Source organism: Gordonia sp. SGD-V-85, assembly GCF_001456905.1.
Lineage (GTDB): Bacteria > Actinomycetota > Actinomycetes > Mycobacteriales > Mycobacteriaceae > Gordonia > Gordonia hongkongensis.
Genome location: NZ_LNQO01000002.1, coordinates 286,691 through 400,081, shown reverse-complemented (window position 1 = coordinate 400,081; position 113,391 = coordinate 286,691). Strand labels below are relative to the sequence as shown.

The following is a 113,391-nucleotide window of genomic DNA, read 5'->3' as shown; positions in this document are numbered from 1 at the left end:
CGATCACCGACGCCATCGTGGCCGGCGGGATCGACGGACGGCCCCGGCCGCTGGGAAACAGGTCCGCGAACATCTCCGCAGGGAACAACTGCTCGCGATGAGCAGCCAAAAACGCGAACACACTGCCCTCGGCCAGCAAATGCCCGACGACCGAGTTCACATCCAGAAACTCACCCTGACGATCCGGCTCACCCTGCATACTCACCAGGATCCCAGCCCACCAGGCAAACCCGCTCACCCCACACCGAAACGACGCCGACTATTTCAGCAGTCTCCTAGGCGCCGGGAACTCTGATCCCTAATCCAAAAGAACCTCGAAACCCGTGATCCCTGAGGTGCGAGGAGCGCGAGCGACGAGCCACGAAGGGCCTGGCGAGGCAGCTCACCCGGCCCTTCGTGGCTCGCTTCGCTCGCACCTCAGGGAGCAGAGGGAGTGGGCTGGCGAATCAGAACAGAGCCTCCCGATCACGCCGCCGAGGTCACCCGGTAGACGTCGTAGACGCCTTCGACGTTGCGCACCACGTTGAGCACGTGCCCGAGGTGCTTCGGGTCGCCCATCTCGAACGTGAACTTGCTGATGGCCACCCGGTCCCGGCTCGTCGTCACCGACGCGGACAGGATGTTGACGCGTTCGTCGGCGAGCACCTTGGTCACGTCCGACAGCAGCCGGTGCCGGTCGAGCGCCTCCACCTGGATCGCCACCAGGAACACCGATTCCGGCGACGGGGCCCAGGACACGTCGAGAATTCGTTCCTCTTGCTGCCGAAGCGATTCGGCGTTGGTGCAGTCGGTGCGGTGCACGCTGATCCCGCCGCCGCGGGTGACGAAACCGAGGATGTCGTCGCCGGGCACCGGGGTGCAGCACTTGGCGAGTTTGATCACGACGTTGTCGATGCCGTCGACCATGACGCCCGCGTCGCCGCCCTGACGTGCCCGGGTCGGCATCGTCGACGGCGTCGACCGCTCGGCGATCGCCTCTTCGGCGTCCTCGATGCCACCCAGTGAGGCGACCAGCCGGTTGACGACATGCCGTGCGGAGACGTGGTTCTCACCGACCGCGGTGTAGAGCGCGGTGACGTCGGTGTAGCGCAACTCGCGGGCGATCGTCGACATCGATTCCGCGCTGAGGAGCCGCTGGAGCGGGAGCCCGCCGCGGCGGACCTCCTTGGCGATCGCGTCCTTGCCGGCCTCGAGGGCCTCCTCGCGTCGCTCCTTGGCGAACCACTGCCGGATCTTGGCCTTGGCGCGCGGCGAGACCACGAATGTCTGCCAGTCCTTCGACGGACCGGCGGTCGGCGCCTTGGAGGTGAACACCTCCACCACCTCGCCGTTCTCGAGCGTGCGCTCGAGCGCGACCAGCCGGCCGTTGACGCGCGCGCCGATACAGCGGTGCCCGACCTCGGTGTGGACCGCGTAGGCGAAGTCGACCGGGGTCGACCCGGCAGGCAGGGTGATGACATCGCCCTTCGGGGTGAACACGAAAATCTCGCGCACGGCGAGGTCGTAGCGCAGCGACTCCAGGAACTCGCCCGGGTCCGCGGCCTCCCGCTGCCAGTCGAGCAGCTGGCGCATCCAGGCCATGTCGTCGATCTCGGCGGTGTCGGACTTCTTGCCCGACTTGCGGTAGCCGTTCTCCTTGTAGCGCCAGTGCGCGGCGATCCCGAACTCGGCCGTGCGGTGCATCTCGTGCGTGCGGATCTGCACCTCGAGCGGTTTGCCCTCGGGTCCGATCACAGTGGTGTGCAACGACATGTAGACGCCGAACCGCGGCTGGGCGATGTAGTCCTTGAAGCGCCCCGCCATGGGTTGCCACAGCGAGTGCACGACACCGACGGCGGCGTAGCAGTCACGGTCCTCCTCGCAGAGGATGCGCATCCCGACGAGGTCGTGGATGTCGTCGAAGTCGCGGCCCTTGACGATCATCTTCTGATAGATCGACCAGTAGTGCTTGGGCCGCCCTTCGACGGTTGCGTTGATACGCGCACCGGCCAGCGCATTGTTGATGTCGGCTCGCACCCGGGCCAGGTAGGTGTCGCGGGACGGCGCGCGGTCGGCGACGAGCCGGACGATCTCCTCGTAGCGTTTGGGGTGCAGGATCGCGAACGACAGGTCCTCGAGTTCCCATTTGACCGTCGCCATGCCGAGTCGATGAGCAAGTGGCGCAATGACTTCCAGGGTCTCGCGGGCCTTGCGCGCCTGCTTCTCCGGCGGCAGGAAGCGCATCGTGCGCATGTTGTGCAACCGGTCGGCGACCTTGATGACGAGAACGCGCGGATCGCGCGCCATCGCGATGATCATCTTGCGGATGGTCTCGGCCTCCGCGGCGCTGCCGAGGGCGACCTTGTCGAGCTTGGTCACGCCGTCGACGAGGTGCGCGACCTCGGGTCCGAAGTCCTTCTCCAGCGCCTGCAGGGAGTAGCCGGTGTCCTCGACCGTGTCGTGCAGCAGCGCCGCGATGAGGGTCGTGGTGTCCATGCCCAGATCGGCGAGAATCGTGGCGACCGCCAGCGGATGGGTGATGTAGGGATCGCCGGACTTGCGCTTCTGGCCGCTGTGCCGTTCGTCGGCGACGTCGTAGGCGCGCTGCAGCAACGCCACGTCGGCCTTGGGGTAGATCTCGCGGTGCAGCGTGACCAGCGGTTCGAGGACCGGCCGGACCTGGCTGCGGGTTGCGGTCATACGGCGCGCGAGGCGGGCGCGCACCCGGCGTGAGGCCGACGCACCCGGCTGGATGGAGCCGACCGCGGCCGGTGCGTTCGGCCGGTCGGCGGTCTCGGCCGACGTCGCTCCGGCGTCCGGGTTACCCGCGGGGGTCACGCCACGCTGCGCCGTGTCGGATTCATCGGGCATCAGCGGTCCTCCTCACGGTTGTCTGTCGGCATACGGTGACCCGTCCGGCCTGCCGGGCGGGCTCAGCCGATTCTAGTCGCGGCCCGCCCATGACCGGGTCGACGCCGTCAGTCCAGTGCGACCGCATGCACGGGAACGTCCGGTCCGAGGCCACGGGCGATCGTGTCCCGGCCGCCGAGACCCGCGAGTTCCATGATCACCGCGACCCCGACGACGTGCGCACCCGCACGATGGAGCAGTTCGGCCGCGGCGACCGCCGTCCCGCCGGTGGCGAGCACGTCGTCGACGAGCAGGACACGCCGCCCGCTGAGGTCGAGGCCGTCGGCCGGGATCTCAAGCGTTGCCTGCCCGTATTCGAGGCTGTAGTCGATGGCGAGGACCGGCGGCGGCAGCTTGCCGCCCTTGCGGACCGCCAGCACCCCGACCTCGAGCTCACGCGCGACCGCGCCGCCCAGCAGGAACCCGCGCGCGTCGATACCGGCCACGAGGTCGATCGACGAACAACCATGCGTGAGCGCGGTGACGATCGTCGACAGCCCTTCCGGGTCCGCGAGGACCGGTGTCAGATCCTTGAAAGCGATTCCGGGAGCCGGGAAGTCGTCGACGAGGCGAGCGTGTTCGGCGATCGCCGCCTGCGCTCGCGAGACCGCCTCCGCCGTACGGTCGGGCACGACACCACCCATCGCTTCACTCCCCTGCTCAGCCACGGATCGTCCACCGATCCATGTTCCATCCGGTGCCGTCGCGGCCGAGACCGGCCACCACGTTGCCCACCCGATCCTTCCACTGCCGTACCCGCGGCGCCGCGAAGAGGGGCACCGACGGCATCGTCGCCCAGGTCGCGTTCTCGATGGACCGGGCCAGACGGAGTCGGTCGGGCGCCGAGACGGTCGTCGCGAGCTGATCCACTCCCCGACTCACCATCGGCTCCCGGATGCCGGACAGGTTCAGGGGGTCTCCGCCGCGCAACGCGTAGGCGTCCCGGCTCGGGTCGGCAGCACCGGCCGCGGCGAATGACGCGCCCCCGGCGACGATGAGTGCGTCGACATCGCGGCCCAGCGCGTCGGGCCGCAGGTCGGGTGAGGACGCGTCCTCGACGACGATCCCCGCTGCGCGGCACGACGCCGCGATCGCCGCGGTCATCTGCTGCCAGCGCGGAGTCGGCGCGACGTAGCCGATGCGTACCGTCCGCGGTCGCAGCGCGACCTCCGAACCGGCCGCCTCGCCGCCGGCCGGATCCTGTACCGCGCCCTGCACGGTGGCCGCCCGGACGAGTCCGCGCGCTCGTTCGATGTCCGGCCGCTGATAGGCCTGGCCGAATTCGGTGTTCATCTGTGCGGCCAGATTGTCTGCCGGGGAGAGCACCCGGAGATTCCAGACCTGCGCGCCGGCGCCGAAATCGCGCGCGAGGTCGGCTCGCGGGACGCAGGAGGCGAACGCCCGGCGCATCCGGACATCGCCGAACAAGCCGCGGCCCGCCAGGACGAGTTCCTCGACGCCCAGCGCGCGCGCCGGCGAGGACGTCCCGGCGGCCCCCGCCGAACCGGCGATGTCACCGTCGACGAGGCCGGCCGTCACGTCGACGACGTCGAATCGCCCGTCGGGGAGCCGGCGGGTCGCGTCGGTCCCGCGCCCCCAGACGACGACGCGCGAGGTCTCCGGCTTGTCGCCCCACCACTCGTCGTTGGGCACCAGGACGAGTCCGCCCGAGCGCGAGTACCGGTCGATGCGATACGGACCCGACGCCGGATAGTGCGCGTGATCGACCGGTCCGAACGTCAGGTCGAAGCCGGTGTTCCATGCGTCCGCGATGCGTCCGACGGCGGCCCGGTCCATCGCCCGGATCGGGTCGATGACGTCGGAGAGGCCGGCCACGCGGGCCACCACATGCGCCGGCATCATCGCCCCGGCGCCGAAGAGCGAGAGCCAGTTCCGGTACTCCCGTCCGGGCGCGAAGGTGACGGTCGCGCTCTTGTCGCCGGCCGCGCAGTTCACCGAGTCGATGTCGCGATAGCCGGCGGTGGTCGCCGGGGTGAAGCCGGGCAGCCGTCCGCTCATCGCCGCCCAGGCGAGCACGAGATCGTCGCAGTCGAGGGCCACCCCGTCGGAGAAGGTCGCCTCGGGGTTGAAGTCATACCGCAGGGTCGGCACGCGGCCGGGCACCTGGGTGACCGTGCCGACGTCGCGATCCGGGATGACCTGGCCGGCCGGGCCCAGCAGACTGAAGCCGGGCAGCAGCCGGGTGGTCGCCATGAGGACGCCATCGGCGTTGCCGCTCACCGTGTTCGCGTTGTAGGTCGTGATCCGCGCGTCGACCACGTAGTCGATCGTCGGCGGCCCGTCGTCGCCGCAGGCCGTCACCAGCCCGGCGACCGTGACGAGCCCGACGAGGAGGCTCAGGACCCTGACGAACTCCCGGCGTCCAACGCTCACGTCGCAGAGACTAGCGGTTGCGGCGGCGTTTGCCGGTCGGGACCGCGCGGTCCGCGTCGTCGGTGTCGACTGCTGCCCCGGCGGATGCCCCTCGGCGCGTCCGGACCGGCCGCGGCTCGTCGGACGGGAGCCCGGCGCGACGTCGGAGGACCTTCTCGGTGTGCCGGCCGATGTCGGGGCGACGTTCCTTCAGTGTCGCCAGGAGCGGCGCGGCAAGGAAGACCGACGAGAACGTACCGACGAGGACACCGACGAGCTGGATCAGCCCGAGATCCTTGAGCGTTCCGACGCCGAGCAGCCAGACCGCGATGACCATCAGCGCGATGATCGGCAGCACCGAGATGACGGTGGTGTTGATCGATCGCATGAGGGTCTGGTTCACACCCAGGTTGGCCTGTTCGGCGTAGGTGCGCCGGGTGGTCTGGAGCACCGAGCGGGTGTTCTCGGAGATCTTGTCGAACACGACCACCGTGTCGTAGATCGAGAAGCCGAGGATGGTGAGCAGGCCGATGACGGTCGCCGGGGTGACCTCCCACCCGACGAGCGAGTAGATACCGGCGGTCACGATCAGGTCGAAGAACAGCGACCCCATCGCCGCGATGGACATCTCCCGGTCGAATCGCACCGCGATGTAGACGAAGACGATGACCAGGAACACGGCCAGCGCGATCAGCATGCGCTCGGTGATCTCGCTGCCCCACGTCGAGCTCACATCCGAGATGCTCACCTCGGCGGGCGCGAGTTCGGGACCGAATTCGTCGGCGAGCGCGCGCGTCACCGACTCCGCCTGGGCGAGATCGAGTGTCTCGGTGCGCACCTGGACCGTCTGGCTGCCACCGGCTCCCGCGGTCTGTACCGATTCGGGCGCCTCGCCGAGGGTCGCGGTGACAACTTCTTCGACGGACTCCGCGGTGATCTCCGAGGAGACGACCGGCACCGACATCTGGGTGCCGCCCTCGAAGTCGATACCGAGGGTGAACCCGCGGATTCCGATCGAGGCCAGGCAGATCAGCAGGATCGCCGCGGTGACGCCGTACCACATGCGGCGGCGCCCGACGATCTCGAAGGCACCGGTACCGGTGTAGAGCCGGGACAGGAACGAGCGGTTGCGATCGGCGACGAAGTCGGCGTCCGCGCCGGGCTGCGCCTTGTCGGCGTCGAGGACGGCCGAGTCGCCGGTTGCCTTGTTGTCCGGCCCGGTCATCGCACGGTCCCCTTCTCCCGAGTGGCGTCAGTGGTGTGGTCGGCGTCCGTCGACGATGCAGACGTGCCGGCGGTGGCCGCACCCGCTTGCCGGTGCGCGGCGACGCGACGCTGGCGGGCGACCTCGCTGATCGCCCCGAGTCCGTTGACGCTCGGCTTCGACAGGAATGTCGAACGGCTCGCGTAGACGACCAGCGGGTGGGTGACCAGGAACACGACCATGACGTCGAGGATCGTGGTGAGACCCAGTGTGAACGCGAAGCCGCGGACCTCGCCGATCGCCAGGATGTAGATGACCGCGGCGGCGATGAAGCTCACCGCATTGCCGGACCAGATGGTGCGGCGCGCGCTCGCCCAACCGCGGGGCACCGCGGACCGGAAGCTGCGCCCCTCGCGCATCTCGTCCTTGATTCGTTCGAAGTAGACGACGAACGAGTCGGCGGTCATACCGATACCGATGATCAGACCCGCGATGCCGGCGAGGTCGAGGGTGAACCCGATCCAGCGACCGAGCAGCACGATGATGCCGTACACCATGGCCCCGGCGAGGACGAGCGACAGCACCGTCAGGATGCCGAGCATGCGGTAGTAGGCCAGGGCGTAGATGAACACCGCGACCAGGCCCACCAGTCCGGCGATCAGGCCGGCCTGCAGCGACGCGAGACCCAGTGTCGCCGAGATCGTCTCGGCGTCGGAGGCGGTGAACGACAACGGCAGCGAGCCGTACTTCAGCACGTTGGCGAGTTCGTTCGACGACGACTCGGTGAACGGACTGGCGCTACCGCCGCTGATCCGGGTCTGACCGCCCGGGATGGGCTCGTTGATCGCCGGCGCCGAGACGACGCGCGAGTCGAGCGTGAAGGCGGTCTGGGTCCGGTTGGGGGCCTGCTCGGCGGTGTACCTGGGCCAGAAGCTGGCGGCCTCACCCTCGAATTCGAGGGTCACCACCCATTCGCCGGTCTGCGGATCGGTACCGGCGTTCGCGTTCTTGATGTCGCGACCGTCGATGATCTCCGGGCCGAGGAGGTAGACCTCCGAGCCGTCCGTCGAGCAGGCCACGAGGTACTGGTCGGGGCGGTCGTTGCCCAGCAGCGGGTCGTTGGCCGTCGGCGAGCAGTCCATCTTCGCCATCTGCTGCTGGAGAGCCTCGAGCTGCTGCGGGGTCGCGTTCCCCGGCGCCTGACGGAGCTTGCGCTGCTCGTCGATGGCGGCTGCCGCGGCCTCGGTGGGCAGGGCGTCGGCCTGATCGTCGGCACTCTCGGGCTTCGGCGGTTGCGGAGTCGCCATGGCCGGCTGCCCGACGACCGGTCGGACGTACAGGCGCGCCGTCTGGCCGAGTGACTTGGCCTGCGCGCCGTCCTGGCCGGGGACCGTGATGATCAGGTTGTCACCGCTGACGACGACCTCGGAACCGGAGACGCCGAGCCCGTTCACGCGCTGCTCGATGATCTGCTTGGCCTGATCGAGCTGCTCTCGGGTCGCCGCCTGACCGTCCTCGGTCCGCGCGGTCAGCGTGACGCGCGTACCGCCCTGGAGGTCGATACCGAGCTTCGGTTCGATGGTCTGGGGTCCGGTGAAGAATATCAGTCCGTAGACGACCGCGAGCAGGCCGATGAAGGCCACGAGCGGACGCCACGGCGGGATCTCTCGAGCCGGTCGCGACCGCTTCCCTGCAGTCCGGCCCTTCCCCGAAGTCCGAGAGGGAGTTGTCACAGCTGTTCAGGTCTCCTTGAGAGCGTCAACCGGCCGACGAGCAGCCCGACCGGCATGACCCATCGTCCACTCCTGGCCGGGACACGCCGGAAGCGCGTCGGAGGCGGTGCAGACGGACGGGCGCGCCGCGTCGTGGTCCGACGCGGCGCGGATGCGGCTTACTTGTCGTTGTCGCGCGCGTTGTCGGTGGCGGGCTTGTCCAGGCTGACCGAGTCGGCGTCGCCGTAGTCGTCGGACTCGATCTCCGGGGCGACGTGGCCGGCGTAGGTGGCCGCGGCCTCATCCGTCGGGACGACGCGCATGACGGCCAGCCGGTTCCAGCGGGTGACCACGCCGGTGGCGATCTCGACATCGACGACGTCGGGCGAGCTCGCGTCGATCACGGTGCCGAAGAGACCGGAGGTCAGCTGGACGCGGGTACCGGTGGACACCGAGTTCTGCATCTCCTGCATCTCGGCCACACGCTTCTTCTGCTTCCGCATCGACAGGAACATGAAGCCGGCCAGCAGGGCGAGCAGAAGCGGGAAGAGCAGAGCGTCCATGAGTGCGAGTCAGTCCTTTGGGTATCAGTGGGTACGGCGTGAGCGAGCGGCCTGTCCGGACGAATCCGGGCAGCATCAGCTCAGCTGTGCTCCACACAGTGTGCCACGTCTTGCGCGGAGCTCATCCCCGCAGGTGGTGCCGGTGTCCTCGACGGTCGTCGAAGATCCGGCTAGAGGTCGTCGAACAGCGTGTCGGCCGCCACGTCACGGGGACGCACCCCGAAGGTGGCGTTCATCGCACCGGCGGGCGGGGTGAGTCCGAGGTGATGCCAGGCGGCGGCGGTGGCCACCCGCCCGCGCGGCGTCCGCGCGATCATGCCCGCGCGCACAAGGAACGGCTCGCAGACCTCCTCCACGGTCGCCGGTTCCTCGCCGACGGCCACGGCCAGCGTGGACACCCCGACCGGCCCCCCGCCGAAGGCGCGGATCAGGGCGTCGAGGACCGCCCGGTCCAGACGGTCGAAGCCGAGTTCGTCGACGTCGTAGACCGCGAGCGCCGCGCGGGCGACGTCCACGGTGATCGACCCGTCTCCCCTCACCTCGGCGTAGTCGCGGACCCGGCGGAGCAGCCGGTTCGCGATGCGGGGCGTGCCCCGCGACCGGCGCGCGATCTCGCCCGAGGCGTCGCCGCGGAGTTCCATGCCCAGGATCCCGGCCGAGCGGTGCAGCACCCGGACGAGTTCGTCGGGCTCGTAGAACTCCATGTGCGCGGTGAACCCGAACCGGTCGCGCAGCGGGCCCGTCAGCGACCCCGACCGTGTTGTCGCCCCGACCAGCGTGAAGGGTGCGACGTCGAGCGGGATCGAGGTCGCTCCCGGGCCCTTGCCGACCACGACGTCGACGCGGAAGTCCTCCATCGCGAGGTACAGCATCTCCTCGGCCGGGCGCGCGATGCGATGGATCTCGTCGATGAACAGCACGTCGCCCTCGACGAGGTTCGACAGCATGGCCGCGAGGTCGCCGGCCCGCTCGAGTGCCGGACCGGAGGTCACCCGGATGGCGGCGCCCATCTCCGAGGCGATGATCATGGCCAGCGACGTCTTGCCGAGCCCGGGCGGTCCCGACAGCAGGATGTGGTCGGGGGTGCCACCGCGGCCCTTGGCCCCGTGCAGGACCAGTTCGAGCTGTTCGCAGACCCGCGGCTGGCCGATGAAATCAGCGAGTGACCGGGGACGGAGACCGGCGTCGAGGTCGCCGTCGGAGCGCACCGGCATCGCGCTCACGTCCCGATCGTCGACGTCGTCCGGATCGCCGCCCATCTACGACGCCTTGCCGAGCAGTGACAGCGAGTGACGCAGCGCGGTGGACGCATCGGCGTCGGGATTCTCGGCGAGTACCGTCGTGACCGCCTTCTCCGCGGGGCCCGCGGTGAACCCGAGCCCGACGAGCGCCTCGGCGACCTGCTCGCGAATACCGCCGACGACGGTCACACCGGTCGACGCCTCTCCCGTGGGCCGGTCCACCTTGTCCCGCAGTTCGACGCACAGCCGTTCGGCCACGCGTTTGCCGATGCCGGGTACCGAGGTCAGTGACTTGGTGTCGGATTCGGCGAGCGCGCGTCGCAACGCATCCGGCTCGAGGACTGCGAGGGTCGCCATCGCGAGTCTCGGGCCGACGCCGGTGACCGTCTGCAGCAGCGCGAACAGCGCACGGGCGTCGGGTTCGGTGAAGCCGTAGAGCGTCATCGAGTCCTCGCGGACGATCATCGAGGTCAGCAGCGTCGCCTCGTCACCGCGGCGCAGCCGGGACAGCGTCGCGGGCGTCGCCAGCACGCGGTATCCCACTCCCCCGCAGTCGATCACGGCGTGGTCGAGCGCGATCTCGAGCACCGGTCCGCGGACTGACGCGATCATGCGCGACTCCCCTCTCGTGCCTGGGCCACCCGCGCGCGGTGCCGGGCCGCGGCGGCGTCGGCCTGCTTCTGTGCGGCTGCCATCCGCTCCATCATGGGTCCGCGCCAGCAGTGACAGATCGCGAGCGCGAGCGCATCCGCGGCGTCGGCGGGACGCGGCTTGGTCTGCATGCCGAGAATCCGGGTGACCATCGCGGTGACCTGAGACTTGTCGGCCCGTCCGCTGCCGGTCACCGCCGCCTTCACCTCCGACGGGGTGTGAAAGCGCACCGGTACGTCGCGCTGGGACGCCGCGAGCGCGATGACGCCGCCGGCCTGCGCGGTCCCCATGGCCGTGGACACCTGGTTCTGCGCGAAGACCCGCTCGATGGCCACCACGTCGGGCTGGTGAACATCGAGCCAGTGACACGCGGAGGTGTAGATCGCGAGCAACCGCTCGGCGAGTTCCATGTCACTGGGGGTGCGCACGACGTCCACGTCGAGGGCGGTCACCGTCCGCCCCCGACCCGACTCGACCAGCGCGATACCGCACCGGGTCAGACCCGGATCGACGCCCATGACGCGCACTCGTACCCTCCCAGGCATGGTGATCTGCGAACAGTTGTTCGAGATCTTATCGGGGAGGACGGACAAGTCCGGTGATCAACACACCGGAGAGGCGGCGGCTGTCAGTCGTTCTCGAGTTCGGCGAGGACCTCGTCGCTGATGTCGACGTTGCTGTAGACGTTCTGGACGTCGTCGGAGTCCTCGAGGGCGTCGATCAGCTTGAACACCTTGCGTGCGCCGTCGGCGTCCACCGCGACCTCGACCGACGCGCGGAAGCTGGCCTCGGCGGAGTCGTAGTCGATCCCGGCCTCCTGCAGCGCGCTGCGGACGGCGATGAGATCGCTTGGCTCGCTGACGATCTCGAAGGACTCGCCGAGATCGGTGACCTCTTCGGCGCCCGCGTCGAGCACGGCCATCAGGACGTCGTCCTCGGTCTGTCCGTTCTTCTCCAGCGTCACCACGCCCTTGCGGGTGAACAGGTAGGAGACCGAACCCGGGTCGGCCATGTTGCCGCCGTTGCGCGTCATCGCGGTCCGGACCTCGCCGGCCGCACGGTTGCGGTTGTCGGTGAGGCATTCGATGAGCACGGCGACGCCGTTGGGCCCGTAGCCCTCGTACATGATGGTCTGCCAGTCCGCGCCGCCGGCCTCTTCACCACCGCCGCGCTTGCGTGCGCGTTCGATGTTGTCGTTGGGGACCGAGGACTTCTTCGCCTTCTGGATCGCGTCGAACAGTGTGGGGTTACCCGCCGGGTCACCGCCGCCGGTCCGCGCCGCCACCTCGATGTTCTTGATGAGCTTGGCGAACATCTTGCCGCGCTTGGCGTCGATGGCCGCCTTCTTGTGCTTGGTGGTGGCCCATTTGGAGTGGCCGCTCATGTCCGTCGATTCCTTTCCCGGCGCCGGCACGTGCGGCGGGCCGTGGCCCGCATCCGGCGCACTTCTACCTGTATCCGGTCGCCCTGTTGGTGGTGCGCCCTGTTGGGTTGTTCCCGGCGTGCCGGGCTCGTGGTCTACCGCTGGTTCGGCACGATCTTACCGACGCACCATCTCCACGAAGTATTCATGTACGCGCCGGTCGCCGGTCACCTCCGGGTGGAACGACGTCGCGAGCACGTTCCCCTGACGCACCGCGACGATCCGCCCGGCCGCCGGGCCGCCGGGAACACGCGCCAGGACCTCGACCTCCGGGGCGACGGACTCGACCCACGGCGCCCGGATGAACACCGCGCGCATCGGCGCGGCGCCCTCGGCGTCGGTGATCCCGGTGAACTCCAGGTCGGTCTCGAAACTCTCCACCTGACGCCCGAATGCGTTGCGCCGCACCGTGACATCGAGGGCGTCCAGATGCCGTGCGTCGGGCCGGGTGTCGAGGATCGTGGAGGCGAGCATGATCATGCCCGCGCACGACCCGTACGCCGGGAGGCCGTCGGACAGCTTGTCCACCAGCGGGTCGAACAGGTCGAAGATGCCGAGCAGTTTGCTCATCGTCGTCGATTCACCGCCGGGGATGACGATTCCGTCGACCTCGTCGAGTTCGGCCGGGCGTCGCACCGCCACGGCGTCGGCGCCGGCCGCCTCGAGCGCGAAGACGTGCTCGCGCACATCGCCCTGCAGTGCCAGAACCCCGATCCGCGGCCGGTTCCCTTCGCTCACCGATCGGTCCGGGCGTGCTGGTCGTCGGGCATCACGCGGCCGGTGCGCGCCAGCCCCTCCTGGGTGACCGCCGCGACCAGGCGGCCCTGTCGATCGAAGATCCGTCCCTGGGTCAGGGCGCGACCACCGCCCGCCGACGGCGACGTCTGGTCGTAGAGGAGCCAGTCGTCCGCGCGGAACGGCCGCATGAACCACATCGCATGGTCGAGCGAGGCGACCTGCGGATTGGATTCGGGGTGGGGCACACGCGAGGACCCGAGCAGGGTCATGTCGCTCATGTAGGCCAGCGTGCCGACGTGGAAGACGGTGTCGTCGGGCAGCCGATGGCGGTAGCGGAACCAGACTCGTTGTTGCGCAGCGAAATACGACGATGTGACCATCTTCTCCGGGGGCACGATGCGCAGATCGAAGTTGCGCCACTCCTTGAACACCGCGCGCTCTTCCTCGGCCAGCTCGTCGAGGCGGTCGGTGAGCTCGTCCGGTTGCGGGGCCGGCGGCATCCGGTCCTGGTGCTCGTAGCCCTGGTCGGTGCGCACGTGGAACGACGCCGACATGGTGAAGATGGCCTCGCCGTTCTGGATGCCGGTCACCCGCCGGGTGACGAACGACCGTCCGTCGCGTATGCGGTCGACGAGGAACACCGCCGGACGATCCGGGTCACCGGGACGCAGGAAGTAACCGTGGAGGGAATGGACGTCGAACTCGTCGGACACCGTGCGGGTCGCCGACATCAGGGCCTGACCGGCGACCTGGCCGCCGAAGGTGCGCTGCAGGTGACTCGGGAACGCACCGCCGCGGTAGATGTCGGTCTCGATCTGTTCGACCTGGAGTATGTCCTCGATGGCTGCCACGCAGACCAGTATCGCGCACGGCGCCGGTGGGCACTCCCCTGCCCGCCGAAGCGCGGCCGGCGATCAGAGTTCGTCGAGGGTCATGATCCCGTCCTGGATGGCCCGGGCGACCAGCGATGCCTTCGTCGGGGCGGGACGGCCGATCTCGGCGTACTTGGCCCGGATCCGGGTGAGGTGGGTGTTGACCGTACCGAGCGAAATGTAGAGCTCCTGGGCCACAGCGGGTTTGGAGTCGACGAGCATCCAGGTGCGCAGGACCTCGACCTCGCGCGAGGTGAGATTCGGCTTGGCCCGGTCGGCCGTGGCCTCCGCGACCTCGGGGACCTCGGTGAGCGCGGGAACGGCGACCGCACGGTGCAGGTGGGGGTGTCCCGGACGATGGCCCAGGCCGAGCGGCTGACCCGCGCGCGGCGTCTGGATCTGGTGGCCGGGCAACGGCATCCGGCGAGCCGCCAGACGCGCCAGGGCTTCCTTCCGGCGGGCGATGGCCTCCGCGTCACGACGAGCGCTGACCGAGCGCAGGTGCTGGGGGGCCTGATGGGCGATCGCAGTCATGTGTGCTTCCTCTTCACTCATTCAACCGGTGGTCTTCCGGGTTCTCCCGGCGATGAGATGAAGATTATGGGCTGCGGCCCGGGTGGTCGATGGGGAGAACTCCCCTACCCGTGGGGAGAACTACCCACGGTGAAACCGCAGGTCAGCGACGTGCAGACGCGGCGGCTGACTCAGTCGGCCGCGTTTCGGGCCGCCTCGGCGTCGATGAGGGGGAGATCTTCTCGCGTGACGATGCGTGACGACACCGCGTACTCCACCAGTTTGGTCCGGCGGTTGCTCGCGAGTTTTCCGCCCCCACCGCGCATTCCGCTCACCCCGAGTTGATCGAGTTTGTCGCAGACGTTGTCGAGTTTGCGATTGAACTTGGTCAGCGGCCAGCCCAGCCGGCGCGCCGCCTGCGCCGACGACGGGATGGCACTCGAGCCGGTCCCCTCACGCCGCAGGATCTCCTCGGCCAGCACGATGATGAGCAGTTTCTGGCTCTCGGTAAGCGTCGGCACGCCCTGCGTCGTGTGCCCGCCGCTGTATTCCGGCCGCGTCACCGACTTCACCTGCGGTGCGCGGGCGAACAGACTCAGCTCGTAGGTCGTCGGGCCGGCGGTGAACACGATGGTCGTCTCACCGAAGACGAGCGGCATCCGCGCACCGGGGCCCAGGGTCGCCGAGAACCCGACGTCGCCCGCCGAGACGCTCGCCGACAGGTGCGTGCCGAGATTGGTGAGCCACCAGAGCCCGTTCTCGTTGTGTATCACCAGGAATCGGCGATGAAGATAGGGGTTGTCGTCGATGGACAGATCCGCTTCGCGGCCGATGAAGAACCGTCGGTCGGCGTCGAGCGCGATGCGCTCGCCGCAGTATTCGACGTAGGTCGCCCCGGCGTCCAGCGCGGCGTCGCCGGACTCTGCCGGGGATGTCTCGGCCCGGTCCTGACCCGTGGTCATCAGTCCTCCGATCAGCTCGGGTCGGGGGCCGGAGCAGCTCCGGCGGCCTCTCCCTGCGCCGAGTCGTCGAGCGCGGGCATCGTGAGGGTCGGCACCGACTCGTGGACACTCACGACGATGACGGTGACGTTGTCGTGCGCGCCGAGCGCCAGGGCGGCGTCGACGAGCCGTTCGGCCGCCTGCCGGGAGTCCTCCGCATTGCGCAGGATGTCACCGATCTCCTCGTCGGGCAGCTCCCCGGTCAGACCGTCGGTACACAGCAGCAGCACATCCCCCGGGAATGCCGGCGTACTCGAGTAATCGGCGACCGGGTCGACCATGCCCGCGCCGAGCGCACGCGTGATCACGTTGCGGCGCGGGTCGGTTCGGGCCTGCTCGGGCGTGAGGAATCCGGCGTCGATGAATTCCTGGACCTGCGAGTGATCGGTGGTGAGCTGGTTGAGCGACCCGTTCTGGAAGCGATAGGTCCGCGAGTCGCCGATGTTGAGCACCAGCCAGTGCGGGCTCTGCTCGTGGGTGACGAGCACGATGCCGGTGGCGGTGGTACCCGCGCGTCGCTCGGTCTCGGTGTCGATCTCGCCGATGCGCCGCTGGGCGGCGAGCAACAGATCGTCGAGTTGCAGTTGGGTCGCCTTGAGTTCACCCGCGCTGGTGGCCTCCGACAAGGTGAGCAGTGCGGCCTCGCTGGCCAGTTCGCCGCTGTCGTGCCCGCCCATGCCGTCGGCGAGCAGGTACATCCCCGGCAGCGCGAGTGCCGCGTCCTCGTTCGTCTCCCGGACTCGCCCCACATTGCACGCGGCGGACCACTCGAGCCGCAATTCACCCACGATGTGTGTGCCCGAGACCGAAGCGTCTCGAACGATGGTCGCCGCATCCATGATCAGCAGATACTACCGCCGCGAAGCCCCTGACCCGCCACGCATGTCGACTGTTCGGTCTCCGGCGTGTTGAGACGGGGCGCCGCGGCGGCCGGCGGTCGGTCTGACCACCTACGATTCGGACGAAGCGGTCACCAGCCGCGCTCGGCGAGGCGGTGCGGCTGCGGGATGTCGTCGACGTTGATGCCGACCATCGCCTCACCAAGGCCGCGCGAGACCTTCGCCAGCACGTCGGGATCGTCGTGGAACGTGGTCGCCTGCACGATCGCCGCGGCCCGCTGTGCCGGGTTGCCCGACTTGAAGATCCCCGATCCGACGAACACACCCTCGGCGCCGAGCTGCATCATCATCGCGGCGTCGGCCGGGGTGGCGATCCCGCCCGCGGTGAACAGCGTGACCGGCAGCTTGCCGGCCTCGGCCACCTCGACCACCAGCTCGTAGGGAGCTTGCAATTCCTTTGCGGCCACGTACAGTTCGTCCTTCGGCAACGAGGTCAGACGCCGGATCTCGTCGCGGATCTTGCGCATGTGGGTCGTCGCGTTCGACACGTCGCCGGTGCCGGCCTCGCCCTTCGAGCGGATCATGGCCGCGCCCTCGGTGATCCGGCGCAAGGCCTCACCGAGATTGGTCGCACCGCACACGAACGGCACGGTGAAGGCCCACTTGTCGATGTGGTTGCTGTAGTCGGCCGGGGTCAGGACCTCGGATTCGTCGACGTAGTCCACCCCGAGGCTCTGCAGGATCTGCGCCTCGACGAAATGGCCGATGCGGGCCTTGGCCATCACCGGGATCGAGACGGCGGCGATGATGCCGTCGATCATGTCGGGATCGCTCATCCGCGACACCCCACCCTGGGCACGGATGTCGGCGGGCACCCGCTCCAGAGCCATGACGGCCACCGCGCCGGCATCCTCGGCGATCTTCGCCTGCTCGGGGGTCACGACGTCCATGATCACGCCGCCCTTGAGCATCTCCGCCATGCCGCGCTTGACCCGGGCCGTGCCCTGGCCGACCTCGGGAACGGTCGCGCCGTTGTGACTCACTGAAGATCTCCTCGTGTCGCAGTCCCGACCTGCCGCGTTCGCGGCGGCGGTATGCCCACCAGTCTAGGTGAGGGGCCGAGGGCCCCCGACGAGGGATCAGTCCGCCTGGCCTGGGGTGACGCGCTCGATGATCTCGAAGTACTCCGGGGGTGCCGCGTGGCCGCCGAGCCGCAGCCATCGAACGGGCCGTCGTTGCGCGAGGGCCCTGGTGTCACGCACGGCGTCGTTGTAGAACCGACGCGCCATCATCACCCGCGTCTCGGCGTCGGCGAGTTCGACGACGAGGGCCGCGGACCGACGATTCGGGTCGGTGCGCGCCAGTGCGGCCGACAGCGCGTTCTCGGCGTCCTCACGTGCCGACGGCGCGGCCCGCTCGGCGCGATCGGCCAGCGTGGCGAGCTCTCGCGCCTGGGCGGCGACGCCGTCGTCGACGGACGTGCGGGAGTTCGCGGCGCCGTCGCCGGCGATCATCTCCGCTGACACCGCACGCACGACCACCGCGCGCCGGTCGAGGTTCGATTCGAGCGCCTGGCGGGCGAGATCGACGCGGACGTTGAGCCGGTCGAGGCGGTTGGCCGTGTGGTAGGCCCATCCCGCCACGAGCAGCACGGCCACCACGCCGAGGACGATCCAGGTGGCCATCAGTCCGACACCACGACCGGACCGGCTCCCACGGTGACGGTGTCGTAGACCCGGAGGATCTGGTCGGCCACCCGCGACCAGTCGTACTTGTCGGCCCGAATACGTCCGGCGGCGACGAGGTCGCCGCGCGCCTCCGGGTCGGCGAGGAGTTCGACGAGGCCGGCGGCGAGTTGATCGGGGGAACCCGTCTCGACGAGTCGCCCGGCCCGGCCGTCGTCGAGCACCCGCCGGAAGGCGTTCAGGGAGCTGGCGATCACCGCCGCCCCGGCCGCCATCGCCTCGACCAGGACGATGCCGAAGCTCTCGCCGCCGAGGTTGGGCGCGCAGTAGACGTCGGCGGAGGCCAGCGCCCGCGCCTTGGTCGCGTCGTCGACCTGCCCCAGGAACACCAGGTGTTCGGCGAGTGGACCCGCCCGCCGCCGCAGCGCCGCCTGGTTGCCGCCGCCGACGACCAGGACCCGCACGTACGGGAACCTCTCCACGACCGCGGGCAGCGCACGCATGAGCACATCGATGCCCTTGCGCGGTTCGTCGAAACGGCCGAGGAACAGAATCGTTCCACCCGGGTGCGGATACCCCTCGAGAGGCTCGGCGTCGGCGAAGGACGCGACGTTGATGCCGTTCGGGATCTCGACGGCATCGGAGCCGAGTGACTCCATCTGCCAGCGACGCGCGAGCTCGGAGACGGCGATCTTGCCCGCGATCCGTTCGTGATACGGCCGTAGGATTCCCTGGAACACGCTCAGCCACAACGATTTCGAGGTGGCGGTGTGGAAGGTGGTGACGATGGGCCCGGAGGCCACCATCAACGACAGCATCGAGATGCTCGGCGAATTCGGTTCGTGGACGTGCAGGACGTCGAATCCGTTCTCGGCGACCCAGCGACGCAAGCGCAGGTAGCCCTTGGGACTGAAATTCACCCGGGAGACCGAGCCGTTGTACGGGATCGCCAGCGCGGGCCCCGCCCGGACGACGTAGTCCGGCAGTTCGGTGTCGCGGCCGGCCGGGGCGAGCACGCTGACCTCGTGGCCCCGGTCGAGGAAGACGTCGGCGAGTTCGGTGACGTGGGCCTGTACACCCCCGGGCACGTCGAACGAGTAAGGGCAGATCATTCCGATTCGCATAGCACTCCCCTGGTCGTCGTCATGTCGGCGTCCCGTCCTGCTCCACGCGACCGCGCTGACGGTCGGTCCAGTCGCTCTCCCAGAGCGGCTGCAGCATGTGCCAGTCCGCCGGATGCGCGGCGATATTGACCGCGAAGGCGTCGGCGAGGGCCTGGGTGGCCGTTTCGATCCCACCGGAGACGTCGATCTGCTCCCCGCAACACATCCGGGAGTACGGCGCCTCCTCGAACCAGTGATGGACGGGCATCAGCGCGGCACCGGTCTCCATCGCCAGCCGTGCGGACCCCGCCGGCATGCGGGTTCGCTCGCCGAAGAAGGTCACCGGCACCCCGTGCCGGGCGATGTCGCGTTCGCCGAGCAGGCACACGATGCCGCCGGCGCGGAGCCGGTCGGCCAGCTGCCCGAACGGGGGTTGCTCGCCACCGCTCAGCGGGAAGATCTCGAAGCCGAGCGATTCCCGGTAGGCGACGAACCGGTTGAACAGTGACTCCGGCTTCAGGCGTTCCGCGACCGTCGCGAACCTGCCGTAATGGTGGACCAGCCAGACACCGGCCATGTCCCAGTTGCCGGTGTGCGGCAGCGCCAGGATGACTCCCTTGCCCCTCGCCAGCGCGGCGTCCAGTCGGGCCCGGTCCTCGTCGGGGAGCGTGACGGTGGACGTGACGGTCGCACGATCCTGCGTCGGCAGGCGGAACGCCTCGCACCAGTACCGGGCGTAGGAGCGCATGGCGTCGGCGACGAGGTCGTCGGGCACCTGCGCGGGTTCCACGCCCAGGACACGGGCCAGGTTGTGGCGCAACTGGTCCGGGCCACCGCCACGACGACCCGCGTAGCTGCCGGCACGGTCGAACAGACCCCGCGCGGCGCGTTCCGGAGCCCAGCGAACGGCGGCCCAGCCGGCCCGGTACCCGAGATCGGCGGCCATCGCGCCGAGATCGGTCATCGCTGTCCCGCGGGCGGGGTCTGACCGTCCGAGCCGGACGAGGGTTCGGCATCGCCGTTCTCGGTGTCTGAGGGCCCGGTGTCTGCGGGTTCCGAGGCGATGGGGATGAGGTCCCGCGCACCCGGCGACTGCGCGATCGACCACATCCGCTGCCCGACGGTGATGACACTGGCGACCGCGAGGAACCACATCGCGACGTGGATGGCCCACCACAGGCCGAGACCCGTGAGACCGGCGCCGACGAGCACGATGATCAGCCGGTCGGGCCGCTCGATGAGACCGCCGTCGCCGTACAGGCCGCTCGCCTCCGCGCGGGCCTTGGCATACGAGATGACCTGGGAGGTCACCAGACAGATGAGGGTCGCGACGAGGAGCAGGTCGTGGGGTTCGGTGACCGCGCACCACCAGGCGAGGCCGGCGAAGATGGCGCCGTCGGCGACGCGGTCACAGGTCGCGTCGAGAACGGCGCCGAATCGCGTGCCGCCGCCCCGGGCACGGGCCATCGCGCCGTCGAGCATGTCGAACATCACGAACAGCCAGATGACCAGCGTGCCCCAGAACAGCTCCCCCATCGGGAACAGCGTGAGGGCGGCTGCGACGCCGGCCAGCGTGCCGATCACCGTCACCGAGTCCGGCGTCAGCCCGGTCCGCAGGAGCGCCCGACCCATCGGGAGGGTCACCTTCGAGACCGATGCCCGACCCAGAATGCTCAGCATCGCCGAGTTCCTCCCCCATCTCGCGCCGCGTCGTGGCTCAGCGCTTCCCGATCGCTCTCGTCTGACATCGCCTCACCTGATCGCACCGGCACCCGATCGCTCACAGCGGGGTCAGTCGTCCAGCCGTTGCCAGGCGGTGGCCAGCAGTCCGCGAGTGTCCCGGAGCAACTGCGGCATGACCTTCGTCTCGCCGACGATGGTGATGAAGTTCGCGTCGCCCATCCATCGCGGCACGATGTGCTGGTGGAGGTGCTCGGACAACGAACCGCCGGCCGCGTAGCCGAGATTCAGACCCACGTTGAACGCGTTGGGGTTCGACACCGCCTTGATCGTGCGGATCATCCGCTGCGTGAACGCCATCAGTTCCGCGGACTCCGCGGCGGTCAGATCCTCGAGGTCGGCGACCTGCCGGTACGGCACCACCATGGTGTGCCCCGGGTTGTAGGGGTACAGGTTCAGCACCGCGTAGACGGTGTCACCACGCGCCACGATGAGACCGTCCTCATCGCTCATGGTCGGGATGTCGAGGAACGGGTGCCCCGTCTTCTCGGCCGGTTGCGGGTCGGCGATGTAGGTCATCCGGTGGGGACTCCACAGCCGTTGCAGGCGATCCGCCACACCGACACCCTCGTCTCGGATCTCGCCGGGCGCCTCACCGAACGCGGCGTCACTCATCGAGCGCCCCCGCCACCACGACCGTCTCCACCTCGCCGAGCGCGGCCTCGACCAACTCCTTGGTGGGCGACTCGTTGCGCCTGCTCCGGACCCACTCGACGATCACCGACACCGCATCGGCGACCGGTACGCCGTTGACCTGTGTGCCGTCGCGGAACCGGAAGCTCACCGCCCCGGCCTCGACGTCGCGTTCGCCGGCCAGCAACATGAACGGCACCTTGCCGGTGGTGTGGTTGCGGATCTTCTTCTGCATCCGGTCGTCGGAGGCGTCGACCTCGGCGCGGACACCGGCGGCGAGAAGGTCGGCCACCACATCAAATAGGTGTCCCTCGAACGCCTCCGCGACCGGGATGCCGACCACCTGGACCGGTGCGAGCCACGCCGGGAACGCGCCCGCGTAGTGCTCGGTGAGCACGCCGAAGAACCGCTCGATGGAGCCGAACTTCGCCGAGTGGATCATCACCGGCTGCTGCTTGGTGCCATCGGCGGCGGTGTATTCGAGGTCGAATCCGGCCGGCTGGTTGAAGTCGTACTGGATGGTCGACATCTGCCAGGTACGCCCGATCGCGTCCTTCGCCTGAACCGAGACCTTCGGTCCGTAGTAGGCGGCACCACCCGGGTCGGGCACGAGGTCGAGACCTGATTCGACGCACACCTCTTCGAGGATGGCGGTCGCGGCGGCCCACTGCTCCGCGGAACCGATGAACTTCGGCGAGTCGTCACGGGTGGACAGCTCGAGGTAGAACTCGTCGAGGCCGAAGTCGCGCAGCAGCCCGAGGATGAAATCGAGCAGATGCTTGATCTCGTCCTTGGCCTGTTCCGGCGTCACATAGCTGTGCGAATCGTCCTGGGCGAACCCGCGGACGCGGGTCAGACCGTGCACGACGCCCGACTTCTCGTAGCGGTAGACGTGACCGAACTCGAAGAGCCGCAGCGGCAGTTCACGGTACGACCGTCCGCGCGACCGGAAGATCAGATTGTGCATCGGGCAGTTCATTGCCTTGAGGTAGTAGTCCTGCCCCTGGCGGGTGATCTCCCCTGCCTCGTTGCGTTCCTCGTCGACGTGGATCGGCGGGAACATGCCGTCGGCGTAGTACGGCAGATGGCCAGACAGGTGGAACAGATGTTCCTTCGAGATGTGCGGGGTGCCGACGTACTGGAAGCCGTTCTCGATGTGCTTCGCGCGGACGTAGTCCTCCATCTCGCGCTTGATGATGCCGCCCTTCGGGTGGAAGACCGGGAGTCCCGAGCCGAGCTCGTCGGGGAAGCTGAACAGGTCGAGTTCGGCGCCGAGCTTTCGGTGATCGCGCTTCTCGGCCTCGGCGAGCATCTCCAGGTGTGCGTCCAGCGCCTCCGACGATTCCCACGCGGTGCCGTACACGCGCTGCAGACCGGCGTTGGCCTGATCGCCGCGCCAGTACGCCGCCGAGCTGCGGGTCAGCTTGAAGGCCGCGATGTACTTGGTGGTCGGGACGTGCGGTCCGCGGCACAGGTCGCACCAGATGCGTTCTCCGGTGCGCGGATTGAGGTTGTCGTAGACCGACAGTTCCCCGCCGCCGACCTCCATCACCTCGGCGTCGTCGGCCGCGCCCTTGTCGTCGATGAGTTCGAGTTTGAACGGCTCGCCGGCCAGTTCGGCGCGGGCCTCGTCCTTCGACTCGTACACCCGCCGCGAGAACCGCTGACCCGACTTGATGATCTGCTTCATCTTCTTCTCGAGGGCGGTGATGTCCTCGGGGGTGAAGGGTTCGGCGACGTCGAAGTCGTAGTAGAAGCCGTCCTTGATCGGCGGGCCGATGCCGAGCTTGGCCTCGGGGAACAGCTCCTGGACCGCCTGCGCGAGAACGTGTGCGGTGGAGTGCCGGATCACGCTGCGGCCGGCCTCGGTGTTCGCGGCGACCGGTTCGACATCGGTATCGGCGTCAGGTGCCCACGACAGGTCGCGGAGGTCCCCGCCCGCGTCACGGACGACGACGATGGCCTCCGGGCCCTTGTTGGGCAGCTCGGCCTCGCGCAGTGCGGTGCCCGCGGTCGTCCCAGCCGGCACACGGATCGTGGCGGGGCTGGTCACCTGGACGTCGTCGGGCACGGGGGCGCTCCTCGGGTTGGGGCGGACACGCGAAGACGCGTCCGGGTCGGACGTTTGCGACTCTGATGGTATCCGCGACGGGTCGTCGTGGAGTGCACCCCTACCTTGCGGCGTCGGAGATCAGCCGAAGATGGGACTCGCCAGCCAGCCGTAGTCGAGGCCGACCCACCCGGCGACGGTGTTGAGCGCGCCGAGAACCCACAGGGTGGCGATGACGATGGCACAGGTTGCGAGCCAGAAGACGGCCTGTACCGACCAGTGTTGCCGACCGATCCAGTCCATCCAGGCGTCGTATTTCGCCCGCGCGAACTTCAGCAACCGGTGCGCCCAGTCGAACTCGGACGCCAGGATGCCCAGTCCGAGGAACACGATGAGCCAGCCCGGGCCCGGGTACGGGATCGCGACGATTCCGCACAGCAGGACGATCGTGCCGATGGTCCCGACCGCGATGCGGTACATGCCGTGCCACTTCGGGTTGCTGCGCACGACGTAGCGACGATGGCGTGCGCGGATGCGCAGGCGATGCCGGAGAGACCCGCGGTCCGCGTCGGCCGACGTCCGCGCGCCGCTCGGTGTGGACGTCTCGTTCACTCCGGACTCGCTCGCCCCCTGTGTCGGCATCGTCTCCCACCTCGTTCATTCGGCCCGCTGCGCACTTCGGCCCGGTGTTCGTCTCGGCCTGGAAAGTGACGTCCAGGCTACGCGATGCAGGTGTGGGCCTCCGGCGTCGGCAGGGTGGTCGAGCGGCGCCGTCGCCTCCGCCGCGCGCCGTCGATCAGAGTCGCGGACACGGTGACCGCGAGAAGCAGCGGATAGCAGCCCGAATACAGCACGACGAGCAGATCGCCCACGACGGAGTCGTCACCGTTTCGCGGCATCATGAAAAGCCCCAACGCGATGGCGTGGTCGGAGGTGAGGTACGGCCCGCTGTCCCACCAGTGCCGCCACCAGGTGAACGTCAGCGTCGCCACGCCGGCCGGCGCGAGCCAGTACCACCACGTGCGAGCCGTACTCCCCCGCCGCATCGCCAGATCCAGCGCGACGACGAACAGCGGCACGCACCAGACCCAGTGATGTCCCCACGCGAAGGGTGAGACCGCACACATCGTCATCCCGACGATCGTGGCCGCGAGGAGGTCGCGACCGTCGCGGTGGGCAACCACCGCGGCGAGCAGTCCGAGCGCGGCGACGACCAGCGCGAGCGGGAGCCACAGCCACGTCGGCGCGACGAAGACGGGCCCGCCGGGTGCAGGCTCGGCGAACCGCCCGATGTCGAAGTGGGACAACATCTGCGACACGAATCCGCGCACCGACTGGTTGGCCGGCGAGTCGGCCCGGCCGATGCGTTCGGTGTCCGTGAGGTGGCGGGTCCAGTAGGCCCACGAGTCGGCGGGGACGGCGAGGAATCCGATCATCACGGTCGCCGCGAACGTCGCCAGCGCCGTGGCTGCCGCGCGCCACTGGCGGGTCACCAACAGGTAGACGACGGCGAACAGCGGTGTCAGTTTGATCCCGGCGGCGATGCCGATGGCGACTCCGCGCCACCGCGATGTCGTCGAGAGGAACACCAGGTCGACGAGGATCAGGGTCATCACCAGGAAGTTGACCTGTCCGAGCCAGGTGGTGGTGCGGATCGGTTCGAGGGCGGTCGACGAGATCGCTAGTAGGGCGGCAAACGTGATCAGGCGACCACCGGGCCGGTAGTGCAGGCTCCGTAGGCACATCCCGATCACGCCGGTGAGCGCGGCGAAACCGATTGTCCACCAGACGATGTTGGCGACGGCCTCGGTGAGCAGAGCCAGCGGGACGAACACGACCGCAGCGAACGGCGGATAGGTGAAGTGCAGACGCCACAGGACGGGTGCGTCGTACAGCGGACCCGCGTCGAGCACGGTGGCCGCGCCCGCGCGATAGACGCGGGCATCAGTGGCGTTCTCGAAGAGCCCGTAGAACGGGTTGGTGATCGGGAACGCCGCGATGTGCCAGGCGATCACCCCGACCGCGACGACGGCCGCCACGACGATCGCCGCCATCGGGATCCGTGCGGGCACAGAACGAGACGACTCCGGCGATTCGACGGCAGTCTTCGCGGCCACGCGGCGAGCGTACGCCCTGTCTGTGAGCTGCATCACGCGCAACGCCGTGGGGCGTGGTCGGTTGTTCGGTGGACAGCTGGATCGCGACGGTCCGTGCCGGACTACCGTTGTCCTCGGTGGGTGACGAGATCACCTTGGGGACGACACCATGTCATCACTACGAGCAACCCTCGGAGTCGTACTGGTCATCGCGGCATCGTCGACGCTGACCGTCACATGCGTCGGGGAAGGCATCGAGCCGGTCGCGATGACGCGCGACACCTCGTCGAGCACCGCCGACGGTCCGGTTCCACCGATCCACATCGCACTCGAGACCACGTCCGAGGACGTGCGCCCGCGGCTCGACCCCTGGCCACTCCCCGACGACACTGCGCTCCGACCCGACCAGCGGCGAGTCGTCGACATACTCGTCGACCTCTCGACCGGGACCGACGGTGAGGAGCTCGCGCAGCGGTCGACCTGCCGCGTTCTCGACGGCATCCAGTCACCGCCGGCCGACGCGCCGGCCTGGCAGGCGCGCATCGTCGCCACGGTGACGATGCGACACGGTTACGCGCTCCTCGCCGCGCCGTTGCAGCGGTCCGCGGACGCCGCGGTCGTCGTGCTGGCCCGGGCTCTCGACGACGTCGATGCGGTTGCGGGACAGCCATACCGGCCCGTGTTCGTTCAGGGATGCAGTCCATACTGACGCAGGTCGGTGATGCCGAACGGACGAAACGCTGGTGCGGCGATTACCACTGCCACCGCAAACCGGCGCTGCTCGACTGGCGGCAGGTGGCGATGCCGTCGGTCTGGTAGACCATCGCGCGAGCACCGAGCTTCGGGCAGGGTGTGCCGATTCGGACCTTGGGCGCACTGGTTACTGCGTAGCTGCGCCAGAACCCATCGCCCTCCGGCGAGCAGTACAGCGTGCCGTCGGCAGAGTCCATGCCGTACTCGTGCTGATAACAGGGTCCGCCTTCGCGCTGAACCGAAGACGGTGCCGCCGACGCCCCGCCGGCACCCGCTAGCAGTCCTCCGCTCAAAGCCATCGTGACGAGGATTCCGGTGATGAGTCGCTTCAGCGAATGGCTCGCGGTCGCACGACGTCGAGAGGCTGTGAGCAGCGAGACCGGCAGCGAGACACAGCAGTCCGAGCCCGGTGGGTCGAAGTAGGTTACGCCCCAACACAACCCCTCCACGGTCGCCGTTGTGCGTCGACCTAGAGCCGGTAGCCCTTTGTTCAACCCCTTCGTAGTCTAAGTCTTAGACCCTAAAGCGACACGGAGGCAACGGATATGGGCAACGGACAGACAGTCGGATACGTGCGAGTGAGCACGCTCGACCAGAACACAGCACGACAGCTCGACGGGCTGCAGCTCGACAGAACGTTCACCGACCACGCGTCGGGCAAGGACACGAAGCGGCCTCAGCTGAGCGCGTGCCTCGACTACGTCCGCGAGGGCGACACGCTCGTGGTGCACTCGATGGACCGTCTCGCGCGCTCGCTGCGCGATCTGCTGCAGGTCGTCGACGACCTCACCGAGCGCGGCGTCACCGTGCAGTTCGTCAAGGAGGACATCACCTTCACCGGCGACGATGCAGACCCGTGCGCGGTCCTCATGATGCAGGTCATGGGAGCGGTGGCCCAGTTCGAGCGCTCGCTAATCGTCGAGCGCCAGCGCGAGGGCATCGCCGTCGCCAAGGCCGCAGGCAAGTACAAGGGCCGCAAGCCCTCGCTGCACGACGAGCAGGCCACAGAGGTAGCCCGACGTCTCGACGAGGGCGAGTCGGCAGCCGCGCTGGCACGCGACTACAGCGTGAACCGCTCGACGATCTACAACGCACGAGACCGCGCGCTCAGCTCGACACCGGCCACGACTGAGGCCCAGATCTAGTACTTCCCGTACTTCATGCGGCCAGGCTGTTGATCTTCTCGCTACGAGGGTGTAGAACTGATTGCGGGAAGCGCGCCCACGCCAGTTCATCAATCACAATCAAGGAGCAAGACCATGGCGATACTCGTCAACACCGGAAAGACCGTGAAGGCCGACATGTCTGACGCCGACAGGACCCACTACACAGTCGGAGTCTGGCCCTACCACCGCGGGCAAACGCTGCCCGATGTCGAGCAGTACGCAGACGTACTGCTCGGCGTCACTCACGGAGTCATCACCTTCGGCGCGAACGCCGAACGCGTGGTGCCCGCCGCGAGTGACCCGAACCGCTGGGAAGTGATCCCAGCGCCCACGACCGAACAATGGGTTCAGGACCTAGTCGGTCAGCGAATCGCACCCGAGTTCGCCTGGAAGCCTGGTCAGGGATGGCCGGTGAAGCTTGTCGACACCGATGCGCTTCGAGAGGCGCACCAGAGTGGTGACCCCGAGGTCGCTCTCGGGTCGTACCGGCTGACGCTCGACTCGGACGGCCTCGCGCACCTCTACCTGCCGCGAGGAGGTGACGTCCGAGTTCATGCAGCCGCGTAGCCGACTCAGTACTCGCACCCCAGCTCGCTAGTCTCTACCTCGATTCGCCGTACAGGTTCTCTACCTTCGGGCCGGTCGGATCAGCACAGCACAGCCCCGGGTTTCTCCTCGATCCCCGGGGCTGTGTTGTGTTCTGACCCAGTCCCTCCCGTGCTGTCGACTCGTCGAGCGCGGCCCAGAGCCCGGGTGCGATGCACCCCCGCTCGCTACCGTCTGCGACATGACCTCAGCTACCGCACTCCCCACCGACCCGGCGTCGCTGACGCCTCCCCAATGGCAGGCACGACTGGCCGCGTTCGCGTCTCGGGGCGTGCCCGACACCGACCCGCGTGTCGAGCAGTGCCGCGCCGCGCTCGCCTACTGGCGCTGTCGGCGAGTCCTCGACGCCGAACGCGGACAGATCGCGCCCGCAAACCTCGACGACCTCGTCGAGCACCTGCGCGAGGCGGTGGCGACCGCATGAGGAACACCACGACCCGCCGCACCCGACGCGAGTTCGAGTTCTCGCCCCCGCCCGAGCACTCCCAGGACGAGCTGCGCGCCCGCCGACGCAAGAGCCTGCCCACCGTCTACCGTGCCTCGTTCTCGCTCAGTGGCGAGGTCGCGGCGCTGTGTGACCCTCTCGCGGCCCGCATCAGCTCTGGCGACGAGTCGACCACCCAGCGCATGACGCCCGCCGTCCGCGAGCTGGGTGCAGCTGTGGGCTCGGTCGTCGCAGGTATCGCCAAGCTGCTCGCAGAACGCGACGCCGCAGCACGGACGCGCGGTCTGCCCGTCGAGCAGCGTGGCGGTGCGCAGCATGCCCTGGTCACCCTCGCTGGCCGTCCCGCCGACCCTGAGCTGTCGTCGACCGACGTCGCAAGCGGGCAGTGGGTCGGGGTCCTCGTCGAGCACGCCCACACCTACGACGAGCGACTGAGCGACCTTCTTGGCCGTGCCCACCCGCCGTCCGCGTCCGCACTTCGTGGACGACCCAGCATCTCCGAGCGCGTCGAGGACCTGGTGCGCGAGCTGGACGGCGCAGCAAGTGAACTCAGCAAGCGCATCGACAGCGGTGAGTCCCTGACCGCCGCTAGCGCCCGCACCCTGACCTCGACGCGCTCGGATGCTGAGCAGCGAGACGCGCGGGCGCTACTCGACGGTCTGGGCATCGCTACCTGACTACCCGCTGCGATACGCGGGCGGCGTGATGGGAGTTCCGCCGTCTCGCGAGGTGCGTTCGAGGGTGATGGTCTGGCTTCGGGCCGCGTCACCCTCGAACGTCACCCGACGTCGCTGCTCTCGCTCGAATCTGACACCACGAGAGGACACCAAACGTCATGAGTGAGCTAGACATCGTCGCGGTTCACGAGGCTGGACACGCGGTTGCGTCGATGCTGTGGGACGGTCCCACGGTCAGCCGCTCAGCATTGGTAGCGGGTAACAGCCACCACGCAGGGCTGACCGAGTACGACAGCGACGACTTCGAGCTGCGCGCCGAGGTCATCACCGCTGGCCCCGTCGCGGAAGCCATGCACACGGCAGGCCATCGACCGACCACGTCTGACCTGTTCAGGGCGTTCGACGGGTACGGTCACCTCGACTACGCGACGCTCACCGCAAGTGGTCGACCGATCCCGACCGACGTCGTCGCACTGACCCTCGAACGCGTGTGCCCGCCGTGCTCGACGTCGCCCACGAGCTTTCGGTACGCCGCGAAGTCGGTCCAGGCACAGTGCTCGCCGCCCTCCGCGTTCCACGTGGGCGGCAGTGTGACTCCTACATCTCAGGACTCCGCACGGGTCTGCACTCGCTGCGGCGGTGAAGCAGTCAAGTGATACCGCCTCGGCGGTATCAACCCTCGTCGGGCGTCTCCACCGGCGGAGGGCCGCTCTCGGGAGCGATCTGAGCGTCAGTGGGCAACGGGGCCGAAAGTGATACCACCTCGGTGGTATCGCTTGCAGGAGTCGACTCGGGCACCTCTCGGAAGTGCTACCCCAGCGGGGGTAGCGTCGACCCGGCCACCTCGCGAAAGTGCTACCGGCTGACCGGTAGCGTCCCCCAGAATAGGTACCGCCTCGGCGGTACCGTCTGCAGAACTCAACTCGTCGAGCGCGGCCCTGCACCGCTGCCCGCTACCGTCGATGCCGACGCGCATGGAGCGCGTCACGGAGTGGCGCGGGAAACCTCAGGGTTTCTCAACTCCCAAGGCCGCTCCCGGTCCGCCGCCCGAGTCCCGAGAGGCCAATCGAAGGACTCAACTGGACCGGGAGCGGTCGCCACGCTCACAGCTGCCCAGCAGCCGACACACTGCCCCCGACGTCGGACGGCAGCGGCATCCGCAGCACCCGCGCGCCCTCGGCCCCTTCGCCATGCTCGTCGAGCCACACGGAATTGATGAAGCTCGGGACCCACGCCTGCGAGTCGTCGACCCACTGGAACCCCAGCAGCCGCTGAGCACCCATCGCGTACCGGGCTGCGTCTCGGTCGTCGAGCTGTGCGAGCGTCGCCCTGATTTCGTTCTCGCTGAACGGGGTTGCGCGAGCAACACACTTGGCGCACCCGCACTCGTTCGCAGCGACAGGCTGCGCCATCCCCCGCGCCAGCATCTCACGGCCAAGCGCCACGAGCCGACGTTCTGACCGACGCCTCACGCGGGCCTCCCCCGGTCGACACGCTGACGCAAGTACGCACCCATCGACGTCACGGGCGCAGGATCACCCAGCCGTCCCCGGGGAACCGCGAACTCGACGGGTCGCCCAGCTGTGTGTACGAGGACGTCGTGAGCGACGACCAGCGCGGCGAGCTGGTCGGGCTGATGCTGGCCCGCCTGCCACAGCACCGCCACATCTTCCAGGCCATGCAATTGGCCGGCGATCCGGCACGTGCCCGTCTCGATGGCCTGCAGCAGCGCACTCGACCGCGCGATGGCATCCCCACCACCGCGACCCGACCCACGAGGGGGCCACGAGGTCACCCGGGGCCGGTGTGCTGTGTGAGGGTGTGCGCGCTGGTAGCGGTCGAGCGCGTCCGAGACCACCCGCGTATAGGTCTCCCGCGCCGCGAAGCCCTCCACCGCGATCTCGGACGCGCCGACCTCGTGCGCGAGCTGGGTTGCCGCCCTCGCCCACTCGTCACTCGTCATCGGTGCCGACCGGTCCGCGATCACGGCTACGACTCCCTCGGTCGTGATCGACGCCGCGATGAGCCCGCAGCTGTCACCCCGACCGCTATCCGACGGGTCGACGCCGACCACCGTCATCACCGGCGACTGGGGAGCGTGCGCGAGTCGCCAGCGGTCGAACCATGTTCGCTACACCAACCCGCCCTCGGGAGGTGCGGGGACGCCCTGGAACAGTGCGTGCCACGTCCGTTCACCCACACTGGCGCGCAGGTCGTCGAAGTGCGCCAGGGTTCGTCCACGAGCACTCGTCATCGCCACCCCGGGCGCACGGCTCAGCGCGTCGGACACGCCAGCAGCCGCTATCGCCGGGATATTGATATGGGTCCATCTGTCGGGCTCCTCAGCGAGCAGCGTGCCCGCGAGGTCCTCGGGATGCCAGCGCGTCTGGATCAGCACCACACTCGCATCCGGCGACAACCGAGTCATCAGCGTGGAACGGAACTCGTGGATGACGCGGCGTCGGTGAGCGGCGCTGTCGGCCTCCTGCGCGTTCTTCACCGGGTCGTCGACGATGAGCAGGTCGGCACCAAACCCGGTGATGCCCGACAGGATGCCAGCCGCCAGCAGACCACCCCGCGCACCCTCCACCCGCCAGCGACCAACAGCCGTCTTGTCAGAGGCAAGCGTGAACCCGAGCAGCTGCGCGAACTCCGACACCAGCGCCCGCGCCTCGTGGCTGTGCTCGCGGGCCAGGTCGTCGCCATAGGACGCGAGGATCACGCGAGCGTCGGGGTCGTCGGCGAGCGCGCACAACGGCCCGCCCTGAGACACCAGCGTCGACTTCCCCTCACGCGGGGGCATCGTGACGACGTAACGGCCCCCGGGCTGTGTAATCGCTTCTCGCAGAACGTCAGAGATGAGCGCGATAGCAGGCGTCACCCGATAGCCGGGGACGATGCGCTGCGCCAGACCCGCAGGCGTCGGTGGACGGTGACCCTCTCGCTGCGTGTGCAGTGCTCGCACGCCGACCAGCGACGCCACGCTCGCATCCATCACCGTGCTCATACGAGCACCATCGGGTGGCTGCCCGCAGCTGCGTGCGCAGCTCGGCTGAACGAATCAGCAGGCGTGATGTAGTTGCGGCCCCGAACCTTGACCGTCTCGACCTCGCCACGCTCGACGAGCGCGACAAGTGCACCCAGACGCGGCCAGAATCCACCGGGCAGTGTGTCGCGGACCCGCGACCACGGGACCAGCTTCCCGGGCGGTGTGTGCGCGAGCGCCGCCAAGATCGCGGCCTCGTTCTCGTCGTAGTCGGACATAGCGTCGTCTCCTCGATCTCGTGCGTCGTCAGTGGACACGCAACGGGTCGAGGCATCTCCCGCCAGCGTCGAACACCACGGTAGAGATCGAGGGTGCACAGCACCGGCGCAGCGACGCAGCAGCGCCGTAGCTCTGCAGCAACGAGGCAGGGACAGAACCGATTACGGCGAGCCAGAAGTGGATACAGTCAAGTCGTTCCGCTCCTTCACATGCATCTTCAAGTTCTCGCGGTAGAACTCGTAGCGCTGGTGGTCGCTCAGCGCGTCCGCAATCTCCTGGTCAGTGAAACCAGCGTGCGACAGCAGACACAGACGCATTACCCAGATCGCCGAAGACTCCGCGATCATGCAGTCCAGAAAGTGCTGCTCGAACGACAATCCGGTCTCGTGGTGGGCCAGGTTATTTCGGACCTGTTTGACGAGCTTGTGCCAGTCGACAACGGGTTCCGTCACCCCGGGCGCGATCCCCTCGGCGGTCTCTTGAAGCTCACGGGCTCGCACCGCGTAGTGACAATCGGTACCCACTATTCGCTTGTGGATGCCCTCGATGAGCGAGCACGCCGTCAATGCTTGAACTTGGATCGCAGTGCCTGTGACGGGCTCGGCTACAGCAGACGACAACCCGTCCATCGTCTTCTCTATCGCCAGCCACCGTGCGATGCGCTCCAACGTCAGGAGCGACGGAGAGAGCAGGTTGTGTGAATCGGGCCACGAGGTTTTGCTCGGGTCCAGGTCTCGCGTCTTCACCTCCAACCAAGTGATGTGTCCCGGCTCGCGGACCTGCACCCGCAGCGGCGTCAGGGACGCGTCGACCGCCAACTGGACGAGTGCGATCATGGAGTAGACCACTCGCTGAGCGGAACGGAAAACTGTCGGTGAAGTCGGGCGAAACTCCAACCAAGTCAGTCCGTCCTCGGTGCGCTCGCACGTGACCTCACCAGCATCGCCCACCGCTGACCCGACGACGGGTAGCTGCGTCCACCATCCCGGGCTGTCGAGGATGAACCTAACGGCGTCGAGCTTGGTGGCATGACCCGCTGGCAAATGAGCGCCGACGATAAGGGTGTACGGGTCCCAGACCTGCTGCAGCGGCGGCGTCTCGAAGTCGAATAGATTCCTCGGGAGGTGTTGAAGATATGAGTCGACGCACGTCACGGCGCCAGCTTCGGTATCGCCAAGCAACACACGCGGGACGCCATCAGCAACAACCCGCGCTGGGTCGCCGGAAACGGTCATCGAGAATCCGTTCTCGGTGAACTCAACAGGACTTGCCAACTCGTCGATGACTCGCGACCTGAGCGTGAGCCGCGCCCGAGACCCCGGCTCCCAAGTCAGCGTTCCCTCAATACGTCTGGCGTCGTTGTCGGGCGACCAGAACTCGCCCGTGGTTTCCAGTGGTTCCACGCGGCCACAGTAGACCGGCTCACCGACAATCTTGTCCGTCTCGCTCGGGACTATTTTTTCGTCACGAGTACAGCGCAACGCGCCCTCGGGAGACAGCTCCTGCAACCACTACGACGAGTCAGTCGTCTGACCCGCGAGAAAGTCCTCTATCTCTCTACGGATGCGCGGTAGTTCTGAGCGTGTCACTGCCCCGATGCCGTGACCTGTACCCACGCCATCGCGACGCGTAATGATCCACCAGTACTCGTCGCCTGGTTCACGCGCTGAATCGTCCACCACAGGAAGGGTCACGCTGCTCTTTCGCTTGCGAGGCCGCAATCGCGGGAGGTCAATCTGATCGACACCCTTCACGCGCTCACGGCGGTTGCCCGCGTGCTCAACGACCAACGTCAGCTTATGCCGTCTCGTGACTCCACGCCCCGATGTCTCGACTCGGTACTCGACGAACTCGGCATCAAGCGCCGGGGGCTCGCTATACGCAGCACCCTGCACGCTCACACGAGGACTGATCCACGACTCCACCCACCACTTAAATCGTGTTCGACGGTCGAGGTGAGATCGAGTCTCACCCGGGAGGTTGAGCGTGACGCGACCCGAGCGGTACTTCTTCGTGCCGATCTCGACCTCCGCACGGACGACAAGCGGTGTGTCCCTAACATCACCGGCTGCCTCGTGCGCCAAGCGCTGCGTGTCGAAGTTCCATAATGCAGTGCCTCCGCGCGGCTCCAACGTGTAGGGACGCGCGGGGTTCGGAAGATCGTTGTCCGGCCCTGCGACCTGGTGGCTGTCGACGGAACGCAGAACCACGCTGCGCACGAGCGCAGAACCGCCTCCGTTGTTGTCGACACGGACCTGCACAGCCCCCCTGAGCGTGGGCTGACCGACAAGAATCACCGGCCCCTTGGCGGTGACTTTGAGTCGTGGCAACGTCGATCTGTATGCGACAACGGAAATTGCGGCGGCGATGAGCGACACCACGAGAGAAAGCCACTCGACCACCTGCACCGCCTCGGGATCACCGCGCGGGAACGCGCTGCTGTCGTGCAACTCTTGTGCAGAAAGTGCACGCTATTTGCACGACCACCTGCAAAAACGGTCTGACCTTGTGGTCCCGGCTGGGATCGAACCAGCGACCTTCCCGGTGTGAACGGGACGCTCTTCCACTGAGCCACGGGACCGTGTCGGGCGCCTTCGGTCAGTGCCGGGGGCGCCTGCGCACGAGCCAGAAGATTACACGGGTTGCGCAGAAGTCCCAAATCACCGCGGTGGGCCACGTCACAAACCCTCCTCCACAGCACGGGAGCGAATCACACGCTGGGGATTCACTCGCGGCCACGCCTCTGACCAGGCGATTTGGATACTTCGGAAACCATCGCGTAAGTTTCTCTTCGCACCGCGAGCAGCACGATCCACAAGATCGCTCGTGGGCATGCGGATGTAGCGCAGCTGGTAGCGCATCACCTTGCCAAGGTGAGGGTCGCGGGTTCGAATCCCGTCATCCGCTCGGCGCGAGTCGACTCGCATCTGGTGGTGTGGCCGAGTGGTGAGGCAACGGCCTGCAAAGCCGTGTACACGGGTTCGATTCCCGTCGCCACCTCCACAGCTGCACAATTCCATACCCGCGCGATTAGCTCAGTGGGAGAGCGCTTCCCTGACACGGAAGAGGTCACAAGTTCAATCCTTGTATCGCGCACCACGACAAAACCCCCGGATCGCTCCGGGGGTTTTTCGTTGGCTCATCGGCCTTTCAGTTGCCCGCCGACCACTCGTCCACGATTTCCCCCAACGACGCCGCCGACGGACCTGAGGGCGCCGGCAGCACCGTCCGCGAGAACCGCGGTGCCGGCGCGGGGGCGATTGCGTCGTCGACGCGCACGAAGGAACCGCGTTGCACCGCGATAGGGTCTGCGGCGGCCTCGTCGAAGTCGAGAACCGGTGTCACGCAGGCGTCCACACCGTCGAACACACTCCCCCACTCGTCGCGCGTACGCGACCCGAAGCGGGCTTGCAATGCCGCACTGATCACCGGCCACGAGGCCCGGTCCCACCGGTCGGGCAGGTCGCCGAGACCAAGGGTGTCGATCAGGTTCCGCCAGAACTTCTCCTCGAGCGCGCCGACGGCGACGAACTTGTCGTCGGCGCACCGATACGTTGCGTAGAACGGCGCCGAGCCGTCGAGTAGGTTGCCCTGGTCCCGAGACTCCCAGCGTCCGGCGGCCTTCCACGACCACTGCAGCGCGCCGAGCAGTCCGGCACCGTCGACCATGGCGGCGTCGATGACCTGGCCTCGGCCGGTCCGCGCGCGGTCGTGCAGAGCGGCCAGCACGCCGACGACGAGCAACATCGATCCCCCGCCGAAGTCGCCGACGAGCGAGAGCGGCGGCACCGGCGGCGCACCGGTCGGACCCATCGCCTCGAGCACACCGGTGACCGCCAGGTAGTTGATGTCATGTCCGGCGCTCGCGGCACGATCCCCGTCCTGACCCCACCCGGTCATGCGCGCGTAGATGAGTTGCGGTGCGTCGGAGCAGATCTCGGGACCCAGGCCGAGGCGTTCCATCACGCCCGGACGGAAGCCCTCCACGACGATGTCGGCGCGCCGGATCAGCTCTCGGATGCGGGCCACGTCGTCGGGGTCCTTGACGTCGGCGTCGACCGTGCGTCGCGACCGGTACAGACCGGCGTCGGCATCCGGGATACCGTCGGGCCCGGGCAGATCGGGGCCGGGCCGCCGGATCCGGATGACGTCGGCGCCGAGATCGGCGAGCAGCATGCAGGCGTGCGGGGTCGGCCCGAGTCCGGGCATCTCGACCACCCGCACGCCGGCGAGTGGTCCGCTCACGACGTCGGACGATGGTGGAGAACGCCACCGATCGTGAAGTCGACGTAATCGCGGACCAACTGGTCGACATCGTGAGAGTCGTTCAGCCACCAGCTGATCCCGTTCATCAGGTCCAGCACCGCGATCGCCGACTGGTGTGGATCGCGGACCTCGAACAGCCCCAGTCGGGCGCCGGCGGCGATCACATCGCGAATTCGACGCTGGTAGTACTTCCGATAGTCGGTGACCACCCGTCGGTGCTCGGGTGTCAGCGCCGACAATTCCCGAAGGGCGACAAGGTGTTCCACCCGGTGCCGCGCCAGACGCCGGACGTGGGCCTCGATCAGGTTCGTGAGCCGTTCGACGGGACCACCCTCGGCATCGAGCAGCAGCAGGTCCTGCTGGGGATCCTCGGTCATTCGTAGCGCGATGGCGTAGAGAATTTCCTCTTTGGACTGAAAGTGGTTGTACAGGCTCGCGCCCCGCATACCGACCGCCTGGGCGATGTCACGCATCCCCGCGTTGGAGTAGCCGTGATCGGCGAAGTAGCGGGCCGCGGCCTCGACGATCTCGTCGCGGCGTCGGCGGGGCCGCCGCGCCGGCGGCGTCCGGTGTTCGTCGGTGGCCGCGTCGGCGTCGATCTCAGCCCTGACCGGTTCCATAGGCCTTCCTCAACTCGCGCTTGAGCAGTTTGCCCTGAGCGTCGGTCGGCAACGCGTCGACCACGTGGACCTCCTTGGGCACCTTGTACGATGCCAGGTCGGTCCGGCAGTACTCACGGATGTCGGCGCCGGTGTGTTCCGCGCCGGCGCGGAGCACCACGAATCCGGTGACCGCCTCCGACCAGTACGGGTCGGGCAGCCCGACGACGGCGGCGCGCTCGACGTCGGGATGTGCCTGCAGAACTCGCTCGACCTCTTGCGACGCGACGTTGAATCCGCCTGTCTTGATCATGTCCTTGCGCCGGTCGCGGAAGAACAGGTTGCCGTCGGCGTCGATGCGCACGATGTCACCGGTGTGCACCCAGCCACCCTCGAAGACCTGCGCGGTGCGCTCGGGGTCCTTGTGGTAGCCGAGCATGACCGACGGTGTGCGGCACAGGAGTTCGCCCTCTTCGGCGTCGTTGCCGTCGGCGTCGACGACCCGGACCTCCAGATGCCCGACCGGCTTGCCGATCCAGGTCGGGTCCTGGTCCGGTACGTCCTCGAGTCGCCGGAACCAGCCGACGGAGCCGAGCTGGGTGAGTTCGGACTGTCCCCAGTAGGTACCCCAGACCGATTCCGGGGTCGCCGCGGCCCACGCGTCGACCGCGTGCGGCGACACCTGACCGCCGTAGGTCAGGCAGCGGCGCACCGAACCGACGGTGTCGGCTCCGAAGTCCGGGTGGTTGGCGAGCGCGATGAAGAAGGTCGGCGTCTGGGCCAGCACCGAGATCTTCTCGTCGCGGATCATCCGCAACGCCGTCGCCGGGTCGACCGCGGCCGGCAGCACCAGGGTGGCGCCCAGCAGCGTCAACGAGGTCAGCGAGCCGATCCCGGCGATCGTGTGGAACGGCATCACGTAGAGCCACACGTCGTCGTTGCGGCAGCGCAGCCCCCACGTGTACGCCGGCGAGGTGGAGATGAGGTAGTTCCGATGGGCGATCTCGACGCCCTTCGGCGTCGACTCGGTGCCGCTGGTGTAGACGATCATCGCGAGGTCGTGTTCGTCGACCTCGCAGTCGGGTTCGGAATCGTCAGCCGCCGCGACGGACTCGTCGAACGAGTTCCACGAGTTCGCCTCGTCGTCGCCGACGACGAGAACCGAGATGCCGAGACTGTCGGCGATGGGGCCGGCCAACGCGGACAGCGGCTGCTCGACGACGAGCACCGTCGGTTCCAGGTGCCGGAGCTGCTGGGCGACCTCGCCCTCCCGGAACATGGGACTGACGCCGGAATACGCGGCACCGACCTTGAGGGCGCCGTAGTAGGTGGCGACCGTCTCGACCCGGTTACGACTCATCACCGCAACGCGATCCCCGCGCCCGACGCCGAGGTCGAGCAGCACATGGGCGACCCGGTTGGCCATCGTGTTCAGCTCCGCGTACGACGTCGACGTACGTCCGCCTTCCGCGTCGTAGGCCACGATCGCCGGGGTCGAACCCTGGGACCGGGCCAGGCGACGCAGCTGGTCACCGATGGTGGCCCGGCCCAGCATCGAGGTCTGAGCGGGAGACAGGGCGCGCGTCGAGGGGTTCACGGCGGGGGCGCTCACGCGAACATCCGGTTGTCGAAGCGGTCGAGGAAGGCGATCTCCTCGACCGGGGTCCGGGACAGCTTGCGGGGGAAGTCGTCACGCGGATAGCCGACGGCGATGTGGGCGGCGGTGAGATAACCCTCGGGGATGCCGAGGAGGTTCTTCACCTCGTTCTCGGCGGCGCAGAGCAGGGTCGTCAGCGCAGTGGCCACGCCTTGCTGCCGGAGCGCAAGGGTGAGGTTCTGGACGCTCGGATAGATCGACGCCCCGCCGACGACGCTGAGCCTGCCCAGTTCGTGGTCGGTCGGGTGCAGTCCGTCCATCTCGGCGCACACCACGATCAGGGCGGGCACCTCGGCGAGGTGGTGCGCGAAATAGTTGGCGCTCTCCACGGTCTTGGGGATGGCGCCGACCTTCTTCGACCCCTCGACGACCGCGGCGTAGTAGCCCTCCCAGAACGGCAGGTACAGGTCGGCGAGAGCCTTCTTTGTCACCTCGTCGCGGACGACGACCCAACGGACGGGTTGGCGGTTGCCGCCCTGCGGGCCGAAGCGCGCGTCGTCGAACGCCCGGTACAGCACCTCGTCCTCCACCGGGCGGTCGCTGAAGTAGCGGCAGGTGCCCGTCGTGCGCATTGCCTCGCTGAGATCCATGTCAATCCTCCGTGCTCACTAACCGTTGTTAGTATGACTGAGGACACAGTGACACAGCTCGTTTTCGCCGTCAAGGCCCGTCAGTTCAAGCAAAACGCGGTGTTGACGACGCACTACTAACAGTGGTTAGTTTTATCCATGACATCTGTTTCGCTGCGTCCGGAGACGCGACCGACCACAGCGGAGATCCGGGCATTCGTGGCGGCGGGCAACATCCCGACCCTGCTCGCGGTCCTCGTGGAGATGACGGGTGACCACCGGTGGATGGCCGATCGATTCCGCCCGACGCGGAGCCGAGGCATGGACGACAACTCCTCGGGCGGGCTCGGAGAGGACGTCCAGCAGGAGATCCGCGCGGCGGTCGTCGACGCCCTCGAGGACTGGTACGACCGTGGCCGGCCTGCGCGGAAGCCGGCCGACGAGGCACTCGTCGCATCGTTGATGTCGTTCACCGCGGCCGAGCAGGTGGCCCCGGAATTCGCGCCGATGATGACCGAGATCGTCCGTGGCGACCTCCGGGATATGCATCTGCCGGCGTTGCCCGATGATCTCGCCACGTCGATGGACGCGCTGGTCATCGGCGCCGGTGTGGCCGGCATGCTGATCTCCACGCAACTCGCCGGAGCCGGCGTCGAGCACACCGTGCTGGAGAAGAACGACGAGGTCGGCGGCTCGTGGTACGAGAACCGGTACCCCGGCGCCGGCGTGGACACGCCGAGCTACCTGTACTCGATCTCGTCCTTCGACCACCCGTGGTCCACGCACTTCGGCAAGCGCGACGAGGTGCAGAGCTACCTACAGGCCTTCGCCGACCGGCACGCGGTGCGCGATCGCGTCCGCTTCGGCACCGAGGTCCTATCGGCTGCCTACGACGCCGAGACCCAGCGCTGGACGGTCCACGTCCGTAACCGCGAGGGCCACCAGGACACCCTGACCGCCCGGATCCTCATCAGCGCAGTCGGTCTCCTCAACCGCCCCAAGCTTCCCGAACTTCCGGGGATGGACGACTTCACCGGTCCGATCTTCCATTCCGCACAATGGCCGGACGAACTCGACGGGCCCGGCGCGCTCACCGGCAAACGGGTCGCCATCGTCGGATCCGGTGCCAGCGCGATGCAGATCGGGCCGGCCATCGCCGATCGGGTCGGATCGCTGACGATCTTCCAGCGCTCGCCGCAGTGGATCGCGCCGAACGATGACTACTTCGCCCCGGTCGGCGACGACGTGCACTGGCTGATGGACAACCTCCCCGGGTACCGGGAGTGGTACCGCGCACGACTGTCGTGGATCTTCAACGACAAGGTCCACTCGACCCTGCGCATCGACCCGGACTGGCCCGAGCCGACCGCGTCGATCAACGCCGTCAATCACGGTCACCGCGAGTTCTACCTGCGCTACCTGCGCAGCGAACTGGGTGACCGCGACGACCTCATCGACCTGTCGACTCCCGACTACCCGCCCTTCGGCAAGCGGATGCTGTTGGACAACGGCTGGTTTCGCATGTTGCGCCGGCCGAACGTCGAGCTGGTTCCACACGGCGTCGAACGGGTCACCTCCGATGGACTCGTCGACGGCACCGGCACCGCCCACGACTTCGACATCATCGTCTTCGCCACCGGATTCCACAGCGACCGCTACCTCTACCCCATGGACATCGTCGGACGCAGCGGGCAGAACACCGTCGACGCGTGGGGTGATCACGACGCGTACGCCTACCTGGGGATCACCGCACCCGACTTCCCCAACCTGTTCATCCTCACCGGGCCGAACACCGCACTGGGACACGGCGGCAGCTTCATCAGCATCCTCGAATACCAGGTGCGCTATGTCTGCGACGCTCTCCGCGCGATGATCGAGAACCGGCTGGGCGTACTGGAAGTCCGACGTGACGTCACCGAGGAATACAACGACGCCGTCGACCGCGCCCACGCGCAGATGGTGTGGACGCATCCGGCGATGACCAACTGGTATCGCAACCCCGACGGACGCGTCGTCGCCGTCCTGCCATGGCGGATCGTCGACTACTGGGCGCGGACGCGCAGTGTCGACCTCGACGATTTCGTCGCCGAACCCCTCGTCGACTGACGGGACTACCGTGGCTGTCATGACGCCCCTCATCTCCGCCACCGATCTCGCCGCCCGCCTCGGCGAGGAGAACCTCCGCATCGTCGACGCCACCGTCCATCTGACCTTCGATGCCGACGGCGCACACGTCGCCTCCGGTCGGGAGACCTATCTGGCCGGGCACCTGCCCGGCGCGGTTTTCGCCGATCAGATCACCGACCTCAGCGACCCCGACGGCGAGGCACCGTTCGCCGCAGCAGACTCCGCGCGTTTCGCCGATGCGGTCGGCCGCCTCGGCATCGGCGACGACTCCACCGTCGTCGTGTACGACACCGCCAACGGCATCTGGGCCACGCGACTGTGGTGGCAGTTCGGACTCGAGGGCTTCGACGACGTACTCGTCCTAGACGGCGGATACGCCGCCTGGACCGCGGCCGGCCTCCCGGTCGAGACCGGCGAGGTCACGACCACCCCGGCTTCGTTCACCCCGCGCCGCCGGCCCCAGCGGATCGTCTCCACCGACGAGGTCGCGGCCGCCACCGGCGAGTCCTCCGTCCTGCTGGTCAACGCGCTCGACCGGGAATCGTTCGCGGGCGGCCACATTCCCGGCAGTGTCAACGTCCCGTTCGCCGAACTGGTTGACGACGCGGGTCGGCTCCGGCCGCTCGAGGAGTTGCGCGAACTGTTCGCAGACGCCGGCGCCCTCGATCCGTCGGTACGCCCGGTCACCTACTGCGGCGGCGGGATCGCCGCCACCGCAGCGGCTTTCGCACTGCACAGCCTCGGACGCGACGACGTCGCGGTCTACGACGGATCGATGAACGCCTGGACCGCCGATCCGGCTCGCCCACTGTCGTGACCGATCCCGGTATCGCCGATGTCACCGTCGGGGTCGTGACCGACCCCGCAGCGGCGGCGGGAGTCGCCGAGGTCGCCGCCATCACGTTCCCGCTCGCGTGCCCGCCGCACGCCGCACCGGCCGACATCGAGAATTTCGTCGCCGACAAACTGCGGGAGAACACCTTTCGTGATCACATCGCCGATCCGACTGCAGATGTCCTGGTCGCGCGCGACGGTGTCGGCGGACCGATCCTCGGCTACGCGCTGGTGCTGCATGGCGATCCGACGCACCCCGACGTGTGTGCGGTCGTGACCGAGCGTCCGGTGAGCGAGATCTCGAAGATGTACGTGCTGCGCGACCATCATTCGCGGCAGGGCGCGACTCCGTCGCACCTGCTCATGGGTGCCGCGCTCGATCGCGCACGGTCGCACGGCAGCGCTCTGGTGTGGTTGGGCGTGAACCAACTCAACGTCCGGGCCCAGCGGTTCTACACGAAGATGGGCTTCGAACGCGCCGGCGTGAAGACCTTCACCCTCGGGGACAGCATCGAGCACGACTACGTGTTCACGCAGCGGCTGTGAGCCTTCGGTTCGATCGGACGTCGCACCTGGACTGGTGACTTCGGCCACGCGCTGTCAAGACACCACGCTTTCCGTGTGACCATTCGAGAGTGTCCGCAGAGCGTCATGCAGTAGTCACCGCGATCTCGGCGGCGGCCGCCGACGCCGGGATCGTGCTGGACCCTCAGCAACGGCTACTCGTCGATCGGCTCGCCGTCCTCGTTCCGGAGGGACGCCGGCGGACACGACGCTCGTCGGGCCCGCGCGGGCTTTATGTCCACGGTTCGGCCGGCCGGGGCAAGACGTGGCTGGCCGATGCCTTCTACAACGTGAGCCCCGTACCGAGGAAGACGCGGATCCATTTCCACAGCTTCTTCGAGGAACTCCATCGCCGAGTACACGAGCACCGGCACGACCCGCACTCGCTACGCCTGGGCATGGACGATGTCGTCGGCAACAGCGAGCTGTTGTACTTCGACGAGCTTCACGTGCACGACTCCGGGGACGCACGTCTCCTCATCCGATTGCTGGAGTACGTGCTCGCCCGCCGGATCACCGTCCTGGCGACGTCGAACTACGCCCCGGATGACCTTCTGCCGAACCCCATCTGGCATCACCTCTTCGAGCCCGGCATCACGCTGATCAAGAATCATTTCGACGTCCATCACCTGAACGGGCAGACCGACTACCGCACATCTCCCCGCGGGGACTCCGTCGGCTTCGCCGCGGGAACTTGGATCACAGTGCCGCCGTCAGGTCGCGTGTCCGAGACCACCCAGACAGTCGGGCTCACTGTTCGTGGGCGACGTTTCGAGGTCCACTCCGAGCGTGACGGGTGTCTGCAGGCCTCGTTTGCGCACTTGTGTGACGCGCCGGTGTCAACCATCGAGTATCTGACGTGGGCGCGAATGTATTCCCGATGGACGATCACCGACGTACCGACATTCGATGTCGCCGACGAGGAGGCGCAGCAGCGGTTCGTCAACCTTGTGGACATCCTGGTCGACGAGGACATCGCCGTCACGTTCACCTCGCCCCACTCCTTGCCCGACTTCTGCGCCGCCGCAACGGCCTACCGTCCCGATGCATTTCGTATGACCAGTCGTCTGCGGTTGATCCGCTCGACTCCGTAATCGCGGCGTTCCGCCGTCGTGGTCGAATCCCTGGCGTTTTCTTGAGTCGAACCAACTCAAGTTCGCGCCACATCACGGGACAACCGGATACTCCTGTGACTGAAGGTGCGTTCTCGTGGTAATCACGCCTCGATCCACACTCTCAGAGTGATTGCAGTGCAACAGTATTCATGTGCACAACCCCTGGCGCTCGCCAGGATGTTCGAGTACCTTGAAGGCATGACCGATCTCACACTGCTTCTCGATCAACTGGTCGACGCCGAGTCACCACCTGACGATCCCGCCGGGCGTGCAGCTTTCACCGAGCTGGAGACACTGCGGCTCCTGCGGAACGTGATCGATCACCGGATCGCCATGCGCTCAGCACAACTGGGGCGCCTACGGGTCGCTGAGCGAAACCACTCGACGCTACGGAGACTGCTGATCGAGATGGGCTTCGCGCCCGCTGTGGCCTCGCGAATCGTGCGGATCGTTGACAGACTAGAAGATCTACCCAAGGTTGCCGCCCACGCCGCCGACGGCCGTCTTTCCGCCGAGATCGTCGACGCCGTCGCCCGAGGCCTGGGTCACATCGAGAAGCGTTCGGCCACTGCGCTTGTCGACGACGACCGAGCCGCCTTCGAGACCGAGTTGATCACCCAGGCACTGTCCGGGGCCACGCCCGCAGAGGTGCTGCGACGTGCTCGAGCCCTCGGCAACACGGTTGCCGAGACCAACGGCGGAGTCCCGGCCGCCGAGGATCGGACACTCAATGCCGTCGTCCACAACGTCACCGACGATGGCCGGGTCGAGATCGCCGCCGACTTGACCAACGTCATCGGCGAGAAGTTCATCGCCATGATCGACGAGCGCTCCGTCCCGCGACCCGAACCCGACGGCGCCGGCGATCGCCGCTCGCCCGCAGAACGGCGCGCCGATGCGCTCGAACTGATCCTCGACCAGGCATGCCTGGGCGCCACCGTCCAGACCGCGGGAGCCCCACGCACACAACTGATCCTGACCATCCCCGCCGACGCCACCGACCTCGGCGCCCTGCCATGGACGGGCACCATCACCGACACCACCGCCCGCGCTCTCACGTGCGACGGCACCCTGACCGAGATCGTGGTCGACTCGGCCACCGTGCCCCTCGACATGGGTCGCGAGAAACGGGTCTTCCCACCGGAGTTGCGCAAGGCCGTGGTCGTCCGCGACGCGTGCTGCATCAAATGCGGTGCGCCACCCTCACATACCCAGGTCCACCATCTCGAGCACTGGGCGGACGGCGGAACGACCAGCCTGGACAACGGTTGCCTACTCTGCCAGCGATGCCACACGCAGGTGCACCATCATGGCTGGGACGTCGTCATGGGCTACGACCGACATCCGTGGCTGATCCCACCTGTCGAGGTGGACCCCAACCGAAAGCCGCTACCGGCCTACAACAGACGCACGATGCGCCTCGACGACGCCGCCTGAGTCACCGGACCTCACGACAACCTCGTCCACCTGCTGGTGGCACGTTCCTGCGCGGCCCCGAACCCGGGACCCTGCACGTACATTGAAAACTCCACAGTGTGTGGGCCGCCGACGACGGCCTCTACCCCGAAGTCAGGCCGCCGACTCCGCGAACCGCGAGAGAGCCAGCAGGCGCGACGTGGCGCGTAGGTACTTCTTGCGGTAACCGCCGGCGAGCATCTCCTCGGTGAAGATCTCGTCGAGCTTCGCGCCCGAGACGGTCACCGGGATGTGGGCGTCGTAGAGACGGTCGGCGAGCACCACCAGGCGCAGGGCGACCGACTGGTCCTCGGCCGGGTGCACCCCAGAGATGCAGACCAGGGAGACGCCGTCGACGAGGTCCTTGTACTTCGACGGGTGCAGGGTGCTGAGGTGGTCGCACAATGCGTCGAAGTCGTCGAGGGTCGCGCCGTCGGTGGACTCGGCGATCTCGGTCAGTTCGGACTCGCTGCGCGGCTCCGGCGCCGGCGGCAGATCGCGGTGACGATAATCGGGACCGTCGACGCGGATCGTCTCGAACACCGAGGACAGCTTGCGGATCTCCCGTAGGAAGTCCTGGGCGGCGAACCGGCCCTCCCCCAGCTGGCCGGGGAGCGTGTTGGAGGTGGCGACGATCGACACGCCCTTGGCGGTGAGTTCGGTCAGCAGCCGGGAGACGAGCATCGTGTCGCCCGGGTCGTCGAGCTCGAACTCGTCGATACACAGCACCGTGTGCTGCGAGAGCCGCTCGACGGCGTTCACGAAGCCCAGCGCGCCGACCACGTGTGTGACCTCGACGAACGTGGCGAACGACTTCGGTGCGGGCATCGAGTGGTAGATCGACGCCAGCAGGTGGGTCTTGCCGACGCCGAAGCCGCCGTCGAGGTACAGACCGACCCCTTGGGCCGGCGCCTTCCGGGAGAACAGGCCCTTCTTGCCCGAGCGCGCCTTCGACGCCCGCGCCACGAAGTCGCGCGCCTTGGCCACCGCCTCGGCCTGCGACGGCTCGTTGGGGTCGGGGATGTAGGAGTCGAAGCTCACGTCGTCGAAGGTCGACGGGGGCACCATCTCGTCGATGAGTGCGTCGGGCGAGGTCGCAGGGTTGCGATCGCAGAGTCGGGCCACCATGTGTGGAGAGTAGCCAGGCGCGGAATGATGAACGCATGTTCCACCTGCAGAAAGCGACCCAGGTCACATCCGAGGACGAGCTGGTCCGGCTGGCCGAGCTCTACTCGTACCCCCCTCGATCGTCCACGGATCCGGACGACGGCGCGCCGTTCGTGCGGGCGAACATGGTGTCGTCGATCGACGGTGCGGTCACCGTCGACGGCAAGTCCGGCGGTCTCGGCGGTCCCGGCGACAAAGCCGTGTTCCGCGTGCTGCGAGGGCTCGCCGACGTCGTCCTCGTGGGTGCGGGCACGGCGACCACCGAGGGATATGGGCAACCCGAGCCCGACGACGCCCTCGCCGCAGTCCGGCGATCGCTGGGGCAGGCGCCCGCCCCGGCACTCGCGCTCGTGTCCCGGTCGCTGTCGATACCGCCCGACTTCGAGCCCGTGTCCCACGAGAACACCGTCGTCCTCACCTGTTCGAGCGCGCCCGCCGATCGCCGGCGGGCTCTGCTCGATGCCGGCGCGACGCTGGTGGACTGCGGCGACGACACCGTGTCGACCGCGGCCATCCTGGAGCACTGCGGTGTTCGCGGATGGTCCCGGGTGCTCTGCGAGGGCGGTCCGAGTCTGCTCGGTTCGCTCGTGGCGGCCCATGCCGTGGACGAGCTGTGTCTGACCACGAGCCCGCACTTGGTCGGCGGGAGCGCCGGCCGCATCGCGGTCACCGACGAGGGGACGGCGGTCCTGCGCGCACTGCACCCGGCGTCGATCATGACCGACGACGATGGGTTCGTGTTCACCCGCTGGGTCCGCGACGGCCGCGCGTCCACCCGGTGAGCTGTCCGCTCTCTATCCGGGACTCACCCCGACACCCGGCTCGAGCGTCCTCGCGGATTCGTTGACTACGCTCGCGGACATGCCAAGAGCGCACACCCCGGCCGTCGGCGCAGCACCGAACTCCCGCCCGAGGGCTCTCGCGGGTGTGGTCGCCGGCGTGATCGCGGCGATAGTCCTGTCCTCTTGTGCCGTCGGTCCCGACCGTGGCCCCGACCTGATCCCGGGCGGCGGCGGTCAGGAGGGACCGGCACCGTCGTCGTCGACCGCTCCCCCCGCCCCCGCGCTCGCGGTACCGAAGACCGATCTCGAGTGGAGCGAGTGCGCCGCCGAGACGAGCGAACGATACGGGGTGCCCCGTCCGGACGGCGTGACGATCGAATGCGCCGAATACGACTCGCCCATCGACCGCGACCAGCCCGACGGCGAGGTCGTGTCGATCGCGGTGACGCGCGCCCGGACCGCGGACACCCCACCCGACGCTGCGCCGCTCGTCCTCACCTCCGGTTCCGATCTGCCGTCGTCGCGGACCCTGATGGTGATGACCGCCGGCCAGGGCCGGGCGTTCCTCTCCTCGCACCCCGTGGTCGCGGTCGACCACCGCGGCATCCCGCTCAGCAGCGACATCGACTGCATGACCCGACTGGAACGCACGACGATCGCCAACAACGGCCTCGTCGACCGCGCCACGACGACGGACGCGCGGATCTCGCGCCTGTCCACGGCCGCGTCATCGGCCTCGGACGGGTGCACGGAGACGCTCACCCCCTACCAACTGAGTTTCGGGGCCGCGAACGCCGCCGCGGACCTCGAGTCCCTGCGGCAGCGCTGGGGCGTCGAACATCTCGGGCTCATCGGCACCGGTGAGGGTTCCGACGTCGTGCTCACCTACGCGTCCCTGTACGGCGGACGTGCCGGGCGGATCATCCTCGACACCCCGACCCCGTTCGGCGCGAACGCCCGGGATCGCGCACAGTCCCAGGCGCGGGGCGTCCAGGTGGCGCTCCAGGGCTTCGCACAGCGGTGCTCGGCGTTACCGGGCTGCGCGCTCGGGTCCAACGGGGTCGCGACGATGACCCGCATGCTGGGCAAGGCACGGGCGGGCGACCTCGAGTCGCTCTCCGACACGGCCGCGCTCGAGGCGATCACCACGACCCTGGCCCTGGCGCCGGACCGCCCGCAATCGTTGCTCGACCTCGCAGATGCCATCGCAGCGGCCGACCGCGGACAGACCGCGGCGCTGGTCCGGCTCGCCGATCGCGCCGCGACCCTGCGGCTCCCCGACGGCGCCCTGGTGTCCCGCTGCAACGACGTGACCGGCCCGGTCGGACAGAACGAGGTGCCGGGTCTGGTGGACGCGTGGTCCAAGCAGAACCCCCTCACCGGCGCCAACAGCGCGCTGTCACTCGTCCGGTGCAACGGCTGGGCGTCGGGCAATCCGGTCCGGCCACCCACGTCGCTGCCCGCCGACCCGTTGATCCTCAACGGGACGCGCGACCCGATCAACGGTGGCGAGGGAGCCAATGCTCTGGTGCCGCTGTTCATGAACGCCGAGGCCGAGCCGGTGACCGTCACCTGGGACGGCCTGGGGTATTCGGTCCTGGGACGCAGTGCGTGCGCCGCCGAGGTCGTCGCGGAGTACGTCGATCGGGCACCGCTGCAGGGTCCGACCCAGCGAGGCTGCCCCACCTGAGTCCCCGGACCACGCCGCACTGTTCTGAGCTCGGCGGCGCGCGTAGTACGGTTCGCGGGTGGCCAATCTCGACAGGTATCTCTATCCCCCGATGAGTGCTCAGCGGATCATCCCGATGGTCCTGTGGCCGATCAGCCTGCTCATGGTCGTGCACCGCTCGGTGTTCCTCGGGGTCAACGGTGACCGCACCGACGACTTCAAACCGGTGTACGCCGCGGCCTACAACTTCCTCAACGGCCTGCCGGTCTACGGCGAGAACTATGCGACGGTCGACCCGCACTACCTCTACCCGCCGTCGGGCACCCTGCTGATGGCGCCGGTCGCCGTCATCGACTACGAGCGCGCGCGCTGGGCCTTCATCGCCGCGAGCGTCATCGCGTTGCTGATCTGCGCCTACCTGCTCACCCGGATGTTCGGGTTCGCGTTCAACTCGTGGGTCATGCCGACGGTCCTGTTCTTCTTCTTCAGCACCGAGACCGTCTCGCACACACTGATCTTCACGAACTTCAACTCGTTCGTGCTCCTCGGCCTGCTCGCCTTCCTGATGCTGATGCTCAGCCGGCACGACTGGTGGGCCGGTGTGCCGATGGGCCTCACCCTCGCGGTGAAACCGGTACTGGCGCCACTGATGCTGCTTCCCCTCCTCAACCGGCAGTGGCGGGTGTTCGCGCTCGCCATCGTGGTTCCGGTCGTCCTGACGATCGTCGCCTGGCCCTTGTCGATCGACGCCGACGACTTCATCAGCCGGACCGTCCCGTACCTCGGCGAGGCGCGCGACTACTACAACAGTTCGATCGCCGGCAACGGCGCGTACTTCGGCGTCGCACCCTGGCTGGTGCTGCTGCTCCGCGTCGCCTTCGTCGCGATGGCCGCGTTCTCGCTGTGGTTCCTGTACCGCTACTACCGCCGGACCAACGAGTTGCTGTGGATCACGGCATCGTCGGGAGTCCTGCTGTGCACGACCTTCCTCGTCGGTTCGCTCGGTCAGGGCTATTACTCGATGCTCCTGTTCCCGCTCCTGATGACGGTGCTCCTGCCCGGCTCGCCGATGCGCAACTGGCCCGCCTGGCTCGGGGTCTACGGGTGCATGACCTTCGACGGTTTCTACTCCGACCGCTGGACGGCGTTCGGCTGGATGGTCGAGTACAACAAGGTCACCTGGGGTTGGTCACTCCTGATGATCGCGGTGTTCTGCTCACTGCTGTTCCGCTACCTCGACATGCGGTCCGACGGGGTGGCCGGCATGGTGCCGCCGGTCCGTTCGGAGACCGACGCGCCGAGCGTCCCCGCCACCGAGACCGCGACTTCCACGAGCGAGACCGTGGGCCTGTCGAAATAGTGCTGCCAAAGCCGGTCCGGCTGCGCGCTACCGTGGAGGACATGACCGACAGCACCCCGTCGACCGACGCCGAGAATCTCGCCGAACTCACCGACGAGCAGTGGCGGCAGCGCCTGACGCCGGCCGAGTACCGTGTCCTCCGCCAGGCGGGCACCGAGGCGCCGTTCACCGGTGAATACACCGACACCAAGACCGTCGGCATCTACCGGTGCCGCGCCTGCAACACCGAACTGTTCCGTAGCGAGCAGAAGTTCGAATCGCACTGCGGCTGGCCGTCGTTCTTCTCCCCACTCGCCGGCGACAAGATCATCGAGGTCGAGGACAACTCGCTGGGCATGCGGCGCGTCGAGGTGCTCTGCGCGAACTGCAAGAGCCACCTCGGCCACGTCTTCGCCGGAGAGGGCTACGACACCCCCACCGATCTCCGGTATTGCATCAACAGCATCAGCCTGACGCTGGAACCGGCCGAGTAGCGGCCGGTTCCAGCGGCTCGGCTCAGGGCAGCGCGTCGATCAGCGCCGGCACCTCGACCCGTGGGCCGGTGAAGAACGGCGTCTCCTCGCGGACGTGCATCCGCGCCTCGGTGGCGCGCAGATCACGCATGAGGTCGACGATGCGGTGCAGCTCGGGCGCCTCGAAGGCCAGCAGCCACTCGTAGTCGCCCAGCGCGAACGACGACACCGTGTTGGCGCGGACGTCCTTGTACGCGCGCGCTGCCTTGCCGTGGTCGGCGAGCATCTTGCGCCGCTCCTCGTCGGGCAGCAGGTACCACTCGTAGGACCGCACGAACGGGTACACGCAGATGTAGTTGCCGGGGTCCTCGCCCGCGAGGAACGCCGGGATGTGGCTCTTGTTGAACTCGGCGGGCCGGTGCAGCGCGACGTTGCTCCACACCGCGTTGCACGCCCGTCCCAGAACGGTCTCGCGACGGAACTTCGCGTAGGCGGCCTGGATCGGCTCGACGTCCTCGGCGTGCCACCAGATCATGAAGTCGGCGTCGGCGCGCAGACCCGACACGTCGTAGACACCGCGGACGACGACGCCGGTGTCCTCGAGGGACTTGAAGAAGTCCGCGGCGTCGGATTTGGCCTGATCGCGATCAGCACCCAGTTCACCTGGGCGGACCGCGAACACCGAGAACATCAGGTAGCGGATCGTCGAGTTGAGTTCTGCGTAATCCAAGCGGCTCATGGGTGCCATCGTGCCACCGGCGCCCACCCGGCGACCAGGCAGGTCAGCGGAGTCGGGTCACGTCAGATCTGCCAGCAGTTCGGCCGCCGCGCGGCCGGCCCGGCCGATACAGGCCGGCACCCCGACACCGGCATACGACGACCCGGCCAAGGCCAGACGCGACGGCCGCGCGGCCAGCACCTGCGACATCGCCGCGAGGTGCCCGGGCGCATAGACCGGCAATCCGTCGTCCCAACGCTGCACGTATGCGTCGACGACCCGCGACGACACCGGCGCGACACCGGCGGCGCGGCACACCTCGTCGAGGTCCTCGAGTGCCTCACGACGCAGCCGGTCGTCGACGCCGGGTTCGGCCGTCTCATCCGGTACCACCGCACCGAACCGTCCGAACGACGCCCGCACCGAGACCGGCCGGCCCGCATCCGACATATGCGCCCACTTCTGCGAGCTGAACGTGAAAGCCTTGGCGCGCAACCCTTCTCCGGTCCCCACCAGCACACCGGAGTGATCGGGCAGCTCGGTCCCCGGCGCGAGCGCGATCGACACCACCACCGACAAGGCGCCCCGAACCGCGCGCAACGGCGCGGACAGGTCCGGCGCGGACCGACCCAGGAGCTCCCCCGCCCGCCAGGCCGGCACGGCCAAGAGCACGGCGTCGTACGGCCGCGGGTCGCGGGCCCCTCCGAACTCGAGCACCCAACCGTCCCCCGACGGAGTGACATCGGTGACCGGACAGGAGATCTCGGGTTCGACGCCGGCCGCGGCCCGCAGGGCGTCGAGCAGGACCGTGTATCCGCCCACGAGGGCGCCGAAGACCGGCCCCGAGGCCCCGGCCCCCGCGGCGATGAGGTCGCCGACGGCAGCGGTGAGCGACGGCGCGCCCGCGTCGAGGCGCGTGGCCAGCACCGGTAGCGCCTCGCGGACCCCGATGTCGCCGGCGAGACTGGAGTACACACCCCCGAGCATCGGGTCGACGCTGCGCGCCACCACCGAGGGCCCGAACCGGTCGGCGACCAGCTGCCCGACCGACGTATCGGTCCCGGCTTCCCACCGCATCGAACGGTCGGGTTCACCGGACATGCGGTCGACGTCCTCGGGGTCGGCGAGACCGTCGACGACGGCCGGTCCGGCCGGGATGCCCATCAGCGCCGGACTGGGCAACGGATGCAACCGCTTACCCGACCACACCGCGGGACGGCGCGGCGTCGGCGAGACGATCCGGTCGGCGAGGCCCAGTTCGGTGACGAGTTCGAGCGCCTCGGGTCGCCGGACGATGAACGCCTCGGCCCCGACGTCGACGGCCCGACCGCCGACCGTCGTGGTGTGCAGGACCCCGCCCACCCGTCCGGAGGCCTCGAGCAGGTCGAGGTGCGCGTCGGGCCCGAGCGCACGACGAAGGCGGTAGGCGGCGGTCAGACCGGAGATCCCGCCGCCGACGATCGCGATCCGGACCCGCGGGGACATCAGAGGCTGTGGATGACTTCGACGGCCCGGGTCAGCACGTCCGGGTCGGTGCCGGGCAGCACGCCGTGTCCGAGGTTGAAGATGTGCCCGACCGCCCCGGCGGCGATCGCCCGGTCACCGTCGGCGACGACCCGGCGGACCTCGGCGTCGACGACGTCGGGGCCGGCGAACAGCAGGGTGGGATCGAGGTTGCCCTGCACGGCCTTGCCCGGGCCCACCCGGCGCACGGCCTCCTCGAGCGGCACACGCCAGTCGACGCCGATGACATCGGCACCGACATGCGCCATCGGGGCGAGCAGCTCACCGGTGCCGACGCCGAAGTGGATGCGCGGGACGCCGTACCCGGCGACCTCGGCCAGGACACGGGCGCTGTGCGGTGCGACGAAACGCTGGTAGTCGGCGGCCGACAGCATGCCCGCCCACGAGTCGAAGAGCTGGATCGCGTCGACCCCGGCCTCCAGCTGGACGCGCAGGAACGCGATGGTGATGTCGGCGAGACGCGCCATCAGCTCGGCCCACGTCTCCGGGTCGCCGTGCATCATCGCCTTGGTCCGCTCGTAGTTGCGGCTCGGGCCGCCCTCGATGAGGTAGGAGGCCAGGGTGAACGGCGCTCCGGCGAAGCCGATCAGCGCCACCTGGTCCCCCAGCTCGCCGAGGAGTAGTTCGATGGCCCGCGCGATCGAGCCGACCGCTGCCGGTTCCAGCCGCGGGATGCGCGACACCGCGTCGGGCGAGCGCACCGGCTCGGCGATCACCGGCCCGGTGCCCGCGACGATGTCGAGGTCGATGCCGGCGGCCTTGAGCGGCACCACGATGTCGGAGAACAGGATCGCCGCGTCGACGTCGTGCCGGCGGACGGGCTGCATGGTGATCTCGCAGACCAGTTCGGCGTCGAAGCAGGACTCCAGCATGCCGTGATCGGCGCGGATGGCCCGGTACTCGGGCAGCGAGCGACCGGCTTGCCGCATGAACCACACCGGCCGGCGTGACGGGGTCGCGCCGGTGGCCGCGGCGACGAGCGGCAGGTTCGACCTATGGACCCGGGTACCAGTTGCGTTCGACATCACCGCTTACTCTGCCATGCCCCTCGATCTGCGCACGGGTGGTCCTCGGCGCGCCTCCGCCGTGGCCGGGCACCCCAGCCCTACGGTCGAACGGTGACCTCTTCGGGAGCTCCGGACGAGCCTGCTGATTTCCGCGCAGCGGTGGAGTCGCTGCATGCTGCCCGGGTGCGCCGCGAGATCGAGGTCGGGCCCATCCGCCCGCCGCAGCGCCTGGCGCCGTACAGCTACGCCGTCGGCGCCGAGGTGCGCCCGCCCGAGGACCTCGACGTCGTGCCCACGGATTCGCAGGGAAGCGCCTTCGGGCGCCTCATCCTGCTGTTCGATCCCGCCGGACAGGACGCGTGGAACGGCACCATGCGCCTCGTCGCGTTCCTCCAGGCGGAGGTGGAGGCGGCCCTGGCCATGGATCCGCTGCTGCCCGAGGTGGCCTGGAGCTGGCTCAGCGACGCCCTCGGCGTCCCGGTGGGCGCGACCGCCACGCCCGACGGTTCCGCCCACCGCGTCGAGGTGACCGCGCTCGGCGGCACCGTCACCTCCACGACGTCGGTCCGGTATGGCGACATCGCCGGACCTCCGCGCGCACATCAGCTCGAGGTGCGCGCCTCGTGGACCGCCCTGAGCTCGGACGGCCTGAACAACCACCTCGAGGCGTTCTGCGACGTGCTCGCCTCCGCGGCCGGTCTCCCGCCGGTCGGGGTCACCGAACTCGGCGCGACGTGAACGACTCCGCCCCCGGGGATGCGGCCGAGAACCCGATCGAGCCGGACCCCGCGCCGGAGGTCACCCCGTTGCTCCGGCCGGCCGACGGCGTGCCCCCGGTACTGGCGACCGCCACCGAATTCGCCGACGCGGCAGCCGCTCTGGCAGCCGGCGACGGGCCGATCGCCGTCGACACCGAACGCGCGTCGGGCTACCGGTACTCGCAACGCGCCTATCTGATCCAGATCAAACGACGCGGATCGGGGAGCTTCCTGCTGGACCCGATCGGTGATCCCGGCGCGCTGGCGCCCGTCATCGACGCGATGCGCGGACCGGAATGGGTGCTGCACGCGGCCGATCAGGACCTCCCGTGCCTTCGCGAACTCGGTTTCGAGTGCGTTGAACTGTACGACACCGAGCTGGCCGGACGCCTCCTGGGCCTGGCCAAGGTCAACCTCGCCGCGATGGTGGCGGAGTTCCTCGGGCTGGGACTCCTCAAGGGACACGGCGCCGCCGACTGGTCGCGCCGCCCGCTGCCCGACGAATGGCTGAACTACGCCGCGCTCGACGTCGAGGTCCTCGTCGAACTGCGCGACGCCATGGACGCCGCACTCGCGGAAGCGGGCAAGGACGGCTGGGCGCGAGAGGAATTCGCGTACGTCCTGGGCCGGCCACCGGCACCGCCGCGCACCGACCGGTGGCGCAAGACGTCGAACGTGCACACCGTGAAGTCCACCCGCGCGCTCGCCGCGGTCCGCGAATTGTGGACCGCGCGTGAGGAACTGGCGCAGCGTCGGGATGTCGCGCCCGGACGTGTCCTGCCCGACACGGCCATCGTCAACGCCGCGACCGTGAACCCTCAGTCCATCGCCGAACTCACCAAGCTGCCGGTCTTCGGCGGCCCGCGTCAGCGCCGTCAGGCCGGGATCTGGATGTCCGCGCTGCAGCGGGCGCGCGAGATCCCCGACAGCAAGCTGCCCTCGCGGAAGTCGACCGGACCGGGCCTGCCCCCGGTCAGCCGGTGGGATCAGCGCAACCCGGAGGCCGCGGCGCGGCTGCAGGCGGTCCGGCCGGTGCTCAAACAGATCGCCGAAGACCACACCCTGCCGGTGGAGAACCTCCTCGCACCCGACGTGATGCGACAGCTGTGCTGGGACGGGTTGCCGGAACCGATCACGACCGAGGCGCTCAATGCACATCTGGCCGCCGCCGGCGCCCGCACGTGGCAACGGACGCTCTGTGCGGAGGCCCTGACCGAGGCCCTCCTCGACGCCGCCCGACCAGGGCCGACGGCGGCCGCCGAGTAGATCGACCCGCCCGACGGGACCCCCGGCCATCGCGCTGTGGCGCCGACCTTCGCGTACATTCGGGGATCACGACCCGAAAGCCATCACCCGAGTACGCGAGCCACCGGGAAGTCACCTCCGGTGAGCACACCACCTTCCGCGATGGGAGCAGTTCCGTGGCCACAGTCTCCGTCGGCATCGACTCCGACCTCGAACCGAGCGCAGCATGGGCGCTCGCCAGCAACCTCTCGCGCTTCGACGAGTGGATGACCATCTTCGGCGGGTGGCGCTCGCCGGTCCCCGACACGATCGCCGAGGGCACCACCATCTCCTCCCTCATCAAGGTCAAGGGCTTCCGCAATGTGATCCACTGGACCGTCACCGATTACGACGAGCCGCGGCTCATCGTGCTGTCGGGAACCGGCCGCGGCGGGGTGAACATCGATCTGGCGATGAAGGTCGACGAGATCGCCGACGGTTCGCACTTCGACCTGTCGGCCGAGTTGTCCGGCGGTCTGCTCAACGACTCGGTCGGCAGGCTCGTCGCCAAGATCCTGGAATCCGATGTGCACAAGTCGATCTCGAACCTGGCGACACTGCGCTGAGTCGATCGGGGCCGACCTGACCCCTCTGCACCCTAATCCGAGGAACCACCAAACCGCTGGTCTGTGGGGTGCAAGCGACCCCCTCCCTCCGCTCCCTGCGGTGCGAGGAGCGCCAGCGACGAGATGGTCCTATAGATTGTCAAGCGCTCCGAGGTCGGTGGTGAAGGCTTTGTAGAGTTCGCGGGCGACGTAGCGTTTGAGGCATCGGATGATTTCTTTCTTCGTTTTCTCGTTCTCGCGACGGGCGAGATAGGCGCGGGTGGGGGCGTGGGATTTGATCCGTCCGACGACGATCATGTGCAACGCGCTGTTGGCGCCACGGTCACCGCCACGGTTGAGGCGGTGACGCACGGTCTTACCCGAGGAGGCCGGCAACGGCGCGACGCCGACGAGTTTGGCGAACGTCGCTTCGGTACGCATCCGCTGCGCGTTCTGCCCGATCGTGATCAGCAACCGCGCGGCAGTGATCGGACCGACCTGAGGGAGCGCCAGCACCGTCGGCACCAACGCCTTCAACAACGTCTTCAACTCGCGGGTCAGCGTGGTGACCTCCCGGTGGGTCTGCCGATACCGCCCGGCAATGGACTTCGCCGCGAACACGAACGCTGCACGCGGGTCGGTCAACGACGCCGGGGCCGTCCACGATTCGACCAGTGCGAGTCGCTGCGGGGTGGTGGTGCGGGTTTTGAGTTGGTCAGCGAATTCATCGGGTGCGGTGGTGCACAGATCACGTAGCTGGTCACCGAGTTGGGTGCGGTGATCGACCGCCATTCTCCTTGCCACATACAGCATTCGGATCGATTCGGTGACACCTGAGGTGTCTTTGGCGTGGCCGCTGGCCCGACCGGTGAGCACCGCCATCGCCGCGGCGTAGGCATCGAGTTGATCGGACTTGCCGTGGGCTCGCCGCGCCCGCACATCCGGGGCGTTGATCTCGATCACCTCGACACCGTTCGCGGTCAATTCCCGGGCTAGTCCGGCACCGTAGGAGGCACTGGATTCGACCCCGGCCTGCTCGAGGCGGCCGTGGGTGCGGGCCCACTCCAGCAGCTGCCGGTAGCCGGCGGCGGTGGCCGAGAATTCCTGATCGGCCAACGGCTGGCCGAGGGTGTCGATGATCGCTGCGTGATGGGTTTGTTGGTGGGTGTCGACTCCGAGTACGACCACTTGCATATCCACTGCGGTCTCGGTCATTCTGGCGATGTCTCCTTCACTGCGGTGTTGGATGACCTCGCCGGGGCGGGTGGACACGACAGTGAGGAGTCACGGGCTCACGCCCGAACACGGCCCTTATTAGGTCACACCCGCCCCGGCCTCTCCAGGTCGTTTGCGGCGGCGATCACCGGCGGAATGAGGTCGACAGATCTCGTCCATGACACAAGGTCAGCCACGAAGCAGGTCAAACCTCACCCCCGACAATCACCACACCCATTCTCACTGCCACGAAGGGTTCGCGACGCATCTCACCAGGACCCTTCGTGACGGCCTCCGCAAGCTCCGGCCTCCTCAGGGAGCAGTAGTAGGGCTCGCCGCGAGCACACAGGTTTCTTTCGTAGTCCAGGACGGCCGTCAGGCCGCTGGTACTGAGGTGCGAGGAGCGCCTAGCGACGAGCCCCACGAAGGGCAGGCGTCCGTCGTCAGACGGGCGGGTGCAGCGTCGCGGCCCGGACCACGGCGAGAGCCGATCCGGACTCCTCGAAGAGGCGCCGCTGCCGAGAGGCCCCGTTGCCCTGCAGACGCAGCCGGTCCAGCGTCTGTGCGACGCCGTCCCGCTCGCCGAGTCGGTCCAGTGCGGGTGCGAGCACGGTGAGTAGCTGCTCGACCCGCGTCCAGACCGGCACCAACGCGCCGGTCGTCGGGTCGAGCGCACGCCCGTCGACGCCGTCGTGGGCGGCGATCCAGTACGCGGCCGACAGCAGCGCCGGATCGAGGTCCGCGGCCGGGAACCGCCGGTCCCCCGCGCGCAGGTCGTCGAGGGCGGTCATCACCGCCGCACGGACGAGGGTGGCGAAGGTCTGTGTCTCCTCCACCCGCATCTGCACGTCCCCGACCCGCACCTCGACCGTTGGCAGGTGATCCGACGGCCGGGCGTCCCAGTACAGCATGTGCGGGTCCAGGATCGTGCCCGTGGCCACGAGGAGTTCGACCGTCTCGGCGAAGTACTCCGCCGACCGGAGATGGGGCGGCGGTCCCGCCGCCGGCCATCGCGACCAGAGCACCGAGCGCCAACTGGCGTGGCCGGAGTCGGCGTCGCGATAGATCGCCGAGTTCGCCGACAGCGCAAGCAGTATCGGTAGCCACGGGCGCAGGCGATTGCACACCGCGACGGCGGTGTCGGTGTCCGGGACACCCACGTGGACGTGACAGCCGCTGATGCCCTGTTCGTGGGCCAGCATGCCGTACCGCGCGGCGATCGCCCGGTAGCGGCCGGTGTCGGTCACCGGAAACGACTCGGGCACGCGTGGCGGCACCCCGCAGGCGACCACGTCGACGCCTACCTCACCGGCCGCCGCCGCCAGGATGCCCCGCAGCCGGTGCAGGTGGTCGCCGATCTCCTGGCTCGTCGCCGCGGTCGGCGTGGCGATCTCCACCTGCGACGAGGTGAGTTCCAACTCGAGGTCGAGGCCGCGCGCGGATGCCGCGGTCGCCACCTCGCGGTTGCTCCCGACCGGCCGTCCGGTCTCCCGGTCGACGAGGACGAACTCCTCCTCGACCCCGAGGGTCGGCGCCGGAATGCCCCGGAAATCCCCGCCCGCGGAACCGTACTCGTCGTTCACACGGCGAAAATGCCCAGCGGCGGCATCGGTCAAACGGGACGTCAGTCCTCGGCGCGGCTCTCCGCCGGATCGGGCGTGTTCTCGATCGCCCGGTCCAGGCCGGGACCGGCCTGCATGCCCGAGACCGTCGCGGTGATCGACCGGGCGAGGTCCTGCGCGGTCAACCCGATATCGGCGAGGATCTCGTTGCGCGAGGCGTGTGCGATGAACTCCTGCGGGATGCCCTTGATCTGGACCGGGACGAGCACCTCCGCCGCCGACAGCGCGGCGGCGACCGCGGACCCGACGCCGCCGCTGGTGCACCCGTCCTCGAGCGTGACGACGAGCCGGTGGCGGCGCGCGACCTCGACCACCGAGGTGGGCACCGGCAGTACCCAGCGCGGATCCACGACCGTCGCATCGATTCCCTGACGGGCCAGGCGTTCGGCGGTGTCGACGGCCAGCCCGCAGAAGGCACCGACCGCGACGATGAGCACATCGCCGCCCGCCGGACCGAGGTCCCGGTCCGTCCGGTGCAGCACGTCGACACCGTCGTCGAGCCGCTCGACCGCCCGGATGTCTTCGGGGACAGCACCTTTGGAGAATCGGAGGGCTGTGGGGCCGTCGGCGACGCCGAGAGCCTCGTCGAACTCCTCGCGCAGTCGGACGGCGTCACGGGGTGCGGCGACCCGCAGGCCGGGCACCATCGCCATCAGCGAGAGATCCCACATGCCGTGGTGGCTGGGGCCGTCGGGTCCGGTGATGCCGGAACGGTCGAGGACGAGCGTCACCGGCTGCTTCAGCAGCGCGACGTCCATCAGCAGCTGATCGAATGCGCGATTGAGGAACGTCGAGTAGATCGCGACGACCGGATGCAGTCCGCCGAGCGCGAGACCGGCCGCCGAGGTCATCGCATGCTGTTCGGCGATGCCGACGTCGAACATGCGGTCCGGGTAGCGCTCGCCGAAGGGGGTGAGTCCCGTCGGCCCGGGCATCGCCGCGGTGATCGCGACGACGTCGGGACGGTTGGCGCCGGCGTCGACCAGTGCGGCGGAGAACACGGCGGTCCAGTCCTGCGGTGAGACGCTCGTGGGCCGGCCGGTGACCGGATCGATGATGCCGGTCGCGTGCATGAGGTCGGCGACGTGGTTCTCGGCGTGGGCGTAGCCCATGCCCTTGCGGGTCACGGTGTGCACGATCACCGGGCCGCCGAAGTCGCGGGCCTGCCGCAGCGCCGACTCGACCGCGTCGATGTCGTGACCGTCGACGGGCCCGACGTATTTCAGTCCGAGATCGGTGAACATCGCCTGCGGGGCCAGGAGGTCCTTGAGCCCGCTCTTCATCCCGTGCAGGACGGCGTATGCCGGCTCCCCGACGACCGGCACCTGCTTGACGACGCGGCGACCCTCGTCCAGGAACTTCTCGTACCCGGGTTGCAGGCGCAGCCCCGACAGGTGGCTCGCGAGTCCGCCGATCGTCGGCGCATACGACCGACCGTTGTCGTTGACGACGATGACGACCCGGCGGTTGCAGGCGGCGATGTTGTTGATCGCCTCCCAGCACATGCCGCCGGTCAGGGCGCCGTCGCCGACCACCGCGACCACCGTGCGATCCGGCTGACCGGTCAGTTCGAAGGATTTCGCGAGCCCGTCCGCGTACGACAGCGCCGCCGACGCGTGCGAGGACTCCACCCAGTCGTGTTCGGACTCCGCGCGCTCCTGGTAGCCGGTGAGCCCGCCGCGCTGGCGCAGCTGATCGAAGCCGTCCTTGCGTCCGGTGACGATCTTGTGGACGTAGGACTGGTGGCCGGTGTCGAACAGGATCGGGTCCGACGGGGAGTCGAAGACGCGGTGGATTCCGAGGGTCAACTCGACGACTCCGAGGTTCGGTCCGAGATGTCCGCCCGTGGCGGCGACCTTCTCGATCAGGAACGTCCGGATCTCGGCCGAGAGGACCTTCATCTCCTCGTCCGACAGCGGCCGGAGATCGGCCGGCGAGCTGATCCGGTCGAGCACACCCATCGTTTCCTCCATCACCGGCGAGACGCCAGGTCGGCTGTCGAGCCGGAGAACGTCCGGCATATATCTGGTCAGTCTACGGAAACATTCGTCGCGAGCCCGATCGACGGATGGCCGACGCGTCGGGATCCCGGACCTCGCGAACGCGCGTCGCTCAGCCGGCGGCGGCCGGAACGAGGCAGGCCACCGCCTCCACGTGGTGCGTCAGCGGGAATGCGTCGAAACCGCGTATGTCGACGACACGGAATCCGCGTGCGGCGAAGTATCCGAGATCACGTGCGAATCGGGCGGCGTCACAGCCCACGTGGACCACGATGCCGGGCCGGGCGTCGACGATCGCCCCGCTCACCCGTTCCCCGGCTCCCGTACGCGGGGGATCGAGGACGACGACGTCCGGCCGTGCGGTGAGGTCCGCGATCCGGGCCGCGACCTCCCCGCGGTGGGTGTGAATCCGATCGCCGTCGCCGGCGAAGGCCTGTTGGGCGGCGTCGAGTGCGGCCGGATCCGAATCGACGATGTGCACCGTGTCCGGCGCACCGGCCGGGCCGTCGAGCAGTGCACCCGCGAACACCCCTGCCCCGCCGTACAGATCCCACGCCACACGTGGCGGTCCCCCGAGATGAGCACCGACGAAGTCGACGACGGTCTCGGCGTAGGTCCGCGGCGCGTCGCGGTGCGCCTGCCAGAATCCCGCGACGGGAATGTTCCACGACCGCCCGCCGACCCGTTGGACGGCCGTCGCCTCGCCTTCGACGACCCGCTGGGCACGGGGCCGTGCGTGCCGGGCGCGGTTCTGCTGCGCCCGGCGCCGGCTGTCGGCGCGGCCCCGCCGCGGCTCCGCCACGGGCGCGAGTTCGGTGACGTGGCGCGCGCCGTCAGCGTCGAGCACGACGGCGAGTTCGGAGTGCGGGGTGAAACCGCGGTCGGCGAGTCCGTCGAGCATTCCCGGGGCGGGCTGGACACAGGCCTCGGTGACGACGCCGCGGCCGCGGAACGCCGACTGCCCCGGGCGCCCCCGGCCGTCCACGGCCAGACGGGTCCGGATTCGCCACCCCGTGTCGGCGTCCCCGAGACGCCGCACGCCGTCGGTCGCCAGCTCGGTGCCGGCCACGATCGCGCCCGGTAGACGGCCCACGCGATCCAGGACATCGAGCAGCACAGCCTGTTTCAGGTCCCGCGCGTGACCGGGTGCCACGTGCGCGAGATCACAGCACCCGGCCCCGGCCGCGGCCGCCGGACACCGCGGCGCCACCCGATGCGGCGAGGCGTCGAGCACCTCCGCCACCTCGGCCCGCCAGTACGAGTCGTGCCGGTCGTCGGTGATGTCGGCGACCACCCGTTCGCCGGGGATCGCCCCGCGGACGAACACGACGCGGCCGTCGGCGCGGCCCACGGACTCACCGCCGTTGGCCGGACGGTCGACGGTCACCTCGACCCGTCGCGGTGTTGCCGGGCCGCTCACGGTCGCCGTTCGGGTTCGCCGAGCGCACGGCGGGTCTCCCCCGGCGCCCAGTACGCGCGGTCTTCCTTGCGCCGGTCCGACGAGGTGAGCTGCCACGGCACCGAGGTCACCATCACGCCGGGCTCGAACAGCAGCCGGCCCTTGAGGCGCAGCGCCGACTGGTTGTGCAGGATCTGCTCCCACCAGTGCCCGACGACATACTCCGGGATGAACACGGTCACGACGTCGCGCGGCGACTCACGCCGCACCCGGCGCACGTATTCGATGACGGGCCGGGTGATCTCGCGATAGGGCGAGGCGATGACCTTCAGCGGGACGGTGATGTCGCTGGCCTCCCACTCCGAGACGAGCTTGCGGGTGTCGCGGTCGTCGACGTTGACCGTGATCGCCTCCAGTACGTCCGGACGGGTGGCCCGCGCATACCGCAGGGCCCGCTTGGACGCCATGTGCAGGCTGGACACGAGCACGATCGAATGTGTGCGGCTGGGCAGGACGGCCTCGTCGTCGTCCTCGGCGCGGTCGAGTTCGCGCTGCACCGACGCGTAGTGGTGATGGATGAGTTTCATGATCACGAACAGCGAGACCATCGCGATCACGGCGATGTAGGCACCCTCGGTGAACTTGGTGATCAGGACGACGACCAGGACCGTCGCGGTCATCACCAGGCCGACCGTGTTGACCACCCGGGACTGCATCATCCGACGCCGCGCGCTCGGGTCGGTCTCGGTACGCAGCAGGCGGGTCCAATGCCGCACCATGCCCGTCTGGCTCAGGGTGAACGACACGAAGACGCCCACGATGTAGAGCTGGATCAGGGACGTCACCTGCGCGCCGAACGCGACGACGAAGATGATCGCGGCGATCGCGAGGAACAAGATGCCGTTGCTGAATGCCAGGCGGTCGCCTCGGGTGTGCAACTGGCGCGGCAGGTAGCGATCCTGCGCGAGTACCGACCCCAGGACCGGGAAACCGTTGAAGGCGGTGTTCGCGGCCAGCAGCAGGATCAGCGCGGTGACGGTGGCGACGAAGACGAAGGCCGGCGGGAAGGAGTCGAAGACGGCATGGGCCAGCTGGGCGATCATGGCCTTCTGCTGGTAACCCTCCGGCGCCCCGATGAGGTCCTGCTCCGGGTTCATCACGTACTTCGCGCCGATCTTCTCCGCCAGCAGCACGATGCCCATCAGCAGGGTGATGGAGAACGCGCCCAGCAGCAGCAGCGTCGTCGCGGCGTTGCGCGACTTCGGTTTCCGGAAGGCCGGCACCCCGTTGCTGATGGCCTCCACCCCGGTGAGTGCCGCACAGCCCGAGGAGAACGACCGGGCGACGAGGAAGATCAGCGCCAGCCCGGTGAGGTTGTCCTGTTCGGGCACGATGCCGAAGTCGGCGGTCTCGGAATGGATGTCCTGCCCGAGCACGTAGATCTCGGTGAACCCCCAGATGAGCATGCCCAGGACACCGATGATGAACCCGTAGGTCGGGATCGCGAGCACGGCGCCGGACTCCTTGATGCCGCGCAGGTTGACCGCGGCGAGCAGCATGATCGCGCCGACGCAGAACCACACCTTGTGCTCTTCGACGAACGGGATCGCCGAACCGATGTTCTCCGCCGCCGACGTGACCGACACCGCCACCGTGAGCACGTAGTCCACCAGCAGGGCGCTGCCGACGGTCAGGCCCGCGTTGGGACCGAGATTGACGGTCGCGACCTCGTAGTCGCCGCCACCCGAGGGGTAGGCGTGCACGTTCTGGCGGTAGCTCGCGACGACCACGGCCATGACGACGGCGACGGCGATCGCCACCCACGGCGTGAACGCCAGCGCGCTGATGCCGGCGACGGACAGGACCAGGAAGATCTCCTGCGGCGCGTACGCCACCGAGCTCATCGCGTCGGAGGCGAACACCGGCAGGGCTATCCGCTTGGGCAGCAGCGTGTGACCGAGCGTGTCGCTGCGGAAAGGCCTGCCGAGCAGGAGGCGTTTCGTCGCAACGGACACCTTGGAGACGGTGGACACCAGGCAACCCTAGAGCGTTGGCGCCGAGGCGGGTAGGTTCGACTCGCGGCAGACGAGCCGCGTGTGGAGAGGAATGCCGTGCAGGTGGTCATCATGGGTTGCGGGCGGGTCGGATCCGCGCTCGCGATGTCGATGCAGAAGCGCGGACACGACGTCGCGATCATCGATCGGGATCCGAGCGCGTTCGTGCGGCTGAGTCCCGACTTCGCGGGCCGCACGATCACCGGGGTCGGGTTCGACCGCGAGATCCTCGTCAAGGCGGGCATCGAGCACGCCGACGCGTTCGCCGCGGTGTCCTCCGGGGACAACTCGAACATCATCTCGGCGCGGGTGGCCCGCGAGACCTTCGACGTCGAGCGCGTCGTCGCCCGGATCTACGACGCCAAGCGCGCCGAGGTGTACGAGCGACTCGGCATCCCCACGGTGGCGACCGTCCCCTGGACGACCGAGCGATTCGTCTCGGCGCTCGGCGAGACGACGACGATGGAGTGGCGTGACCCGTCGGGTTCGCTGGCGATCGCCCAGATCGACGTCGACGACTCGTGGATCGGGATCTCGGTCGGCAAGTTCCAGGAGCAGACCGGCGCGCGGGTGGCCTTCCTCAGCCGTGTCGGACGTCCGGTCCTCCCCGAGGCGAAAACCGTTCTGCAACAAGACGATGTGGTCTACGGGGCGGTCATGCTCGACAACCTCAAGAACGCCCGCGGCGTCGCCGCGCGGCCGTTCACCCAGAACGAGTCCGGATGACCCGGGCCGAAGGAGTCCCGAAGTGAAGGTCGCCATCGCCGGAGCCGGCGCGGTCGGGCGCTCGATCGCCCGCGAACTGCTGGTGAACGCCCACGAGGTCACGCTCTTCGAGCGCAACGCCGGCCACATCGACACCGACTCCGTCGTCGGCGCGGGGTGGGTACTCGCCGACGCGTGTGAACTCGCCAATCTCGAAGAGGCGCAACTACAGACCTACGACGTCATGATCGCCGCGACCGGCGACGACAAGGCCAACCTCGTCGTGAGCCTGCTCGCGAAGACCGAGTTCGCCGTCAATCGGGTCGTCGCCCGCGTCAACGACCCGCGTAACGAGTGGCTGTTCGGCGAGGACTGGGGGGTCGACGTCGCAGTCTCGACCCCGCGCCTGCTCGCCTCCCTGGTCGAGGAGGCGGTGTCCGTCGGCGATCTGGTCCGGTTGATGACGTTCCGTCAGGGGCAGGCCAACCTCGTCGAACTCACCCTGCCGTCGAACACTCCCCTCGCCGGCAAGCCCGTCCGGAAGCTGGAACTGCCGCGCGACGCCGCGCTCGTCGCGATCCTGCGCGGCGGCCGCGTCATCGTCCCGCAGCGCGACGACCCCATCGAGGGCGGCGACGAACTGGTCTTCATCGCGCCCACCGAGGCCGAGCCCGCCCTCTACGAGGCTATGCAGATCGCGCGGTGACGTCCGCGTCCGGCGGGGTGCCGGCGCGCGCCGCCTCGGCTCGCTGCGCCCGGCGGACCAGGAGGATCGTCGCGAGCACCACGAGCGCGGTCAGCGGCCACCCCATCGCGATGCGCGCGAACGCCAGCCACCCGGTGGCCCCGTCGTCGTACAGTTCCGACTGCGTCAGATAGCGCGCCGCGAAGAGCACCGCCCACAGTGCGGTGGCGATGTCGTAGGCGCGGAGGATGGAACGCTGCTTGCGCCAGCCGGAACCCTCGCCGTTGATCAGATGCCAGGCCACCCCGATGAGGGGCCACCGCACCAGGATCGAGACGGCGAACACGATCGCATAGACGAGGGTGCTCCAGATCCCGAAGAGGAAGTAGCCCTTGGCATCCCCCACCCGGTCGGCGATGAAGACGCAGATGGCGACGCCGAGCAGACCCGAGATCGCGGGGGTCAGGGGTTCGCGGCGCACGAGCCGTACGACGAAGAGCAGCGCCGCCACGCCGAGCGCCGCGTAGATGGCGGTCCGGAGGTCGAAGAAGGAGTTGACGGGGACGAACACCACGACGGGCACCGTCGAATAGACCAGGCCGGAGACGCCACCGATCTGTTCGAGGACCGTGGGCGCCGTCCGCTCGGGTACTGACGGTCCGGGTGCCGACGGTTCGGCGTCCGCCTGTCTCGAGGCCGGATGCTCGGGGAGCGGACCGGTCACTCGTCGACGCCGTGCAACTCGTAATAAGGGTTGTAGATCACCTTGTGGCCGTCCTGCTCGGCGAGCCGGCCCCGGACGGTGACCTTGCGGCCGGGCTCGATGCCGGTGATGCGGTTACGGCCCAGCCACTTCAGCATCACGATGTCGGAGCCGTCGAAGAACTCGGCCTTCACCCCCGCCTTGGCCGAGCGCGAACAGGTCTCGACGGCACGCAGTTCGCCGTGCATGGTGACCTCGTCACCGCGGCAGCACTCGGATGCGCGCTGGGCACCTGTCGCCTTGGATTCCTCGGCGATCTTCTCTGCGTCGGCGTCACCGAGATCTTCGGTCAGCCGACGGGTCAGTCGTTTGAGATAGCCGGCAGTGGGCATCTCGACCCTCCCAATGGATTTCGGCCGGCACCGCAGGGCTGTACAGAGCGGTGTCCGTGGGTCGCCGAACGAGTGATCGGTGACCTGCCCGCCAGCGTAGACCTCGGCCTCGGCCAGTGACAACGTCGGCGACCGCGGGGCCATTCCGTGGTCGCCGGACCCCCGCTGTCCAGGTCTGCGCGGGGGCCTCGGGACACCCTAGTGGTGTGTCTCGGAAACAAGCGAATGGTCCCCGGCGCCCCACCGGATACCGGCCACCTATTTCCGAGACATACCACTAGGGGATGATGCCCTGATGCCTGGCACCGACGGTCCGCACCGCCCTCGCCCGACGGCTCTCGTCGGCATCCCCGGAACGGGCTCCGACGCCGATCACGTCACGCGTTCCTTTCAGCGCGCCGCAGCTGACCTGGAGGTAGAGCTCGTCGCGCTGGACCCGACGACGCCGTTGATCGACGGCCACCTTCGCGGGCTGGAGCGGGCCGCCGGAGCCCACCGCTCGATCCTCGTGGGCGGGGTGTCGATCGGGGCCGCGATCGCGCTCGAGTGGGCCCTGCGCGACACCGGCCGACGCTGCGCCGGGGTGCTCGCCGCGCTGCCGGCGTGGAGCGGCGACGCCCACTCGGCACCCGCGGCCGCGAGTGCCGGCGCCACCGCCGATGCGCTCGAACGCGACGGACTCGAGGCGACCATCGCGGCGATGGCGAGCAGCAGCCCGGCCTGGCTGGCCGCGGAACTGACCCGGTCGTGGCGGGGTCTGCACCCGGGCCTCGCCGGCATGTTGCGCGAGGCGGCTCGTCATCGGGCGCCGACGCCGGCCGAGATTGCCGGGCTCACGGTGCCGCTGGCCATCGTCGCGGCCGCCGACGATCCGGTCCACCCCATCGCCGTCGCCCGCGAATGGCATGCTGCCGCACCGCAATCGACCCTCGTCGAGATCACGCTCGACGACTGGGGCCACGATCCGGGTGTGCTGGGAGACAAGCTCCGGGCCGGGCTTGTCGAACTCACCGACCCGCCGGGGTGATCGGAGCCCGGTGTGGCCGGAGCTTCAGCGGCGGCGGCGGAAGCGCTGCATCGCCGAACCCGACGACGGCGGCAACGGCTCCTCGTCGATCTCGGGATCGGTGGGAGCCACCGGAGCCGCGGACTCCGCATCCGGGGCGGCGACCGCCTCCGGCTCGTCGCGGTAGGCGTTCTCCCCGTAGACGGTGGCGTGGGCGACCTGATCGAGCGCGCCCCCGGCAACGGGTACCGAATCGTCGATCGCGTCACCCGGGCCCGCGTCCTGGGCGGAGGGGTCCGGGGAGTCTTGTCCGGCCGGGGGGCCGGCGAACATCTGCTGCTGGGCGGCCGCGACCTGCTCGGCGAGCACCGGCGGCAACACGACGGGCAGCGGATCCCGCGGGGGGAACGGCTCGGACCCGCGTCGGACCACCGTCTCGGCCAGTACGGCGCGGCTCAACCGTGCGAGGTCGTCCGCATGCTCGGTGGGTCCGCTGCCCACGCACCGGACGAGCCAGCGCGGGCCGTCGACCCCGATGAACCGGTGGGTCGCACCGTCCGTCTCGGCGACCACCTCACGCCCCCAGTGCCCGTCTTCGACACTCGTGGCCGCGCCGTCGTCGCGGAGGGAAGCGGCCAGCTCACGGACCACCTCACGCCACATCCCGGGGGACTTGGGTGCGGCGAAGGCGCTCACCGAGATCCGGCCGATGGGGGTCACCAGATACACGTTCTGCGGCTGGTGGGCCTCGGACATCTCGACGGTGACCTGGCCACCCTCGACCACCGGGACCAGCACCGATCCGAGGTCCAGATGGGAGTTCTCGAGCTCTTGCGGCCGGGTCGCCAGTGCGTCGATGTCATAGGGACCGCGCGCCTGACCGACCCGCAGCTCCTCTGATCCGTCCTGTGCCATCGCGTCACTCCTCGTTCGTCACCGCCGGCGACTACGATCCGCCGGACACACGGGAAACACTAATCGACTCCCGTCGGGGAGAGCCCCGGCCGACGGTTCACCGAAGAGGTCAGGCGAGAATCGCCGATCCCCCGCTCGATCCGTACCCGCCGTCGCCGCGTGCGGTCTCGTCGAGTTCGTCGACCTCGACGAAGTCGGGCAGCTCGACGCGCTGCACGATCAGCTGGGCTATGCGGTCGCCCCGCGAGATGGAGATCGTCTGCTCCGGATCATGGTTGATCAGACAGACCTTGATCTCCCCGCGATAGCCCGCGTCGATGGTGCCGGGGGTGTTCACGACCGACAGGCCGGCCCGGGCGGCCAGTCCCGACCTCGGGTGGATCAGCCCCACGGTGCCGATCGGCAACGCCACGGCGATCCCGGTCCCGACGAGTTGACGGCGTCCGGCGGGCAGTTCGAGATCGATCGTCGAATAGAGATCGACCCCCGCGTCCCCGGGGTGCGCCCTGGTCGGCAGCGGTAGGTCGGGATCGAGGCGTCGGAGCGCGATCGGCGCCGGGTCAGCGGGGTGCGCAGGGGGGAGATCTGAGGCCACGCAGGCAGACTACGCTGGTCACGTGACCGCAGATCATTCGCCCGAGCGCCCCGGAGGACCCTCGGACGCCTCCCCCGCACCCACCGGGCGGAACGCCGGCGTCACCGACTCGACCGCCGATCTGTTCGACGAGCGCCTGTACGTGCCGTGGTGGTGGTGGTTGGCAGCCGTGGTCCTCACCGGCGTGGTGGGCTACGAGATCCAGCTGTCGGCGCGCGGCAGCGCCTGGAGCATCATCGGATACGTGGCCACCGGCGTGCTGTGCGTCGTGATGCTGTGGTCGATGAGCCGCACCCGCGTCCGGGTGACCGCGGATCGGGAGCTGCATGCCCACCGCGCGGTCCTGCCGCGCGCCGTCGTCGCGCGGGCGGCGACGGTCCCGGCGACCGCGAAGAGCGCCGCACTCGGGCGGCAGCTCGACCCGGCGGCCTATCTCGTGCACCGCTCCTGGGTGAAGACGATGGTCCTCATCGTGCTCGACGACCCCGACGACCCGACACCGTATTGGCTGGTCTCGACACGTCGGCCCGCCGAACTCCTTGCGGCGCTGGGCGTCGACGACGCCGCGGCCGACCGTCCCGCACCCACCGCCTGACCCGGGCACGACTTCCTACCCGAGACACGACGAAGGGGCCGCGCCGTATTCGGCGTCGGCCCCCTTCATCAGCTGTGACAGCTGGACTCAGTTCATCTCACGCGCAGTCGACGCAGATGAGCGAGCTTCCGTTCTCCTCGGCCAACCGGCTGCGGTGGTAGACGAGAAAGCAGCTGGTACAGGTGAACTCGTCGGCCTGCTTGGGGATGACACGCACGGACAGTTCCTCGCCCGAGAGATCGGCGCCCGGGAGTTCGAAGGACTCCGCGGTATCACTCTCGTCGACATCCACTGCCGAGGACTGCGCCTCGCTGCGTCGAGCCTTCAGTTCTTCGAGCGAGTCCTCGTTGAGGTCCTCGGTCTCCGTCCGTCGTGGCGCGTCGTAATCTGTAGCCATTCCTTGCCTAACTTGTCGAGAGTGTGAGGGGCGCTCACGGTGACGGCGCTGGCGTCGCCACCCGGTGTTATTGCGCACGACTCCGCCGGGATTGTCTTACCGATGGGGTCACTGCAACGTCGTCTCGGGCGAGATTCGTACCAGAGGATCAGACGTATTGCGTGATTTCGATCACGGTTTCATATCGGGCGCACCCCGGGTCTGGAAGCGCGGGCGCCCGAAGCATAGTCGACACGCTATCGGAGGTCAATACCCGGGACCCAACTCGTCGGTAAGTTTGGGTTCGGCGCCCGATCCATGCCCCGGTACACCCCAGTCGTACCGCTCCCGGCGAGGCTCGCGGGGCACTGCGGGGTCACCCTCTACAGTGATCCGAGATCACGCAACGCCCAGTGAGGAGTCAGTCCACGGTGGTGTCGAAGATTACGGTCGGCTATCCGACCGACGAGCAGGGCCGACCCTACCGCCGGCGGCGCTACGCACCGGCGATCGTCACGGTCGTCGTCCTGATGGTCGTCGGCGTGGTGGTGTGGGCGGTTGCGCTGGGCGGCGGCGAGTCCGAATCCGTTCCGACAGCGTGCAATCAACCGACTCCGCCGACGTCGGTGGAAGCGGGCGCGCCACCTCCGCCGGCCCCGCCGAGCCTCACCGTCGTCGGACGGGACGAGATGCTCGGAGTCGCTCCGGCCCCGCTGTCGACCTTCGGCGTCCGCGTCCTCAACGCCTCCGACGAACGAGGCGCGGCCCGAACGGTGTCCGACGACCTGACCGCGCAGGGGTTCAGCCCGGTGCCGGACACGCCGTACGCCGATGACCCGGTCTATCCCAATCGGGATCTCAACTGTGTCGCACAGATCCGGTTCGGGCCGGCCGGTCGCGCGGCGGCGGCGGCCACGTGGCTGGCGTTCCCGTGCGCCCAGTTGGTCGACGACGGCCGGCGCGGTACGGCCATCGACGTCGCACTCGGGGTCCACCACTCGGGTGGCGAGATGTCGCAGGACGCGCAGGCCGCCCTGGAGGCGCTGCGGTCGGCGGATCCGAAGAATCCGGCGAGTGGTGTCGACCCGGTCCTCGTCGAGGCCGTGCACTCCGCCCCCTGCTGACCTCCAAGCGCCGTGCGGCGGCCGCCGACCCCATGGCGAGACGCGGGAGTGCCGTCAGGTGAGCGGGCTGCGGGCGTCGAATTCGTCGAGCAGCGCGAGGAATTCGTCGGCCACCCCGGGCGCGACAGCGACGGTGATGTGACCCTCGTCGGCCCGTGAATCCGGTGGCGGAGTCTGGACGACGGCGCCGGCCTCGGCGGCGATCAGCCCGCCGGCGGCCCAGTCCCACGGGCTCAGACCGTGTTCGTAGTGGGCGTCGACCGCGCCGGCCGCGACCATGCAGAGGTCGAGGGCCGCGGCGCCGATGCGTCGGACGTCGCGGACACGAGGGAGCAGTTCGGCGACGATGCGTCCCTGCTGCCGGCGGCGCGCCGCGTCGTACCCGAAACCCGTTGCGACGAGCGCCAGTTCGGCCCTGTCGACCGGATTGCAGCGGAGCGGCCGGCGTACCCCGGCGGAGTCCGCCGCCCACGCTCCCCCGCCGAGGGTCGCGCCGTACGTGACGTCGCGGGCGACGTCGACGACGACCCCGGCGACCGACTGTCCGTCGACCTGGGCCGCGATGGACACCGCATAGGCCGGCACGCCGTACATGAAGTTGACGGTCCCATCGATCGGATCGACCACCCATCGGACACCGGTAGGCACCGCCCGGCTCCCGCCGTCCTCCTCGCCCAGCACCTCGTCGTCGGGGCGCGCCTCACGGAGCAGGGAGCGGATCAGGCGTTCGGTCTCGGTGTCGGCGAGGGTGACCGGATCGGTTTCCGTCGACTTCGTCGACACCGGCTGCACCGTCGACTTCGTCGACACCGGCTGCACCGTCGACTTCGTCGACACCGGCTGCACCGTCGACTTCGTCGACACGGACTGCACGGTGGAATCCACCGCGGCGGGCTGCGGCGGCTCACCGTGTCCCGGTGTCGCACCGAACAATTCGGGCCGGCGGCGACGTACGTGCGCGGCGGCCTCCCGGGCCACGGCGCCGGCGACCGCGGCGAGCTCGTCCACCGGAATTGTCTGATCCACGCCCTCCATGTGAGCACATGGCCGGTGCGCACCACCGATCGCGGTGACCGATCTCTCCCCCTGCGTGGTCGAATCGTGTCGACATGCGTTGCGATGACGGGCGTTGCGCCGGTCGCGTGAATAGGCTGGTCTCGGATTGCCCCCACCCTCAGACACCGACCCGGACAGGGAGCCCGCCATGACCGACACGTCCGTCCCCGGATCGTCCGACTCCGATGTCGCCGGCCCCGATGATCCGACACCTCCGACGAACCTCGGTTTCGGGGTCGACGTCGGCGGTTCCGGGATCAAGGGCGGCATCGTCGATCTCGACACCGGTGAACTCGTCGGCGAACGGTTCAAGGTGCTCACCCCGCAGCCCGCGACACCCGAGGCCGTGGCCCGGGGCGTCGCCGAGGTGGTCGCGCATTTCGACTGGACCGGCCCGGTGGGTGTCACCCTCCCCGGGGTCGTGACCGACGGGATCATGCGTACGGCGGCGAACATCGACAAGGCCTGGATCGGCACCGACGTCTACGACCTCTTCAGCGGACACCTCGGCGGTAGGCAGGTGTCGGTCCTCAACGACGCCGACGCCGCGGGTATGGCCGAGGACGCGTACGGCGCGGGCAAGGGCGTCGCGGGGGTCGTGATGCTGCTGACGTTCGGAACCGGTATCGGGTCGGCGATCCTGATCAACGGCACCCTCGTGCCCAACACCGAGCTCGGTCACCTACAGGTCGGCAAGAAGGAGGCCGAGCACCAGGCGTCTTCGCGTGTCCGCGAAGAGAAGGGCTGGTCGTACGAGAAGTGGACCGAGAAGGTCTCCGAGGTCCTCGAGACCTACGAGGCGCTGTTCTGGCCGAATCTCTTCATCGCCGGCGGCGGTATCAGCCGCAAGTCCGACAAGTGGATTCCGCTGCTGACCAACAAGACGCCCGTGGTACCGGCGACGCTGTTGAACACCGCCGGCATCGTCGGTGCGGCCATGGCAGTGGCCCAGGGGCTGAAGACGTGACGCCGCGCAGGGCGTGACCAGGGCTTTGACACACCGGGGACGGCGATGTCGTTACAATGGTCGTCACCGGTCATTCCAACCGAGAAACCAAGACCTCGTCCACGGCGGCTCATGCTGCCGTGTCGCGTCTGGTGACAGACGACAGAAGACACCACAGAAGACAGTTCGAAAGGTTGTACGTGGCAGCCATCACGACCCACCAGGGTGATGCAGAGGCCGAGTCGACGGAGTCGACCCCAGCCGCGACCGACGCCCCGGCGAAGCGAACCGCCAAGAAGGCTGCGAAGAAGACCGCTGCCCGCAAGGCCCCCGCCAAGAAGGCCCCGGCGAAGAAGGCCACCAAGAAGGCGGCACCGAAGAAGGCCGCCAAGAAGGCCGCGTCCGCGGAGGGTTCCGGCGACGATCCGAACGCCGAGCCCGACGATCCGGACTCGATCGACGACATCGACGGTCCCGACGCCGAACTCGAGGACGTCGAGATCGACGACGACCTGGAGGTCGACGACGACGACTCCGAGGACGAGTCGGAGGACGACGACGAGTCCGAGGAGGCGACCGCGCCCGCCGCCGGCGGCGCGACCCAGGCCGCCGCGAAGGCCGCGTCCAAGGACGAGGCCGCCGCCGCGAAGTCCGGCGACTTCGTCTGGGACGAAGAGGAGTCCGAGGCGCTGCGTCAGGCCCGCAAGGACGCCGAGCTCACCGCCTCCGCCGACAGTGTCCGCGCGTACCTGAAGCAGATCGGCAAGGTCGCCCTCCTCAACGCCGAGGAAGAGGTCGAACTCGCCAAGCGCATCGAGGCCGGACTGTTCGCCACCGAACGTCTTAGGCGCATCATGGATGCCGGCGAGAAGCTCAGCACCGCCCAGAAGCGTGACCTGAACTGGATCTCCCGCGACGGCAACCGCGCCAAGAACCACCTGCTCGAGGCGAACCTGCGCCTCGTCGTGTCGCTGGCCAAGCGCTACACGGGCCGCGGTATGGCGTTCCTGGATCTCATCCAGGAGGGCAACCTCGGTCTGATCCGCGCGGTCGAGAAGTTCGACTACACCAAGGGCTACAAGTTCTCGACGTATGCCACCTGGTGGATCCGTCAGGCGATCACCCGCGCCATGGCCGACCAGGCCCGCACCATCCGTATCCCGGTGCACATGGTCGAGGTCATCAACAAGCTCGGTCGCATCCAGCGTGAACTCCTCCAGGACCTCGGCCGCGAGCCGACGCCGGAAGAACTCGCCAAGGAGATGGACATCACCCCGGAGAAGGTGCTGGAGATCCAGCAGTACGCCCGGGAACCCATCTCGCTGGACCAGACCATCGGCGATGAGGGCGACAGCCAGCTCGGCGACTTCATCGAGGACTCCGAAGCCGTCGTCGCGGTCGACGCGGTCAGCTTCACGCTGTTGCAGGATCAACTGCAGTCGGTGCTCGAGACCTTGTCCGAACGTGAGGCCGGCGTGGTCCGCCTCCGCTTCGGACTGACCGACGGCCAGCCCCGCACCCTCGACGAGATCGGGCAGGTGTACGGCGTGACCCGCGAGCGCATCCGTCAGATCGAGTCGAAGACGATGTCGAAGCTGCGTCACCCGTCGCGCTCGCAGGTCCTGCGCGACTATCTCGACTAGTCGGTGACGACAACACCCTGATCGCCCCCGGAACCTCACGGTTCCGGGGGCGATGTCGTTCTGCCACCCACATAGACATCGATCTGTCAATAGTTCTGCGCGCTCCGATTTGGACACGACCGGATTCTCGGGCTTTCGGGGACGCACTACATAGGATGGCGCGGTGACTTACGCAGTGACCGGGAGCAGACGCGGCGCCATGCTGGTGCGTCGTGCCACCGTCGACCTGCTGCGCACAGCATCGATGCTGTGTCTGTGACGCGACAGACCCCACCCGAGGGCGAGAACGCCACCTGCGATCCCCTCCTCCGCGTTCCACTTCGTCGCGGGCACCGAGTGCCTGCCCCAGCCTCGTCACGTCCCTGACGACGTGACTTCCCGGAAAGACCCACTATGAGAACGATTGTCCTGATCGGCCTCGTCGGCTTCGCTGCTCAGCTCGTCGACGGCAGTCTCGGCATGGCTTATGGCGTCACCACCACGACCCTCCTCCTCGCCATCGGTACCAACCCGGCTGCCGCCTCGGCCACCGTGCACCTGGCCGAGATCGGCACCACGCTGGTCTCCGGCGTCTCGCACTGGAAGTTCGGGAACGTCGACTGGCGCGTCGTGCGCCGTATCGCGATTCCGGGAGCCATCGGCGCCTTCCTCGGCGCCACGATCCTGTCGAATCTCTCCACCGAGACCGCTGCGCCGGTCATGGCCGTGATCCTGCTGCTGCTGGGGCTCTACATCCTGGTGCGGTTCACTTTCCAGGGCATCCCCCGCCACAACCTCGGCAAGCCGCTGCGCAAGCGATTCCTCAGCCCGCTCGGATTCGTCGCCGGATTCGTCGACGCCACCGGTGGCGGCGGTTGGGGTCCGGTCGGCACCCCGGCCATCCTGGCCAGCGGCCGTCTCGAGCCCCGCAAGGTGATCGGTTCGATCGACACGAGCGAGTTCATCATCGCCGTCGCAGCGAGCCTCGGCTTCCTGTTCAGTCTCGGTTCGCAGGGAATCAACTTCGCATGGGTCGCGGCCATCCTCGTCGGCGGCGTGATCGCCGCTCCGATCGCGGCCTGGCTCGTGCGTCACATCCCGCCGCGTCTGCTGGGCGCCTCGGTCGGCGGCCTGATCGTCCTCACGAACACCCGCAGCCTGCTGAAGAGCGACTTCATCGACGCCCCCGGCTCGGTGCGCAACGTCTTCTACATCGTGATCGCCATCGCCTGGGCCGCGGCGTTCGCCTACTCGCTCCGCGAGTACCTGCGCGACCGGGAGAACGAGTCCTCCGACGCGGTCACCCATTTCCGCGAGGAGCAGGAAGAGGCGCTCGTGGGCGCCGAGGGCGCGGAACGCCCCGGCTCCGAGGGAACGTCGACGTCGGACATCCCGGCCGCGGACTCCGCACCCGAACCCGATGCGGGTGCGAGCGGAACACACACCCCCACGCGGACGAGCTGACCGAACGACTCGTCCCGCGCACAACGCGTAGAGTGGTGCGACCCGGCCCCATGGCCGGGTCGCATTGCGTTCGGGCGATCGTTGTTGAGTTGTTGCCGGGTGTAAACGGTGAGTGACGACACACCGAGAGCACCGTCGGAACAATACGAACGCCCCGAGCGTCTGACAGAGTGAGGTTGACGCATCGCCCGGATGTGTCGGCTCGAAGGGAAGGCGACCGGACACCCGGCGCCGGACCGGGACGGAGGAACGAACATGACTGACATCGCCACCACAGCCCCGATCTACCTGCCGCTCACTGCCGCCGATCGCTGTGATCGCTGCGGCGCCGCAGCCAAGGTACGGGCCGTCCTGCCCAAGGGCGGCGAACTTCTCTTCTGCCGCCACCACTTCAACGAGCACGAGGCCCGCCTTGTCGAGTTGAGCGCCACCGTCGTCGAATCCGCCGGCGAGCTGGTCTGACACCTCCGACGATCGAACGCGGGCTTTCCCTACGCGCACAGAGCCCGGCCGGAGCAATCCGGCCGGGCTCTGTCGTGTCCGGGGCCTGTTCCGGGCCGCCCGACCAGCGCCACTGGCGCAGCGTCAATCAGCGCCACTCGCGCAGTGTGTATCAGCGCCACTCGCGCAGTGCGGCGATTCGTTCCTTCAGCTGATCGGCGCTCGCCATGGCGGTCGGGGGCCCGCCCAGCCGAGTCCGCAACTCGTTGTGCACCATGCCGTGTGGTTTGCCCGTGCGGTGATGATGCATCGCGACGAGCGTATTCAGTTCCTTGCGCAGGGCGTGCAAATTCTCGCCGGTGGTTCCCGCCGGCCGGCCGGGAGTGGGCGGCTCGGCAGCCGACGACTCCGAGGACGACGCGACCGTCCGCGCCGTGACCTGTTCCTCCTGGCGTTTGCGCAGGAGGGCACGCACCTGGTCGGCATCGAGCAGCCCGGGCAACCCCAGATAGTCCGACTCCTCGTCGCTACCGGCGAACGTGGCCGTGCCGAACGAGGTGCCGTCGAAGATGACCTGATCGAGTTCGGCGTCGGCATGCAGCGACTGGAACTTCGGCTCGTCCTCCCCCGGCTCGTCCTCCTGCTTGTTGGCGTCGATCAACAATTGGTCGTCGAGGCCGTCGCTCTCGCGGTGCGGCTTGCCGAGCACGTGATCGCGCTCGACCTCCATCTGGCTGGCGAGGTCGAGCAGCACCGGGACCGACGGCAGGAAGACGCTCGCGGTCTCACCCGGACGACGCGATCGCACGAACCGTCCGATGGCCTGGGCGAAGAACAGCGGCGTCGACGAGCTGGTGGCGTACACACCCACGGCCAGGCGGGGGACGTCGACACCCTCGGACACCATGCGGACCGCCACCATCCACTCGTCGGTGGACGCGGCGAACTGGCCGATCCTCGACGACGACTTCGGGTCGTCGGAGAGCACCAGCGTCGGCGGCTTGCCGGTGATGGCGGTGAGGAGTTCGGCGTAGTCGCGGGCCGCTGTCTGATCGGTGGCGATGACCAGCCCGCCCGCATCCGGTGTGCCGGTCGCACGGAGCTGTCCCAGCCGCGTGTGTGCGGCGGTGAGGACCGCCGGAATCCAGTCGCCGTGGGCGTCCAGCGCGGTACGCCAGGCGCGGGTGGTGTGCTCCGCGGAGAGCGGTTCACCCAGCCGGGCGGTGTACTCCTCGCCCGCGCTGTCGCGCCAGCTGGCCTCACCGGAGTAGGCGAGGAACACGACCGGACGGACGACGCCGTCCTTCAGTGCGTCGGCGTAGCCGTAGGTGTGGTCGGCTTTGGAGCGCTGATGCCCGCCGGCCTCCGGTTCGTAGGTGACGAACGGGATCGGCGAGTCGTCGGAGCGGAAGGGTGTACCGGTCAGCAGGAGCCGGCGCTCGGCGTCGTCGAAGGCCTCCCGGATCGCCTCGCCCCACGACTTGGCATCGCCACCGTGGTGGATCTCGTCGAGGATGACCAGGGTGCGATAGTTCTCGGTGCGCACCCGGTGCCGGGCGGGATGGGCGGCCACCTGTGCATAGGTGACGACGACGCCGTGGAAGTCCGAGCTGGTCTGTCCGGCGGCGTTGGTGAACCGCGAGTCGAGCGCAATCCCGACCCGCGCGGCGGCCTCGGCCCACTGGTGCTTCAGGTGTTCGGTCGGGGCGACCACGGTGATCTTGTCGACGGTGCGGTCATCGAGGAGTTCGCGGGCGATACGCAGGCCGAACGTCGTCTTTCCGGCGCCCGGCGTCGCCACGGCGAGGAAGTCCTTCGGCTTCTGCGTCAGGTACTTGGTCAGCGCACGACGCTGCCAGGCGCGGAGCTGGAATTTCGGGCCGGCGGTGGATCCGGAGGGTTCGGCTGACGTCACCTTCTGGGCTGCTCCTCCACGCGTGCGGGTTTCCGGCCGGACATGAAACGACCCCTCGCGTGCGGGGCCCGCGCCCGAGGGGACCCGCCAATGGTACCGCCGAAGCGCGACAGCTCCCGCATCCCGACACCGGGCCGCGGCGTCCGCCGCGACGGGCGCCCGTGGGCGATCCGAACGACTCGCCTGGTGACCCGGGTACCCAATCGGCCTCCCGATCGGGGATATTGAACACATCACAACGCGCAAGAGGAATCCGGTCCCACTGGCCGACGACCCGTCGTCGGTGGTTGCCGCGAGCCCGCCCGCCGTCCCGCCGGGTCCCGTGTCGGCTGCGGTCACCGCGCCGATCGGCGACCCACTCGCCGATGTCGGGGCCGCGACCGAACCCCTGCGCGCGCCGCTGCGGTCCGCCCCGGCCTCCGGGGACGTCGAAGTCCTCCGCGGCGCGAAGGGGTCGACCGAACCGGACGCTGGGTCGGAGAAGACCGGGAACGACGATCCGGAACGAACCGAGGCGGCGTCCGGACCGGGCCTGCCGGTCCTGCCGAACATCCATCGCGTGGTCTGGCGCACGATCGTCAAGTCCTGGGACGACGGGATCATCGGTTGGGCCGCACAGGCCGCGTTCTGGCAGGCGCTGTCGCTGCCGCCGCTGCTGCTCGGTCTGCTCGGCTCGGTCGGTTACGTCGCCGGCTGGTTCGGCCCCGACACCGTCGACGTCGTCTACGCCCGCATCATCGACCTCGCCGGCCGGACCTTCACCCCCACGGTCGTCGACGACCTGATCACCCCGACGGTCGACAGCGTGCTCGGGCGTGGCCGGATCGGCCTCATGTCGGTCGGGTTCGTCATCTCATTGTGGGCGGGATCGTCGGCCGTCTCGTGCTTCATCGCCTCGATCGCGCACGCACACGACCAGCACGAGGTCCGACACCCGGTGTGGCAGCGGTTCTTCGCGCTGTTCCTCTACGTCGGCTTCCTGAGCGTCGCCGTGTTCCTGCTACCCCTCGTCGCGCTCGGACCGAACTACCTGCGGTCGATCGTGCCGGAGTCGTGGGGATCGTTCGTCACCACCCTCATCGACTACGGCTACTTCCCGTTCGTCGCCGTCCTCCTGCTGTTCGTCCTGACGACGCTCTACCACCTCGCGCTGCCCAATCCCCTGCCGTGGCATCGGCTCATCGGCGGGGCGATCGTGGCCGGCGTGTTCTTCTGGGTCGCGAGCTACGTGCTGCGCATCTATCTGACCAAGATCACCGAGGCCGGGGTCTCCTACGGGGCGCTGGCCACACCGATCGCGTTCCTGCTCTTCACGTTCTCACTGGGCTTCGGCATCGTGATCGGCGCCGAGTTCAACGCGGCGGTGCAACAATTCTGGCCCGCGAAGGCGTCGACCACCACGCAGGTCCGGCACTGGGTGAACTCCCAGACCTCCGACTTCACCGGACAACTCCGGACCCTGCCCGACCGGCTGTCCTCCGGCCCGATCCGCCGGCAGGCGCGGCACCGCGACCGCGGCTGACCGGCGACGCCCGCCGATCAGCCGCGTCGCGTCACTTGCGCATCTTGTTGTAGATCTTCTTGCACTTCGGGCAGACCGGCGACCCGGGCTTGGCCGACCGCGTGACCGGGAAGGTCTCGCCGCAGAGGGCGACGACATGATTACCCATGACCGCACTCTCGGCGATCTTGTTCTTCTTCACGTAGTGGAAGAACTTGGGGCGATCGTCGTCACCCCGGTCGGTCGCGTCGGCATCGGGACGCTCGTCGGTCTTGGTGTCGGACCATTCGTCGAGGTCCGGGCGTTCGATGGTTTCGGTTCCCATTCGTCCATTGTGCGTCACAACCGGGCCGACGGAACACCCGAGTGCTCATTCGCCCCGCTCGCTACGCTCCCGGCGGCGGGTGCGATAGACCGACAAAAGGAGGACAGTGGAGAGGGTGTTCGAACAAAGGGAATCCATGGGTGAGTCCGGTCGCGGACAGCACGGCCGCAACAGCACGTCGCCGCACGTCGACGAGCACGGACATCCCGCGTCGAAACGTCCGGGCGCCGAGGCCTACCTGATCACCGACGCACCGGACTCGCTCGAGGCCCAGCACCGAGCGCGTGTGCGTAAGTACCTGTTCCTCATGGCTTTCCGCGTGCCGGCGCTCGCCATCGCCGGTATCGCCTACGGCATCACCGGGTCCGGACTACTGGCGCTGGCCATCGTCGCGATCTCCATCCCGCTGCCATGGGCGGCGGTCCTGATCGCCAACGACCGTCCTCCGCGCAAGCGCGGCGAGGTCCCCCAGTACAAGTACGGCGCCGACCATCACGTCGTCGGACCCCCGGCACTGACCGACACCGGCACCGACCACCAGCTGTCGCGCACCATCGACGGGCAGGTCGTCGATCCCGACGACCCCCGCGCCTGACACCTCCGGACCACGGGTCGGCACCGCGGCCCCGTGCGTTCCCCGCGTTCCCTCGGGTTCCCCCGCGCGCGACATCTCAGCAACTTCTCAGCCGGTTGTCGAGTCGCGAAAAAGAATGCGCAGGTCACCAAGCCTCGGCGAGGTTTGCTCCGAACCACTCTCGGGAACTATCGCCCACACAAGGGCGTTGGACCCAGTGAACGCACTCAAGTCAGGAGGCCGCATGTCACGCTCGACAGTTGCACGTTCGACCCCGACCAAAGGTTTCGCCGAAGTCACCCCTCCGGGTACCCGGCCGGCGATGACCGAACAGGATCTCGACGCCCAGTCTCCAGCGGCGGATCTGGTCCGTGTCTATTTGAACGGAATCGGTCGCACCGCACTTCTCAACGCGGAGCAGGAGGTCGAACTCGCCAAGCAGATCGAGGCCGGGCTCTACGCCAAACACGTTCTGGCCAACAAGAAGCGGCTGTCCGCGGCCAAGAAGCGTGACCTCGCGGTCATCGTCCGTGAAGGCGAGGCCGCCCGGGCCCACCTGCTCGAGGCGAACCTCCGCCTGGTCGTGTCGCTGGCCAAGCGCTACACCGGCCGCGGCATGCCTCTCCTCGACCTGATCCAGGAGGGCAACCTCGGTCTGATCCGGGCGATGGAAAAGTTCGACTACGCCAAGGGCTTCAAGTTCTCGACCTACGCCACCTGGTGGATTCGTCAGGCGATCACCCGCGGAATGGCGGACCAGAGCCGCACGATCCGGCTCCCCGTCCATCTCGTGGAGCAGGTCAACAAACTGGCCCGCATCAAGCGCGAGCTGCACCAGCAGCTCGGCCGCGAAGCGACCGACGACGAGCTGGCCAACGAATCGGGCATCCCCGCGGAGAAGATCGCCGACCTGCTCGACCACAGCCGCGATCCGGTGAGCCTGGACATGCCGGTGGGCAGCGACGAGGAAGCTCCCCTGGGCGATTTCATCGAGGACGCCGAGGCCACCTCCGCCGAGAACGCCGTCATCGCCGGCCTGTTGCACTCCGACATCCGCGCCGTCCTGGCGACGCTGGACGAGCGCGAGCAGCAGGTCATCCGGATGCGCTACGGCCTCGACGACGGCCAGCCGCGCACCCTGGATCAGATCGGCCGCATGTTCGGGTTGTCGCGCGAGCGCGTGCGTCAGATCGAGCGCGAGGTCATGGGCAAGCTCCGCCACGGCGACCGTGCCGAGCGCCTGCGCGCCTACGCCAGCTGAGCGTCCCCGCACGCTCAGCCGCCTCCTTCACTGAGTCCACTCGGTCACCCGAGTCGCCTGGGTCCGGTGTCCCGCCTGTCGGGCACCGGGCCCACGCGTATGCGGGCATTGAGAACGGCCGCGCCGTCGATCGAGGCCAGGATCGGATCGCAGACCACCTCGCGGACCTCCGGGATGTCGTCGGTGAGCGTCGAGATGCGCAGCAGCAGATCGGCGAGCGCCTCCTTGTCGGCAGGCTCCTCCCCGCGGTATCCCGACAGCAGCGGTGCCGAACGCGGCTCCTCGATCAGTTCCCGTGCATCGAGTTCGGACAGCGGGACGGCGCGGTAACCGTGATCGCCCAGCAGATCGAAGGTCCGCCCGGACAGACCGAACGACATCACCGAACCGAACGACGGATCGTCGCGCACCCGGATGACCGTGCCGACGCCCTTCGGCGCCATCTTCTGCACGTGCAGCACGCGGTCGCCGGTGAGTTCGGTCAGTTCGGCGAACGCCGTCACCACCGTCGTCGCGTCGGGTAGGTCCAGGCGCGCGCCCTCGCGATCGAGACGACCGCGCCACTTGTCCGACGTCGCCTTCACCGCCACCGGCAGCCCGAGTTCACGGGCCGCCGCGGATGCCTCGTGCATCGTGGTCACCTCGCGGAACGGGACCACGTCGATCCCGTACCAGCGCAACAGCTTCGCCGACTCCACATGCCCCAGCAACCGTTCGGCTGGACGACCGGTCGCACCGTCGCCGACCATCGCCTCGCGCACGAACATCCGTGCGGCCTCGGGATCGGTGCCGTCGGGACGGTGGACCACCGATTCCGGCCGCAGGCGCCACCGGGCGTACTGCCACGCCCTCGCCAGTGACGCGGCCGCGCGCTCGGGCGAGCCGTACGACGGAATCGACCCCTTGGTCGGCATGCCGTTCGGGCCGGGCCGAGTCAACCCCGGCGGGATGCCGTCGACGGCTAGGAAGGTCGTGACGATCGGCTTGTCGGCGTCGGCGTCGGGGGTGTTGGCCGCCGCCATGAGCGCCCGGGCGTGCCAGTCGGCGCCGACCGCGACCGGCGGCACGAACACGACGATGATCCCGTCCACGCCCGGGTCGGCCATGGCCGCCGAGACCGTCGACTCGAACTCCTCCTCCGAGGCGCCGGCACCGAGATCGACGGTGTCGACGACCTCGAGGCCGCCGTTGCGCGCGGTGTCCGCCGCCAGGCTGCCCAGCACCGACGAATTGCCGATGATGCGGACGCGCGGGCCGCGCGGCAGCGGCTGATAGGCGAACACGGCCGCGCAGTCGAACAACTCGGGGATCGTGTCCACCTGGATGACGCCGGCCTGTTCGAGCATCATGCGGGCGATCTGGTCGTCGAGGGTGGCCGCCGAGCGCGCCGCCCGGACCGGCGTCATCGCACCCCGGCCGGATTTGACCGCGATGATCGGCTTCGAGCGTGAGACCCGCCGCGAGATCCGGGAGAACTTGCGCGGGTTACCGAAGCTCTCCAGGTAGAGCAGGATGACGTCGGTGGTGGCGTCGGTGTCCCAGTACTGCAGGAGGTCGTTGCCGGACACGTCCGCGCGGTTGCCGGCCGAGGCGAACGTCGACAGGCCGATCTGGCGACGGGCCGCGGTGTCGAGGATCGCGATGCCCAGGGCGCCCGACTGACAGAAGAACCCGACCCGGCCGGCGGCCGGGATGCGCGGCGCCAGGGTCGCGTTGAGCGCGACCGCCGGGTCGTTGTTCGCAACGCCCAGCGCGTTCGGCCCGACCAGTCGCATCCCGTGCTCGCGGACCTGGGCGACCAGGCGGCGCTCGTTCTCGAGGCCCTCCTCCTCGCCGGACTCGCCGAAGCCCGACGACACCACGACGAGCGTGCGCACACCCTTGACCAGGCAGTCGTCGAGCACGTCGTCGACGCGCGCGGCCGGCACCGCGACCACCGCGAGGTCGACGGGGTCGGGGATGTCGCGGACGGTCTCGTACGCCCGGATCCCCCGCACCGACGGCGGTCGTTCCCGGGTGCGACGACGCGCCGGCGTCGGTTCGCGGCCGACACCGGGCCGTCCCGGCTCGGGCTCCTCCTCGACCCGGGCGGGGCCGTTGACCGGGAACACCGGCCCGGTGAATCCCCCGGCGATGATGTTGGCCAACAGGGCGTTTCCGACCTTGTTCGGGTCGGTCGAGGCCCCGATCACCGCGACCGAGGCGGGTCGCAGCAGATTGGCGACGCTGCGGGCCTCCGACGCGCGTTCACGGGCGTTGCGCACCGACAGCAGCGCCTCGGTGGGGTCGATGAGGAACTCGACGTGCACGGTCGAGCCGTCGAAGCTCCGTGCGAGCTGATACCCCGCGTCGCGGAACACCGCGACCATGTTCGGGTTCTCGCTGAGGACCTCGGCCTCGAAACGGGTGAACCCGTTCTCCGCCGCCGCACCGGCCAGGTGCTCGAGCAGGATGGGTCCGAGGCCGCGGCCCTGGTGTTCATCGGCGACGACGAACGCCACCTCGGCCGATTCGGGTTTGCCGTCGAAGCCGAGACCCTCGTAGATGCCGACCGCGATGATCTCGCCCCCGAGTTCGGCGACGATCGCGACACGCTGCTGGTGGTCGACGGTCGTCATCCGGGCCACCTCGCGCGGCGGCAGGGTCGGGGTCGGACCGAAGTACCGCATGTACCGGGTGCGCTCGGAGAGCTTGGAGTGGAAGGCCACGATGCGGTCGGCGTCGTCGGGCACGATCGGTCGCAGGTGCACGACGCCGCCATCGGAGGCCAGCACATCGGCGATCCAGTGCCGCGGATAGTCCCACGGGCTACGCGGTTCCGGCTGATCGGCCATCGCGGGAGCGCCTGCGGGCGCGGTGGCGTCGGCGGTCGAGGTGTCGTCAGTCACGGGGGTCCTCCGGGTCGAGACCGTGGAGCGGGTAGACCGCGCGTCGGGTGGCGAGGATCGCGCGGTCGGTCTGGCGTTGGGCGTTGGCCGCGACACCCTCGGGTGGTTCCTGGCCGGCGTCGCCGGCCCACGGCTGGTAGTCGACGATGCCCCCGTCGCCCATGACCCGAACGGGCGGGGCGGCATAGTCGGAGTGCACCTGCTCGGAGATCTGTTCGGCTGTGGCACACCAGGATTCGTCGATGACCGACGACACGTCGACCTCGCGACCGAGCGCGACGCCCAGCAGATGCGTCCAGCTGCGCGGCACCACGTTGACGACGCCGTAGCCACCGCCGCCGACCGCGATCCAGCGGCCCTCGCAGTACTTGTCGGCCAGGTCGCGCATGGCGATCATCGCCGCCCGCTGTCCGTCGACGGTCAGCGAGAGGTCGGTCAGCGGATCGGCGCGGTGGCTGTCGGCACCGCACTGGCTGACGATGATCTGCGGCCGGAACTCGGCGATCAGCGACGGCACCACGGCGTGGAAGGCGCGCAGCCACAACCGGTCCTCGGTGTTGGGCATGAGGGCCAGGTTGACCGCGCTGCCCGCCGCGTCGCCGTCCCCGACCTCGGTCGGCCATCCCGTGCCGGGCCACAGGGTCGCCGGGTGCTGGTGCAGCGAGACCGTCATCACCCGCGGGTCGGCGGCGAACTCGACCTGGACGCCGTCGCCGTGGTGGGCGTCGACGTCGATGTAGGCGATGCGGTCGAAACCGTGGTCGAGCAGATACCTGATCGCGATGGCGCAGTCGTTGTAGATGCAGAATCCGGCGGCGCGCGAACGCATCGCATGATGCATGCCGCCGCCGATGTTGACCGCTCTCGTCGCCGCCCCGGAGACGACCGTCTGCGCCGCGGCCAGCGTGCCGCCGACGAGCAGGCGCGCGGCCTCGTGCATCCCGGTGAAAACCGGGTTGTCGGCGTCGCCGAGGCCGAACAACCGCTCGAGCAACGGCCCCGACAGCGACGCCGTCCCCGAACCGACCGCACGGACCGCGTCGATGTAGTCGCGGCTGTGGACGACGGTCAGGGCGTCGTCGTCGATGGCCTGCGGCGGGATCGTCTCGACGTCGTCGAGGACTCCGAGGCTCTGCGCGAGGGTCATCGTGAGGGCGAGTCGGACCGGGTTCATCGGGTGCGTGTGGGCCCATCGGTAGGACAGGAAGTCCTCGCTCCAGATGACGGCCGTCGTCATCGGGCGCTCGTAGTGTTGATCACGACCTCAGGCTAGTGGTACACATCGCGCAGCGGCCACGGATGTCGCGTCGGACACGAGTGCGCGCCACGTACCGCCGCCCCGGGACTCCCCGGTCGCGGTGAGATCGCGGTCACCACTCCCGAAAAGGGTAATCTTGGCGGGGACGAAAGGGATTGCGCACAGTGAACGACCTGGTTGACACCACCGAGATGTACTTGCGAACGATCTACGATCTCGAAGAAGAGGGCATCGTGCCGCTGCGGGCGCGGATCGCCGAGCGTCTGGACCAGTCCGGTCCCACCGTGTCGCAGACCGTTGCCCGCATGGAGCGCGACGGTCTCCTCCGGGTCGCCGGGGACCGGCACCTCGAACTGACCGACCGCGGACGCACGCTCGCCGTCGCGGTGATGCGCAAGCATCGCCTCGCCGAACGCCTCCTGGTCGACGTCATCGGAATGCCCTGGGATCAGGTCCACGAGGAGGCCTGCCGCTGGGAGCACGTGATGAGCGAGAACGTCGAACGCCGCCTGCTCGCGGTCCTCGAATACCCGACGACCTCGCCCTACGGAAACCCCATCCCGGGACTGGAGTTGCTGGGCGTGGAGGTGCCGAGCTCCGACGACGGCGCCACCCGCCTCGCCGACCTCCCGCCGGGTGAGACGGTGCCGGTCATCGTGCGTCGCCTGTCCGAACACGCCCAGTCCGACACCGAACTGCTCGGCGCGCTGCGCGAGGCGGGCGTGGTTCCCAACGCCCGTGTGACGGTGTCGAACACGGCCGGCACGATCACGATCGACACACCCGGTCACGACGGCCTCGAACTCTCGTCCGACATGGCGCACTCGCTGTTCGTCGAGAAGGTCGTCGAAAAGGTCTGACACAGCAAGGTCTGACACAGCAAGGTCTGCAGTGGTCACCCGGCGGTACGCAGTGTCGCCGCCGGGATGACGACGCCGAGGCGTTTCGCGGCGTCGTAGGACTTCTCGATGGTGCCCCACAGCCTGGCCGGGCGGACACCTGCCCGCAGGGCGGTGTCGAGCAGCGTGGCCAGGTGGTCGGTGTCCGTGCCCGCAAGCGCGACGTCGAGGGCGACACCGGTGTAGGCGCCGTCCCCGCCGATGTAGTGCAGGTGTGCGAGAAGTGTTGCGGCGGTGGACCTTCCGCGTCCGGTCAGACGGCGGGTGAGTTCTCGCCAGAGGTGTTCGGCGGCTCCCCGGAGTTCGGTGACGGCCAGGGCGAGCGCGGCGTCGCGGACGTCGGGGCGCAGGATCGCCCGTTCCAGTCGGTCCAGTTCGCCACAATCCAGGGGTTGTTCCGCTTCGATCATCGCGCTGATGACCAGGTCGAGTGCCCGTGTCGAGGCCTCGACGTCCTCTTCCTCGGGTTCGAACAAATCGAGATCGCTCTGATCCAGATCGATGCCGCGGCACGCCCGACAGTCCGGCAGCGGACGTCCCGGACCGCATTCGCCGTCGAGCGGTTCGAGCATCGTCCGCATCTCCGAGCGCCGGGCAAGAATCCGTCGCCCCGAGCGCACCGCCTCCGCGACCGCGGTCGGACTCGTGTGCGGATCGTCGAGTTGTCCGGCCGACCCCGCGGACACGTCGACCGACCAGGCCCGGTCCTCCGGACACCAGATGGTCGACCAGTGCACGCCGGCATCGAAGCCCGGCATCACGAAGCCGGCGGCGACACCACCGACATCGGCGAAGTACCGGTCGCTCATCGCGAGGATCCGCCGATAGCGACGGTCGTCCGCCGGGTAGCGGTCATCGGCGATCACGACCACGATCTCCTCGATGCCGTAGGTGGACGTGATCTCCCCGAGTCCGGCGAGGACGACGACCAGTTCGCGCGTGGGGCTGCCGTCGGGTTCGAGGGCGAGGTCGTGCCGCATGGTCGCGTTCACCGTGCGGTCGCCGGCGATGGCGATCGCGATGATCGACCGCTCGGGGACGAACCCCAGTCGAGCGGGGATCGAGGTGAGCAGCGTCGTCGGGTCGTGGGGGCCGTGCGGTGGTGGTTCGAGGATCTGCATGGCGACAGCGTCACCCGCAGCGAAGCCGCTCGAACGGCGGTCGACACACGCTGTGGACAACCGGGGAAGGTCATCCACAGGGCGGTACTGGTCAGCCGAACGCGGCCGCGAGCGCCTTTCCGAACAGCGTGTCGAGCGCGGCGGACGCTTCGGGAGGTACGGGACCTGCTGCGGGCCAACGGTATTCGGTGTACACCCGGACGCCGTCCCGCTCGCCGAGCAGCGTGAGAGCGCTCGTGGTGGACGGGACACCGCCGCCGGTCACGATCGTGCGGCGGATCGTCGCGGTGTCGACCCCGTCCGGCGCCGGCGGTGGGGGCAGCACCTCGGTGGTGATCGTCGAAGACGCCCCGAACGTGGTCGTGGTGGTCTCAGGGCAGCGCTCGGCCGACTCGACCACGTCGCCGAGCGGCGTCTCGACACCGGCCACGACCGAGGTGAGGGTGGCCCGCTCCCCCGGGCCGGGACCCAGGAACGCGACCGCTCCGTCCGCGGAGACGGACGCGGGTGCACACTCCGGCGGCGACACCTCGGTGCCCGTCTGTCCGGGCATCGGCGCCCCGGTCACGTCGGCCAGCGCGTTCGCGACCGCCGACGTCGGGATGGGACTCGCGGCGCCGTCCGGGAAGTCCGCGGCCTCGACCGATCGCGCGGACAGGTCCGGACTCGACGGCTCCGGCTGACCGCCGACCGAGCAGGCGGACAGCACGAGCGCCGCGGCGACGAGACCGGCCACCGCGCCGGGAACGAGGCGGCCGGACAGGGACAGGCGCAGTCGGGGCGCATGCGGCTCGATCACAACGGTCTACTGTGCCACCGGCGCCTTCGCCAGGTGTCGAGGACACACCCCTGGGGAACAACAAACAGGAACACCAACTGGGGGAATCACCGGTGTGTCGAGGTGGTTGCACCGAGGCGAGTGGCCACCGCCGGGTGCGGTGCGAGACAATGGACGTTCAGCTGTCTCTTCCGGGACAGCTGCCAGCAGAAGGAGGGACGACGTGGACGAGCAGCCCGCGCGCAACGACGCGCTGTATGAACTCGCCTTTCCCGCTCCGCAGGTGACCCGGCCCGACGGCACGGGTCCGGTACTGATCCACGCGCTCGAGGGCTTCGCCGACGCCGGGCACGCGGTCGCGCTGGCCGCGACGCACCTCCGCGACAGCCTCGAGTCCGAGTTGGTCGCGACCTTCTCCTCCGACGAGCTGATGGATTACCGGTCACGCCGGCCGACCATCTCGTTCAGCGGCGAGACCTTCACCGACGTCGAGATGCCGACGCTGGCGCTGCACGCGATCCGCGACAACTCGGGCAAGGGATTCCTCCTGCTCGCCGGTTCCGAACCCGACCTCCGGTGGGAGCAGTTCGTCGACGCGGTCCGACGCCTGAGCGACGGACTCGGCGTCACCGATGTCATCGGCCTCAACGCGATCCCGATGGCCGTGCCGCACACCCGACCGCCGTCGATCACGGCGCACGGCAGTGATCCCGACGCCCTCGGTGACCTGCCCCGGTGGGGATCGGCGATGAAGCTGCCCGCCAGCGCGTCGATGCTCCTCGAGTTGCGGATGGGCGAACACGACTACCGGGCGTCGGGCCTGTCGGTACATGTCCCGCACTATCTCGCGCAGACCAACTACCCGGCGGCGTCCGCACGCCTGCTGGCGGCGGTCGCCGAGCTCGCCGGTCTCGACCTCCCCCTCGCCGCTCTCGACAGCGCCGCCGAGAAGGTACGCGCACAGGTGGACAACGAGGTCGAGGGCAACTCGGAGATCGAGTCCGTGGTGGCTGCGCTGGAGACCCAGTACGACACGTTCACCCAGGCCGCGCAGGAACGCTCGTCGCTGCTCGCCGCCGAGGAATCGCTGCCCAGCGGTGACGAACTCGGCGCCGAACTCGAACGGTTCCTGGCCGAGCAGACCGGCGACGGTGAGGCCGACCCCGGGGACGAGGGTCCGCGATCACCGATCTGATCCCGGACACCGCACCGATACCCGCGCCGCACGTCCTGGTCCCCACCGACGACGAGGACACCGCACTCGAGCGGTACACCGAGTGGTGGACGGGACGCGGCCTCGACCTCTACCCGCATCAGGAGGAGTCGCTTCTCGAGCTCCTCGCCGGCAGCCACGTGATCCTGGCGACGCCGACCGGCTCGGGCAAATCACTCGTCGCGGCGGGCGCGCTGTACTTCGCGCGCTGCCGCGGCGAGCGTGCGTTCTACACCGCACCCATCAAGGCGCTCGTCAGCGAGAAGTTCTTCGAGCTGTGCGCCATGTTCGGCGCCGACCAGGTCGGACTGCTGACCGGCGACGCCGCGGTCAACGCCGACGCGCCCATCGTGTGTGCGACCGCCGAGATCGTCGCCAACCTCGCCCTCGCCGCCGGCGGCGCGAGCGACATCGGCACCCTCGTCGCCGACGAGTTCCACTACTACGGCGAACCCGACCGCGGTTGGGCCTGGCAGGTCCCGCTCATCGAATTGCCGTCGACGCAGTTCCTGCTGATGTCAGCGACGCTCGGCGACGTGTCGTTCTTCGTCGACGACCTGACCCGGCGCACCGGACGCGAGACGGTCGAGATCACCGGCGCCGAGCGTCCGGTCCCCCTGGACCACGCCTACGCGATGACCCCGATCCACGAGACGATCGAGGAGCTCGTCGACCGGGGACGGGCGCCGATCTACGTGGTGCACTTCACCCAGGCCGCCGCGGTGGAGCGCGCGCAGGCGCTGCTCAGCGTCCGGATCTGCGACAAAGCGGAGAAGGCGGCGATCGCCGAGGCGATCGGTGACTTCCGGTTCTCCACCGGCTTCGGCAACACACTGTCCAAATTGCTGCGCGCCGGTATCGGCGTCCACCACGCCGGAATGCTCCCCCGCTACCGCCGTCTGGTCGAACGTCTTGCGCAGCAAGGGCTGCTGAAGGTGATCGCCGGCACCGACACTCTCGGCGTCGGCATCAACGTGCCGATCCGCACGGTCCTGTTCGCAGCCCTGAGCAAATACGACGGACGGCGGGTCCGTCGCCTGCGGGCACGCGAGTTCCATCAGATCGCCGGCCGGGCCGGGCGCGCCGGTTTCGACACGATCGGCTACGTCGTCGCGCAGGCTCCCGACCACGACGTGGAGAACGCCCGTGCCGTGGCCAAGGCCGGCGACGATCCCAAGAAGCTCCGAAAGCTGGTGCGCAAGAAGCCACCCGAGGGCTTCGTCTCGTGGGGGGAGAAGACCTTCCTCCAGCTCGTCGACGCGCCCGACGAGCCCCTGCGCAGCCACTTCCAGATGACGACGGCCATGCTCCTCGAGGTACTCGGCCGACCGGGCGACTGTTTCGCCGCGGTCCGCCACCTTCTCGAGGACAATCACGAACCGCGCGACCGCCAGCTGCGCACCATCAAGCACACGATCGAGCTCTACCGGGGGCTCCGGGACGCGGGCATCGTCGTGCAACTCGCCGAACCCGACGACACCGGCCGGCACATCGCCCTGAGCGTGGACATGCCGGAGAACTTCGCGTTGACCAACCCGCTGTCCGCCTTCGCGCTGGCGACGTTCGAGATCCTCGACCCCGAGTCGTCCACTCACGCACTCGATGTGGTCTCCATCCTCGAATCGACCCTGGAGAACCCGCGACCCCTGCTGCTGGCCCAGCGCAAGGTCGCGCGCGACGCCGCGATCACGGAGATGAAGGCCGACGGCATCGAGTACGAGGAGCGGATGTCGCGCCTGGAGGAGATCACCTGGCCGCAGCCGCTGGCCGAGGAGATCTTCGCCGCGTTCGCCATCTATCGTCGCGGGCACCCGTGGGTGTCGTCGTTCCCGCCGGCGCCGAAGTCGGTGCTCCGCGAGATGCTGGAGAAGGCCATGACCTTCACCGAGCTGATTTCCGCGTACGGGCTGGCGCGCAGCGAGGGCGTGCTGCTGCGCTATCTGTCGGACTGCTATCGCGTTCTCCGGCAGGGCGTTCCGACGAGCGTCGTGACCCCCGAGATCGAGCGGATCGTCGAGGAGCTGGGCACCATGGTCCGCGAGGTCGACTCGAGTCTCGTCGACGAGTGGGAGGCTCTCGCCGCACAGGCGGCCGCGGCCGAGATGGCCGGCGGCACGGTCTAGAGCGCGGTCACGGCACCGGTCGCGCCGACGAGATCGCCGATGAGAGAGCCCAGTTCGCGGTAGGCCTCGTCGTGGCGCGCGGACGCCCGGAAGACCAGGCCGATCCGCCGCCCCGGCCGCGGGGCCGCGAAGGTCGCGGTGGCCAGATCACCCGACGCCGTCTCGGAGGCCACCGCCGTCTGCGGGATGAGCGTCACGCCGAGTCCGCCGACGACGCAGTGCACCGCGGTGGTCAGCGACGCGGCCCGGGTCTGACCCAGATCGGGCCGGACGCCCGCGAGCCGGCACACCTCGAGCGCCTGATCGCGCAGACAGTGCCCCTCGTCGAGGAGGAGGAGCGGCAGGTCGGCGAGCGCCGTGGGATCGACGCGGCGGCGTCCGGCCAACGCATGACCGGACGGGAGTGCGAGAACGAAATCCTCCCGATAGATGGGAACTTCGACGATGCCGGGCATGTCGACGGGGAGAGCGAGCAGCGCGACGTCGAGCGTGCCGGTGCGCAGTTGTTCGATGAGGCGGGCGGTCTGCTCCTCCACCACTCGGGGTACGAGGTCCGGGAGCCGTTGCCCGAGTCCGCGCAGCAGCGTCGGCAGGACGTAGGGCGCCACCGTCGGGATGACCCCCAGCCGCAGCGGCCCGCTGAGCGGTCGGCCCGTTCCGGCGGCCGCCGAGGTGAACTCGTCCATGGCCTCGGTCACCGCGATCGCTCGCGGGAGGAGTTCGTCACCCTCGGCGGTCAACAGGACACGCCGCGTGGTGCGTTCGACGAGGGTCACACCGAGACCGGACTCCAACGCCGACAACGCCTGCGACAGCGATGGCTGACTGACACCGAGATCGGCTGCCGCAGTGCCGAAGTGGCGTCGGTGCGCGAGTGCGACGAAGGCACGCAACCCGGCCACGGTCGGCTGATAAGTTCTATCGGACATGCTTATCAGTATAGTGCTAGTCATCACGTTTCGTTTTCGACCGGAATCCGGCACGATGGTACCCGTACGTCGCGAAACTCATTCGCGCGCAGATTCCGTACATTCACCAGCTGAAGGAGCGATACATGGCCCTGCTCACCATCGGTGACCAGTTCCCTGCCTACAACCTCACCGCCGTCATCGGTGGCGACCTCAGCAAGGTCAATGCCCAGCAGCCCGACGACTACTTCACCACCGTGTCGTCCGACGATCACCCCGGTCAGTGGCGCGTCGTGTTCTTCTGGCCGAAGGACTTCACCTTCGTGTGCCCGACCGAGATCGCCGCGTTCGGCAAGCTGAACGACGAGTTCGCCGACCGCGACACCCAGGTGCTCGGCGCCTCGGTGGACAACGAGTTCGTCCACTTCCAGTGGCGCGCACAGCACGAGGACCTCAAGACCCTCCCGTTCCCGATGCTGAGCGACCTCAAGCGCGAACTCGCCACCGCCGCAGGCGTTCTCAATGCCGACGGCGTCGCCGACCGCGCCACCTTCATCATCGATCCGAACAACGAGATCCAGTTCGTGTCGGTCACCGCGGGCTCCGTGGGCCGCAACGTCGACGAGGTCCTGCGCGTCCTCGACGCTCTGCAGTCCGACGAACTGTGCGCCTGCAACTGGAAGAAGGGTGACCCGACGATCGACGCCGGCGAGCTCATGACGGCCGGCGTCTGAGAGGAGAACCGATGAGCATCGACAACCTGAAGGAAGCACTTCCCGAGTACGCCAAGGACCTCAAGCTCAACCTCGGTTCGATCAGCCGCACCACCGCGCTGACCGAGGAGCAGCTCTGGGGAACCCTGCTGTCGACCGCTGCCGCCACGCGAAACGCCAAGGTGCTCAGCGAGATCGCCGACGAGGCCGCCGACACGCTGTCCGCCGAGGCCTACAACGCCGCGCTCGGCGCCGCGTCGATCATGGGGATGAACAACGTGTTCTACCGGGGTCGCGGCTTCCTCGACGGCAAGTACGACGACCTGCGTCCGGGCCTGCGGATGAACATCATCGGCAACCCCGGCGTCGACAAGGCCGTCTTCGAGCTGTGGTCGTTCGCGGTGTCCTCGATCAACGGCTGCGGTCATTGCGTCGCCGCGCACGAGAACACCCTGCGCGAAGCCGGCGTCGACCGTGAGGCGATCCTCGAGGCGCTCAAGGTCGCGTCGATCGTCAGCGGTGTCGCCCAGGCGATCGCGACCACCGAGGTGCTCGCCAACGCCTGATCCGTCGCATGTGAGACGACGACGGGGCCCGGCTGCGCTACGCAGCCGGGCCCTGACGTTTTCAGGCGCGCTGGACCGCCTGTCCGGCACGGAACAGATCGACGACTCGGGACCACCCGTCGGCGCCGTACCCCTCGGCCACCGCACTCGTGGCGAGGTCGTGTAGCAGGCGTGGCAGCCGGGCATCGAGCCCGGCCTCCTCGGTGGAGTCGACGATGTGCCCCAATGCCGCCGCCTTCATGGCGATGTTGTCCTCGGTTCCCGGGTACTCTCCTGCGTCGACGTCGGCCGCGAGTCCTCGGAAGGTCTCCGGCAGGATGTCGAGCATCTCGGTCGCCATCGGGACGAAACCCGACGCGGTGTGACCGGCGGAGGTGACCAGCGCGGCCGCACGCAGGAAGGCGGTCATCCCGCTGAAGAAGATCTCCAGCATGCCGGTGTCGAGCACGGAGGCATCTCCGGGATCGGCCCCGACGAACACCGATCTCGGTGCGAGAACCTCCAACTGGCGCCGATGCCGCTCGAGAAGGTCCTCCCGTCCGCTGTAGAGGACGAGAGCTCCCGGTGTCCCGATCACCGGAGTCGGAACCATGATGGCGCCGATCAGGACGTCGATACCGCGCTCATCCGCCCACCACTGGGTCGTGCGGGCTTCGTCCGGTGTCGACGAGGCGAGGACCACCACGAGTCGCCCGCGGAACGCCTCGGCCGGAATCGATCCGAGCACCTCGCGGGTGGTCTCCTGATCACGCAGACACGTGATGATCAGGCGGGCGTCGACCACCGCCGACGCGACGTCCTCGGCCACCGTTGCCCCACCCGCGGCCACCTTGTCCGCCGCCGATCGGGTGCGAGTCCACACCGTCGTCGCGACATCAGCGGCCAGAAATGCCTGTGCGAGTGCGGACCCCATCGGTCCGAGACCGATCACCGTCACCGCGGCGTGGGACGGCATCGTGCATCGTGAGGTCTACCAGGAGGTACCGCCCCGGGTGGTCTACAGCCTGACGCCCAAGGGCGCGGCGCGCGACCGGGCACTCGCACCCCTGGGCGACTGGGGTGAGGAACACATGCAGACCATCACGGCGGCCCGGCGATGACCTCCGGATCGTCGGGATGACCACGACAAGGCGTGGCCTGCGGCGTCAGCTCAGCGCTGCGCGCATCCGGTCGGCGAGTTCGCCGACCTCGGCCGTCGTCATCACGAACGCGGGCGAGATCTGCAGCGCCCCTTGACCTGCGGCCCGGGTGCTCACCCCATGTTCGCGCAGCTTGACCACCGCGGCCGGCGCCGTCGCTGGGTCGGCCAGCTGTACCGCGGTGACCGCGCCGAGTCCGGTCCGGACCTCGGCGACCGTGTCGAGGTCGGCGAGCGGCGACAGCGCGGCGGCGAGGTCGCCCTCGAGCCGTGTCGCCTCGGCGAGCAGGTTCTCTCGCCGGATGATCTCAAGGTTCGCGAGGGCCGCCGCCGCCGCGCCCGCGTGGCCGCCGTAGGTGTACCCGTGCCGCCACCAGACGCCACCGGCGAAGAACGGCTCGGCGATCCGCGGTGCGATGAACACCGCGCCCATCGGGACATACCCCGAGGTGAGCCCCTTGGCAGTGGTGATCATGTCCGGTTCGAGGCCGAATCGTGCGGAGGCGAACCAGGATTCGCCGCCGATGCGGCCGAAGCCGGTGACGACCTCGTCGACGACGAAGAGGATGTCGTGGTCGCGGCAGATGTCCCGCACCTCGGCGAGGTAGCCCTCCGGCGGGAGATAGATGCCGCCGGCCCCGATGATGGGCTCGCAGAAGAACGCGGCGATGTTGTCGGCGCCCACGCGCTCAATGAGACCGAGCAGGCTCTTCGCGTCGTCCCATTCGACGTTCTGGACGTCGTGCATGAGTTCGCCGTAGCCGTCGTGGTTGAGCGGGATGCCCGCCAGCGAGGTACCCGCGGCATGCATCCCGTGATAGGCCTTGGTGCGGCTGACGACGACCCGCTTGGATTCGCGGCCCTGCTCCACCCAGTAGCGGCGGGCGAGTTTGACCGCGGTGTCGATGGAGTCGCTGCCGCCGGAGGTGAAGAAGATCTTCGATCCGGGTACCGGCGCGATGGCGCCGAGCTCCTCGGCGAGCTGCAGGGTGACGTCGCTCGCGAAGTCACCGAAGTTGGAGTAGTGCGCGAGGGTGCCGAGCTGGCGCGCGACGGCATCGGCGATCTCGGTCCGGCCGTGCCCGACGTTGGTGAACCACAGTCCGGCGGTCGCATCCAGGTAGGAGTTGCCGTCGCGGTCGAAGATCCGCGCACCCTCTCCCCTGGTCACGACGAACGGCCCGCTCGCGGTCACCGCACCCATGTCGGCGAAACCGTGCCACAACGATCCAGTACCAGTGCTCGAACCATCAGCCATGGCCCCATGATGCCGGTCCACGCGGCCCACGCGGCCACTGGGGTGAACCGGCCTCGGCGCTTCCCCATATCCTGGAGTGATCATGTCGGCCCCGTCCTCGTCATCTGACCCGTCCCCGTCTCCACCGGACACCGCTGCATCGGACATCCCCCGCTCGGATCTGCTCCGCGCACTCGACGACGTGGGCCTCGTCGACGCCGACCGGTTGCGTCGTCGCATCGATCGGCTCGCCGCGCGCCCGGATGCCGCGAAGTGGCGACAGTTGGTCGCCGATGTCCACAAGGCACGCGCCCGTCTCGACCGGCGGCGCGCGACCGTGCCGATTATGCGCTTCCCCGACGAACTACCGGTCTCCGCCGCACGCGACGAGATCGCCGAGGCGATCCGCAACCACCAGGTCGTGGTCGTCGCGGGCGAGACCGGCTCGGGCAAGACCACCCAGCTCCCCAAGATCTGCCTCGAACTCGGGCGTGGCATCCGCGGGTCGATCGGGCACACCCAGCCCCGGCGCATCGCCGCGAGCTCGGTCGCCAAGCGCATCGCCGACGAGACCGACACCGAACTCGGCGACGCGGTGGGCTACTCCGTCCGGTTCACCGACCGGTCGGGCGCCGACACCCTCGTCCGGGTCATGACCGACGGCATCCTGCTCCGCGAGATCGCCACCGACCCCATGCTGCGCCGCTACGACACCCTCATCATCGACGAGGCCCACGAGCGCAGCCTCAACATCGATTTCATCCTCGGCTATCTGCGCCGCCTGCTGCCCCGACGCCCCGATCTGAAGGTGATCATCACCTCGGCGACGATCGAACCGGCGCGCTTCGCACGGCATTTCAGCACGCCGAAGACCTCGGTCCCGGTCATCGAGGTATCCGGACGCACCTATCCGGTCGAGATCCGGTACCGACCGCTGAGCCTGCAGGAACGCCCCGACGACGGGGACGACGCCGGCGGCGGCGAACATGCCGACCTCGACCAGATCCAGGGCATCGACGCCGCCGTCGACGAACTGTGGGCCGGTGGCCGCGGCGACATCCTCGTGTTCCTGCCCACCGAACGGGACATCCGAGAGACCGCCGAGGCGCTCCGTCGACGAACCGGCGGCGGCAAGGGGCCCGGTGCCGAGATCGTGCCGCTCTATGCGCGACTGTCGATCGCCGAGCAGCAGAAGGTGTTCTCCCCCTCCGACGGACGCCGGATCGTGCTGGCGACCAACGTCGCCGAAACGTCGGTGACCGTGCCCGGCATCCGCTACGTCATCGACACCGGCACCGCCCGTATCAGTCGGTACTCGACCAGGACCAAGGTCAATCGTCTTCCCATCGAACCGGTCTCACAGGCCAGTGCCCGGCAGCGGGCCGGTCGATGCGGTCGTGTCGCCCCGGGCGTCTGCATCCGTCTCTACAGCGAGAACGACTTCGACTCCCGGCCGGCCTTCACCGACCCGGAGATCCTGCGCACCAACCTCGCGGCGGTCATCCTCCAGATGACCTCGCTGAAACTGGGTGAGATCGCCGAGTTCCCGTTCGTCCAGCCGCCCGACGACCGCGCGATCCGCGACGGTATGGGTGTTCTCACCGAACTCGGCGCCATCACCGTCCCGCGCGAGGGCGGGCCCCCGCGACTGACCCCGATCGGCCGGTCGATGTCGCGGATCCCGGTCGATCCCCGGGTCGCCCGGATGCTCATCGCCGGACACGAACTGGGTTGTCTCGACCACCTTCTCGTGATCGCCGCCGCGATGTCGCTCCCCGATCCACGGGAACGGCCGGCCGAGCACCGGGAGGCCGCCGACGCCCAGCACCGGCGCTTCGTCGTCCCGCAGTCGGACTTCCTGTCCTACGTGGAGCTGTGGCGGTACCTCGGCGAACAGCGCAAGGAGTTGTCCGCCAGCCGCTTTCGGCGCATGTGTGAGCGCGAGTACCTCCACTTCCTGCGCATCCGGGAATGGCAGGACCTCCATCGGCAGCTGACCGAGATCGTCAAGGACCTCGACTGGTCGGTCGCACCGACCGAACTCGACGCCGACGCCGTCCACCGATCCATCCTGTCCGGGTTGCTCAGCAACATCGCCGCCCGCAACACCGAGGGCCGCGAGTTCACCGGTGCGCGCAACACCACGCTGATGATCTTCCCCGCTTCTCCGCTCGCCAAGAAGCCGCCCGCCTTCATCATGGCGGCCGAGGTCCTCGAGACGTCGCGCCTGTTCGCCCACACCGTCGCCGGGATCGATCCGCTGTGGGCCGAGAAACTCGCCGGGGATCTGGTGAAGCGCACCCACAGCGAGCCGCACTGGTCGGCGAGACGCGGAGCGGCGATGGCCTACGAACGCGTGACCCTCTACGGGGTCCCGCTCGTCGCCCGCCGGCGCGTCGACTACGGCCCCATCGACCCGGTGGTCTCGCGGGAGCTGTTCATCCGGCACGCTCTCGTCGAGGGCGATTGGCGGACGCAGCACGCCTTCTTCGACCGCAATCGCAAGCTTCTCGAGGCCGCCTCGGACGTCGAGAACCGCACGCGCACCCGGGGTCTCGTGATCACCGAGGACCAGCTCTTCGAGTTCTACGACCAGCGGCTACCGTCCGACGTCACCTCGGCCCGGCACTTCGACACCTGGTGGAAGAAGGCCCGCCGTGCCGAACCCGATTTGCTGGATCTGCGCCCCGAGGACGTCACGGGAGGCACCGACGTCGCCCCCACGGACTATCCCGGCGCCTGGCAGCAGGGCGACACCCGACTCGAACTGCGCTACCGGTTCGAACCGGGCGCACCCGACGACGGCGTCACCGTCGTGATCCCGCAGGCACTGCTCCCCCATGTCCGACCGGCCGGTTTCGACTGGTCGGTACCGGGCATGCGCGCCGAACTGGCCACCGCACTGGTCAAGTCGCTACCGAAACAGCTGCGCAAGAGCATGTCACCCGCGCAGCGGTTCGCCGAACTCGCGCTCGGCCGGCTCACCCCGCGCAAAGAGCCGCTGGCCACCGGGCTGGCGCGCGAGCTCTCCGCGATCACCGGGATGCGGGTGACCGCAGCCGATTTCGACACCCACCGGGTACCGCCGCACCTGCGCATGCATTTCGCGGTGGCCGACGACTCCGGGCGGATCGTCTCCCGCGCCGACTCGTTGCCCGAACTTCAGCAGACCGGAACGCCCGCGGCGCCGAAGACGGTGTCGCGCACCCTGTATCGGACCTGGACCGCAGACGGGATCGGCTCGCTCGCCGAGCAGACCACGGTCGATGTCGCGGGGCAGCGGCTGACCCGGTACCCGACGATCGACGTGGTCTCCGATGCGAAGGGCCACGCGCGGGGCGTCGTCGTCGTCGATGCGGCGAGCCCCGAGACACGAGATCGCCTCCTGCGACGAGGGATCGTCGCCCTCCTCGACCTCGCGATACCTCCGCTGCACAAGCGGATCGCCGGCTCGCTGAGTCCGGTCGAACGACTCGCCCTGAGCCAGAGCCCGTACTCGACCATCGAGGCACTGCTCGCCGACTGCACCCGCCGGGCGACCCGGGACACGGTCGCCGACATCGACGACGCAGAGCTCGCCGCGGTTCGCTCACCGCAGTCCTTCTCGGCGCTGCTCGAACAGATCCGGCCACGGGTCGCCGCGGCCGCACCGGACTACTTCTCGCTGGCCGTCGCGGCCCTCGAACGGATGGCCCCGCTGCGGGCGGCGATCGACCGGCACGCCGGTTCGCTGGCTGCCGACGACGTCGCCGAACAGGTCGCCCACCTCGTGTTCGACGGATTCGTGGCGGCCACCGCGCGACGCCACCTGGAGAATCTGCCGCGCTATCTCGACGGCGCGCAAGCACGTCTGGAGGCACTACCCGCGTCCGCAGCACGCGACCAGGCCGGGGTGGCCGCCGTCGATCGCGTCGTCGAACGGTGGGCCCAGCGCATCGAACAGGTACCCGAGCACCGGCGGGCGGTGGTCGACGACGAAGCGCAGTGGCTCGTCGAGGAGTTGCGCGTGGGGCTGTTCGCCCAGCGTCTCGGTACCGCGTTCCCGGTGTCGGAGAAACGGGTCCTACGAGCTCTGGACCGACTCGGCTGACACGGGTTCGGCGAGCGCGCTCCCGGAACCCGATGCCGCCTTCAGGTCGTCGATCTCGCGCTGGAAGTCCTCCACCGAGTCGAACGACCGGTACACCGAGGCGAAGCGCAGATACGCCACCTCGTCAAGATCGCGGAGCGGACCCAGGATGGCGAGTCCGACCTCGTTGCTGGGGATCTCGGCCGATCCACTGGCGCGCACCGTGTCCTCGACCTGCTGGGCGAGTTGCGCGAGCGCGTCCTCGGCGACGTGGCGGCCCTGACAGGCTCGCCGCACGCCGCGCATGACCTTCTCCCGGCTGAACGGTTCGGTCACGCCGTTGCGTTTGACCACCGCGAGCACGGCGCTCTCCACGGTCGAGAACCGGCGACCGCACTCCACACAGGAGCGACGGCGGCGGATGGCCTGCCCTTCATCTGCGACACGCGAGTCGATGACCTTGGTGTCGTCGTTCTTGCAGAAGGGGCAGCGCATCGTGTCCTCACGCAGGTCGCGGGACGCTGGAACGCACCCGAAGCGTGCGCCCCGCCGCTTGTCGGCCGGCCCCTGTGACATCGAGGATACCGCCCGGCCTCAGCGGTACCGGGGGGTGAGCAGGGGCTGGCCCACCTGCAGCGCGCTCGACCCCAGATCGTTCATCGCGACGATCTCGTCGATCACGACCTCGCGCGGCATCTCGGGTGCCACCCGGCCGGCGATCGAGCTGAGCGAGTCCCCCGAGCGCACGTGGACGACCTCGGCACTCACGGCGGACGGGGTCAGCGAGTCCGAGTAGTTCTGGCCCACGACACCGAACACCCACACGACGAACGCCAGCCCGACGCCGGCGAGGAGCGCGACCGCGGTGCGGCGGCGCCGACGGAACACCGCCGCGTCGGGTCCGACCGGGCCACGCCCGCGCACCCCGACCGGAGAGCCACAGTGGGTACCGCCCACCCGCGGGGTCACCGGCGACGCACCCCGCGGTCGGGTGCCGGCCGGCCGGTTGTCTATCGGCCGGCCGCCGTCGGACAGCGGGGCGCGCGTCCGGACCCGATCGGCGCGGTCGGTGGGGGGCCGGACAGCGTCGGGACGGTCGGTGCGGACGGGAGCGACGAGAGTGGCGGTGCGCATGGTGCCCTCCGGTGTTCTGGTGTCTGGATCGTGCGGGGTGTCGCGGTCGGTGTTCGAACATCGATCAGATGTTCGATGCACTGATGTTCGAATTTGTAGCACGACGGCCCGACAAAGTCTCGCGACACATCGAACAAATGTTTGAGGTGCCGGTCGAACTCCGCTAGGCTCGGACCCGGCGCAAGCCATCTACCAGCACGTTCCGAAGACGAGAGGAACCGAACATGAGTGACACCGGCGATAGGCGCGGCCGAGCGCGGGGCGCCGACGACGAGGCCCCGTTCGACGCCGCCGCCGCCGAGGCCTCACTCACCCCGCGACAGGCCGGGGTCCTGGAGGTGATCCGCCGCTCGGTGCGCGAGCGCGGTTATCCGCCGAGCATCCGGGAGATCGGCGACGAGGTCGGCCTGGCCTCGACGTCGTCGGTGGCCCATCAGTTGCGGACGCTGGAACGCAAGGGGCTGCTCAAGCGCGACGCGAACCGTCCCCGTGCGGTCAACATCGCCCCGAGTGACACCCCGTCGCCGGACACCCCGACGGCCGGCCAGCTTCCCGAGCCGACCTTCGTGCCGGTTCTCGGCCGTATCGCGGCCGGCGGTCCGATCCTGGCCGAGGAGGCCGTCGAGGACGTCTTCCCGCTGCCCCGTGAGCTGGTCGGCGAGGGATCGCTCTTCCTGTTGCGCGTCGTCGGCGAGTCGATGATCGACGCCGCGATCTGCGACGGCGACTGGGTCGTGGTCCGGCAGCAGAACGTCGCCGACAACGGCGACATCGTCGCGGCCATGATCGACGGCGAGGCCACCGTGAAGACCTTCAAGCGTCAGGGCCCCAACGTCTGGCTCATGCCGCACAACGAACTGTTCGATCCGATCCCGGGCAACGATGCCGTCATCCTCGGCAAGGTCGTCACCGTGATGCGGCGAGTCTGACCTCTCCGCCGACCGAACCGTCGAGCACCGCCGCGGCAGCCTCGCGCGCCGCGGCGGGATCCGAGGTGGCCAGGGCGGCCTCGGCGGCGGCCCGGCAGTCCGGTGCGGACACCTCGCCGAGCCGGGCCCCCACGGCCGCGGCAGCAGCCGGCGCGCTGGACAGCGAGGTGACGCCGAGACCGACGAGCACGCAGGCGAGGTTCGGATCGGCGGCGGCCTCGCCGCACACCCCGACCGGCTTTCCCTGACGTGCGCCCGCTGCCGCGACTCCCGCGATGAGGCTCAACACGGCCGGTTGCCACGGGTCGGTCAGTCCGGCGAGATCGGCCGACATCCGGTCGGCCGCCATCGTGTACTGGGTCAGATCGTTGGTGCCGATGGACACGAAGTCCACCTCGGCGAGGACGGCTTCGGCCAGGATCGCCGCCGCGGGCACCTCGATCATCACCCCGGCGACCAGACCACGGCCACGGACCTCGGCGGCGAAGGTGCGCGCCTCCGCCGGCGAGGCGATCATCGGCGCCATGACCCACGGCGCGACGGCCGACCCCGACGCGGCCTGCGCGATCGCGTCGAGCTGATGCGCGCGGATCTCGGGGTGCGCCAGCGCGATCCGATCACCCCGCACGCCGAGCGCTGGGTTCGATTCGTCGGGATGGGTCACGAACCGGAGCGGTTTGTCGGACCCGGCGTCGAGGGTGCGGATGACCACCTTCTGCCCGTTGAACGCATCGAGCACCTCCCGGTAGATCGCGGCCTGCTCGTCCACCGACGGTTCGTCGGCACGCTCGAGGAACGCGAGTTCGGTGCGGAAGAGCCCGACGCCCTCGACTGGGTACCCGGCCGCGGCGCGTGCCGACGATCCGTCGGCGACGTTGGCGAGCACCGCCACGGCCACCCCGTCGGCGGTCTGCCCCGGACCGGTCCAGCCGGCGACGAGTGCGGCATGCCGCCGATCCTCGTCGACGCGAGCCCGGGCCGCCTCCGCATCGGGCTCCACCTCGATTCGCCCGGTGCTGCCGTCGACGAGAACGGTTGTGCCGGGCTCGATCTCGTCCAGGTCGGCCACCGCCACCACGCACGGGATCCCCAGCTGGCGCGCGATGATCGCGGTGTGGCTGGTCGGTCCGCCGAGGCGGGTGACGAGGGCGATGGTGCTCGTGGGGTCGAGGCCCGCGGTGTCGGCGGGCGCGAGGTCGTCGGCGAGCAGGACCGACGGCACCTCCGGAGTGGGCACACCAGGTTCGGGTAGGCCGAGCAGTTCGGCGAGGACCCGGTCGCGCACGTCGTTGAGATCGGTGACCCGCTCGGCCATCAGTCCGCCGAGCTTGGTGAACACCGCCGCGAACTGTTCGGTGGCCGCGACGGCAGCGGCCTCGGCGGGGGCGCCCTTGCCGATGAGCGCGGTCGCGGCACCGATCCAGCCGCGGTCCTCGGCCAGGCCCGCCGTCGCGGCGAGCACCTCGGCCGTCACCCCGGTGTTCTGCGACGCGCGCGTGCGCAGCCGCGCCGCGACGGCGCCGGCCGCGGTGGCGAAGCGCGAGACCTCGTCGGCGCGCCGTTCCTCGGCGATCTCCACACCGACGCCGAGCTTCTCCGGCGAGTGGTCGGGTCGCTCGCCCGGCCACAGCGCGGGACCGTGGGCCAATCCGCCGACCACCGGGGTTCCCGTCAGGATCTGCGCCATCGTCTTGCCTCTCACTCGACTATCGATGTGACCACCGTTACAAAAAGTGCTTGACTTGTCAACACAAACAGGCGTAAACACAATTACTACAACATCCAATCCCACACGCCTCAACAAGCGGGTGGTCGAAACCGGAGATCGGAGCGGTGTGTACGCCGAGGAGAGACAACAGGCGATCGTCGACGAGGTGCGCCTCGCGGGGCGGGCATCCGTGGCCGCGCTCGCCGAGAAATTCGACGTCACCAGCGAGACCGTCCGACGCGATCTCGCGGTACTGGAACGCGCCGGACATCTCCAGCGGGTCCACGGCGGCGCCGTGCGCGCCGAGATCATGCGCACCCTCGGCGAGCTCGGGATCGACGAACGGGAGTCGAGCCAGATCGAGCAGAAGACCGCGATCGGCCGGGCGGCCATCCGGTTCCTGCCGCCCGACGGCGGCTCGGTGCTCTTCGACGCCGGCACCACCACCTACCGCGCGGCCGAGGCGACCGCTCCCGATCGGAGGCTCACCCTGTTCACCAACAGCCTGCCCATCGCCGGCCTGCTCGCGGGAACCCATCCCGACGGTCTCCATGCCCTCGGCGGACGCGTACGCGGTCTCACCCAGGCGACCGTGGGCGTCGACACCGTGGACGCGCTTCGCCGACTGCGCGTGACCACCGCCTTCATCGGGACGAACGGCCTGAGCGAGGCCCACGGGTTGTCGACACCCGACCCGGACGAGGCCGCGGTCAAGGCGGCGATGGTCGCAGCCGCGCAACGGGTCGTAGTCCTTGCCGACAGCTCGAAGATGGACCGCGAGGACCTCACCTCCTTCGCCGGACTCGACGACGTCGACGTCCTCATCACCGACTCCGGGATCGACCCGGCCTATTCGGCGGCCCTGTCCGCGCGTGGCGTCGAGGTCGTGATCGCATGATCGTCACCGTCACCGCCAACCCGAGTCTCGACCGCACCCTCGAACTCGGCGCACCGCTCGCCCGCGGCGAGGTGCAGCGCGCCGGCGTGGTCCGCACCGAGCCGGGCGGCAAGGGCGTCAACGTGGCCCGGGTCGTCGCGGCCGCGGGCCTGGCCACCCGCGCACTGCTCCCGGCGCGGCCGGGCGACCCGTTGCGGGCCGCACTCGACGACCTCGCACTCCCCTACGACGCCGTGCCGGTCGAGGGCGAGGTCCGGTCCAACATCACCATCGCCGAATCCGACGGGACGACCACCAAGATCAACGCACCGGGCGTCACCTTGACGGGCCCGGATCGCGAGGCGCTAGTCGGGCTGATCCGTGAGCACGCCGGCTCCGCGCAGTGGGTCACCCTCTGCGGTTCGCTGCCTCCTGGCGTCCCCGACGACTGGTACCGCTCGATCGCCGACGACCTCGTCCTCGCCGGATGCCGGGTCGCGGTGGACACCTCGGGCGCTCCCCTCCGTGCCAGCGTCACCGGTCGCGTCGACCTGATCAAGCCCAACGAGGACGAGCTCGCCGAACTGACCGGAGCCGACCCCGGACAGCTCCGAGAAGCACTCGCGCGCAACGATCTCGGACCGGTCATCGACGCCGCTACGACCATCGCCGAGCAGATCGGGGGCAACGTCCTCGCCACCCTCGGCGCCGTCGGGGCCGTGTTGGTCACCGCATCCGGCGTGTGGTCGGCGACCCCGCCGCCGATCGTCCCCCGCAGCACCGTCGGCGCCGGCGACTCGTCACTGGCCGGCTACCTCATCGCGCAGAGCACCGGGGCCGCGCCCGCCGACTGCCTCCGGTCGGCCGTGGCGTACGGCGCGGCGGCGGCATCGCTCGCCGGCACCCAGGCCCCCACGCCCGACCACCTCGACCTCCCCGGCGTGCGGGTGACCGAACTGTCGGGAGCCGCGCGCATGACCTGACGGCACCGTCCCGGCGGGTCCTCACATCCATCCAACACCGCACCCATCCAGCACCGACTCCATCCACCATCGACCCACCCAGCACCGACCCCACCCTTTCCACCGAAGGACATGCCATGACCGAGCAGATCATCACCGACCAGACGGTGAGTCTCGACGTCGACGCCGGCGGCGATCCCGCCGCCGTCATCACCACGCTCGCCGACGCCCTCGCCGCGGCCGGCCGGACCACCGATCCCGCCGACCTCGCGCGGGCCGCACTGGACCGAGAAGCCAAGTCCGCCACCGGACTTCCCGGCGGCATCGCCATCCCGCACGCCCGTACCGCGTCGGTGACCGCGGCCAGTCTCGCCATGGCGCGGCTGTCCCGCAAGGTCGACTTCGGCGCACCGGACGGGCCGGCCGACCTGGTCTTCCTCATCGCCGCGCCCGAGGGGGGTGCCAGTGCGCACATGAAGCTCCTCAGCTCGCTGGCGCGCTCACTCGTCCGGCCCGACTTCGTGGCCTCGCTCCGCGCGGCCGAGAACGAGGAGCGGGTCATCGAATTGGTCAACGAGGCCATCGACCCCGCACCCCCGGCCCCCGCCACCGCGCCGACCGCCACCCCGTCGACCCCTGCCCCGTCGACCCCTGCCCCGGCCGCCGCGGCAGCACCAGCGACGTCTACCAAGGAACCCGAAGGTGCGCCGGCCCACCCGGACTCGGACCGGACCCCGGACCCGGGACCGGCCACGCCGCGCATCGTCGCGATCACCGCGTGCCCGACCGGCATCGCCCACACCTACATGGCGGCCGACGCCCTGAAGTACGCCGCCGAGCGGGCCGGCGTCGAGTTCGCGGTGGAGACCCAGGGGTCCTCGGCGACCACGGCCTTCGATCCGGATGTGATCGCGTCGGCCGACGCCGTCATCTTCGCCACCGACGTCGGGGTCAAGGACCGCAACCGGTTCCGCGGCAAACCCGTCATCGCATCCGGGGTGAAGCGCGCCATCAACGAGCCCGACGCGATGATCGCCGAGGCGGTCGCGGCGGGGCGCGACCCGAACGCGGCGCGCGTCACCGGCGACGGCGCGGACGCGGACGCGGCCGACTCGTCGAAGTCGGGCATCGGTCTCGCCGGCCGTACACGCCAGGCACTCATGACCGGTGTGAGCTACATGATCCCGTTCGTCGCGGCGGGCGGACTGCTCATCGCGCTCGGCTTCCTGCTCGCCGGCTACGAGGTCGCCAACACGAACCTCGACGACGGCGGCACCCTCAGCGACGGCGCGTTCATCGCCCTGAACAACAGCCTCTGGGATCTGCCGGCAGGCGGGTTGTTGCAGTACCTGGGCGCGGTGAGCTTCGCGATCGGCTCAGGCGTGATGGGCCTGGCCGTACCGGTCCTCGCGGGCTACATCTCCTTCGCGATCGCCGACCGCCCCGGTATCGCACCCGGTTTCGTGGCCGGCATCGTCTCGCTCGCCGTGGGCGCCAGCTTCATCGGCGCACTGATCGGCGGTCTCATCGCCGGCGTGGTGTGCCTGTGGATCGCGCGGACCCCGGTGCCCCAGTGGGCTCGTGGTCTCATGCCGGTCGTGGTCATCCCGCTGTTCGGCAGCATGATCGTCGGCGGACTGCTCTACATGGTCCTCGGCAAACCGCTCGCCTGGCTGACCGAGCAGATGAACAGCGGCCTCGAGAGCATGTCCGGCGGATCGGCCATCGCCCTCGGCATCGTGCTCGGCCTGATGATGTGCTTCGACCTCGGCGGACCGGTCAACAAGAGCGCGTACCTGTTCGCCACCGCCGGGATCGCCGACGCGGCGACTGCCGGACCCGCGCAGTTCCAGATCATGGCGGCGGTCATGTGTGCAGGCATGGTGCCCCCGCTCGCCCTGGCTCTCGCCACCGTCGTCCGACCGGGCCTGTTCACCGAACCGGAGCGCGAGAACGGCAAGGCCGCATGGCTCCTCGGCGCGTCGTTCATCTCCGAAGGTGCCATCCCGTTCGCCGCGGTCGACCCCTTCCGGGTCATCCCGTCGATGATGGCCGGTGGTGCCCTCAGCGGTGCGCTGATCATGGCCTTCGGTGTCGAACTGCGCGCCCCGCACGGCGGCATCTTCGTCTTCTTCGCCATGAACAACTGGGTCCTGTTCCTCGTCGCGCTGGTCGCCGGTACGGTGCTGTCCGCTGTCCTGGTGGTCGCGGCCAAGCAGGTGCACCGCAGTCGGGACGCCGTCGCCTTCGACGAACTCGAGGCGGTCGCCGTCTGACACCCGATCACACGACCACCTGACATCCGGGGCGCTCCCCGGCACCGAATCGCCCGACAACCACCGCAGATCGCACGACATCACTCGAAGGAGTTCCCATGCCCAGCACCACCGCCACCGTCGGCTCCGCAGTCGGACTGCACGCCCGCCCCGCCACGATCATCGCCGAGGCGGTCGCCGAGACCGGCAGCCCGGTGACGCTGGGCCTCGAGGGCGGTGACCCGGTGGACGCGGGGTCGGCGCTGATGATCATGACGCTCGGGGCCGAGAAGGGCACCCGCGTGGTCGTGACGGCCGACGACCAGGCCGCGCTCGACACCATCGTCGGTCTCGTCGAGAAGGATCTCGACGCCGACTAGGTCCGTACAGCCGACTGGGTCCGTACAGCCGACTGGGTCCGTACAGCCGACTGGGTCCGTACAACCGGCGAAGCGCTCAGATCCGGAGGTCCGCGATCTCGCCCGCGAAAGCGGCCGGGACGCGGACCTTCATCGTGGTACCGGTCTCGGTGTGCTCCGACGAGATGACCTCGCCCTCGCTGTGGACGCGAGACACGACATCACCCCGGTCGAACGGCACCTCGATGGTCATCTCGACGTCCTCGCGACCGACGAACTCGCGCACCCGCCCGAAGAGTTCGGGCAGTCCCTCACCGGTTCGGGCGGAGATGAACACCGCATCCGGACCGAGCGCGCCACGCAACTCGGTGAGGCGGTTGCCGTCGATGGCGTCGATCTTGTTGATGACCAACAACTCCGGCGGCGCGGTGACGCCCTCTTCGGCGACGATCTCGTTGATGACCTGACGGACGGCCGAGATCTGCTCTATCGGAAAGGCGTCCGCACCGTCCACGACGTGCAGAAGCAGATCGGCGTCGACGACCTCCTCGAGCGTCGACCGGAACGCCTCGACGAGCTGGGTCGGCAGATGCCGGACGAACCCGACCGTATCGGTGAAGACGACCGCGCGGCCGTCGTCGAGCGTCGCCCGCCTGGTGGTGGGATCCAGGGTCGCGAACAACGCGTCCTGCACGAGGACACCGGCGCCGGTCATCGCGTTGACCAGGCTGGACTTGCCCGCGTTGGTGTAGCCGGCGACGGTGATCGTCGGGATCGAACCGCTCTTGCGCGCAGCACGTTTCGTCGTCCGCGCCTTCTTCATGCCACGGATCTCGCGCCGCAGCTTGGCCATCCGCTCCCGAATGCGGCGACGGTCGGTCTCGATCTTGGTCTCACCGGGACCGCGAAGGCCCACACCGCCGTTGCTGCCCGCCCGGCCACCGGCCTGCCGGGACATCGATTCACCCCAGCCGCGCAGACGCGGGAGCATGTACTCCATCTGCGCGAGGGAGACCTGCGCCTTGCCCTCGCGAGAGGTCGCGTGCTGGGCGAAGATGTCGAGGATCAGCGCGGTGCGGTCGATGACCTTCACCTTCACCACCTTCTCCAGCGCATTGAGCTGGGCGGGCGTGAGCTCACCGTCGCAGACGACGGTGTCGGCGCCGGTCGCGAGGACGATCTCGCGCAATTCCTCGGCCTTGCCACTGCCGATGTAGGTGGCGGGATCGGGTTTGGAGCGACGCTGGATCACCGCGTCCAGGATCTGGGAACCGGCCGTCTCGGCGAGGGCGGCCAGCTCGGTCATGTTGGCCTTCGCGGCAGCCGCGCTGCCCTCGGTCCACACGCCGACCAGGACCACGCGTTCGAGTCGTAGCTGCCGGTACTCGACCTCGGTGACGTCGGTGAGTTCGGTGGAGAGTCCCGCGATGCGCTGCAGTGAGGCGCGCTCGGACAGTTGGAGTTCGCCGGTGGTGGGATCCGCGGTGTCGCGGATCCCGAGATCGGCCGCGGACATGATCTGTGCTTCTGATTCGGTCATACGGGAACCATGGTCTCACGACCGTCCAGGACCGAGCACGCGAATATCGAGCTCAGCGCTCCCAGCCGGGCCGCAGCACCCCGTCGGCGACCAGCATCGACGGCCCGCGCAGGGTCGAGCCATCGGGACGGATCGTCACGGTGACCTCACCGCCGGGGATGCCGATGCGCAGCTCGCCGGTGTCCGCGCCGCGGGCGTCGAGAGCGGCGCGCGCCGCCGCGACCAGGCCGGTTCCGCAGCTGCGCGTCTCCCCGACGCCCCGTTCGAACACCCGCATCCGCGCGGTCAGGCTGCCGTCGGGCCCTTCCGCGGGTGGGGTCAGCAGCTCGACGTTCGCGCCGTGCGGGAAGTCGGCGGCCTCGATGATCACGCCGGCGGAGAAGTCGACCGCGTCGAGGTCGGCCGCGGTCATGTCCGCGACGACGCACGCCAGGTGGGGGTTCCCCACGTCGACCATCGCACCGGGGTAGATGTCGTCACCGATGCGGACCACCGACGACCCGTCGATCCGCGCCGGACCCATCTCCACCGTGACCTCGGCGTGCACGGCGTCGAAGGAGTGGATGGTGACGCCGCGGGCACCCGCACGGGAACCGACGGAGAACGTGTCGGTGTCGACGAGTCCCGACGCCCGGACGTAGTGGGCGAAGACGCGTACCCCGTTGCCGCACATCTCCGCGATCGAACCGTCGCCGTTGCGGTAATCCATGAACCAGTCGTCGGCCGACACGTCGTTGGGCAGGGCGTCGAGGACACCGGCCGCGACGAGGGCGCCCGAGCGGGCGACGCGCAGCAATCCGTCGGCGCCGATCCCCCGTTGCCGGTCGCACAGCGCCGCGACCGTAGCGGCGTCGAGCGCGATCTCGGCGTCGGGGTCGGCGAGGACCACGAAGTCGTTCTGGGTGCCATGACCCTTGACGAAGTGCAGGCCGTCGCTCGCACTGCTCTGCGGGGCGGAAGTCACGGATCACAGCCTACGGGGAAGGCGCGTCGACGATGCGCAGCGCTCGGTCGAGCAGATCGGGTGCGGCGGCGTCGAGCCACTGCGCCCGGTGATCGCGGCGGAACCACGAGCGCTGACGACGGACATAGCGCCGGGTGCCGATGAAGGTCAGCTCCTCGGCCTGCGCGAGGTCGTACTCGCCGTCGAGCGCCGCGAGGACCTGTTTGTAACCGATCGCCTGCGACGCGGTGCGTCCCTCTCGCAGGCCGCGGGAACAGAGGTCCTCCACCTCCTCGACGAGGCCCTGCCCGAACATCGCTCTCGTCCGACGGCGGATCCGATCGTCGAGTTCCTCGGTGTCCCGGTCGAGGGCGAGGATGATCGTGCCCCAGCGCGGTTCGCCGATGGTGGGCTGCGACGCGGCGAAGGGCGCACCGGTCAGCTCGACCACCTCCAGCGCCCGCACGATACGGCGACCGTCGGTGGCCAGGATGGTCGACGCCGCGGCCGGGTCGACCTCCGCGAGCAGCCGGTGCATCTCGTCCACTCCGCGCTCGTCGAGCAGATCCTCGTAACGCCGGCGTACCTGCGG

At 68.9% G+C, this 113,391-nt stretch carries 107 protein-coding genes, 4 tRNA genes and 1 pseudogene (1 of these 112 running past the window's edge); 45 read left to right on the top strand and 67 right to left on the bottom strand.

The genetic code is table 11. From position 1 onward, the window contains the following. The 25 genes and pseudogenes from AS181_RS03945 to AS181_RS03825 all read right to left on the bottom strand — a co-directional run. Positions 1–199 (bottom strand): annotated as a pseudogene (locus AS181_RS03945) (IS5/IS1182 family transposase); the annotation flags it as partial. A 266-nt stretch (positions 200–465) separates the two neighbouring features. Beyond that, the gene (locus AS181_RS03940; protein WP_058250277.1) at positions 466–2,850 is read right to left on the bottom strand and encodes a RelA/SpoT family protein; all 2,385 of its coding nucleotides are present in this window, start codon (positions 2,848–2,850) and stop codon (positions 466–468) included. A gap of 107 nt (positions 2,851–2,957) precedes the next feature. Further along, entirely contained in the window at positions 2,958–3,533 is a 576-nt protein-coding gene (locus AS181_RS03935) for an adenine phosphoribosyltransferase (protein ID WP_058250276.1), read from the bottom strand. 16 nt (positions 3,534–3,549) lie between these two features. Continuing rightward, complete coding sequence (locus AS181_RS03930; protein WP_058250275.1) at positions 3,550–5,283, bottom strand: ABC transporter substrate-binding protein; 1,734 nt, start codon at positions 5,281–5,283, stop codon at positions 3,550–3,552. 10 nt (positions 5,284–5,293) lie between these two features. Further along, positions 5,294–6,487 (bottom strand): protein translocase subunit SecF, encoded by a 1,194-nt coding sequence (secF, locus tag AS181_RS03925; protein WP_058250274.1) that lies wholly within the window; start codon positions 6,485–6,487, stop codon positions 5,294–5,296. Further along, positions 6,484–8,109, bottom strand: a complete 1,626-nt coding sequence (gene secD / locus AS181_RS03920; RefSeq protein WP_231742245.1) for a protein translocase subunit SecD — start codon at positions 8,107–8,109, stop codon at positions 6,484–6,486. The genes secF and secD overlap by 4 nt, the downstream gene beginning before the upstream one ends. A gap of 248 nt (positions 8,110–8,357) precedes the next feature. Beyond that, a complete protein-coding gene (gene yajC / locus AS181_RS03915; RefSeq protein ID WP_058250272.1) occupies positions 8,358–8,741 on the bottom strand; it encodes a preprotein translocase subunit YajC in 384 nt (127 codons plus the stop codon). A 170-nt stretch (positions 8,742–8,911) separates the two neighbouring features. Beyond that, the gene (ruvB, locus tag AS181_RS03910) at positions 8,912–10,000 is read right to left on the bottom strand and encodes a Holliday junction branch migration DNA helicase RuvB (protein ID WP_058250271.1); all 1,089 of its coding nucleotides are present in this window, start codon (positions 9,998–10,000) and stop codon (positions 8,912–8,914) included. Further along, on the bottom strand, positions 10,001–10,594 hold the full coding sequence (ruvA, locus tag AS181_RS03905; RefSeq protein ID WP_058250270.1) for a Holliday junction branch migration protein RuvA: 594 nt from the start codon (positions 10,592–10,594) through the stop codon (positions 10,001–10,003). After that, entirely contained in the window at positions 10,591–11,160 is a 570-nt protein-coding gene (ruvC, locus tag AS181_RS03900) for a crossover junction endodeoxyribonuclease RuvC (RefSeq protein WP_058250269.1), read from the bottom strand. The genes ruvA and ruvC overlap by 4 nt, the downstream gene beginning before the upstream one ends. A gap of 101 nt (positions 11,161–11,261) precedes the next feature. Then, positions 11,262–12,017 (bottom strand): YebC/PmpR family DNA-binding transcriptional regulator, encoded by a 756-nt coding sequence (locus AS181_RS03895; RefSeq protein WP_058250268.1) that lies wholly within the window; start codon positions 12,015–12,017, stop codon positions 11,262–11,264. Between the two features lie 156 nt (positions 12,018–12,173). Next, the gene (gene pdxT / locus AS181_RS03890; RefSeq protein WP_058250267.1) at positions 12,174–12,794 is read right to left on the bottom strand and encodes a pyridoxal 5'-phosphate synthase glutaminase subunit PdxT; all 621 of its coding nucleotides are present in this window, start codon (positions 12,792–12,794) and stop codon (positions 12,174–12,176) included. Continuing rightward, positions 12,791–13,645, bottom strand: coding sequence for an acyl-CoA thioesterase (locus AS181_RS03885; protein ID WP_058250266.1), 855 nt, complete (start codon positions 13,643–13,645; stop codon positions 12,791–12,793). The genes pdxT and AS181_RS03885 overlap by 4 nt, the downstream gene beginning before the upstream one ends. Before the next feature lie 63 nt (positions 13,646–13,708). Then, entirely contained in the window at positions 13,709–14,200 is a 492-nt protein-coding gene (locus AS181_RS03880) for a helix-turn-helix transcriptional regulator (RefSeq protein ID WP_058250265.1), read from the bottom strand. A gap of 170 nt (positions 14,201–14,370) precedes the next feature. Beyond that, on the bottom strand, positions 14,371–15,141 hold the full coding sequence (locus AS181_RS03875) for an FHA domain-containing protein (RefSeq protein ID WP_058250264.1): 771 nt from the start codon (positions 15,139–15,141) through the stop codon (positions 14,371–14,373). A gap of 11 nt (positions 15,142–15,152) precedes the next feature. Further along, positions 15,153–16,019, bottom strand: a complete 867-nt coding sequence (locus AS181_RS03870; RefSeq protein ID WP_058250263.1) for a PP2C family protein-serine/threonine phosphatase — start codon at positions 16,017–16,019, stop codon at positions 15,153–15,155. Positions 16,020–16,150: 131 nt separating this feature from the next. Then, positions 16,151–17,062, bottom strand: a complete 912-nt coding sequence (gene pdxS, locus AS181_RS03865; RefSeq protein ID WP_058250262.1) for a pyridoxal 5'-phosphate synthase lyase subunit PdxS — start codon at positions 17,060–17,062, stop codon at positions 16,151–16,153. A gap of 96 nt (positions 17,063–17,158) precedes the next feature. Beyond that, positions 17,159–17,704, bottom strand: coding sequence for an NUDIX hydrolase (locus tag AS181_RS03860; protein ID WP_058250261.1), 546 nt, complete (start codon positions 17,702–17,704; stop codon positions 17,159–17,161). Beyond that, positions 17,704–18,828 carry a glycosyltransferase family 4 protein gene (locus AS181_RS03855; RefSeq protein ID WP_058250260.1) on the bottom strand — a complete coding sequence of 375 codons (1,125 nt, stop codon included), beginning with the start codon at positions 18,826–18,828 and terminating at the stop codon, positions 17,704–17,706. Before AS181_RS03855 ends, AS181_RS03860 begins: the two co-directional genes overlap by 1 nt. A 19-nt stretch (positions 18,829–18,847) precedes the next feature. Beyond that, on the bottom strand, positions 18,848–19,771 hold the full coding sequence (locus AS181_RS03850; protein ID WP_058250259.1) for a phosphatidylinositol mannoside acyltransferase: 924 nt from the start codon (positions 19,769–19,771) through the stop codon (positions 18,848–18,850). Beyond that, complete coding sequence (gene pgsA / locus AS181_RS03845) at positions 19,768–20,487, bottom strand: phosphatidylinositol phosphate synthase (protein WP_058250258.1); 720 nt, start codon at positions 20,485–20,487, stop codon at positions 19,768–19,770. Before pgsA ends, AS181_RS03850 begins: the two co-directional genes overlap by 4 nt. A gap of 111 nt (positions 20,488–20,598) precedes the next feature. Then, positions 20,599–21,162 (bottom strand): HIT family protein, encoded by a 564-nt coding sequence (locus tag AS181_RS03840; protein ID WP_058250257.1) that lies wholly within the window; start codon positions 21,160–21,162, stop codon positions 20,599–20,601. After that, a complete protein-coding gene (thrS, locus tag AS181_RS03835; RefSeq protein WP_058250256.1) occupies positions 21,155–23,251 on the bottom strand; it encodes a threonine--tRNA ligase in 2,097 nt (698 codons plus the stop codon). Before thrS ends, AS181_RS03840 begins: the two co-directional genes overlap by 8 nt. 120 nt (positions 23,252–23,371) lie before the next feature. Next, positions 23,372–23,872 carry a TIGR02611 family protein gene (locus AS181_RS03830; RefSeq protein ID WP_082652851.1) on the bottom strand — a complete coding sequence of 167 codons (501 nt, stop codon included), beginning with the start codon at positions 23,870–23,872 and terminating at the stop codon, positions 23,372–23,374. Between the two features lie 77 nt (positions 23,873–23,949). After that, positions 23,950–25,347, bottom strand: a complete 1,398-nt coding sequence (locus AS181_RS03825) for a glycosyltransferase 87 family protein (protein ID WP_231742243.1) — start codon at positions 25,345–25,347, stop codon at positions 23,950–23,952. Between the two features lie 148 nt (positions 25,348–25,495). Here AS181_RS03825 and AS181_RS03820 point away from each other — a divergent pair, with 148 nt between their 5' ends. Further along, positions 25,496–26,035, top strand: a complete 540-nt coding sequence (locus AS181_RS03820) for a hypothetical protein (protein WP_058250255.1) — start codon at positions 25,496–25,498, stop codon at positions 26,033–26,035. Positions 26,036–26,078: 43 nt separating this feature from the next. Here the strand turns inward: AS181_RS03820 and AS181_RS03815 are convergent, their stop codons facing one another. Then, positions 26,079–26,378 carry a hypothetical protein gene (locus AS181_RS03815; RefSeq protein WP_058250320.1) on the bottom strand — a complete coding sequence of 100 codons (300 nt, stop codon included), beginning with the start codon at positions 26,376–26,378 and terminating at the stop codon, positions 26,079–26,081. Between the two features lie 246 nt (positions 26,379–26,624). On the opposite strand from AS181_RS03815, the gene AS181_RS03810 reads away from it, so the two are divergent. The 5 genes from AS181_RS03810 to AS181_RS03795 all read left to right on the top strand — a co-directional run bounded on the left by AS181_RS03810 (position 26,625) and on the right by AS181_RS03795 (position 29,629). Then, on the top strand, positions 26,625–27,224 hold the full coding sequence (locus AS181_RS03810) for a recombinase family protein (protein ID WP_058250254.1): 600 nt from the start codon (positions 26,625–26,627) through the stop codon (positions 27,222–27,224). 114 nt (positions 27,225–27,338) lie between these two features. Next, on the top strand, positions 27,339–27,812 hold the full coding sequence (locus AS181_RS03805; RefSeq protein WP_058250253.1) for a hypothetical protein: 474 nt from the start codon (positions 27,339–27,341) through the stop codon (positions 27,810–27,812). A 220-nt stretch (positions 27,813–28,032) separates the two neighbouring features. Next, the gene (locus tag AS181_RS24460) at positions 28,033–28,275 is read left to right on the top strand and encodes a hypothetical protein (protein WP_082652850.1); all 243 of its coding nucleotides are present in this window, start codon (positions 28,033–28,035) and stop codon (positions 28,273–28,275) included. After that, positions 28,272–28,973: a hypothetical protein gene (locus AS181_RS03800; RefSeq protein ID WP_058250252.1), complete on the top strand. Its 702-nt coding sequence runs from the start codon at positions 28,272–28,274 to the stop codon at positions 28,971–28,973. The genes AS181_RS24460 and AS181_RS03800 overlap by 4 nt, the downstream gene beginning before the upstream one ends. Positions 28,974–29,131: 158 nt before the next feature. Then, the gene (locus AS181_RS03795; RefSeq protein ID WP_058250251.1) at positions 29,132–29,629 is read left to right on the top strand and encodes a hypothetical protein; all 498 of its coding nucleotides are present in this window, start codon (positions 29,132–29,134) and stop codon (positions 29,627–29,629) included. Between the two features lie 447 nt (positions 29,630–30,076). On the opposite strand, the gene AS181_RS03790 is transcribed toward AS181_RS03795, so the two are convergent. The 7 genes from AS181_RS03790 to AS181_RS03765 form a co-directional block, all read right to left on the bottom strand. Next, a complete protein-coding gene (locus AS181_RS03790) occupies positions 30,077–30,385 on the bottom strand; it encodes a hypothetical protein (RefSeq protein WP_139114186.1) in 309 nt (102 codons plus the stop codon). Positions 30,386–30,441: 56 nt separating this feature from the next. Next, a complete protein-coding gene (locus tag AS181_RS25335; protein ID WP_231742241.1) occupies positions 30,442–31,053 on the bottom strand; it encodes a hypothetical protein in 612 nt (203 codons plus the stop codon). 51 nt (positions 31,054–31,104) lie between these two features. Beyond that, positions 31,105–31,980: a terminase large subunit domain-containing protein gene (locus AS181_RS25330; RefSeq protein ID WP_231742240.1), complete on the bottom strand. Its 876-nt coding sequence runs from the start codon at positions 31,978–31,980 to the stop codon at positions 31,105–31,107. Beyond that, positions 31,977–32,237: a hypothetical protein gene (locus tag AS181_RS03780; protein ID WP_058250249.1), complete on the bottom strand. Its 261-nt coding sequence runs from the start codon at positions 32,235–32,237 to the stop codon at positions 31,977–31,979. The genes AS181_RS25330 and AS181_RS03780 overlap by 4 nt, the downstream gene beginning before the upstream one ends. Positions 32,238–32,399: 162 nt before the next feature. After that, on the bottom strand, positions 32,400–33,641 hold the full coding sequence (locus AS181_RS03775; RefSeq protein ID WP_139114185.1) for a hypothetical protein: 1,242 nt from the start codon (positions 33,639–33,641) through the stop codon (positions 32,400–32,402). Positions 33,642–33,749: 108 nt separating this feature from the next. Then, positions 33,750–34,688 (bottom strand): hypothetical protein, encoded by a 939-nt coding sequence (locus AS181_RS03770; RefSeq protein ID WP_139114184.1) that lies wholly within the window; start codon positions 34,686–34,688, stop codon positions 33,750–33,752. A gap of 59 nt (positions 34,689–34,747) precedes the next feature. After that, positions 34,748–34,819 (bottom strand) — tRNA-Val (locus tag AS181_RS03765). A gap of 253 nt (positions 34,820–35,072) precedes the next feature. Between AS181_RS03765 and AS181_RS03760 the strand changes: the two genes are divergently transcribed. The 3 genes from AS181_RS03760 to AS181_RS03750 all read left to right on the top strand — a co-directional run bounded on the left by AS181_RS03760 (position 35,073) and on the right by AS181_RS03750 (position 35,337). Continuing rightward, positions 35,073–35,145: transfer RNA gene (locus AS181_RS03760), tRNA-Gly, on the top strand. A 22-nt stretch (positions 35,146–35,167) separates the two neighbouring features. Beyond that, positions 35,168–35,241, top strand: a tRNA-Cys gene (locus AS181_RS03755). Between the two features lie 21 nt (positions 35,242–35,262). Next, positions 35,263–35,337: transfer RNA gene (locus AS181_RS03750), tRNA-Val, on the top strand. Between the two features lie 51 nt (positions 35,338–35,388). On the opposite strand, the gene AS181_RS03745 is transcribed toward AS181_RS03750, so the two are convergent. The 4 genes from AS181_RS03745 to AS181_RS03730 are packed head-to-tail and all read right to left on the bottom strand — an operon-like array spanning position 35,389 to position 39,350. Beyond that, positions 35,389–36,483 (bottom strand): CaiB/BaiF CoA transferase family protein, encoded by a 1,095-nt coding sequence (locus AS181_RS03745; protein WP_058250246.1) that lies wholly within the window; start codon positions 36,481–36,483, stop codon positions 35,389–35,391. Next, a complete protein-coding gene (locus AS181_RS03740) occupies positions 36,480–37,124 on the bottom strand; it encodes a TetR/AcrR family transcriptional regulator (RefSeq protein ID WP_058250245.1) in 645 nt (214 codons plus the stop codon). The genes AS181_RS03745 and AS181_RS03740 overlap by 4 nt, the downstream gene beginning before the upstream one ends. After that, positions 37,105–38,715, bottom strand: a complete 1,611-nt coding sequence (locus AS181_RS03735) for a class I adenylate-forming enzyme family protein (RefSeq protein WP_058250244.1) — start codon at positions 38,713–38,715, stop codon at positions 37,105–37,107. Before AS181_RS03735 ends, AS181_RS03740 begins: the two co-directional genes overlap by 20 nt. Then, entirely contained in the window at positions 38,712–39,350 is a 639-nt protein-coding gene (locus AS181_RS03730) for a nitroreductase family protein (protein ID WP_058250243.1), read from the bottom strand. The genes AS181_RS03735 and AS181_RS03730 overlap by 4 nt, the downstream gene beginning before the upstream one ends. 138 nt (positions 39,351–39,488) lie before the next feature. Here AS181_RS03730 and AS181_RS03725 point away from each other — a divergent pair, with 138 nt between their 5' ends. The 5 genes from AS181_RS03725 (at position 39,489) to AS181_RS03705 (ending at position 45,406) form a co-directional block, all read left to right on the top strand. Continuing rightward, entirely contained in the window at positions 39,489–41,435 is a 1,947-nt protein-coding gene (locus tag AS181_RS03725; RefSeq protein WP_058250242.1) for a flavin-containing monooxygenase, read from the top strand. Between the two features lie 19 nt (positions 41,436–41,454). Further along, the gene (locus tag AS181_RS03720) at positions 41,455–42,273 is read left to right on the top strand and encodes a sulfurtransferase (protein ID WP_058250241.1); all 819 of its coding nucleotides are present in this window, start codon (positions 41,455–41,457) and stop codon (positions 42,271–42,273) included. Beyond that, a complete protein-coding gene (locus tag AS181_RS03715) occupies positions 42,270–42,836 on the top strand; it encodes a GNAT family N-acetyltransferase (protein ID WP_396275646.1) in 567 nt (188 codons plus the stop codon). Before AS181_RS03720 ends, AS181_RS03715 begins: the two co-directional genes overlap by 4 nt. Positions 42,837–42,925: 89 nt before the next feature. Beyond that, positions 42,926–43,948: a cell division protein ZapE gene (zapE, locus tag AS181_RS03710; protein WP_058250240.1), complete on the top strand. Its 1,023-nt coding sequence runs from the start codon at positions 42,926–42,928 to the stop codon at positions 43,946–43,948. A 198-nt stretch (positions 43,949–44,146) separates the two neighbouring features. Further along, on the top strand, positions 44,147–45,406 hold the full coding sequence (locus tag AS181_RS03705) for an HNH endonuclease (RefSeq protein ID WP_058250239.1): 1,260 nt from the start codon (positions 44,147–44,149) through the stop codon (positions 45,404–45,406). A 132-nt stretch (positions 45,407–45,538) separates the two neighbouring features. Here the strand turns inward: AS181_RS03705 and zapE (AS181_RS03700) are convergent, their stop codons facing one another. Then, on the bottom strand, positions 45,539–46,552 hold the full coding sequence (gene zapE / locus AS181_RS03700; RefSeq protein WP_058250238.1) for a cell division protein ZapE: 1,014 nt from the start codon (positions 46,550–46,552) through the stop codon (positions 45,539–45,541). Between the two features lie 35 nt (positions 46,553–46,587). Here zapE (AS181_RS03700) and AS181_RS03695 point away from each other — a divergent pair, with 35 nt between their 5' ends. The 4 genes from AS181_RS03695 (at position 46,588) to msrB (ending at position 50,875) form a co-directional block, all read left to right on the top strand. Then, positions 46,588–47,373, top strand: a complete 786-nt coding sequence (locus AS181_RS03695; RefSeq protein ID WP_058250237.1) for a pyrimidine reductase family protein — start codon at positions 46,588–46,590, stop codon at positions 47,371–47,373. Positions 47,374–47,452: 79 nt separating this feature from the next. Further along, on the top strand, positions 47,453–49,063 hold the full coding sequence (locus tag AS181_RS03690) for an alpha/beta hydrolase (protein ID WP_078112451.1): 1,611 nt from the start codon (positions 47,453–47,455) through the stop codon (positions 49,061–49,063). Between the two features lie 58 nt (positions 49,064–49,121). Further along, a complete protein-coding gene (locus AS181_RS03685; RefSeq protein ID WP_058250236.1) occupies positions 49,122–50,402 on the top strand; it encodes a glycosyltransferase family 87 protein in 1,281 nt (426 codons plus the stop codon). Positions 50,403–50,443: 41 nt separating this feature from the next. Beyond that, positions 50,444–50,875 carry a peptide-methionine (R)-S-oxide reductase MsrB gene (gene msrB, locus AS181_RS03680; RefSeq protein WP_058250317.1) on the top strand — a complete coding sequence of 144 codons (432 nt, stop codon included), beginning with the start codon at positions 50,444–50,446 and terminating at the stop codon, positions 50,873–50,875. A 22-nt stretch (positions 50,876–50,897) separates the two neighbouring features. Here msrB and hemQ read toward each other — a convergent pair whose 3' ends face one another. Genes hemQ through hemE form a run of 3 tightly spaced genes read right to left on the bottom strand, consistent with a single transcriptional unit; the run spans position 50,898 to position 54,121 of the window. After that, on the bottom strand, positions 50,898–51,593 hold the full coding sequence (gene hemQ / locus AS181_RS03675) for a hydrogen peroxide-dependent heme synthase (RefSeq protein ID WP_058250316.1): 696 nt from the start codon (positions 51,591–51,593) through the stop codon (positions 50,898–50,900). A gap of 57 nt (positions 51,594–51,650) precedes the next feature. Continuing rightward, positions 51,651–53,057: an FAD-dependent oxidoreductase gene (locus AS181_RS03670; protein ID WP_058250235.1), complete on the bottom strand. Its 1,407-nt coding sequence runs from the start codon at positions 53,055–53,057 to the stop codon at positions 51,651–51,653. Then, a complete protein-coding gene (hemE, locus tag AS181_RS03665; protein ID WP_078112320.1) occupies positions 53,057–54,121 on the bottom strand; it encodes a uroporphyrinogen decarboxylase in 1,065 nt (354 codons plus the stop codon). Before hemE ends, AS181_RS03670 begins: the two co-directional genes overlap by 1 nt. Positions 54,122–54,214: 93 nt before the next feature. Between hemE and AS181_RS03660 the strand changes: the two genes are divergently transcribed. The 3 genes from AS181_RS03660 (at position 54,215) to AS181_RS03650 (ending at position 56,711) form a co-directional block, all read left to right on the top strand. Continuing rightward, the gene (locus AS181_RS03660; RefSeq protein WP_058250234.1) at positions 54,215–54,841 is read left to right on the top strand and encodes a DUF3000 domain-containing protein; all 627 of its coding nucleotides are present in this window, start codon (positions 54,215–54,217) and stop codon (positions 54,839–54,841) included. Then, on the top strand, positions 54,838–56,127 hold the full coding sequence (locus AS181_RS03655; protein ID WP_058250233.1) for an HRDC domain-containing protein: 1,290 nt from the start codon (positions 54,838–54,840) through the stop codon (positions 56,125–56,127). The genes AS181_RS03660 and AS181_RS03655 overlap by 4 nt, the downstream gene beginning before the upstream one ends. A 155-nt stretch (positions 56,128–56,282) precedes the next feature. Continuing rightward, the gene (locus AS181_RS03650) at positions 56,283–56,711 is read left to right on the top strand and encodes a type II toxin-antitoxin system Rv0910 family toxin (protein ID WP_058250232.1); all 429 of its coding nucleotides are present in this window, start codon (positions 56,283–56,285) and stop codon (positions 56,709–56,711) included. A gap of 129 nt (positions 56,712–56,840) precedes the next feature. On the opposite strand, the gene AS181_RS03645 is transcribed toward AS181_RS03650, so the two are convergent. From AS181_RS03645 to AS181_RS03620, 5 genes are all read right to left on the bottom strand, one after another. Further along, positions 56,841–57,905 carry an IS110 family transposase gene (locus AS181_RS03645; protein ID WP_065632406.1) on the bottom strand — a complete coding sequence of 355 codons (1,065 nt, stop codon included), beginning with the start codon at positions 57,903–57,905 and terminating at the stop codon, positions 56,841–56,843. Between the two features lie 443 nt (positions 57,906–58,348). Next, positions 58,349–59,488, bottom strand: coding sequence for a carboxylate-amine ligase (locus tag AS181_RS03635; RefSeq protein WP_058250229.1), 1,140 nt, complete (start codon positions 59,486–59,488; stop codon positions 58,349–58,351). A 41-nt stretch (positions 59,489–59,529) separates the two neighbouring features. Then, positions 59,530–61,488 (bottom strand): 1-deoxy-D-xylulose-5-phosphate synthase, encoded by a 1,959-nt coding sequence (dxs, locus tag AS181_RS03630; RefSeq protein ID WP_058250314.1) that lies wholly within the window; start codon positions 61,486–61,488, stop codon positions 59,530–59,532. Positions 61,489–61,639: 151 nt separating this feature from the next. Beyond that, positions 61,640–62,947 carry a class I SAM-dependent RNA methyltransferase gene (locus tag AS181_RS03625; RefSeq protein ID WP_058250228.1) on the bottom strand — a complete coding sequence of 436 codons (1,308 nt, stop codon included), beginning with the start codon at positions 62,945–62,947 and terminating at the stop codon, positions 61,640–61,642. Next, the gene (locus AS181_RS03620; protein WP_082652849.1) at positions 62,944–64,959 is read right to left on the bottom strand and encodes an APC family permease; all 2,016 of its coding nucleotides are present in this window, start codon (positions 64,957–64,959) and stop codon (positions 62,944–62,946) included. The genes AS181_RS03625 and AS181_RS03620 overlap by 4 nt, the downstream gene beginning before the upstream one ends. Positions 64,960–65,037: 78 nt before the next feature. Between AS181_RS03620 and AS181_RS03615 the strand changes: the two genes are divergently transcribed. After that, on the top strand, positions 65,038–65,706 hold the full coding sequence (locus AS181_RS03615; RefSeq protein ID WP_058250313.1) for a potassium channel family protein: 669 nt from the start codon (positions 65,038–65,040) through the stop codon (positions 65,704–65,706). 22 nt (positions 65,707–65,728) lie between these two features. After that, the gene (locus AS181_RS03610) at positions 65,729–66,391 is read left to right on the top strand and encodes a potassium channel family protein (RefSeq protein ID WP_058250226.1); all 663 of its coding nucleotides are present in this window, start codon (positions 65,729–65,731) and stop codon (positions 66,389–66,391) included. Here the strand turns inward: AS181_RS03610 and AS181_RS03605 are convergent. Next, a complete protein-coding gene (locus tag AS181_RS03605; RefSeq protein ID WP_058250225.1) occupies positions 66,372–67,094 on the bottom strand; it encodes a DUF3159 domain-containing protein in 723 nt (240 codons plus the stop codon). The two genes, AS181_RS03610 and AS181_RS03605, sit on opposite strands and share 20 nt — an antisense overlap. Continuing rightward, positions 67,091–67,465: an OB-fold nucleic acid binding domain-containing protein gene (locus AS181_RS03600; protein WP_004018839.1), complete on the bottom strand. Its 375-nt coding sequence runs from the start codon at positions 67,463–67,465 to the stop codon at positions 67,091–67,093. Before AS181_RS03600 ends, AS181_RS03605 begins: the two co-directional genes overlap by 4 nt. 295 nt (positions 67,466–67,760) lie before the next feature. Between AS181_RS03600 and AS181_RS03595 the strand changes: the two genes are divergently transcribed. Continuing rightward, entirely contained in the window at positions 67,761–68,492 is a 732-nt protein-coding gene (locus AS181_RS03595) for an alpha/beta fold hydrolase (protein WP_058250224.1), read from the top strand. A gap of 24 nt (positions 68,493–68,516) precedes the next feature. On the opposite strand, the gene AS181_RS03590 is transcribed toward AS181_RS03595, so the two are convergent. Then, positions 68,517–69,386: a DUF3710 domain-containing protein gene (locus AS181_RS03590; RefSeq protein WP_058250223.1), complete on the bottom strand. Its 870-nt coding sequence runs from the start codon at positions 69,384–69,386 to the stop codon at positions 68,517–68,519. A 109-nt stretch (positions 69,387–69,495) separates the two neighbouring features. Next, positions 69,496–69,981 carry a dUTP diphosphatase gene (dut, locus tag AS181_RS03585; RefSeq protein ID WP_058250222.1) on the bottom strand — a complete coding sequence of 162 codons (486 nt, stop codon included), beginning with the start codon at positions 69,979–69,981 and terminating at the stop codon, positions 69,496–69,498. Positions 69,982–70,003: 22 nt separating this feature from the next. Between dut and AS181_RS03580 the strand changes: the two genes are divergently transcribed. Next, positions 70,004–70,576: a DUF3093 domain-containing protein gene (locus AS181_RS03580; RefSeq protein WP_058250221.1), complete on the top strand. Its 573-nt coding sequence runs from the start codon at positions 70,004–70,006 to the stop codon at positions 70,574–70,576. A 97-nt stretch (positions 70,577–70,673) separates the two neighbouring features. On the opposite strand, the gene AS181_RS03575 is transcribed toward AS181_RS03580, so the two are convergent. After that, positions 70,674–70,973, bottom strand: coding sequence for a DUF4193 domain-containing protein (locus tag AS181_RS03575; protein ID WP_004018846.1), 300 nt, complete (start codon positions 70,971–70,973; stop codon positions 70,674–70,676). A gap of 410 nt (positions 70,974–71,383) precedes the next feature. Here AS181_RS03575 and cei point away from each other — a divergent pair, with 410 nt between their 5' ends. Beyond that, complete coding sequence (gene cei, locus AS181_RS03570) at positions 71,384–72,076, top strand: envelope integrity protein Cei (RefSeq protein ID WP_058250220.1); 693 nt, start codon at positions 71,384–71,386, stop codon at positions 72,074–72,076. 54 nt (positions 72,077–72,130) lie between these two features. Here the strand turns inward: cei and AS181_RS03565 are convergent, their stop codons facing one another. Beyond that, positions 72,131–73,111: an inositol monophosphatase family protein gene (locus AS181_RS03565; protein WP_058250219.1), complete on the bottom strand. Its 981-nt coding sequence runs from the start codon at positions 73,109–73,111 to the stop codon at positions 72,131–72,133. 169 nt (positions 73,112–73,280) lie between these two features. Between AS181_RS03565 and ppgK the strand changes: the two genes are divergently transcribed. The 4 genes from ppgK (at position 73,281) to AS181_RS03545 (ending at position 77,626) form a co-directional block, all read left to right on the top strand. Then, positions 73,281–74,099: a polyphosphate--glucose phosphotransferase gene (ppgK, locus tag AS181_RS03560; RefSeq protein WP_058250218.1), complete on the top strand. Its 819-nt coding sequence runs from the start codon at positions 73,281–73,283 to the stop codon at positions 74,097–74,099. A 56-nt stretch (positions 74,100–74,155) separates the two neighbouring features. Then, positions 74,156–75,721 carry an RNA polymerase sigma factor gene (locus AS181_RS03555; RefSeq protein WP_082652848.1) on the top strand — a complete coding sequence of 522 codons (1,566 nt, stop codon included), beginning with the start codon at positions 74,156–74,158 and terminating at the stop codon, positions 75,719–75,721. Between the two features lie 393 nt (positions 75,722–76,114). Beyond that, positions 76,115–77,164: a sulfite exporter TauE/SafE family protein gene (locus AS181_RS03550; RefSeq protein ID WP_058250216.1), complete on the top strand. Its 1,050-nt coding sequence runs from the start codon at positions 76,115–76,117 to the stop codon at positions 77,162–77,164. Positions 77,165–77,419: 255 nt separating this feature from the next. Further along, positions 77,420–77,626, top strand: coding sequence for a DUF7455 domain-containing protein (locus AS181_RS03545; protein WP_004018852.1), 207 nt, complete (start codon positions 77,420–77,422; stop codon positions 77,624–77,626). A gap of 151 nt (positions 77,627–77,777) precedes the next feature. Here AS181_RS03545 and AS181_RS03540 read toward each other — a convergent pair whose 3' ends face one another. Further along, complete coding sequence (locus AS181_RS03540; protein ID WP_058250215.1) at positions 77,778–79,520, bottom strand: DEAD/DEAH box helicase; 1,743 nt, start codon at positions 79,518–79,520, stop codon at positions 77,778–77,780. Positions 79,521–79,803: 283 nt separating this feature from the next. Here AS181_RS03540 and AS181_RS03535 point away from each other — a divergent pair, with 283 nt between their 5' ends. Beyond that, positions 79,804–81,042, top strand: a complete 1,239-nt coding sequence (locus AS181_RS03535) for a YihY/virulence factor BrkB family protein (protein WP_058250214.1) — start codon at positions 79,804–79,806, stop codon at positions 81,040–81,042. A gap of 31 nt (positions 81,043–81,073) precedes the next feature. Here AS181_RS03535 and AS181_RS03530 read toward each other — a convergent pair whose 3' ends face one another. Further along, entirely contained in the window at positions 81,074–81,346 is a 273-nt protein-coding gene (locus AS181_RS03530; RefSeq protein ID WP_058250213.1) for a DUF3039 domain-containing protein, read from the bottom strand. Between the two features lie 136 nt (positions 81,347–81,482). On the opposite strand from AS181_RS03530, the gene AS181_RS03525 reads away from it, so the two are divergent. Together AS181_RS03525 and AS181_RS03520 are read left to right on the top strand one after the other, a co-directional pair. Next, positions 81,483–81,941, top strand: coding sequence for a DUF3099 domain-containing protein (locus AS181_RS03525; protein ID WP_058250212.1), 459 nt, complete (start codon positions 81,483–81,485; stop codon positions 81,939–81,941). A gap of 301 nt (positions 81,942–82,242) precedes the next feature. After that, positions 82,243–83,181, top strand: a complete 939-nt coding sequence (locus AS181_RS03520) for a sigma-70 family RNA polymerase sigma factor (RefSeq protein WP_171011532.1) — start codon at positions 82,243–82,245, stop codon at positions 83,179–83,181. A 44-nt stretch (positions 83,182–83,225) separates the two neighbouring features. Here AS181_RS03520 and AS181_RS03515 read toward each other — a convergent pair whose 3' ends face one another. Further along, complete coding sequence (locus AS181_RS03515) at positions 83,226–86,015, bottom strand: bifunctional acetate--CoA ligase family protein/GNAT family N-acetyltransferase (RefSeq protein WP_231742250.1); 2,790 nt, start codon at positions 86,013–86,015, stop codon at positions 83,226–83,228. Between the two features lie 46 nt (positions 86,016–86,061). Continuing rightward, on the bottom strand, positions 86,062–87,306 hold the full coding sequence (locus AS181_RS03510) for an acetoin utilization protein AcuC (protein WP_058250210.1): 1,245 nt from the start codon (positions 87,304–87,306) through the stop codon (positions 86,062–86,064). 185 nt (positions 87,307–87,491) lie between these two features. On the opposite strand from AS181_RS03510, the gene AS181_RS03505 reads away from it, so the two are divergent. Beyond that, positions 87,492–88,187: a metal-dependent transcriptional regulator gene (locus AS181_RS03505; RefSeq protein WP_058250209.1), complete on the top strand. Its 696-nt coding sequence runs from the start codon at positions 87,492–87,494 to the stop codon at positions 88,185–88,187. 35 nt (positions 88,188–88,222) lie between these two features. Here the strand turns inward: AS181_RS03505 and AS181_RS03500 are convergent, their stop codons facing one another. Both AS181_RS03500 and AS181_RS03495 read right to left on the bottom strand, forming a co-directional pair. After that, positions 88,223–89,347, bottom strand: coding sequence for a DUF4192 domain-containing protein (locus tag AS181_RS03500; protein ID WP_058250208.1), 1,125 nt, complete (start codon positions 89,345–89,347; stop codon positions 88,223–88,225). 91 nt (positions 89,348–89,438) lie between these two features. Next, positions 89,439–90,146: a hypothetical protein gene (locus tag AS181_RS03495; RefSeq protein WP_078112306.1), complete on the bottom strand. Its 708-nt coding sequence runs from the start codon at positions 90,144–90,146 to the stop codon at positions 89,439–89,441. A gap of 202 nt (positions 90,147–90,348) precedes the next feature. Between AS181_RS03495 and AS181_RS03490 the strand changes: the two genes are divergently transcribed. Together AS181_RS03490 and AS181_RS03485 are read left to right on the top strand one after the other, a co-directional pair. Next, positions 90,349–91,320, top strand: coding sequence for a proteasome assembly chaperone family protein (locus AS181_RS03490; RefSeq protein WP_058250207.1), 972 nt, complete (start codon positions 90,349–90,351; stop codon positions 91,318–91,320). 17 nt (positions 91,321–91,337) lie between these two features. Further along, complete coding sequence (locus AS181_RS03485; RefSeq protein WP_175404269.1) at positions 91,338–93,461, top strand: DEAD/DEAH box helicase; 2,124 nt, start codon at positions 91,338–91,340, stop codon at positions 93,459–93,461. On the opposite strand, the gene AS181_RS03480 is transcribed toward AS181_RS03485, so the two are convergent. Then, entirely contained in the window at positions 93,458–94,390 is a 933-nt protein-coding gene (locus tag AS181_RS03480) for a hydrogen peroxide-inducible genes activator (protein ID WP_175404260.1), read from the bottom strand. The two genes, AS181_RS03485 and AS181_RS03480, sit on opposite strands and share 4 nt — an antisense overlap. Before the next feature lie 125 nt (positions 94,391–94,515). Between AS181_RS03480 and AS181_RS03475 the strand changes: the two genes are divergently transcribed. Together AS181_RS03475 and AS181_RS03470 are read left to right on the top strand one after the other, a co-directional pair. After that, complete coding sequence (locus AS181_RS03475; RefSeq protein WP_058250204.1) at positions 94,516–95,103, top strand: peroxiredoxin; 588 nt, start codon at positions 94,516–94,518, stop codon at positions 95,101–95,103. An 11-nt stretch (positions 95,104–95,114) separates the two neighbouring features. Beyond that, the gene (locus AS181_RS03470; RefSeq protein WP_058250203.1) at positions 95,115–95,648 is read left to right on the top strand and encodes an alkyl hydroperoxide reductase; all 534 of its coding nucleotides are present in this window, start codon (positions 95,115–95,117) and stop codon (positions 95,646–95,648) included. A 61-nt stretch (positions 95,649–95,709) separates the two neighbouring features. On the opposite strand, the gene AS181_RS03465 is transcribed toward AS181_RS03470, so the two are convergent. Next, positions 95,710–96,603, bottom strand: a complete 894-nt coding sequence (locus AS181_RS03465) for an NAD(P)-dependent oxidoreductase (protein WP_078112303.1) — start codon at positions 96,601–96,603, stop codon at positions 95,710–95,712. Position 96,604: 1 nt separating this feature from the next. Between AS181_RS03465 and AS181_RS25325 the strand changes: the two genes are divergently transcribed. Then, on the top strand, positions 96,605–96,748 hold the full coding sequence (locus AS181_RS25325) for a winged helix-turn-helix transcriptional regulator (protein WP_231742234.1): 144 nt from the start codon (positions 96,605–96,607) through the stop codon (positions 96,746–96,748). 45 nt (positions 96,749–96,793) lie between these two features. Here the strand turns inward: AS181_RS25325 and AS181_RS03455 are convergent, their stop codons facing one another. Beyond that, a complete protein-coding gene (locus tag AS181_RS03455; protein ID WP_058250200.1) occupies positions 96,794–98,044 on the bottom strand; it encodes an aminotransferase family protein in 1,251 nt (416 codons plus the stop codon). Positions 98,045–98,126: 82 nt separating this feature from the next. Between AS181_RS03455 and hrpA the strand changes: the two genes are divergently transcribed. Continuing rightward, the gene (gene hrpA, locus AS181_RS03450; RefSeq protein WP_058250311.1) at positions 98,127–102,113 is read left to right on the top strand and encodes an ATP-dependent RNA helicase HrpA; all 3,987 of its coding nucleotides are present in this window, start codon (positions 98,127–98,129) and stop codon (positions 102,111–102,113) included. Here hrpA and nrdR read toward each other — a convergent pair. Both nrdR and AS181_RS03440 read right to left on the bottom strand, forming a co-directional pair. Beyond that, positions 102,087–102,587, bottom strand: a complete 501-nt coding sequence (nrdR, locus tag AS181_RS03445; RefSeq protein ID WP_058250310.1) for a transcriptional regulator NrdR — start codon at positions 102,585–102,587, stop codon at positions 102,087–102,089. The genes hrpA and nrdR overlap by 27 nt on opposite strands. 99 nt (positions 102,588–102,686) lie before the next feature. Beyond that, complete coding sequence (locus AS181_RS03440) at positions 102,687–103,226, bottom strand: LysM peptidoglycan-binding domain-containing protein (RefSeq protein ID WP_058250199.1); 540 nt, start codon at positions 103,224–103,226, stop codon at positions 102,687–102,689. A gap of 224 nt (positions 103,227–103,450) precedes the next feature. Here AS181_RS03440 and lexA point away from each other — a divergent pair, with 224 nt between their 5' ends. Continuing rightward, positions 103,451–104,155: a transcriptional repressor LexA gene (gene lexA, locus AS181_RS03435; RefSeq protein WP_058250198.1), complete on the top strand. Its 705-nt coding sequence runs from the start codon at positions 103,451–103,453 to the stop codon at positions 104,153–104,155. Here lexA and AS181_RS03430 read toward each other — a convergent pair. After that, the gene (locus AS181_RS03430; protein ID WP_058250197.1) at positions 104,133–105,842 is read right to left on the bottom strand and encodes a phosphoenolpyruvate--protein phosphotransferase; all 1,710 of its coding nucleotides are present in this window, start codon (positions 105,840–105,842) and stop codon (positions 104,133–104,135) included. The two genes, lexA and AS181_RS03430, sit on opposite strands and share 23 nt — an antisense overlap. Positions 105,843–105,990: 148 nt before the next feature. Between AS181_RS03430 and AS181_RS03425 the strand changes: the two genes are divergently transcribed. The 4 genes from AS181_RS03425 (at position 105,991) to AS181_RS03410 (ending at position 110,337) form a co-directional block, all read left to right on the top strand. Beyond that, entirely contained in the window at positions 105,991–106,761 is a 771-nt protein-coding gene (locus AS181_RS03425) for a DeoR/GlpR family DNA-binding transcription regulator (protein ID WP_058250196.1), read from the top strand. After that, complete coding sequence (locus AS181_RS03420) at positions 106,758–107,723, top strand: 1-phosphofructokinase family hexose kinase (protein WP_058250195.1); 966 nt, start codon at positions 106,758–106,760, stop codon at positions 107,721–107,723. The genes AS181_RS03425 and AS181_RS03420 overlap by 4 nt, the downstream gene beginning before the upstream one ends. Positions 107,724–107,839: 116 nt before the next feature. Next, positions 107,840–109,978 carry a PTS fructose transporter subunit IIABC gene (locus tag AS181_RS03415; RefSeq protein ID WP_058250194.1) on the top strand — a complete coding sequence of 713 codons (2,139 nt, stop codon included), beginning with the start codon at positions 107,840–107,842 and terminating at the stop codon, positions 109,976–109,978. Between the two features lie 98 nt (positions 109,979–110,076). Further along, the gene (locus AS181_RS03410; RefSeq protein WP_058250193.1) at positions 110,077–110,337 is read left to right on the top strand and encodes an HPr family phosphocarrier protein; all 261 of its coding nucleotides are present in this window, start codon (positions 110,077–110,079) and stop codon (positions 110,335–110,337) included. A gap of 76 nt (positions 110,338–110,413) precedes the next feature. On the opposite strand, the gene hflX is transcribed toward AS181_RS03410, so the two are convergent. The 3 genes in view from hflX to miaA are tightly spaced (at most 52 nt apart) and all read right to left on the bottom strand, a layout consistent with a single transcriptional unit that may run on beyond the window. Beyond that, the gene (hflX, locus tag AS181_RS03405; protein WP_058250192.1) at positions 110,414–111,856 is read right to left on the bottom strand and encodes a GTPase HflX; all 1,443 of its coding nucleotides are present in this window, start codon (positions 111,854–111,856) and stop codon (positions 110,414–110,416) included. 52 nt (positions 111,857–111,908) lie between these two features. Further along, complete coding sequence (gene dapF, locus AS181_RS03400) at positions 111,909–112,820, bottom strand: diaminopimelate epimerase (RefSeq protein ID WP_058250191.1); 912 nt, start codon at positions 112,818–112,820, stop codon at positions 111,909–111,911. Between the two features lie 10 nt (positions 112,821–112,830). Then, positions 112,831–113,391: the 3' portion of a tRNA (adenosine(37)-N6)-dimethylallyltransferase MiaA gene (gene miaA / locus AS181_RS03395; protein WP_058250190.1), read on the bottom strand. Its footprint extends 360 nt past the window's final position; 561 of the gene's 921 nt are visible here — the last part of the coding sequence; its start codon lies off the right edge, out of view; it ends in the stop codon at positions 112,831–112,833.

Excerpts from the sequence above, each read along its gene's own strand:
- AS181_RS03530 (WP_058250213.1), bottom strand. The coding sequence starts at position 81,346 with ATGGGAACCGAAACCATCGAACGCCCGGACCTCGACGAATGGTCCGAC.
- AS181_RS03520 (WP_171011532.1), top strand. The coding sequence starts at position 82,243 with ATGACCGAACAGGATCTCGACGCCCAGTCTCCAGCGGCGGATCTGGTC.
- AS181_RS24460 (WP_082652850.1), top strand. The coding sequence starts at position 28,033 with ATGACCTCAGCTACCGCACTCCCCACCGACCCGGCGTCGCTGACGCCT.
- AS181_RS03480 (WP_175404260.1), bottom strand. The coding sequence starts at position 94,390 with ATGTCCGATAGAACTTATCAGCCGACCGTGGCCGGGTTGCGTGCCTTC.
- AS181_RS03820 (WP_058250255.1), top strand. The coding sequence starts at position 25,496 with ATGTCATCACTACGAGCAACCCTCGGAGTCGTACTGGTCATCGCGGCA.
- hemE (WP_078112320.1), bottom strand. The coding sequence starts at position 54,121 with ATGTCGAACGCAACTGGTACCCGGGTCCATAGGTCGAACCTGCCGCTC.
- AS181_RS03415 (WP_058250194.1), top strand. The coding sequence starts at position 107,840 with ATGACCGAGCAGATCATCACCGACCAGACGGTGAGTCTCGACGTCGAC.
- AS181_RS03830 (WP_082652851.1), bottom strand. The coding sequence starts at position 23,872 with ATGCCGACACAGGGGGCGAGCGAGTCCGGAGTGAACGAGACGTCCACA.
- nrdR (WP_058250310.1), bottom strand. The coding sequence starts at position 102,587 with ATGCGCTGCCCCTTCTGCAAGAACGACGACACCAAGGTCATCGACTCG.
- hemQ (WP_058250316.1), bottom strand. The coding sequence starts at position 51,593 with ATGAGCCGCTTGGATTACGCAGAACTCAACTCGACGATCCGCTACCTG.
- AS181_RS03720 (WP_058250241.1), top strand. The coding sequence starts at position 41,455 with ATGACGCCCCTCATCTCCGCCACCGATCTCGCCGCCCGCCTCGGCGAG.
- AS181_RS03705 (WP_058250239.1), top strand. The coding sequence starts at position 44,147 with ATGTTCGAGTACCTTGAAGGCATGACCGATCTCACACTGCTTCTCGAT.
- AS181_RS03855 (WP_058250260.1), bottom strand. The coding sequence starts at position 18,828 with ATGCGAATCGGAATGATCTGCCCTTACTCGTTCGACGTGCCCGGGGGT.
- AS181_RS03500 (WP_058250208.1), bottom strand. The coding sequence starts at position 89,347 with ATGCAGATCCTCGAACCACCACCGCACGGCCCCCACGACCCGACGACG.
- AS181_RS03850 (WP_058250259.1), bottom strand. The coding sequence starts at position 19,771 with ATGACCGATCTCGGCGCGATGGCCGCCGATCTCGGGTACCGGGCCGGC.
- AS181_RS03880 (WP_058250265.1), bottom strand. The coding sequence starts at position 14,200 with ATGACTGCGATCGCCCATCAGGCCCCCCAGCACCTGCGCTCGGTCAGC.
- AS181_RS03810 (WP_058250254.1), top strand. The coding sequence starts at position 26,625 with ATGGGCAACGGACAGACAGTCGGATACGTGCGAGTGAGCACGCTCGAC.
- AS181_RS03725 (WP_058250242.1), top strand. The coding sequence starts at position 39,489 with ATGACATCTGTTTCGCTGCGTCCGGAGACGCGACCGACCACAGCGGAG.
- hflX (WP_058250192.1), bottom strand. The coding sequence starts at position 111,856 with ATGACCGAATCAGAAGCACAGATCATGTCCGCGGCCGATCTCGGGATC.
- AS181_RS03545 (WP_004018852.1), top strand. The coding sequence starts at position 77,420 with ATGACTGACATCGCCACCACAGCCCCGATCTACCTGCCGCTCACTGCC.
- AS181_RS03695 (WP_058250237.1), top strand. The coding sequence starts at position 46,588 with ATGTTCCACCTGCAGAAAGCGACCCAGGTCACATCCGAGGACGAGCTG.
- AS181_RS03430 (WP_058250197.1), bottom strand. The coding sequence starts at position 105,842 with ATGGCGCAGATCCTGACGGGAACCCCGGTGGTCGGCGGATTGGCCCAC.
- dxs (WP_058250314.1), bottom strand. The coding sequence starts at position 61,488 with ATGGGTGTGCTCGACCGGATCAGCTCGCCGGCCGATCTCCGGCCGCTG.
- AS181_RS03555 (WP_082652848.1), top strand. The coding sequence starts at position 74,156 with ATGGTCGTCACCGGTCATTCCAACCGAGAAACCAAGACCTCGTCCACG.
- AS181_RS25335 (WP_231742241.1), bottom strand. The coding sequence starts at position 31,053 with ATGACGGTGGTCGGCGTCGACCCGTCGGATAGCGGTCGGGGTGACAGC.
- AS181_RS03940 (WP_058250277.1), bottom strand. The coding sequence starts at position 2,850 with ATGCCCGATGAATCCGACACGGCGCAGCGTGGCGTGACCCCCGCGGGT.
- AS181_RS03645 (WP_065632406.1), bottom strand. The coding sequence starts at position 57,905 with ATGACCGAGACCGCAGTGGATATGCAAGTGGTCGTACTCGGAGTCGAC.
- AS181_RS03875 (WP_058250264.1), bottom strand. The coding sequence starts at position 15,141 with ATGACCACGGGTCAGGACCGGGCCGAGACATCCCCGGCAGAGTCCGGC.
- AS181_RS03440 (WP_058250199.1), bottom strand. The coding sequence starts at position 103,226 with ATGCGCACCGCCACTCTCGTCGCTCCCGTCCGCACCGACCGTCCCGAC.
- zapE (WP_058250238.1), bottom strand. The coding sequence starts at position 46,552 with ATGGTGGCCCGACTCTGCGATCGCAACCCTGCGACCTCGCCCGACGCA.
- AS181_RS03465 (WP_078112303.1), bottom strand. The coding sequence starts at position 96,603 with ATGCCGTCCCACGCCGCGGTGACGGTGATCGGTCTCGGACCGATGGGG.
- msrB (WP_058250317.1), top strand. The coding sequence starts at position 50,444 with ATGACCGACAGCACCCCGTCGACCGACGCCGAGAATCTCGCCGAACTC.
- AS181_RS03730 (WP_058250243.1), bottom strand. The coding sequence starts at position 39,350 with ATGGATCTCAGCGAGGCAATGCGCACGACGGGCACCTGCCGCTACTTC.
- AS181_RS03690 (WP_078112451.1), top strand. The coding sequence starts at position 47,453 with ATGCCAAGAGCGCACACCCCGGCCGTCGGCGCAGCACCGAACTCCCGC.
- AS181_RS03935 (WP_058250276.1), bottom strand. The coding sequence starts at position 3,533 with ATGGGTGGTGTCGTGCCCGACCGTACGGCGGAGGCGGTCTCGCGAGCG.
- pgsA (WP_058250258.1), bottom strand. The coding sequence starts at position 20,487 with ATGCTGAGCATTCTGGGTCGGGCATCGGTCTCGAAGGTGACCCTCCCG.
- AS181_RS03455 (WP_058250200.1), bottom strand. The coding sequence starts at position 98,044 with ATGGCTGATGGTTCGAGCACTGGTACTGGATCGTTGTGGCACGGTTTC.
- AS181_RS03600 (WP_004018839.1), bottom strand. The coding sequence starts at position 67,465 with ATGCCCACTGCCGGCTATCTCAAACGACTGACCCGTCGGCTGACCGAA.
- AS181_RS25330 (WP_231742240.1), bottom strand. The coding sequence starts at position 31,980 with ATGAGCACGGTGATGGATGCGAGCGTGGCGTCGCTGGTCGGCGTGCGA.
- AS181_RS03790 (WP_139114186.1), bottom strand. The coding sequence starts at position 30,385 with ATGGCGCAGCCTGTCGCTGCGAACGAGTGCGGGTGCGCCAAGTGTGTT.
- AS181_RS03595 (WP_058250224.1), top strand. The coding sequence starts at position 67,761 with ATGCCTGGCACCGACGGTCCGCACCGCCCTCGCCCGACGGCTCTCGTC.
- ruvB (WP_058250271.1), bottom strand. The coding sequence starts at position 10,000 with ATGGGCGGCGATCCGGACGACGTCGACGATCGGGACGTGAGCGCGATG.
- AS181_RS03780 (WP_058250249.1), bottom strand. The coding sequence starts at position 32,237 with ATGTCCGACTACGACGAGAACGAGGCCGCGATCTTGGCGGCGCTCGCG.
- secF (WP_058250274.1), bottom strand. The coding sequence starts at position 6,487 with ATGACCGGGCCGGACAACAAGGCAACCGGCGACTCGGCCGTCCTCGAC.
- lexA (WP_058250198.1), top strand. The coding sequence starts at position 103,451 with ATGAGTGACACCGGCGATAGGCGCGGCCGAGCGCGGGGCGCCGACGAC.
- ruvA (WP_058250270.1), bottom strand. The coding sequence starts at position 10,594 with ATGATCGCGTCAGTCCGCGGACCGGTGCTCGAGATCGCGCTCGACCAC.
- AS181_RS03525 (WP_058250212.1), top strand. The coding sequence starts at position 81,483 with ATGGGTGAGTCCGGTCGCGGACAGCACGGCCGCAACAGCACGTCGCCG.
- AS181_RS03815 (WP_058250320.1), bottom strand. The coding sequence starts at position 26,378 with ATGGCTTTGAGCGGAGGACTGCTAGCGGGTGCCGGCGGGGCGTCGGCG.
- hrpA (WP_058250311.1), top strand. The coding sequence starts at position 98,127 with ATGTCGGCCCCGTCCTCGTCATCTGACCCGTCCCCGTCTCCACCGGAC.
- AS181_RS03740 (WP_058250245.1), bottom strand. The coding sequence starts at position 37,124 with ATGGAACCGGTCAGGGCTGAGATCGACGCCGACGCGGCCACCGACGAA.
- AS181_RS03840 (WP_058250257.1), bottom strand. The coding sequence starts at position 21,162 with ATGAGTGACGCCGCGTTCGGTGAGGCGCCCGGCGAGATCCGAGACGAG.
- AS181_RS03670 (WP_058250235.1), bottom strand. The coding sequence starts at position 53,057 with ATGTCCCCGCGGGTCCGGATCGCGATCGTCGGCGGCGGGATCTCCGGT.
- AS181_RS03800 (WP_058250252.1), top strand. The coding sequence starts at position 28,272 with ATGAGGAACACCACGACCCGCCGCACCCGACGCGAGTTCGAGTTCTCG.
- AS181_RS03550 (WP_058250216.1), top strand. The coding sequence starts at position 76,115 with ATGAGAACGATTGTCCTGATCGGCCTCGTCGGCTTCGCTGCTCAGCTC.
- AS181_RS03870 (WP_058250263.1), bottom strand. The coding sequence starts at position 16,019 with ATGGATGCGGCGACCATCGTTCGAGACGCTTCGGTCTCGGGCACACAC.
- yajC (WP_058250272.1), bottom strand. The coding sequence starts at position 8,741 with ATGGACGCTCTGCTCTTCCCGCTTCTGCTCGCCCTGCTGGCCGGCTTC.
- AS181_RS03510 (WP_058250210.1), bottom strand. The coding sequence starts at position 87,306 with ATGACGACGGCCGTCATCTGGAGCGAGGACTTCCTGTCCTACCGATGG.
- AS181_RS03805 (WP_058250253.1), top strand. The coding sequence starts at position 27,339 with ATGGCGATACTCGTCAACACCGGAAAGACCGTGAAGGCCGACATGTCT.
- ppgK (WP_058250218.1), top strand. The coding sequence starts at position 73,281 with ATGACCGACACGTCCGTCCCCGGATCGTCCGACTCCGATGTCGCCGGC.
- AS181_RS03515 (WP_231742250.1), bottom strand. The coding sequence starts at position 86,015 with ATGGCCGATCAGCCGGAACCGCGTAGCCCGTGGGACTATCCGCGGCAC.
- AS181_RS03590 (WP_058250223.1), bottom strand. The coding sequence starts at position 69,386 with ATGGCACAGGACGGATCAGAGGAGCTGCGGGTCGGTCAGGCGCGCGGT.
- AS181_RS03565 (WP_058250219.1), bottom strand. The coding sequence starts at position 73,111 with ATGGAGGGCGTGGATCAGACAATTCCGGTGGACGAGCTCGCCGCGGTC.
- AS181_RS03860 (WP_058250261.1), bottom strand. The coding sequence starts at position 17,704 with ATGGCCACCTGGATCGTCCTCGGCGTGGTGGCCGTGCTGCTCGTGGCG.
- AS181_RS03475 (WP_058250204.1), top strand. The coding sequence starts at position 94,516 with ATGGCCCTGCTCACCATCGGTGACCAGTTCCCTGCCTACAACCTCACC.
- AS181_RS03470 (WP_058250203.1), top strand. The coding sequence starts at position 95,115 with ATGAGCATCGACAACCTGAAGGAAGCACTTCCCGAGTACGCCAAGGAC.
- AS181_RS03895 (WP_058250268.1), bottom strand. The coding sequence starts at position 12,017 with ATGAGCGGCCACTCCAAATGGGCCACCACCAAGCACAAGAAGGCGGCC.
- AS181_RS03575 (WP_004018846.1), bottom strand. The coding sequence starts at position 70,973 with ATGGCTACAGATTACGACGCGCCACGACGGACGGAGACCGAGGACCTC.
- AS181_RS03420 (WP_058250195.1), top strand. The coding sequence starts at position 106,758 with ATGATCGTCACCGTCACCGCCAACCCGAGTCTCGACCGCACCCTCGAA.
- AS181_RS03795 (WP_058250251.1), top strand. The coding sequence starts at position 29,132 with ATGAGTGAGCTAGACATCGTCGCGGTTCACGAGGCTGGACACGCGGTT.
- AS181_RS03410 (WP_058250193.1), top strand. The coding sequence starts at position 110,077 with ATGCCCAGCACCACCGCCACCGTCGGCTCCGCAGTCGGACTGCACGCC.